The 113,328-nt window shown below is 62.5% G+C and carries 106 protein-coding genes, 3 pseudogenes and 1 riboswitch (2 of these 110 cut by a window edge); of the genes and pseudogenes, 62 read left to right on the top strand and 47 right to left on the bottom strand.

Translation table 11 applies throughout. The features are described 5' to 3' along the window. From Q9451_RS17225 to Q9451_RS17215, 3 genes are all read right to left on the bottom strand, one after another. Positions 1-36, bottom strand: partial view of an HWE histidine kinase domain-containing protein gene (locus Q9451_RS17225; RefSeq protein WP_012272226.1) — the beginning only. The gene continues 2,508 nt to the left of window position 1, outside the view; 36 of the gene's 2,544 nt are visible here — the first part of the coding sequence; it begins with the start codon at positions 34-36; the stop codon falls past the left edge of the window. Positions 37-195: 159 nt separating this feature from the next. Next, on the bottom strand, positions 196-1,518 hold the full coding sequence (locus tag Q9451_RS17220) for an APC family permease (RefSeq protein ID WP_012272227.1): 1,323 nt from the start codon (positions 1,516-1,518) through the stop codon (positions 196-198). Between the two features lie 97 nt (positions 1,519-1,615). Further along, positions 1,616-2,437, bottom strand: coding sequence for a carbon-nitrogen hydrolase family protein (locus Q9451_RS17215; RefSeq protein ID WP_012272228.1), 822 nt, complete (start codon positions 2,435-2,437; stop codon positions 1,616-1,618). Between the two features lie 161 nt (positions 2,438-2,598). Here Q9451_RS17215 and Q9451_RS17210 point away from each other — a divergent pair, with 161 nt between their 5' ends. Next, a complete protein-coding gene (locus tag Q9451_RS17210) occupies positions 2,599-3,387 on the top strand; it encodes a helix-turn-helix transcriptional regulator (RefSeq protein WP_012272229.1) in 789 nt (262 codons plus the stop codon). Positions 3,388-3,389: 2 nt separating this feature from the next. On the opposite strand, the gene Q9451_RS17205 is transcribed toward Q9451_RS17210, so the two are convergent. Beyond that, the gene (locus Q9451_RS17205) at positions 3,390-4,181 is read right to left on the bottom strand and encodes a helix-turn-helix transcriptional regulator (protein WP_012272230.1); all 792 of its coding nucleotides are present in this window, start codon (positions 4,179-4,181) and stop codon (positions 3,390-3,392) included. 195 nt (positions 4,182-4,376) lie between these two features. On the opposite strand from Q9451_RS17205, the gene Q9451_RS17200 reads away from it, so the two are divergent. The 3 genes from Q9451_RS17200 to Q9451_RS17190 all read left to right on the top strand — a co-directional run bounded on the left by Q9451_RS17200 (position 4,377) and on the right by Q9451_RS17190 (position 7,614). Beyond that, complete coding sequence (locus tag Q9451_RS17200) at positions 4,377-5,741, top strand: APC family permease (RefSeq protein ID WP_012272231.1); 1,365 nt, start codon at positions 4,377-4,379, stop codon at positions 5,739-5,741. 12 nt (positions 5,742-5,753) lie between these two features. After that, positions 5,754-6,857 (top strand): P1 family peptidase, encoded by a 1,104-nt coding sequence (locus Q9451_RS17195; protein ID WP_041166701.1) that lies wholly within the window; start codon positions 5,754-5,756, stop codon positions 6,855-6,857. A gap of 115 nt (positions 6,858-6,972) precedes the next feature. Then, the gene (locus Q9451_RS17190; RefSeq protein ID WP_012272233.1) at positions 6,973-7,614 is read left to right on the top strand and encodes a dTMP kinase; all 642 of its coding nucleotides are present in this window, start codon (positions 6,973-6,975) and stop codon (positions 7,612-7,614) included. Here Q9451_RS17190 and Q9451_RS17185 read toward each other — a convergent pair. Next, entirely contained in the window at positions 7,593-8,030 is a 438-nt protein-coding gene (locus Q9451_RS17185; RefSeq protein ID WP_012272234.1) for an SgcJ/EcaC family oxidoreductase, read from the bottom strand. The genes Q9451_RS17190 and Q9451_RS17185 overlap by 22 nt on opposite strands. A 157-nt stretch (positions 8,031-8,187) precedes the next feature. Here Q9451_RS17185 and Q9451_RS17180 point away from each other — a divergent pair, with 157 nt between their 5' ends. The 6 genes from Q9451_RS17180 to Q9451_RS17155 all read left to right on the top strand — a co-directional run bounded on the left by Q9451_RS17180 (position 8,188) and on the right by Q9451_RS17155 (position 12,171). Beyond that, positions 8,188-8,415, top strand: coding sequence for a hypothetical protein (locus Q9451_RS17180; protein WP_069942644.1), 228 nt, complete (start codon positions 8,188-8,190; stop codon positions 8,413-8,415). 5 nt (positions 8,416-8,420) lie between these two features. Continuing rightward, a complete protein-coding gene (gene dksA / locus Q9451_RS17175) occupies positions 8,421-8,825 on the top strand; it encodes an RNA polymerase-binding protein DksA (protein ID WP_012272235.1) in 405 nt (134 codons plus the stop codon). Between the two features lie 76 nt (positions 8,826-8,901). Further along, the gene (locus Q9451_RS17170) at positions 8,902-9,666 is read left to right on the top strand and encodes a membrane protein (protein WP_012272236.1); all 765 of its coding nucleotides are present in this window, start codon (positions 8,902-8,904) and stop codon (positions 9,664-9,666) included. A gap of 18 nt (positions 9,667-9,684) precedes the next feature. Continuing rightward, positions 9,685-10,110: a hypothetical protein gene (locus tag Q9451_RS17165; protein WP_012272237.1), complete on the top strand. Its 426-nt coding sequence runs from the start codon at positions 9,685-9,687 to the stop codon at positions 10,108-10,110. A gap of 67 nt (positions 10,111-10,177) precedes the next feature. Further along, positions 10,178-10,843, top strand: a complete 666-nt coding sequence (locus Q9451_RS17160; protein ID WP_012272238.1) for a response regulator — start codon at positions 10,178-10,180, stop codon at positions 10,841-10,843. Next, positions 10,819-12,171, top strand: a complete 1,353-nt coding sequence (locus Q9451_RS17155; protein WP_012272239.1) for a HAMP domain-containing sensor histidine kinase — start codon at positions 10,819-10,821, stop codon at positions 12,169-12,171. Before Q9451_RS17160 ends, Q9451_RS17155 begins: the two co-directional genes overlap by 25 nt. A gap of 15 nt (positions 12,172-12,186) precedes the next feature. Here Q9451_RS17155 and Q9451_RS17150 read toward each other — a convergent pair whose 3' ends face one another. Continuing rightward, positions 12,187-12,627 (bottom strand): Lrp/AsnC family transcriptional regulator, encoded by a 441-nt coding sequence (locus Q9451_RS17150; RefSeq protein WP_021784634.1) that lies wholly within the window; start codon positions 12,625-12,627, stop codon positions 12,187-12,189. A 143-nt stretch (positions 12,628-12,770) separates the two neighbouring features. Here Q9451_RS17150 and Q9451_RS17145 point away from each other — a divergent pair, with 143 nt between their 5' ends. Then, positions 12,771-15,818 carry an aminotransferase class III-fold pyridoxal phosphate-dependent enzyme gene (locus Q9451_RS17145; protein WP_012272241.1) on the top strand — a complete coding sequence of 1,016 codons (3,048 nt, stop codon included), beginning with the start codon at positions 12,771-12,773 and terminating at the stop codon, positions 15,816-15,818. Between the two features lie 52 nt (positions 15,819-15,870). Here the strand turns inward: Q9451_RS17145 and Q9451_RS17140 are convergent, their stop codons facing one another. After that, positions 15,871-16,311 (bottom strand): Lrp/AsnC family transcriptional regulator, encoded by a 441-nt coding sequence (locus Q9451_RS17140; protein ID WP_012272242.1) that lies wholly within the window; start codon positions 16,309-16,311, stop codon positions 15,871-15,873. 288 nt (positions 16,312-16,599) lie between these two features. Between Q9451_RS17140 and Q9451_RS17135 the strand changes: the two genes are divergently transcribed. The 7 genes and pseudogenes from Q9451_RS17135 (at position 16,600) to rfaD (ending at position 21,588) form a co-directional block, all read left to right on the top strand. Continuing rightward, positions 16,600-17,388, top strand: a complete 789-nt coding sequence (locus tag Q9451_RS17135; protein WP_012272243.1) for an ABC transporter substrate-binding protein — start codon at positions 16,600-16,602, stop codon at positions 17,386-17,388. Between the two features lie 65 nt (positions 17,389-17,453). Beyond that, positions 17,454-18,101: pseudogene (locus tag Q9451_RS17130) on the top strand (amino acid ABC transporter permease). A 9-nt stretch (positions 18,102-18,110) separates the two neighbouring features. Next, entirely contained in the window at positions 18,111-18,770 is a 660-nt protein-coding gene (locus tag Q9451_RS17125; protein ID WP_012272245.1) for an amino acid ABC transporter permease, read from the top strand. A gap of 11 nt (positions 18,771-18,781) precedes the next feature. Then, positions 18,782-19,531, top strand: coding sequence for an amino acid ABC transporter ATP-binding protein (locus tag Q9451_RS17120; RefSeq protein WP_123108812.1), 750 nt, complete (start codon positions 18,782-18,784; stop codon positions 19,529-19,531). A 123-nt stretch (positions 19,532-19,654) separates the two neighbouring features. After that, positions 19,655-20,014 (top strand): aromatic amino acid lyase, encoded by a 360-nt coding sequence (locus Q9451_RS17115; RefSeq protein WP_012272247.1) that lies wholly within the window; start codon positions 19,655-19,657, stop codon positions 20,012-20,014. Positions 20,015-20,049: 35 nt separating this feature from the next. Further along, a complete protein-coding gene (locus tag Q9451_RS17110; protein ID WP_231118577.1) occupies positions 20,050-20,289 on the top strand; it encodes a hypothetical protein in 240 nt (79 codons plus the stop codon). A 267-nt stretch (positions 20,290-20,556) separates the two neighbouring features. Then, the gene (gene rfaD, locus Q9451_RS17105) at positions 20,557-21,588 is read left to right on the top strand and encodes an ADP-glyceromanno-heptose 6-epimerase (protein WP_012272249.1); all 1,032 of its coding nucleotides are present in this window, start codon (positions 20,557-20,559) and stop codon (positions 21,586-21,588) included. Between the two features lie 137 nt (positions 21,589-21,725). Here rfaD and paaX read toward each other — a convergent pair whose 3' ends face one another. Next, positions 21,726-22,649, bottom strand: coding sequence for a phenylacetic acid degradation operon negative regulatory protein PaaX (paaX, locus tag Q9451_RS17100; protein WP_176729444.1), 924 nt, complete (start codon positions 22,647-22,649; stop codon positions 21,726-21,728). A 77-nt stretch (positions 22,650-22,726) separates the two neighbouring features. Further along, positions 22,727-23,326: a phenylacetic acid degradation protein PaaY gene (gene paaY / locus Q9451_RS17095; protein ID WP_012272251.1), complete on the bottom strand. Its 600-nt coding sequence runs from the start codon at positions 23,324-23,326 to the stop codon at positions 22,727-22,729. 354 nt (positions 23,327-23,680) lie between these two features. Between paaY and paaF the strand changes: the two genes are divergently transcribed. From paaF to paaZ, 15 genes are all read left to right on the top strand, one after another. After that, on the top strand, positions 23,681-24,454 hold the full coding sequence (paaF, locus tag Q9451_RS17090) for a 2,3-dehydroadipyl-CoA hydratase PaaF (protein ID WP_012272252.1): 774 nt from the start codon (positions 23,681-23,683) through the stop codon (positions 24,452-24,454). A 34-nt stretch (positions 24,455-24,488) separates the two neighbouring features. Beyond that, a complete protein-coding gene (gene paaG / locus Q9451_RS17085) occupies positions 24,489-25,280 on the top strand; it encodes a 2-(1,2-epoxy-1,2-dihydrophenyl)acetyl-CoA isomerase PaaG (RefSeq protein WP_012272253.1) in 792 nt (263 codons plus the stop codon). Between the two features lie 2 nt (positions 25,281-25,282). Then, positions 25,283-26,800, top strand: coding sequence for a 3-hydroxyacyl-CoA dehydrogenase PaaH (gene paaH / locus Q9451_RS17080; RefSeq protein ID WP_012272254.1), 1,518 nt, complete (start codon positions 25,283-25,285; stop codon positions 26,798-26,800). Then, positions 26,793-27,233, top strand: coding sequence for a hydroxyphenylacetyl-CoA thioesterase PaaI (paaI, locus tag Q9451_RS17075; RefSeq protein ID WP_012272255.1), 441 nt, complete (start codon positions 26,793-26,795; stop codon positions 27,231-27,233). Before paaH ends, paaI begins: the two co-directional genes overlap by 8 nt. Continuing rightward, on the top strand, positions 27,226-28,446 hold the full coding sequence (gene pcaF, locus Q9451_RS17070; protein ID WP_012272256.1) for a 3-oxoadipyl-CoA thiolase: 1,221 nt from the start codon (positions 27,226-27,228) through the stop codon (positions 28,444-28,446). Before paaI ends, pcaF begins: the two co-directional genes overlap by 8 nt. Positions 28,447-28,567: 121 nt before the next feature. Further along, the gene (gene paaK, locus Q9451_RS17065) at positions 28,568-29,887 is read left to right on the top strand and encodes a phenylacetate--CoA ligase PaaK (RefSeq protein ID WP_012272257.1); all 1,320 of its coding nucleotides are present in this window, start codon (positions 28,568-28,570) and stop codon (positions 29,885-29,887) included. Positions 29,888-30,092: 205 nt separating this feature from the next. Further along, positions 30,093-31,082, top strand: a complete 990-nt coding sequence (gene paaA, locus Q9451_RS17060) for a 1,2-phenylacetyl-CoA epoxidase subunit PaaA (protein ID WP_012272258.1) — start codon at positions 30,093-30,095, stop codon at positions 31,080-31,082. 25 nt (positions 31,083-31,107) lie between these two features. Continuing rightward, the gene (gene paaB, locus Q9451_RS17055; protein ID WP_004374528.1) at positions 31,108-31,389 is read left to right on the top strand and encodes a 1,2-phenylacetyl-CoA epoxidase subunit PaaB; all 282 of its coding nucleotides are present in this window, start codon (positions 31,108-31,110) and stop codon (positions 31,387-31,389) included. A gap of 8 nt (positions 31,390-31,397) precedes the next feature. After that, on the top strand, positions 31,398-32,156 hold the full coding sequence (gene paaC, locus Q9451_RS17050) for a 1,2-phenylacetyl-CoA epoxidase subunit PaaC (protein WP_012272259.1): 759 nt from the start codon (positions 31,398-31,400) through the stop codon (positions 32,154-32,156). Continuing rightward, positions 32,143-32,676, top strand: a complete 534-nt coding sequence (gene paaD / locus Q9451_RS17045) for a 1,2-phenylacetyl-CoA epoxidase subunit PaaD (RefSeq protein ID WP_012272260.1) — start codon at positions 32,143-32,145, stop codon at positions 32,674-32,676. Before paaC ends, paaD begins: the two co-directional genes overlap by 14 nt. 15 nt (positions 32,677-32,691) lie before the next feature. Then, positions 32,692-33,768, top strand: coding sequence for a 1,2-phenylacetyl-CoA epoxidase subunit PaaE (paaE, locus tag Q9451_RS17040; RefSeq protein WP_012272261.1), 1,077 nt, complete (start codon positions 32,692-32,694; stop codon positions 33,766-33,768). Between the two features lie 169 nt (positions 33,769-33,937). Beyond that, positions 33,938-34,246 carry a DUF485 domain-containing protein gene (locus Q9451_RS17035; RefSeq protein ID WP_012272262.1) on the top strand — a complete coding sequence of 103 codons (309 nt, stop codon included), beginning with the start codon at positions 33,938-33,940 and terminating at the stop codon, positions 34,244-34,246. Further along, complete coding sequence (locus Q9451_RS17030) at positions 34,243-35,805, top strand: cation acetate symporter (protein ID WP_012272263.1); 1,563 nt, start codon at positions 34,243-34,245, stop codon at positions 35,803-35,805. The genes Q9451_RS17035 and Q9451_RS17030 overlap by 4 nt, the downstream gene beginning before the upstream one ends. Before the next feature lie 39 nt (positions 35,806-35,844). After that, complete coding sequence (locus tag Q9451_RS17025) at positions 35,845-37,077, top strand: OprD family porin (RefSeq protein ID WP_012272264.1); 1,233 nt, start codon at positions 35,845-35,847, stop codon at positions 37,075-37,077. 38 nt (positions 37,078-37,115) lie between these two features. Next, entirely contained in the window at positions 37,116-39,170 is a 2,055-nt protein-coding gene (paaZ, locus tag Q9451_RS17020) for a phenylacetic acid degradation bifunctional protein PaaZ (RefSeq protein ID WP_012272265.1), read from the top strand. Between the two features lie 48 nt (positions 39,171-39,218). Here paaZ and Q9451_RS17015 read toward each other — a convergent pair whose 3' ends face one another. The 4 genes from Q9451_RS17015 to Q9451_RS17000 form a co-directional block, all read right to left on the bottom strand. Next, complete coding sequence (locus Q9451_RS17015) at positions 39,219-39,488, bottom strand: DUF6555 family protein (RefSeq protein ID WP_012272266.1); 270 nt, start codon at positions 39,486-39,488, stop codon at positions 39,219-39,221. A 106-nt stretch (positions 39,489-39,594) separates the two neighbouring features. Continuing rightward, positions 39,595-39,804 (bottom strand): general stress protein, encoded by a 210-nt coding sequence (locus Q9451_RS17010; protein ID WP_012272267.1) that lies wholly within the window; start codon positions 39,802-39,804, stop codon positions 39,595-39,597. A 120-nt stretch (positions 39,805-39,924) separates the two neighbouring features. Continuing rightward, entirely contained in the window at positions 39,925-40,476 is a 552-nt protein-coding gene (locus tag Q9451_RS17005; RefSeq protein ID WP_012272268.1) for an ATP-dependent Clp protease proteolytic subunit, read from the bottom strand. Positions 40,477-40,498: 22 nt separating this feature from the next. Beyond that, the gene (locus Q9451_RS17000; RefSeq protein WP_012272269.1) at positions 40,499-40,873 is read right to left on the bottom strand and encodes a low affinity iron permease family protein; all 375 of its coding nucleotides are present in this window, start codon (positions 40,871-40,873) and stop codon (positions 40,499-40,501) included. Between the two features lie 152 nt (positions 40,874-41,025). Between Q9451_RS17000 and Q9451_RS16995 the strand changes: the two genes are divergently transcribed. From Q9451_RS16995 to Q9451_RS16985, 3 genes are read left to right on the top strand one after another with little or no spacing between them, the layout of a single operon-like run. Further along, positions 41,026-41,799, top strand: a complete 774-nt coding sequence (locus Q9451_RS16995; protein ID WP_012272270.1) for an endonuclease/exonuclease/phosphatase family protein — start codon at positions 41,026-41,028, stop codon at positions 41,797-41,799. Next, positions 41,796-42,998, top strand: coding sequence for a cardiolipin synthase ClsB (clsB, locus tag Q9451_RS16990; protein ID WP_012272271.1), 1,203 nt, complete (start codon positions 41,796-41,798; stop codon positions 42,996-42,998). The genes Q9451_RS16995 and clsB overlap by 4 nt, the downstream gene beginning before the upstream one ends. After that, a complete protein-coding gene (locus tag Q9451_RS16985) occupies positions 42,998-43,951 on the top strand; it encodes a lysylphosphatidylglycerol synthase domain-containing protein (RefSeq protein WP_012272272.1) in 954 nt (317 codons plus the stop codon). The genes clsB and Q9451_RS16985 overlap by 1 nt, the downstream gene beginning before the upstream one ends. Before the next feature lie 45 nt (positions 43,952-43,996). On the opposite strand, the gene Q9451_RS16980 is transcribed toward Q9451_RS16985, so the two are convergent. Further along, positions 43,997-44,461 (bottom strand): hypothetical protein, encoded by a 465-nt coding sequence (locus Q9451_RS16980; RefSeq protein WP_012272273.1) that lies wholly within the window; start codon positions 44,459-44,461, stop codon positions 43,997-43,999. Between the two features lie 127 nt (positions 44,462-44,588). Here Q9451_RS16980 and ligD point away from each other — a divergent pair, with 127 nt between their 5' ends. The 5 genes from ligD to Q9451_RS16955 are packed head-to-tail and all read left to right on the top strand — an operon-like array spanning position 44,589 to position 50,228. After that, on the top strand, positions 44,589-47,090 hold the full coding sequence (ligD, locus tag Q9451_RS16975) for a DNA ligase D (protein ID WP_012272274.1): 2,502 nt from the start codon (positions 44,589-44,591) through the stop codon (positions 47,088-47,090). Positions 47,091-47,130: 40 nt separating this feature from the next. After that, positions 47,131-48,174 (top strand): acyl-CoA dehydrogenase, encoded by a 1,044-nt coding sequence (locus Q9451_RS16970; RefSeq protein ID WP_012272275.1) that lies wholly within the window; start codon positions 47,131-47,133, stop codon positions 48,172-48,174. Continuing rightward, positions 48,171-48,923 (top strand): PIG-L family deacetylase, encoded by a 753-nt coding sequence (locus Q9451_RS16965; protein ID WP_012272276.1) that lies wholly within the window; start codon positions 48,171-48,173, stop codon positions 48,921-48,923. Before Q9451_RS16970 ends, Q9451_RS16965 begins: the two co-directional genes overlap by 4 nt. Before the next feature lie 10 nt (positions 48,924-48,933). Beyond that, positions 48,934-49,533 (top strand): SAM-dependent methyltransferase, encoded by a 600-nt coding sequence (locus Q9451_RS16960; RefSeq protein WP_012272277.1) that lies wholly within the window; start codon positions 48,934-48,936, stop codon positions 49,531-49,533. Beyond that, entirely contained in the window at positions 49,530-50,228 is a 699-nt protein-coding gene (locus tag Q9451_RS16955) for a glycosyltransferase (protein WP_012272278.1), read from the top strand. The genes Q9451_RS16960 and Q9451_RS16955 overlap by 4 nt, the downstream gene beginning before the upstream one ends. Here Q9451_RS16955 and Q9451_RS16950 read toward each other — a convergent pair. The 6 genes from Q9451_RS16950 to Q9451_RS16925 form a co-directional block, all read right to left on the bottom strand. Beyond that, entirely contained in the window at positions 50,223-51,044 is an 822-nt protein-coding gene (locus Q9451_RS16950) for a Ku protein (RefSeq protein ID WP_012272279.1), read from the bottom strand. The two genes, Q9451_RS16955 and Q9451_RS16950, sit on opposite strands and share 6 nt — an antisense overlap. Before the next feature lie 88 nt (positions 51,045-51,132). Then, positions 51,133-51,720: a nucleosidase gene (locus tag Q9451_RS16945; protein WP_012272280.1), complete on the bottom strand. Its 588-nt coding sequence runs from the start codon at positions 51,718-51,720 to the stop codon at positions 51,133-51,135. A gap of 137 nt (positions 51,721-51,857) precedes the next feature. Beyond that, positions 51,858-52,040: a KGG domain-containing protein gene (locus Q9451_RS16940; RefSeq protein ID WP_012272281.1), complete on the bottom strand. Its 183-nt coding sequence runs from the start codon at positions 52,038-52,040 to the stop codon at positions 51,858-51,860. A 147-nt stretch (positions 52,041-52,187) separates the two neighbouring features. Next, positions 52,188-53,471 (bottom strand): MFS transporter, encoded by a 1,284-nt coding sequence (locus tag Q9451_RS16935; protein WP_012272282.1) that lies wholly within the window; start codon positions 53,469-53,471, stop codon positions 52,188-52,190. A gap of 4 nt (positions 53,472-53,475) precedes the next feature. Continuing rightward, a complete protein-coding gene (locus tag Q9451_RS16930; RefSeq protein ID WP_012272283.1) occupies positions 53,476-54,387 on the bottom strand; it encodes an aldo/keto reductase in 912 nt (303 codons plus the stop codon). 89 nt (positions 54,388-54,476) lie between these two features. Further along, entirely contained in the window at positions 54,477-55,340 is an 864-nt protein-coding gene (locus Q9451_RS16925; protein WP_012272284.1) for a Dyp-type peroxidase, read from the bottom strand. A 184-nt stretch (positions 55,341-55,524) separates the two neighbouring features. Here Q9451_RS16925 and Q9451_RS16920 point away from each other — a divergent pair, with 184 nt between their 5' ends. Then, the gene (locus Q9451_RS16920) at positions 55,525-56,418 is read left to right on the top strand and encodes a bile acid:sodium symporter family protein (protein WP_012272285.1); all 894 of its coding nucleotides are present in this window, start codon (positions 55,525-55,527) and stop codon (positions 56,416-56,418) included. Between the two features lie 15 nt (positions 56,419-56,433). On the opposite strand, the gene Q9451_RS16915 is transcribed toward Q9451_RS16920, so the two are convergent. Then, a complete protein-coding gene (locus Q9451_RS16915; RefSeq protein ID WP_041166491.1) occupies positions 56,434-56,901 on the bottom strand; it encodes a sterol desaturase family protein in 468 nt (155 codons plus the stop codon). A gap of 396 nt (positions 56,902-57,297) precedes the next feature. Between Q9451_RS16915 and Q9451_RS16910 the strand changes: the two genes are divergently transcribed. Both Q9451_RS16910 and Q9451_RS16905 read left to right on the top strand, forming a co-directional pair. Further along, complete coding sequence (locus Q9451_RS16910) at positions 57,298-58,011, top strand: MgtC/SapB family protein (RefSeq protein ID WP_012272287.1); 714 nt, start codon at positions 57,298-57,300, stop codon at positions 58,009-58,011. 17 nt (positions 58,012-58,028) lie between these two features. Continuing rightward, positions 58,029-58,538 carry a GNAT family N-acetyltransferase gene (locus tag Q9451_RS16905; protein WP_012272288.1) on the top strand — a complete coding sequence of 170 codons (510 nt, stop codon included), beginning with the start codon at positions 58,029-58,031 and terminating at the stop codon, positions 58,536-58,538. Position 58,539: 1 nt separating this feature from the next. On the opposite strand, the gene Q9451_RS16900 is transcribed toward Q9451_RS16905, so the two are convergent. From Q9451_RS16900 to codB, 4 genes and pseudogenes are all read right to left on the bottom strand, one after another. Continuing rightward, the gene (locus Q9451_RS16900; RefSeq protein WP_012272289.1) at positions 58,540-59,520 is read right to left on the bottom strand and encodes a DNA-binding protein; all 981 of its coding nucleotides are present in this window, start codon (positions 59,518-59,520) and stop codon (positions 58,540-58,542) included. A gap of 225 nt (positions 59,521-59,745) precedes the next feature. Next, positions 59,746-60,987: a cytosine deaminase gene (codA, locus tag Q9451_RS16895; protein ID WP_012272290.1), complete on the bottom strand. Its 1,242-nt coding sequence runs from the start codon at positions 60,985-60,987 to the stop codon at positions 59,746-59,748. A 4-nt stretch (positions 60,988-60,991) separates the two neighbouring features. Then, positions 60,992-62,208, bottom strand: a pseudogene (locus Q9451_RS16890) (PucR family transcriptional regulator ligand-binding domain-containing protein). Next, positions 62,205-63,470, bottom strand: a complete 1,266-nt coding sequence (gene codB / locus Q9451_RS16885) for a cytosine permease (protein WP_012272291.1) — start codon at positions 63,468-63,470, stop codon at positions 62,205-62,207. The pseudogene Q9451_RS16890 and the gene codB overlap by 4 nt, the downstream one beginning before the upstream one ends. 490 nt (positions 63,471-63,960) lie before the next feature. Between codB and Q9451_RS16880 the strand changes: the two genes are divergently transcribed. The 8 genes from Q9451_RS16880 to Q9451_RS16845 all read left to right on the top strand — a co-directional run bounded on the left by Q9451_RS16880 (position 63,961) and on the right by Q9451_RS16845 (position 74,769). Further along, complete coding sequence (locus tag Q9451_RS16880) at positions 63,961-64,785, top strand: class II aldolase/adducin family protein (RefSeq protein ID WP_012272292.1); 825 nt, start codon at positions 63,961-63,963, stop codon at positions 64,783-64,785. Between the two features lie 10 nt (positions 64,786-64,795). Beyond that, complete coding sequence (locus Q9451_RS16875; RefSeq protein ID WP_012272293.1) at positions 64,796-65,764, top strand: ABC transporter substrate-binding protein; 969 nt, start codon at positions 64,796-64,798, stop codon at positions 65,762-65,764. Positions 65,765-65,938: 174 nt separating this feature from the next. Then, entirely contained in the window at positions 65,939-68,374 is a 2,436-nt protein-coding gene (locus Q9451_RS16870; RefSeq protein ID WP_012272294.1) for a TonB-dependent receptor, read from the top strand. 50 nt (positions 68,375-68,424) lie between these two features. After that, positions 68,425-69,744, top strand: coding sequence for an LLM class flavin-dependent oxidoreductase (locus Q9451_RS16865; protein WP_012272295.1), 1,320 nt, complete (start codon positions 68,425-68,427; stop codon positions 69,742-69,744). A 9-nt stretch (positions 69,745-69,753) separates the two neighbouring features. After that, positions 69,754-71,361, top strand: coding sequence for an ABC transporter substrate-binding protein (locus Q9451_RS16860; RefSeq protein ID WP_012272296.1), 1,608 nt, complete (start codon positions 69,754-69,756; stop codon positions 71,359-71,361). Further along, positions 71,358-72,317 carry an ABC transporter permease gene (locus Q9451_RS16855; RefSeq protein ID WP_012272297.1) on the top strand — a complete coding sequence of 320 codons (960 nt, stop codon included), beginning with the start codon at positions 71,358-71,360 and terminating at the stop codon, positions 72,315-72,317. Before Q9451_RS16860 ends, Q9451_RS16855 begins: the two co-directional genes overlap by 4 nt. Then, positions 72,314-73,156, top strand: a complete 843-nt coding sequence (locus Q9451_RS16850) for an ABC transporter permease (protein WP_012272298.1) — start codon at positions 72,314-72,316, stop codon at positions 73,154-73,156. Before Q9451_RS16855 ends, Q9451_RS16850 begins: the two co-directional genes overlap by 4 nt. Then, positions 73,153-74,769 (top strand): ABC transporter ATP-binding protein, encoded by a 1,617-nt coding sequence (locus tag Q9451_RS16845; RefSeq protein ID WP_012272299.1) that lies wholly within the window; start codon positions 73,153-73,155, stop codon positions 74,767-74,769. Before Q9451_RS16850 ends, Q9451_RS16845 begins: the two co-directional genes overlap by 4 nt. Positions 74,770-74,887: 118 nt before the next feature. Here the strand turns inward: Q9451_RS16845 and tenA are convergent, their stop codons facing one another. Together tenA and Q9451_RS16835 are read right to left on the bottom strand one after the other, a co-directional pair. Beyond that, positions 74,888-75,547, bottom strand: coding sequence for a thiaminase II (gene tenA / locus Q9451_RS16840; protein ID WP_012272300.1), 660 nt, complete (start codon positions 75,545-75,547; stop codon positions 74,888-74,890). A 2-nt stretch (positions 75,548-75,549) separates the two neighbouring features. Beyond that, positions 75,550-76,197 (bottom strand): TenA family protein, encoded by a 648-nt coding sequence (locus Q9451_RS16835; RefSeq protein WP_012272301.1) that lies wholly within the window; start codon positions 76,195-76,197, stop codon positions 75,550-75,552. 79 nt (positions 76,198-76,276) lie between these two features. Next, positions 76,277-76,391: riboswitch (TPP riboswitch) on the bottom strand. Between the two features lie 251 nt (positions 76,392-76,642). Between Q9451_RS16835 and Q9451_RS16830 the strand changes: the two genes are divergently transcribed. From Q9451_RS16830 to Q9451_RS16810, 5 genes are all read left to right on the top strand, one after another. Then, the gene (locus tag Q9451_RS16830) at positions 76,643-80,038 is read left to right on the top strand and encodes an Ig-like domain-containing protein (protein WP_012272302.1); all 3,396 of its coding nucleotides are present in this window, start codon (positions 76,643-76,645) and stop codon (positions 80,036-80,038) included. Between the two features lie 61 nt (positions 80,039-80,099). Next, the gene (locus tag Q9451_RS16825) at positions 80,100-81,083 is read left to right on the top strand and encodes an SCO family protein (protein ID WP_012272303.1); all 984 of its coding nucleotides are present in this window, start codon (positions 80,100-80,102) and stop codon (positions 81,081-81,083) included. A gap of 81 nt (positions 81,084-81,164) precedes the next feature. Beyond that, positions 81,165-83,492, top strand: a complete 2,328-nt coding sequence (locus Q9451_RS16820) for an EAL domain-containing protein (RefSeq protein ID WP_345960689.1) — start codon at positions 81,165-81,167, stop codon at positions 83,490-83,492. After that, positions 83,480-84,352: a phosphate/phosphite/phosphonate ABC transporter substrate-binding protein gene (locus Q9451_RS16815; RefSeq protein WP_069942620.1), complete on the top strand. Its 873-nt coding sequence runs from the start codon at positions 83,480-83,482 to the stop codon at positions 84,350-84,352. The genes Q9451_RS16820 and Q9451_RS16815 overlap by 13 nt, the downstream gene beginning before the upstream one ends. A gap of 65 nt (positions 84,353-84,417) precedes the next feature. Continuing rightward, complete coding sequence (locus tag Q9451_RS16810; RefSeq protein ID WP_012272306.1) at positions 84,418-85,368, top strand: site-specific integrase; 951 nt, start codon at positions 84,418-84,420, stop codon at positions 85,366-85,368. Here the strand turns inward: Q9451_RS16810 and Q9451_RS16805 are convergent. After that, entirely contained in the window at positions 85,358-86,467 is a 1,110-nt protein-coding gene (locus Q9451_RS16805) for an SMP-30/gluconolactonase/LRE family protein (RefSeq protein WP_223296415.1), read from the bottom strand. The two genes, Q9451_RS16810 and Q9451_RS16805, sit on opposite strands and share 11 nt — an antisense overlap. A gap of 57 nt (positions 86,468-86,524) precedes the next feature. Beyond that, positions 86,525-87,004: pseudogene (locus tag Q9451_RS16800) on the bottom strand (SDR family oxidoreductase); the annotation flags it as partial. Positions 87,005-87,209: 205 nt separating this feature from the next. Here Q9451_RS16800 and Q9451_RS16795 point away from each other — a divergent pair. Then, a complete protein-coding gene (locus Q9451_RS16795) occupies positions 87,210-88,109 on the top strand; it encodes a LysR family transcriptional regulator (RefSeq protein WP_012272308.1) in 900 nt (299 codons plus the stop codon). A gap of 6 nt (positions 88,110-88,115) precedes the next feature. On the opposite strand, the gene Q9451_RS16790 is transcribed toward Q9451_RS16795, so the two are convergent. Both Q9451_RS16790 and Q9451_RS16785 read right to left on the bottom strand, forming a co-directional pair. Further along, positions 88,116-89,261 (bottom strand): glycerate kinase, encoded by a 1,146-nt coding sequence (locus tag Q9451_RS16790; RefSeq protein ID WP_012272309.1) that lies wholly within the window; start codon positions 89,259-89,261, stop codon positions 88,116-88,118. 125 nt (positions 89,262-89,386) lie between these two features. After that, positions 89,387-90,484 (bottom strand): sugar diacid recognition domain-containing protein, encoded by a 1,098-nt coding sequence (locus tag Q9451_RS16785; RefSeq protein ID WP_012272310.1) that lies wholly within the window; start codon positions 90,482-90,484, stop codon positions 89,387-89,389. Between the two features lie 163 nt (positions 90,485-90,647). Here Q9451_RS16785 and Q9451_RS16780 point away from each other — a divergent pair, with 163 nt between their 5' ends. The 4 genes from Q9451_RS16780 (at position 90,648) to Q9451_RS16765 (ending at position 95,959) form a co-directional block, all read left to right on the top strand. Continuing rightward, positions 90,648-91,976, top strand: a complete 1,329-nt coding sequence (locus Q9451_RS16780; protein WP_012272311.1) for an MFS transporter — start codon at positions 90,648-90,650, stop codon at positions 91,974-91,976. A 186-nt stretch (positions 91,977-92,162) separates the two neighbouring features. Then, positions 92,163-93,683 (top strand): FAD-dependent oxidoreductase, encoded by a 1,521-nt coding sequence (locus Q9451_RS16775; RefSeq protein ID WP_012272312.1) that lies wholly within the window; start codon positions 92,163-92,165, stop codon positions 93,681-93,683. Between the two features lie 72 nt (positions 93,684-93,755). Further along, a complete protein-coding gene (locus Q9451_RS16770; protein WP_012272313.1) occupies positions 93,756-94,766 on the top strand; it encodes an aldo/keto reductase in 1,011 nt (336 codons plus the stop codon). Positions 94,767-94,861: 95 nt separating this feature from the next. Next, a complete protein-coding gene (locus Q9451_RS16765) occupies positions 94,862-95,959 on the top strand; it encodes an alkene reductase (protein WP_012272314.1) in 1,098 nt (365 codons plus the stop codon). Between the two features lie 134 nt (positions 95,960-96,093). Here the strand turns inward: Q9451_RS16765 and Q9451_RS16760 are convergent, their stop codons facing one another. The 16 genes from Q9451_RS16760 to Q9451_RS16685 form a co-directional block, all read right to left on the bottom strand. Continuing rightward, positions 96,094-97,074, bottom strand: a complete 981-nt coding sequence (locus tag Q9451_RS16760) for an LLM class flavin-dependent oxidoreductase (RefSeq protein WP_012272315.1) — start codon at positions 97,072-97,074, stop codon at positions 96,094-96,096. Positions 97,075-97,174: 100 nt separating this feature from the next. Beyond that, complete coding sequence (locus Q9451_RS16755) at positions 97,175-98,086, bottom strand: LysR family transcriptional regulator (protein WP_012272316.1); 912 nt, start codon at positions 98,084-98,086, stop codon at positions 97,175-97,177. A gap of 69 nt (positions 98,087-98,155) precedes the next feature. Beyond that, complete coding sequence (locus Q9451_RS16750; protein WP_041166492.1) at positions 98,156-99,214, bottom strand: metal-dependent hydrolase; 1,059 nt, start codon at positions 99,212-99,214, stop codon at positions 98,156-98,158. Between the two features lie 74 nt (positions 99,215-99,288). After that, positions 99,289-100,539, bottom strand: a complete 1,251-nt coding sequence (locus Q9451_RS16745) for an OprD family porin (protein ID WP_012272318.1) — start codon at positions 100,537-100,539, stop codon at positions 99,289-99,291. A gap of 54 nt (positions 100,540-100,593) precedes the next feature. Then, complete coding sequence (locus tag Q9451_RS16740; RefSeq protein ID WP_345960688.1) at positions 100,594-101,775, bottom strand: benzoate/H(+) symporter BenE family transporter; 1,182 nt, start codon at positions 101,773-101,775, stop codon at positions 100,594-100,596. Between the two features lie 119 nt (positions 101,776-101,894). After that, entirely contained in the window at positions 101,895-102,809 is a 915-nt protein-coding gene (gene catA / locus Q9451_RS16735; RefSeq protein WP_012272320.1) for a catechol 1,2-dioxygenase, read from the bottom strand. 28 nt (positions 102,810-102,837) lie between these two features. Beyond that, the gene (locus Q9451_RS16730) at positions 102,838-104,166 is read right to left on the bottom strand and encodes an aromatic acid/H+ symport family MFS transporter (RefSeq protein ID WP_012272321.1); all 1,329 of its coding nucleotides are present in this window, start codon (positions 104,164-104,166) and stop codon (positions 102,838-102,840) included. Positions 104,167-104,223: 57 nt separating this feature from the next. Beyond that, positions 104,224-104,985 carry a 1,6-dihydroxycyclohexa-2,4-diene-1-carboxylate dehydrogenase gene (locus Q9451_RS16725; RefSeq protein ID WP_012272322.1) on the bottom strand — a complete coding sequence of 254 codons (762 nt, stop codon included), beginning with the start codon at positions 104,983-104,985 and terminating at the stop codon, positions 104,224-104,226. A gap of 145 nt (positions 104,986-105,130) precedes the next feature. Then, on the bottom strand, positions 105,131-106,141 hold the full coding sequence (benC, locus tag Q9451_RS16720; protein ID WP_012272323.1) for a benzoate 1,2-dioxygenase electron transfer component BenC: 1,011 nt from the start codon (positions 106,139-106,141) through the stop codon (positions 105,131-105,133). 72 nt (positions 106,142-106,213) lie between these two features. Beyond that, positions 106,214-106,699 carry a benzoate 1,2-dioxygenase small subunit gene (gene benB / locus Q9451_RS16715; protein ID WP_012272324.1) on the bottom strand — a complete coding sequence of 162 codons (486 nt, stop codon included), beginning with the start codon at positions 106,697-106,699 and terminating at the stop codon, positions 106,214-106,216. Beyond that, complete coding sequence (benA, locus tag Q9451_RS16710) at positions 106,696-108,054, bottom strand: benzoate 1,2-dioxygenase large subunit (protein WP_041166494.1); 1,359 nt, start codon at positions 108,052-108,054, stop codon at positions 106,696-106,698. Before benA ends, benB begins: the two co-directional genes overlap by 4 nt. Before the next feature lie 127 nt (positions 108,055-108,181). Further along, a complete protein-coding gene (locus Q9451_RS16705; RefSeq protein ID WP_012272326.1) occupies positions 108,182-109,138 on the bottom strand; it encodes an AraC family transcriptional regulator in 957 nt (318 codons plus the stop codon). Between the two features lie 223 nt (positions 109,139-109,361). Next, positions 109,362-110,417, bottom strand: coding sequence for a helix-turn-helix domain-containing protein (locus Q9451_RS16700; protein ID WP_012272327.1), 1,056 nt, complete (start codon positions 110,415-110,417; stop codon positions 109,362-109,364). 78 nt (positions 110,418-110,495) lie between these two features. Continuing rightward, positions 110,496-111,524, bottom strand: a complete 1,029-nt coding sequence (proX, locus tag Q9451_RS16695) for a glycine betaine/L-proline ABC transporter substrate-binding protein ProX (protein ID WP_012272328.1) — start codon at positions 111,522-111,524, stop codon at positions 110,496-110,498. A 70-nt stretch (positions 111,525-111,594) separates the two neighbouring features. Then, entirely contained in the window at positions 111,595-112,548 is a 954-nt protein-coding gene (gene proW, locus Q9451_RS16690) for a glycine betaine/L-proline ABC transporter permease ProW (RefSeq protein WP_012272329.1), read from the bottom strand. Positions 112,549-112,591: 43 nt separating this feature from the next. Continuing rightward, positions 112,592-113,328 carry the 3' portion of a glycine betaine/L-proline ABC transporter ATP-binding protein gene (locus Q9451_RS16685; RefSeq protein ID WP_012272330.1) on the bottom strand. It continues 424 nt past the right edge of the window, so only the last 737 of its 1,161 coding nucleotides appear in the window; its start codon lies beyond the right edge, outside the window; its stop codon occupies positions 112,592-112,594.

Here is a 113,328-nt window from a genome sequence, read left to right as displayed (position 1 = left end):
GCAGTTGGTCAGGTTTACTTGGGGGTTGAAGGTCATTGGCCGGTGCCTGTGGCTAAAGGGGAGGCAGCCAGCACGGCCTCCATCGTCCGTCAGACTAGCAGGCATTGCCGCATTTGGGCACGGCAGGTGGAAGTGCGCTTGCAAGCAAGGCCGAGAGGTTTGCATGCTCCGGCCCCTTACCTGCTACGTGATTCACTACGCTTCTTCGAAATGCATCTCGGGGGGCTGCTTGCTGAAACCGCGGGTAATTGCGGTCAGGTAAAGCATGCCCAGGCACAACCATCCCAGCCCCAGGTAGATTGCCAGGTGATCCAGGCTTGCCATCAGCCACACGTTGGACACCAAGCCCACCAGTGGGAATGCCAGGTATAGAAGTACGGCTGTGCCGCCGCGTTGCCCCATGGCCAGCCAGTAATGGAAGATGACCGCCAGGTTGACCAGGCTGAAGGCCAGGAAGGCGCCGAAGTTGATGAACGAAGTGGACGTGGTCACATCCATGCGCAAGGCGAGCAGGGCGACGACCCCGCACAGGATGATACTGGGCACTGGTGTGCTGAAGCGCTCGCTCAGCTTGCCAAAGAACGACTTGGGCAACACACCGTCACGGCCCATTGCATACAGCAGCCGGGAGGCGCTGGCTTGAGCCGACAGGCCAGAGGTGAACTGGCCAACGATCAGCCCCAGCAGGAAAACGCTCACGAACAGGTCGCCGCCGATGTTCTGGGCGATTTCATAGGCTGCCGCATCTGCGTTGATGAAGTCGGTAGACGGGTGGGCCAGCTGCACGAAGTAGCTGCAGGCGATGAACAGACCGCCGCCAATCAGGGTGATCAGCAGGATGGCCCTTGGGATGTTCTTGCGTGGCTCCTTGGTCTCTTCAGTCAGGGTACTGACGGCATCGAAGCCGAGGAAGGAGTAACAGGCGATCGCGGCACCGCTCATGATCAGCGGCAACTGGGCACCTTCCTTGTAGAAGGGCTCGAGGGTCCATAGCGGTACCGTGGGATCACCCCACACGTAGTGCACGGCGAGGGCGACAAACGCCGCCAGCACCAGAAGCTGAATGAGCATCAGCAGGCCGTTTACGGTTTTCGCCAGGCGCAGGCCAATCACATTGATGGTGGTGGTCACAGCGATGAACGCCAGAACCCAGATGGCCTGCGGCACACTGGGGAAAGCCGAGTGCAGGTAGGCGGCACCAATCAGCCAGATCGCCATGGGCAGGAACAGGTAGTCGAGCAGCACCGCCCAACCGGTGATGAAGCCCAGTTGCGGGCTGATCGACTTGCGTACGTAGGTATAGGCGGACCCGGCAACCGGGAAGGCGCGCGCCATGTTGCCATAGCTCAAGGCGGTGAACAGCATGGCGATGGCGGCCGCAAGGTAGGCTGCGGGCACCATCCCTGCGGTGGTATCCGCCAGAATGCCAAAGGTGCCAAGGACGATGATCGGGGTCATGTAGGCGATGCCGAAAAGCACCACCGAACCCAGCGAAAGTGTTCGCTTGAGTGTGGCCATTACTGCTTGCTCCAGCTTGTGATTGTTATTCAGAGTCGAACGTGCTGCCGTCCTTGGCGGCCTTGCTTGCCCGTGAGGGGGCTTGAATGGCGGAGTATCAGGAGGGGATGATCAATTCGCGCAGGCCGTTTTCATGCTCGAGCAGTTCACCTGGCAGGCGAATACGGCGCTGGGCGATGTAGCTGTAGTCGCGCCGTGCTTGTTGCAGTTGCTCCATGGCCAGCTCGACGGTCATGCGGCACTCGCCACGGCCCGCTTCGCATAGCAACTGGCCGTAGGGGTCGACCACGGCACTGCCACCGGCAAAGACCAGGCCGCCATCACCGTCACCGACCCGGTTGACCATGACCGCGAAGGCCTGGTTTTCCATGGCACGCGCGCTGATGGCGGTTTTGTGAGTTGGGCCATACGGGTCCATGTTGCCGTTGGTGACGATGATCAGCTCGGCGCCGAGCTGGCCCAGGGCGCGGGCGGATTCGGGGAATTCGATGTCGAAGCAGATCAGCAAACCGACACGCACGCCTTTGAACAGGGTGGTGGCATAGCGATCCCCTGGGGTGAACACGCCGGAGTCTGATGCCCACAGGTGGGTCTTGCGGTAGCTGAGGGCGACGCCCTCCGGCGTGACCAGCACGGTGGTGTTGTAGAAGTTGCCGTCGACGGCGGCTTCGGCCATGCCCACCACTACAGCAACATCCCGCGCACAGGCTGCCTGCTGAATGGCCGTGATGCTCGGGCCATCGAGCGCTTCGGCGACCTGGCCAATGTTGTCTTCGGTAGGGAAGCCTGTCAGCTGGGTTTCGGGAAACACCAGCAGGTCGGTACCTGCGTGGCAGTTGTTGATTGCCTCGATGGTACGCTGCAAATTGTGTGCGGTGTCGCCATCGCGACCGGCCAGTTGCACAAGTTCGACCTTCATGTGGATTCCTCGACTGTCTGCTTCAACCACCATGCGCAAGCGGCATGGGGCGTAAAAAACGACCCCGGTAAAGGTTCGGTCAGCGTAAGCTAGCCCGGATTATGGGGTGGTGATCACGCTTGGGGTATTACGCCCACGTGGTAACCCTGCAGGGGTAGAGGATGAATTTTACGCTGCACGACATTGCCTGGCACCGAGCGGTGGGCCAACTGATCGAAACGCTCGATAAAGCGCATTTCTGGCCTGCCCTGGTGCGGCTGTTGAACGAATACGTGCCCTGCGACAGTTGGGTCGCGCTGCTGTTTTCGGCGGGGCAACCGCAGGTGTTTGCCGAATGCCCCAGCGAGGACGGCAACCCTGATCCGCTGTTCCAGGATTACTTGAACGGCCTGTACCTGCTGGACCCCTTCTATGTGGCCAGCCGCGAAGCTGCGGCATCTGGCCTGGTGCGGCTGGCGGACGTCGCCCCCGAGTGCTTCGAGCAGACTGATTACTACCAGCGCTACTTTCGCCTCAACGTGGTAGCGGATGAAATTCAGTTCAACGTGCAACTGGATGCGCAACGCACGCTTTGCCTTTCACTTGGCTGCAAACGCCGTTTCACCCTTGAACAGGTCACCCTGCTGGAACTGTTGCGGCCTTGGGTGTCTGGCCTGATGCGCCAGCGCATGGCTTTCGAGCGAGAGTTGCTGGAGGCGGCCACCAAGCCTGCGCCGCACTGGCAAAGCCGCATGGAGGAGAAGGTTGAGCAGATGCAGTCGCCGCTGACCGGACGTGAGCTGGAAGTGGGCCGGCTGATGCTCAGCGGCTGTTCGAGCAAGGAGATTGCGCGCAAGCTGGAAATCTCTGTCGAAACCGTAAAGGTGCACCGCAAGCATATGTACAGCAAGCTGGGGATCAAGTCGCAATCGGAGTTGTTTTCGCTGTTTCTTCAGGCCCAACTGGGTTGACATCAAGGTGATGTAGGCTCCGCGCGTTCATCGGTGAACCCCAGCTCACGGATGAACATCGAAAACAGCTCCGGGTGGGATGAGATATTCAGCTTCGCGTACAGGTGGCGCCGGTGCACCTTGATGGTCTCCGGCGAGATCCCCAGCCGTTGCGCCATCGCCTTCGACGAGTAGCCGCGCAGTATCAGGCGGGCAATTTCCAGCTCGCGCTCGGACAACAGGCCTTGGGCAAACCTGGCCAAGGCATCGCCAACCGGTGGCCGCACGGGCACCGAGATGTCGCTACGCGCCCAGTGCTGCTGAAGCAGGGCCAGCACCCAGGCACTGACCAGGTTGAGCTTGCCCAGTTCCGTTGCATCGAAAGCGCGGCGCATGCCCAGCGACAGTGACAACACCCCGTCCGGCAACTGCAACAGAAACTGGATTTCGTCCACCAGCACATGGTCCTGGAAGTAGTTCTGGTAATAGTCCGTTTGCCAGAAATGGTCCGGGGCCACTTCTTCCAGGTGGTAGCAACCACTGGCCAAGCCTTCGCGGGCGGCCTGGTAGAAAGGGTCCAGCAGGTACAGGCCGTCCAGGTACAGCTCACCTGCGGCCGGCGCTGGCGCGGCGTCGTATTCCTCAAGCACCTGGGGCGCGCCATGGGCCGCGAAGTGAATCGCCAGTGCGTTGTCGAACGGCACCCAGTGGCGTAGCACCAGGATCAGCTGGCGCCAGAAGCGCGGGCTGCCAATCTGCTCGATCGCTCTGGCCAACGCGGTATGAGCGGCAACTTCATGAAAGAGAATGTCCACGACGGCGTCCTTGAAAGCGGTAGGGCATTGGCGCTCGCTTTGCCACAGCTGTCAACCGGGGGTACCCCTTAGTGGGAATTGTCCGACTGGGCGCTGGCGCATAGATTTCATCCCCATCAAGCGGGCCGTCGAGCTCGCCATGTTTCGTTTCCTGGTTCTGCCTCCTGACACTAACAACAACGTGAGGATGAACAAATGACGTCCTGTAGTGCACCCCTCTCGAAACTGAAACCGACGCTGAGCGTCGCTGATGTCGTCGCCATCACCGTATCTTCGGTCACCCCCGCCAGCTCGGTCTTCGTCATCGCGCCATTTGCCATCGCCCAGGCAGGTACCGGGGTGATCTGGGCCTTCATGCTCGGTGGCGTGCTGGCGCTGATGTTTGCACTTTGCTATGCCGAACTGGGGCGCGCCCACAGTGCTGCCGGGGGAGAGTACGTGTTTGCCAAACGGGTATTTGGCGGCATGGCCGGTTACGCCACCTTTCTTACCGTGCTGGCGATGCTGGTGTTCATTCCACCGGTACTGGCAACCGGAGCTGCCACGTACTTGAATGCGGCGCTGGGCTCCCAGCTTGATGGGCAGGCGGTGGCCCTGGTGATTGTCGCCCTGGGGTATCTGCTGGGTATCCTCAATATAAAGTTGAACGCATGGGTTACCGGCATCTGCCTGTTGCTTGAGGTAGCGGCGCTGATGGTGATCGTGGTGCTGGGCTTCGGCCATGCCCAGCAACCGCTCACCAGCTTGGTCAGCCCACTGGTGCTCGATAACGGGATACTGCATGCGGCGCCCTGGGCGCTGGTGATTGGTGCGGTCGGCACGGCGTTGTTTTCCTTCAATGGTTTTGGCGGCGCAGTGTTGCTGGCAGAAGACATGAAGTGCGGCGGGCGTGGCATCCCCAAGGCGGTGCTGTGGTCACTGGTGCTGGTGGTGGCCATCGAAGTGATCCCGCTGCTGGCACTGCTGATCGGCGCGCCCTCGCTGGAGGCGATGCTGGGCAGCCCGGACCCGATTGGCTACCTGCTGACGGCGCATGGCAACGAAACGCTGTCGCGCCTGGTGAGTGGCGGGATTTTCCTGTCGGTGTTCAACGCCATCATCGCCCTGGTGATCCAGAGTGGGCGGGTGATCTACAGCAGCGGGCGGGATGCGTTGTGGATGCCGGCCCTGAACCGTACATTCACCCGCATTCATCCCAAGTGGGAGTCGCCGTGGTTGGCCACGCTGTTCCTTGCCGTGCCTTCCACGGCCCTGACCTTCAGCTCCAACCTGGCAGAACTCACGTCTTTCACCGTACTGCTGATCCTCTGTGTGTACCTGGTCGTGGGGTTGTGCGCACTGTTCAGCCGGGTACTGCGCCGTGATCGCGAGCACCCGTACCGCATGCCGCTGTGGCCGTTGCCGGCACTGGCTGCCGTGACCGGTGCCGGTTACCTGCTGACGACCCTGCTGAGTGCGGCTTCGGCCCGGGACATCTTCATCATTGTCGGGCTTCTGCTTACCTCCATGTTGCTGTATGGCACATATGGCAGGTTGAGCCCGGCGTTTCAGAAACTTTGAGCGAGAGAAATGATGCGAGCACGCGACTTCGGTATCACGCTGGGCCTTGGTCAACCAGGCCCGTACAACGCAATCACCGATGTACCGGGTGTACGGGTTGGCCATGCCACCCTGAACACGACCCATGACGGAAAACCTGTGCGTACCGGTGTTAGTGTCATCGAGCCCCGTGAGGGCCCGGCGCGCCATCAGCCTTGTTTTGCCGGCTGCCATGTATTGAACGGCAATGGCGACGCCACAGGCCTGGAGTGGATTCGTGAAGCGGGCCTGTTGACGACCGCCATTGCCACCACCAACACGCACAGCGTTGGGGTGGTGCGCGACGCGCTGATCGCCCACGAGCATGCGACCCTGGCGGACGCATCGACCTACTGGTGCATGCCGGTGGTGATGGAGACCTACGACGGCGTGTTGAACGACATCTGGGGCCAGCATGTCAACGCGGACCTGGTTCAGCAAGCGCTGGGGGCAGCATGCAGCGGGCCGGTGGCCGAGGGTGGCGTAGGCGGCGGCACCGGGATGATCTGCCATGAGTTCAAAGGCGGGATTGGTACGGCGTCACGGGTGTTGCTGGCAGAGCAGGGTGGCTGGACGGTGGGCGCCTTCGTTCAGGCCAATCATGGCCAGCGTCGGGAGCTGCGGGTGGATGGCTATCCCGTGGGCCGGGTGTTGCTTGGCCTCCCTTCGCCATTTGACCAGCAGGACACCCCTGGCATGGGCTCGATCGTGGTGGTATTGGCCACCGATGCACCGTTGCTGCCACATCAATGTCAACGCCTGGCGCAACGTGCTGCGCTGGGCATTGCCCGCACCGGGGGCGGCACCGATGACTCCAGTGGCGACATCTTCCTGGCCTTCTCGACGGGGAACACCGGGCTGGCGCCTGCCGATTACAACCGCCGCGATCTGCCGGTGACCGCGCAAGTGGCGATGGTCAACAACGACCATATTTCGCCGCTGTTCGCCGCGGCGGCCGAGGCCGTGGAGGAAGCCATTGTCAACGCGATCCTGGCAGGCAGGTCGATGCTGGCAGGAGATGGACGAGAGGTGCCTGGCCTTGAGGGTGCACGCTTGCTGATGGCCCTCGAACAAGTGGGCTGGAAGGCTCAAGGTTGATACTTGGGGAAGTGCGTATACCTGGGGAGTACAGATGTTCTCCTTTCGATAATTGCTTGTATGCAGGCGGTGATCGGTGGTCTCATCCCGCGCCTGAGCCAACAGGTATTGAAAGATGAACCGCCCGCTATTTGTTTCCATCGATGGGCCCAAGGGCACCGGCAAGACCACGCTGCTGGAAGCCGTTACCCAGGCCCTGAGGGTGGAAGGAAAAAAGGTGATTCGTCTTTGCGAAAGAAACAACGACCCCTACCGGCGCGAAACCATGGCCCTGGTCAACCAGCTCGCCAGAAGCCCTTGCCAGGACCTGGAGTTCAGGGTGTGCGAACGCTTTGCTGCAAGCCGTGCGTGGATTTCCCGACATGTACTGCCCAGGCAGCCAGCTGACAGCATCATCCTGATTGATCGCTGGTACCCCTCTGACGCTGCGTTCCGCCGCACTGTGCCGTTTGACCATATCTTGCGCCTGAACCTTGAACGAAGCGTGCAAGTGCCAGATTTGCATGTCGGGGTTGTCACCGCCCCAGAAACTTCATGGGCAAGGGCTGCGGCCCGCACGCGCGGGCTGGGCAGCACGGTTATCCACAACCTGGATGAGCAGGTGGCCTGTACCGAGGCGTTCGAGCGGGCGGTTGCAGCGCACGGCTGGGTGCTGTGCCGCAATGAAGGGACGATCGAGGCGGCCACACGGCAACTGGTTGGCGAGATTGATCGAGTAATGCGAACGAAATGGACTCAAGCCTCGACCGATGAGTGATGGCCTGTGATCAGCCATTGCCCATCAATGCGTTCAAAGGTGAACAAAAACCTTGCCGGCACCACGTGCTGCTCACCGCCATTGCGGTAGACGAAGGTGTAGAGCCCGCCGACCACCACGGTGCCGAGCTTGCGGCTGACGCGCTTCTTGAACACCTGAACGTCACACACCAGCCCATCATTGGCCAGGAAGTTGTCGAAGTAGCTGCGTCGGCTGTCATCACAATCGCGCACCTGGTTGGACAAGGTCGGCACCAGAATGGCGTCTGGCGCATACAGTGCCAGCACCTGCTCCACGTCACGCGTGGCTACCGTTGCAGCCCACCGATAAAGCGCCGCCTTGGCACCCGCCAGGCAGGCCAGTTCGGTGTCGGCATAGGGTTCAATGTTCTGGGCTGCGGTAGGGGTAGCGCTCATGGGGGCTTGCTCACATAAGGTTCAAAAGGGATGGGTGGCATGTTCATGCCGGGATAAGATAATGTGTTATAACATAACATTATCGGCATAGATTTCAGATCATGTCACTCAAGTGCGAACAGCTCGTGGTGAGCAGGAACCAAAAGGAAGCTCCTGCATGAGCCGAATCCTTGTCAGGAATGCCCGCTTGGTGAACGAAGGCAAGGTTTTCGATGCAGACGTCCGGGTTACCTGCGCACGCATCGAGAAAATCGCCAGCAGCATCTGGGGTTGCCGCTGGTGCTGCATGCACTTTCGGCGTTGTGTTGAACGAACACTGTCAAGGGTTGCCTCTGGCATTCAATGCACAGCGGCACTGACCCTTTTGAACCTGACGCAAGAGTGATAGCGATGAACGAACAAGAGCTGCTTCGCATGCCTGCACAGGCCTACATGGATGCCTCGCAGCAGGCATTCTTCCGTGACCTGCTGCTGTCGCAGCGCACAGTGTTACAAGCGCGAATCTCCAGCGAGTTCGAACTCATGCGCACATTCGAGCCAAGCAGTGACCCTTCCGACCTGGGCACTGTGGAGGAGCAACGGCAATGGCAGTTGCGCCTGCTCGAGCGGGAAAAGAAGCTGCTGGACAAGATCGACGAAGCCCTGCAGCGCCTTGCTCGGGGCGAATACGGGTGGTGCAAGGACACTGGCGAGCCCATCGGCCTGAAACGCTTGCTGCTGCGGCCAACAGCGACGCTGAGCATTGAGGCCAAGGAGCGGCAAGAGCGCAGGGAGCGGCACATACGCGATGACTGAGGCGCTCAGCCTGATCTAAGTGTTCAACGGTAACCTCGCACTCGGATACCCCTTTGGAACCTGAGGAGGTTACTCGATGAATGCGCCGAGCAGCACTTGGCTCAACAAAGTACCTGAAGTGACGCTGTCCTTCTGGATCATCAAGATCATGTCCACCACGGTGGGCGAAACGTTCGCCGACTTTCTCGCCGTCGACGTAGGCTGGGGGCTGGCCATCACCAGTGCGGTGATGGCCGTGCTGCTGGCGGGTGCGTTGGCCTTGCAGTTGCGCAAGCGCCACTGTGAACCCTGGATTTACTGGCTGTGCGTGGTGCTGGTGAGCATTCTGGGCACCCAGATCACCGACATCCTGACCGACGAGCTGGACATCAGCCTTTACGCCAGCACAGCGTTTTTCTCGGTGTTGCTGGCTGCCAACTTTGCGATCTGGTACGTGCTGGAGCGCAACCTGTCGATACGCGAGATCGTTACCGCAAGGCGCGAGCTTTTCTATTGGACCACCGTGCTTTGTACTTTCGCGCTAGGCACTGCTGGCGGTGACCTGGCTACCGAAGCGTTGGGGCTTGGCTTTGATATCGGCGTGGTGATCTTTGCCGTATTGATCGCCGTTTGCGTGCTCGCCTGGCGACTGGGCGCCAGTACGGTGCTGGTGTTCTGGGTGGCTTACATTCTGACTCGACCACTTGGTGCTTCCCTGGGCGACCTGCTGACTCAATCGCACGCATATGGCGGCCTCGGCATGGGGGCCACCTGGACCAGTGCACTGTTCCTTTGCGTCATCTTCATCCTGGTCGGCGTTGCCCAGTTCAGCGCCGAACAGTCCAAACGACTCGCCCGTTGATCAAAAAGGTAGTTACCCATGATTTCGCATCGTTTACGCATAGCGACGTTGGCAATCGCCTGCACGTTTGGCGTGCTGCTAACCCAAGGTTGTTCCAAACCGGATCAACAACAAACACAGCAGGCACCTGCGGGCGCCCAAGCAGCGACCAAGCTGGGCGACCTCAGCCCATTCCGGGCCATTGCCGAGGATGTGGCGGCCAAGGTCGATGCCCAGGACTTGCCGGCTGCCAAGGCCCGCATCAAAGACCTGGAAAAAAGCTGGGACGACGCCGAGGCCGGGATCAAGCCACGCGCGGCCAGCGACTGGCATGTACTGGACAAGGCTATCGATCGGGCACTCGATGCACTGCGTGCAGGCCAGCCGCAGCAGGATGACTGCAAAGCGGCAATGGATGCCCTGTTGAAAGCTTTCGACAACCTGCAAAGGCCACGACAAGGTTGAAGCGAGGAACAATCAGTCACCGTGCACTCGGCTATTGTTCCATCACGTGCTCATTTTGGGGAAGGCAATGCGGGTGTTACTGGTCGAAGATGACAGCATGATTGCCCAGGCACTGCAGGACGCGCTGGCAACAGCGGGTTACGCGGTGGACTGGGTAGCCGATGGCCCGACCGCAGAGGCGGCCTTGCGCACGCAGGCCTACGACCAGGTGCTGCTCGACCTGGGGTTGCCCGGACAAGATGGGCTGCAATTGCTGCAACAGCTGCGTGCCGCCGACAACCCCGTTCCCCTGCTGATCATTACCGCGCGCGCGGAGCTTGATGACCGCGTGCGCGGGCTGGATGGCGGGGCGGATGATTTCTTGCAAAAGCCCTTTGAAATGGCCGAATTGCTTGCCAGGATGCGCGCCGTCATGCGGCGCAAAGGCGGGCGCGCGACCCCTGAACTGGGCAACGGCACGGTCAGCCTGGACCTAGTCAGCAAATGCGCCAGGGTGATGGCTCAGCCACCTGTTCAGCTTTCCAACCGAGAGTTCGCCTTGCTTCAGGCATTACTGATCCGCCCGGGGGCGATCTTGTCGCGGGCCGAACTGGAGGACCGGCTTTACGGGTGGGGTAACGAGGTTGAAAGCAACGCGGTGGAGTTTCTCATCCATGCCTTGCGCCGCAAGCTGGGAAAGGATGTGATTCGCAATATCAGGGGGTTGGGATGGATGGTCTCAAAAGGCACCTGAACCAGTCCCTGCAGCTACGTCTGTCGCTAGGGTTGTCCCTGGCGATACTGCTGGTTGCGACAATGAGTGGGGTATTCAGTTACTTCTCGGCCTTCGATGAGGCGCTTGAGTTGCAGGACAACAGCCTGCGCCAGGTTGCGGCATTGTACATGCGCCAAGGCTTGGCATTTCATTACCCAGCCAACGAGCATTCTGTCCCAGGCGACGATGAAGAAACCCGCATCGTCATCCAGTATCTGGCTGATGGACAGGCTGTCAGCCATGCTGATGACAGCCTGTTGCCGTTGCCCATTCCGGGCGCTGTGGCCAATGGCTTGTCTACTGTAAATGTCGGAAACGAACCTTTCCGTGTGCTGGTGAACACCGATTCTTCCGGCAAGCGTTTTGCCGTTGCGCAGGAAATTGACAGCCGTAATCGCGATGCCCGCGATAGCGCATGGCGTTCGTTGCTGCCATTTGCCATCCTCTTTGCCATTTTGCTGGTGGTGGTGGCCAACCTGATTCGCGAGCTGTTCAGGCCTGTCGCGAGTTTGGCGGCAATGCTCGACCGCCGTGATGATCAGGACCTGCGGCCGATTGATGAGCGTATGCTGGCCATCGAAATACGCCCTTTCATCCAGGCAATCAACCGGCTGCTGGCGCGTGTTGCCCGCACCCTGGAAAGCCAGAAGCGCTTTGTCGCCGATGCAGCCCATGAACTGCGCACCCCCCTTACAGCCCTTTCACTGCAGGTGGAAGGCCTTGAACCCGAAGCAATGACGGCCCGCGCCCAGGCCCAAGTGGCCCAACTGCGGCTCGGTATCGCCAGAAGCCGCAAGCTCATCGAGCAACTGTTGGCGTTGGCGAGCGCCCAGCTCGGCGCGCTGCCGACACCTGCGGTATCCCTGCATGAAGTCTGCCGTCGGGTGCTGGAAGATCTGATGCCCTTGGCCGAGCAGAAGCAGCTCGACATTGGCCTGGAAGGTGACGATGCACGCTTGCCCATACGCGAAGTCGAGTTGAGAACCGTGATCAGCAACCTGGTCGAGAACGCCATTCGCCATGCCCCTGTGACGGGCCATGTCGACCTGCGTGTGGAGCAGGGCGTCGGCCAAGTCACGCTCAGTGTCAGCGACGATGGCCCGGGCATTGACCCGCAAGAGTGGGAGCGCGTGTTCGACCCGTTCTATCGTGGCACTGGCTCGGTGGGGGAAGGCTCCGGCCTGGGGCTGTCGATAGTACGGACCATTGTTCAGCGTTGCGCAGGCGAGGTGGACGTGGGGTACACCGATGCGGCGCGCCGCCAGGGCTGGCGGGTATGTTTGCGTTGGGTGACAAACAGCGGTTGACGATCCGTCAGGGTGTCAGGCGCCCTGACGGTCGATATCCCGGCGCAGGACCACCGACGTGGTAATGTCATCCACTGATTCGTGACGTGCCACATTGTCGCGTACCTGGTTGAGGTCGTCGATTGTCCGGGTCTCCACTTCAACCACCAGGTCAAGCTGCCCGCTCACCGATGAAACCCGCCGCACGCGCGCGTCCGTTGCCAGCTGGTCGAGCAGCCCCATGGCAGGTGTGCGCTGCAACGTCACCAGCAAGATCGCCCTTATCACGTTGGCGTCTATTTCGCCGATGTCCGCCCGATAGCCACGGATGATCCCGCTGCGCTCAAGGTTGGCGACGCGCTCGGTAGTGGCGCTTCTGGAAAGGCCTATGCGGCCGGCCAACGCCTTCAGCGCAATACGCGCATCTTTCGAAAGTACTTCAAGAATCTCACGATCTTTTGCGTCCAGGTCACGCATTGCACCACCCAATAAGCTCGCCGTCTTTATGCCGGCCGGAACCGGCATAATGCCTGTCGATCCCGACCGTATGCAGGGTGTCGGTTTCGGTGGTGCATGACAAGCTATTGAAAAAACAATTTGCTCGCTCGGAACGTGATGATATGACAGACCTTTCCCACCCGGCACCTCGGTTTTCGGCAAGCGATGCAGAGGGCCTTGCAAAAGATTTCTTCAATGTCACCGGCATTGCAACGCCCCTGGACGGGGAGCGTGATTGCAACTACCGGCTGAAGACGGGCATGGATGCAGGCTGGATCCTGAAAATCGTCAATGCCAGCGAGCCCAGGGTAGAAAGCGAGTTTCAAACCGCGCTGCTCGATCACCTGGCCGTGCATGGCGCGCACTTGGGCGTGCCTCACCTGCGGGCCAGCGTGGCGGGCGATTACCTACCGACGGTGACCAGCGCCACAGGAGAACAGCACGCGGTGCGCCTGGTCAGCTGGTTGGCCGGCACGCCGCTCGCCGAGGCCAGGCGCTCCTTTGCGCTGATGAGAAACTTCGGCCAGGCACTCGGTGAGCTTGACCGCGCCCTGCAGGGCTTCATGCACCCGGGCGCCGTTCGTGAACTGGACTGGGACCTGCGCCATGCGGCGCGCGCTCGATCACGCCTGCACTGCATCAAGAGCCCCGAGCGGCGGGCCATTGCCGAACGTTTCATCACCCAGTTCGAACAGAATGTCCAGCCCAGGCTGGCTTCACTTCGCGCCCAGGTGATCCACAACGACGCCAACGACTGGAACATTCTGGTCGATGCCGAATCCACCAGCAACGTGACTGGCTTCATCGACTTTGGCGACGCAGTGCATAGCGTGCTGATTGCCGAAGTCGCGATCGCCAGCGCTTACGCCATTCTCGACATGGACGACCCGATCGGCGCTGCTGCTGCGCTGGTGGCCGGCTTCCATGACAAGTACCCGTTGCAAGCGCAAGAGCTGGATGTGCTATTCAACCTGATTGCCATGCGCCTGGTCATCAGCGTCACGTTTTCTGCTTCGCGGCACGATCAGGCAGGCGACAATCCCTACCTGGCGATCAGCGAAGCCCCTGCCTGGCGCCTGCTGGAACAGCTTGATGCGATGAACCCACGGCTGGCCACTGGCATCCTGCGCAAGGCCTGTGGTTTCGATGCCATCGACGGTGCCGGGGAAATCCGCCGCTGGATTGCGGATAACCACAAAGCGTTCGCCGACCTGGTACACCCTTCAGCCGCCATCCTCAACAAAGTGATCGCGCCGTTTGGCGACGCCAGCCACGAAATGACCATCGCTTCGGCCGAGCAACGTCCTGCAGATGCGACCCGCTGGTGGGACGCGTACTCTGCCGCGCACAAGGTGCCGCTGGCCATCGGGCCATGGGGCGAGTTGCGCACCATCTATACCGACAGTGCTTTTGAGTCCCGTTTCATCAAGGGGCAGCGCCGCACCTTGCATGTGGGTGTCGACCTGGTGATGCCGGCGGGTACGCCTTTGTACGCACCGATCGCCGGCACCGTCAGAAGCGTCGAGATAGAACCAGACCCGCTTGGGTATGGTGGCCTGGTGATGATCGAGCACGCACCGACAGGTTGCCCGCCATTTCTGACCTTGTGGGGGCACATGGCCCATGAGGCGCTCGGCCGCTTGAAAGCCGGTGACAAGCTAGAGGCTGGCGACCTGGTCGGTTACATGGGCACCGACCATGAAAATGGCGGCTGGATCCCCCACCTGCATCTGCAGATGGCCACCGATACCCAGCTGACCGCGAGCGAGGTCATTGGCGTTGGTGAGCCAGAGTACCGTGACGTGTGGGCTGACTTGTTCCCTGATGCCTCGATGTTGGCCGGCATTCCGCCAGAGACCTACGACCAGCAGGGCATGACCAAGGCCCAGATCATTGCCAAGCGCAAGGAGTTGCTGCTACCGAACCTGTCAATTTCGTACACTGACCCGATCAAGTTCGTGCGTGGCGATGGCGTATGGCTGATCGACAACTTCGGGCGGGCCTACCTGGACTGCTTCAATAACGTCTGCCACCTGGGCCATAGCCATCCCGATGTGGTCGAAGCCTTGACCCGTCAGGCTGCGCGACTGAACACCAATACCCGCTACCTTCATGACAACATCGTCGAATACGCCGAACGCCTGACCGGCACCTTGCCAGAGGGGCTTTGCGTCGCGTCCTTTGGTTGTTCGGGCAGTGAAGCCAACAGTTTGATGCTGCGCATGGCGCGCAACTACACAGGCAGTGACCAGGCAATCGTGCTGGACTGGGCCTACCACGGCACCACCCAGGAGCTCATTGACCTGAGCCCATACAAGTACAAGCGCAAGGCCGGCAAAGGCAGGGCGGCGCATGTTTACGAGGCGGTGGTCCCGGACAGCTACTACGCGCCCGAGCATTGGCCAGTGGAAGAGCACGGCAAGCGCTTTGCCGAGTCGGTAGCAGAGCAACTGGATGCCATGCGCAAGGCAGGCAAGAAGCCCGCTTTTTTCCTTGCCGAGTCGATTCCCAGCGTGGCGGGGCAGGTGTTCCTGCCCGAACACTACCTGCAGGAGGTATACGCCATGGTGCGCGCCGAAGGTGGGCTGTGCCTGGCCGATGAGGTACAGGTCGGGTTTGGCCGTGTGGGCAGCCACTGGTGGGCATTCGAGACTCAGGGCGTAGTGCCGGATGCTGTCACCATGGGCAAGCCGATCGGTAACGGCCACCCGATGTCGGCGGTCGTGACCACGCGCGAGGTTGCCGATGCCTTCAACAACGGCATGGAGTATTTCAATACCTTCGCCGGCAACCCCGTGTCGTGCGCGGTAGGCCTGGCAGTGCTCGATGCGATCGAGCGCGACCAGTTGAAGGAAAATGCCTTGAACGTTGGCAATTACCTGCTCGATGGTTTCCGCAAGCTGCAGCAGCAATTTGATGTGATTGGTGATGTGCGCGGCCTGGGCCTGTTCCTCGGCATTGTGCTGGTCACTGACCGTCAGTCGAAGGTGCCGGCCACGGCCTTGGCCAGGAAAGTAGCCGACGGCGCCAGGGAGCGCGGCGTGTTGATCGGCACCGAGGGCCCGCATGACAATGTGTTGAAAATGCGGCCTTCAATGATTTTCAGCCGGGCCAATGCCGATTTCCTGCTCGAGGTGCTGAAAGACAGCTTCATCGCAGCGCTGAAATAGCCTATCGGCTGGGCAGGAGGGCGTGCCGAGGGGCACGCCCTTTGTCGTGTGCTCAGGCTTTTTGGCGGTCAATATCGCGCCGTAGCACCACCGCCGTAGTGATGTCGTCTACAGAGTCATGGCACGCCACAGCGTCTCGTACCCGGTTCAAGTCATCGATCGTCCTCGCCTCTACTTCGACCACCAGGTCGAGTTGCCCGCTGACCGATGAAACCCGTTTCACCTGGGCGTTTTGTGCCAGCAGGTCCAGCAGCCCGAGTGCTGGTGTACGTTTCAGTGCTACCAGGATAATCGCCCGTATTACATTGGCATCGATTTCACCAATGTCGGCACGGTAGCCGCGAATGACCCCGCTACGCTCCAGCTGCAAAACCCGCTCGCTGGTAGCACTTCGCGACAGGCCGATTCTTGCCGCCAGCGCTTTGAGTGCCACGCGTGCTTCCTTGGAAAGTATCTCGAGGATTTCCCGATCTTTGATGTCTAATTCGCGCAATGCTGGCACTCCTGCCTGTTCACCGGTAAATGGCCGGATGCCCCAGTGAAGTGCAGGAGGCACGCCAGCCGAATACTTGCTAGTTTTTGGTGCATTGCAAGACACTACTCCAGTTTTGAAACCGGTCGAAGTAGCGCCGACATTATGTCGGTCGATCCCGGCAATGTGCCACCCGAACACGCACATTGCAGGGTGATTTCAAGGTGTCCGTGTGCAAAGCTCTTTGTGAAGGAGGGGCCATCAAGCGCCCCAGACAATAAGAAATACAAACTTCCAAGGAGTGCCTCGATGCGGGTAAGAAAAACCAGGATGCTACTTGCATCCAGCGCAGTGGCAGTAATTGCATTGTTCTCTCAGGGCGTGGCGCAGGCCGATGACCTGCAGGCAGTTCAAGAATCAAAAATACTGCGCGTGGCCATGAGCGGCCAGTACGCTCCCTTCAGTTTCGCCAACGAAAAGAATGAAATTGTGGGTTTCGACGCCTCCATTGGTGAAGCACTCGCCCAGCGCTTGGGTGTAAAGATAAAAATCATCACCACCCCCTTCGACGGCATTATTGCCGGGCTGTTAGCCAAAAAGTATGACGCCGTCATCGCTTCGATGACCATTACTCCCGAGCGGCTGAAAGCCGTTGATTTCGTGGGGCCTTATTACCATGCGGGCCGTACCATCGGTGTAAAGGAAGGCTCTCCGATCAAGGGGCTGGATGACCTCAAGGACGTCACCGTTGGCGTTACCTTGGGCGACTCGCATGACAAATGGGCGCGTGCTCGCGGCAATCTTAAAGTGCGCACCTATAAAGGGTTGCCGGAAATGCTGGTCGACCTGGATGCCGGGCGTATCGATGCGGTAGTGATGGACAGCATTCCGGTCATGGTTGCGGTAAAGGAAACCGGTCAGAAAGTGCGCATCATCAACCTGCCCGACGAGCAGGGTGGCCGTGAAGGCCTCGGCATTGCCATCCGCAGGAACAACCCTGAACTCAAGGCCCAGTTGCAGAAGGCCCTGGACGAGATCCTGGCCGATGGCACTTATAAAGAAATCTCCATGAGATGGGTGGGTAGCGACATCCGCTGATGCACACCTGCAGTGGCCTGGCCGACAGGTTGGGCCAGGTTGGCTGAACTTTGTGAGTGGTTTTTATGGACCTGTCATTGATCCTCCGTACCTACCCGTTTTTCATGGAAGCCGCTTGGGTAACTGTGCAAATTTCATTACTTTCATTATTACTGGGTTTGGGCCTGGCAATCATTCTCGTGGCAGGCAGGTTATCGCCAGTCATTATCCTGCGATGGGCAGCCAAGATTTACGTCAGCGTATTTCGCGGTACGCCCTGCCTCGTGCAGTTGTTCATTATCTACTTTGGCGGGCCACAGATAGGCATAGAGCTGGAGCCATTCTCTGCTGCGGTGATCGGCTTAGGCATGAATATCGCTGCGTATATGTCCGAGTCCATCAGAGGTGCTATCGACAACGTCGACCCTGGCCAGGAGGAGGGCGCACGGTAAATTGGTTTCAGCCGCAGGCAGACGCTGTTGTTCATCATCATTCCACAAGCACTGAAACTCATGATCAGGCCGCTTGGCGTCAATGCCATTGGCCTGATAAAGGGCTCTGCCCTGGTGTCGGCCATTTCGGTTGTTGAACTGACATATACCGCGCAGCGCTTCATCAGCTCAACTTACAAACCGTTCGAGATATTCATGGTGTCGGCGTTGCTTTATATCGTCATGGTCTACTCGGTCAAGTACTTGGTGGAAGTACTGGACCGGCGATACGCGACCAAGTGAGGAGTACCCGTGGAAGGATTAAACCTGAGTGTCATCACGCCTTACTATGAAATGCTGGCGACCGGCCTGTGGTGGACGGTTGTCATGTTTCTCTGTTCCAGTGTCATCAGCGTGGTGGTGGGCGTGCTGTTTGCCCTGATCGACTTGTATGCGCCCAGGGCCATGGCATTGCCTGTGCGTTTCGTCACCTGGCTGTTGATGGGCACGCCCTTGTTGCTGCAACTGTATTTGATCTACTACGGGTTGGTTCAGGTGGGAATCGATATTCCGGCGCTGGCTGCCGGAATCATCGGGCTGAGCCTGCACTTTGCGGTGTACAACGCTGATGTGATCAAGTCGGGGATCGAGGCAGTTGACCCTGGCCAGATAGAAGGCGCGCGCTCGATTGGCCTGAGCAAGGCAATGACCCAGCGCTACATCATCGTTCCGCAGGCGCTCAGAAAAACCATTGCGCCGCTTGGGAACAACCTCATTGTCTTGCTCAAAGACACGTCGCTGGTATCGATCATTGGTATCGCCGAACTGGTCTACAGCGCCCAACTGGCAGTCAGCGAAACGTACAGCCCCTTTGAGTTCTACATCGCCGTGGCGGTGATCTACTACGTGGCCAACCTGGTGCTCGAGGCTGGGTTGCATCTTATTGAAGCAAAGGTCGAGATGTCACGATGAACAACAACGTTATGGTGGAAGTGAAGGGCGCTCGTAAAGCCTACGGTGCACTTGAAGTGCTCAAGGGTATCGACCTGTCGGTGTCGCGTGGGCAGATTGTCGCCATCATTGGCCCCAGCGGCTCGGGTAAAAGTACCTTGCTGCGCTCGATCAATCATCTCGAAGTGCTTAATGGTGGTGAGGTCTGGCTTGACGGCGATCAGGTCAACCGGCCCTTGAAAGGCCGCGCCTTCGAACAGCATATCAACCGGGTGCGCCAACAGATGGGCATGGTGTTCCAGCACTTCAACCTGTTCCCGCACCTTACCGTCTGTGAAAACATCGCGATAGGGCCTGTGAAGTTGAAAGGCTACTCGAAAAGTGCGGCCAGGGCGTTAGCCCTGGAGTACTTGCAGAAGGTCGGGTTGGCTAACAAGATCGACGAGTACCCATCACGTTTGTCTGGGGGGCAAAAACAGCGTGTTGCCATCGCCCGTGCGCTGGCCATGCAACCCAAGGTCATGTTGTTCGATGAGGCGACCTCGGCGCTGGACCCCGAGCTTGTGGAGGAAGTGAACCTGGTCATGAAGCAACTGGCGGCCGAACACATGACCATGCTGATCGTCACCCACGAGATGCGTTTCGCGGGGGAGGTGGCCGATCAGATTGTGTTCATGGATGGCGGGGTGGTCGTGGAGCAGGGTACTCCGAGTGAAATCCTGAGCAACCCAGTTCAGGACCGCACCCGGGCTTTTCTGAAAAAGCATCTGCATGACCGCTAGTTCACCGGAAAAATGAGTCGAAGCCTCCTATTTTTTAAGTTGTCGCTTCCAGATACCTGGGGGATGTGCAGAAGCAAACCCCGCGTTTGGCCAATAAGCCGGCATACCAAATCCTGATCAGTAATGGTTCCACCACGCATCGCACAATTCACTAACGCCAACCAGGCGGCCCAGGCGGCGGACGTGGCCGCGGCCATTTCCCTGCAGGTACTCAAGGGCACCATTCGGGCCTTCGACCCGCGCTACCACTCGGTCAAGGCCCATGTCGCCCAGGCGCAGACCGCTCGCTATATCAAGCAGTTGCTGGGTGACAGCCAGCTGATCGAGGAGAACATCGACTACCGCCTGCAAGACACCTACAGCCTGCGCGCCATCCCCCAGGTGCATGGTGCCTCCAAGCAGTTCATCGCCTACGCCCAGGCCTGCATCGACAACGAGATCGGCTCCTCGGGCGACGATGTGGCAACCAAGAAGACCCGGTGAGCTTTGCCTTCAACGCAGCCATAAAGGCGTACCAAGTGTCGCGCAAGCTGGAGTCGGTGCTAGCCATCGAGATCCTGGTCGGCTGCCAGGCCCTGGACTTTCATGAGGTGGGCAAGGCCTCCAGTGCCACGCGTGCGCTCTATGAACTGGTGCGCAGTCGCGTGCCAGTGGCCAATGAAGACCGCGCGTTCTACGCCGATATCGTTGCGGTGACTGAGCAACTACGCGAGGGCGAAGTGCTCGCAGTCATTGATCGCGTGCTTGCCAATCTGTGATTGCGTACCGGCCCGGTGGATATACTGGGCCGGCTCCGGAGTTTGTTGAGCGATCAAATCACCTGTGGCGAACCCTCAAATACACGATTTAACATAATATGCATTATGAGTAACTTCATATTTCAGTGCCGTACCGTGGACGGCCAGATGTTAAGCCAGCACAAGCTCCTCACTCATTCAAACCGTTGGCTTAATTGATCCAGGTTAAGGTTGGCTCACATTACCTTGAGTAAAATGCGAGCTCCGCACCCTCACGGGGAATCTGGCATGACGATCATCGTAACCGGCGCCGCGGGATTCATCGGCAGCAATCTCGTTCAGGCACTCAACCAACGCAACGAGACCAATATCATTGCCGTCGACGATCTGACCGATGGCGACAAGTTCAGCAACCTGGCCGACAGTGAAATTGCCGATTACCTGGACAAGGACGATTTTCTCGACCGGTTCGGTCGCGGCCAGTTTGGCAAGGTGCGCGCCGTTCTGCACCAGGGTGCGTGTTCAAGCACCGTCGAAGGCGACGGTCGTTTCATGATGGACAACAACTACCGGTTCAGCCGTGAGTTGCTGACGTCTGCACAGCACCAGGAAATCCCGCTGCTATATGCATCATCGGCCGCCGTATACGGCGCAGGACGCATCTTTAGCGAACAGCGTGAGTGTGAACGCCCGCTGAACGTCTATGGCTATTCCAAGTTTCTGTTCGATCAACAGGTGCGCCGGCAACTGACGGCGGCTCGCAGCCAGGTCGTCGGCTTGCGTTATTTCAATGTCTACGGGCCCCATGAGCAGCATAAAGGCCCGATGGCCTCAGTGGCCTTGCACTGCTTCAATCAGTACCAGGCTCGCGGAAAAGTCAGCTTGTTCGGTAGCTATGGGGACTTCCCCAGCGGTGGCCATCTGCGGGATTTCGTCTCTGTTGAGGATGTGGTCAAGGTCAATATGTTCTTCCTTGAACGACCACAACTCAGTGGCATATTCAATGTTGGCAGTGGTCGTGCCCAGCCATTCAACGACGTTGCTCTGGCTGTGATCAATCGGCTGCGCGAACGGCAAGACCTACCCCCTTTGTCGCTTGATATGGCCTTGCTTGAGGGGGTACTGGAGTACAGCGAATTTCCTGATCATTTGCGTGGCAAATACCAGTGCTACACCTGTGCCGACCTGGAGCGCTTGCGCGCTGCTGGTTACAAGGCGCCTACATTGACAGTCCAGCAAGGCGTGGCCCGCTACTGTGACTGGTTGCAGGGTAACCAAAGCCCGCCGCCCGCTCCTTTCAAGCAAGCGGCGGCAGCTTGATGTTGCGCATTTGTGTGGTTGGCAGATGCTTTTACCTGCTTTGGTGCGATTTATTGGTGAATTATTGACGATAACTACACTAAATAGTCATTTAGCGTAGTTATATAAAAGGTCAGGTTAATGCCTGCACTTTTTCTTCAGGCCAACCCACCAAAACGCTTGTAGAAGCTCTCGTTCACATCCGGCAATGGTCCGTCTGCGGTTTCCAGCGCAGCGTTCAACCATTCCTCTGCCTTGGCAAACACCAGCCGATAGAGATTGCGGCACAGTTGTCGCGCAGCCCTTCCCTCCCAATCTCCTGGCAGCAGCTCGTCCGGTAGTTGCGGGTCGCGCAGCAGCAGGCGGCGGTACTCGTGTATCAGCAGTGTGCGTGCAAGGAAGCAATCTTGCGCATCCAGCAGTTGTTGCTCTTTCAAACCTTGCCAAAGCGGCCTGAACAGCTGGATGAACTCGCTGTACTGCTCCCCCAGCTCTTCGATACGCCAGCTTTCCCGCACCTGGGCGCGCATGGCCTTGGACGCGAGAACTTCCTGGGTGTGGGTTTCGAAGACGATGCTGTCGTCACTGGCTTCAAGGTCGCGCAACGTGGCAGCCAGGTCGGCACGGTCAGCCCTTGGGCAGCCCAGCAGGTTCGGGGCCATGACGCCGAACCCCTGCCATTCCAGCTCTTCACGCAAGGCCTTGCGCTTGCCAGCCTCGAGTTGTGACAGCAACACCAGCGTCCAGGCGCCGTCCCAAGCGGGCTGGCTCTGGCTGTAGACGCGTTTGAAGGCTTTTTCGAAACGTCGGCGGCCAGTGCCCGTCAAGCTGTAGTAACTGCGCCGGCCAACCTTTTCAGCGGTAAGCCAACCTTCTTTGGTCAGGCGAAAGATCGATGTGCGGATCAGCCGTTCATTGATGCCGATCGGCTCCAGCAGATTGATCAGGCTACCTAGCCAGACTGTCCCGCCGTGGGGCTCGATGGCATCGCCGTACAACGTGATGATCAGAGAGCTGGCGCGAATCGGCGTCTGCTCCTGAAAGCGGGTAATCAAATTGTTCAGTGGGGCAAGATTGCTCATGGGCGAACTGTGCGCGGAGAAAGCACCGACTATACCTGTGCGGCGGGCCGCCTGGCCATGGCGTGTCACTGCCAGGTTCATGCGCTTGCCTGGCCCTTGGGCCTGACACCGGAGTCTTCCATGCGTGGGCGCCCCGGTTCTGCCTCGGCCAGCGGCGGGCATTCGACCATACTGTTCATGCAACGCTGCGCCAGATGCTGGTACTGCGCGGTGCCGCGCTGCTTCCAGGCCAGCTCCTGATCGGTCAATGGGCGCTTGACCTGAGCCGGCGAACCCATCACCAGGCTCTGCACGGCACATTCGAAGCCAGCCTTGACGAACGCTGTGGCCGCAACGATGCAGCGTGGCGCTACGTGGGCGCCATCCATCACCACCGCGTTCATGCCGATCAAGGCGTCCTCACCCACGCGACATCCGTGCAGCACGGCACCATGGCCGACGTGCCCATTGCGCTCCACTACGGTGTCACCGCCTGGGAAGCCATGCATCACGCAGGTGTCCTGAAGGTTGGCGCCCTCCTCTAGCACGATGCGGCCAAAATCGCCCCTCAGCGACGCCAGAGGGCCTATGTAGCAACGAGGGCCAACGATGACGTCACCGATCAGGACCGCGCTGGGGTGCACGTAGGCTGTGGGATGAACCACGGGCGTCAGGCCGTCCAGTCGATAGCAAGGCATGGCAAAGCTCCTGAAATGATTTGAAATGCCATTCGATCTTGTATCACAAGACATTTCGTCGTCAACCGGGTAGATCGTGTATCGCTTCAGTCAGGCCAAGTAAGCTGAAAGAAAGTGGCAAATCTTCTGCCTAAATGCCTTGATCAAACGTTTCATCAAGAATTTATAAGGTCGATGATGCTGGCAAAAAATACAACAAAGGGATACGAGATGCATTTTTGAATGTTGCATTTATGTATCGCGTAATGCATATACTGGCCGCACCTGGTCGTGATCCCGCATCACGCCCCTGCAAACAATTCCAAGAAATGCCGGCCCCACGATGTGCCGTGCGTGCAGCCAGAGGAACCCGACATGCCGCGATATCTCGCTGTGCAGGCGCCCGAACACGGCGTTCAGCTCATTACCTTGCAACGGCCCGAGGCCTTGAATGCCCTGTGCACCGAGCTACTGGCAGAACTGGCTGCTGCGTTACAGGCAGCCGCTGGCGACGAACAGATCGGCGCTGTTGTGATTACCGGCAGCGCCAAGGCATTCGCTGCAGGTGCCGACATCCGGGAAATGGCCGAGCGCGACCTGGTCGGCATACTCAATGATCCGCGCGTAGCCCACTGGCAAAGCATCGCGGCATTCACCAAGCCATTGATTGCCGCTGTCAATGGTTACGCCTTGGGTGGCGGTTGCGAACTGGTGATGTGCGCCGACATCGTCATCGCTGGCACCGATGCCCGCTTCGGCCAGCCAGAAATCAACCTCGGCATCATTCCCGGTGCCGGCGGCACCCAGCGCCTGTTGCGTGCCGTCGGTAAGCCGCTGGCCATGCAGATGGTTCTGACCGGTGAAGCAATCACCGCTCGCCACGCCCAGCAGGCGGGCCTTGTCAGCGAAATTTCCCAGCCCGAACTTACCGTCGAGCGCGCCATGCGGGTCGCCCGCAGCATCGCTGCCAAGGCGCCGCTTGCCGTGCGCCTGGCCAAGGAGGCGCTACTGAAGGCCGGTGATACCGACCTGGCCAGTGGCCTGCGCTTCGAACGCCATGCGTTCACCTTGCTGGCCGGTACCGCCGACCGGGACGAAGGCATCCGGGCCTTTCAGGAAAAGCGCCAGGCTCGTTTCCAGGGCCGCTAAACATCATTCCCTCGACTGACGGAGCGAGTCTGTCATGACTTTCCAGCACATCCTGTTTTCCATCGAGGACGGCGTTGCCCTCCTTTCATTGAACCGCCCCGAGCAACTGAACAGCTTTAACACCGCCATGCACATGGAGGTGCGCGAAGCACTCAAGCAAGTACGCCAGAGCAGTGAAGCGCGGGTGCTGTTGCTTACGGCTGAAGGCCGGGGCTTCTGCGCCGGCCAGGACCTGTCCGACCGCAACGTTGCCCCCGGCGCCGAAATACCGGACCTGGGCGAGTCGATCGACAAGTTCTACAACCCGCTGGTGCGCACCCTGCGCGACCTGCCGCTGCCAGTGATCTGTGCGGTCAACGGCGTGGCTGCCGGCGCTGGCGCAAATATCCCGCTGGCCTGCGATCTGGTGCTGGCCGCCCGCTCCGCCAGCTTCATCCAGGCCTTCTGCAAGATCGGCCTGGTGCCGGACTCTGGCGGCACCTGGCTGCTGCCGCGCCTGGTTGGCATGGCGCGGGCCAAGGCCCTGGCCATGCTGGGTGAGCGCCTTGGCGCCGAGCAGGCCCAGCAATGGGGGCTGATCCACCGGGTGGTGGATGATGCTGCACTGCGAGACGAAGCCCTCGCCCTCGCCCGCCAGCTCGCCACCCAGCCCACCTACGGCCTGGCCCTGATCAAGCGCAGCCTCAATGCCAGTTTCGATAATGGGTTTGACGAGCAGCTGGAGCTGGAGCGCGACCTGCAGCGCCTGGCCGGGCGCAGCGAGGACTACCGCGAAGGCGTGAGTGCCTTCATGAACAAGCGCACGCCAGTTTTCAAGGGGCGCTGAACATGAGCGCACTCGCAAGCAATGTGCAGGTGGCGGTGATCGGTGCCGGTGCCATGGGCGCCGGTATCGCCCAGGTGGCGGCCCAGGCCGGCCACCCAGTGAAGCTCTATGACAACCGCCCGGGGGCAGCTGCCCAGGCAGTGGCGGGTATTGATCGGCAGCTGGCCCGGCAAGTGGAAAAGGGCAAGCTGCAGGCCGTTGAACGGGAAGCGATCAGCGCCCGTCTGTGCCCGGTCGATACGCTCGAAGCTCTGGCCGATGCCGGCCTGGTGATTGAAGCCATCGTCGAAAACCTGCAGGTGAAACAGGCGCTGTTCAGTCAGCTCGAAACCCTGTGCGGCGCCGACTGCATTCTTGCCAGCAACACGTCGTCGCTGTCCATCACTAGCCTTGCTGCCGGTCTTGAGCGCCCGCAGCACGTGGTCGGCATGCACTTCTTCAACCCTGCTCCGTTGATGGCGCTGGTCGAAGTGGTGTCTGGCCTGGCAACCGCCCCGACAGTTGCCGCATGCATCTATGCCACTGCCCAGGCCTGGGGCAAACAGCCGGTGCACACGCGCTCTACACCGGGGTTTATCGTCAACCGTGTGGCGCGGCCGTTTTATGCCGAAAGCCTGCGCCTGCTGCAAGAAGGTGCCGCCGATTGCGCCAGCCTCGATGCGCTGCTGCGCGAGGCCGGGGGCTTCCGCATGGGGGCGTTCGAACTCACCGACCTGATCGGCCACGACGTCAATTACGCTGTCACTTGCTCGGTTTTCGATGCGTTCTATGGTGATTTCCGCTTCCAGCCATCACTGGTGCAGAAAGAACTGGTGGACGCCGGTCGCCTTGGGCGCAAGACCGGCCAGGGCTTCTATAGCTATGCCGAGGGCGCCGAACGCCCCCAGCCTGCCGAACTGCACAGCCTCGCCATTGCAGGTGCCTGCGTTGTCGAGGGCTGCCTGGGCGTGATGCAACCGCTGGCCGAACGCCTGCGCCAAAGCGGCATTGCCGTGACCCAGCGCGCCGGCAGCGGCCTGATCCAGGTGGGCGATGCCACCCTGGCCCTGTCCGACGGCCGTTTGGCCAGCCAACGCGCCCGTGAAGACGGCCTGCGCAACCTGGTGCTGCTCGACCTCGCGCTGGACTACGGCAGCGCCACGCGTATCGCCATTAGCTGGTCGGCCGATACCAGCGAAAGTGCCCGCGACCAAGCCGTTGCCCTGCTGCAGCGCGCAGGCCTTAAAGTGACCGGCGTCGCCGACCTGCCAGGCCTGGTGGTACTGCGCACCGTCGCGATGCTCGCCAACGAAGCCGCCGATGCCGTGTTGCAGGGTGTCGGCAGCGCTGCCGACATCGACCTGGCCATGCGCGCCGGCGTCAATTACCCCTGCGGCCCTCTGGCCTGGGCCGCGAACATCGGTATTGGCCACACCCTGCGCGTACTGGACAACCTGCAACGCAGCTATGGCGAGAGTCGCTACCGCCCTTCCCTGCTGTTGCGCCGCTGCGAAGCCAAAGGAGGCACCCTGCATGACTGAAGTGGAACTGGCACAAGCCTGTGCCGACGCCATGTACGCCCGGGACCAGGCCACTCAGGGCCTGGGCATCAGCCTGTTGGATGCCGGGCCGGGCCGGGCCAGCCTGCGCATGCCGGTACGTGCCGACATGATTCAGGGCCATGGCACCTGTCATGGTGGCTTCCTGTTCGCCTTGGCCGATTCGGCGTTTGCCTTCGCCTGCAACAGCTACGACCAAGCCACCGTGGCGCTGGGCTGCAGCATCGACTACCTGGCCCCGGCATTGCGCGATGACGTGCTCACCGCTCACGCCAGCGAAGTCAGCCGCAAAGGCCGTACCGGCCTGTACGACGTGCGCATCGACAACCAGCGCGGTGAGCTGGTGGCGATGTTCCATGGCAAATCCTACAAAGTGCGCGGCACCGTGCTGGCGCAGGAGACGCAAGATGACTGAACCGACCCTCGCCGATGCCTTGATCATCGACGCCGTGCGCACCCCCATTGGCCGCTATGCCGGCGCCTTGAGCAGCGTTCGCACCGACGACCTCGCGGCCGTCCCGCTCAAGGCGTTGATCCAGCGCCACCCCGAACTGGACTGGAAGGCCGTTGATGACGTGATCCTCGGGTGCGCCAACCAGGCAGGCGAAGACAACCGCAACGTGGCCCACATGGCCAGCCTGCTGGCCGGGCTACCGCTCGAAGTGCCGGGGACTACCATCAACCGCCTGTGCGGTTCTGGCCTGGATGCCATCGGCAATGCGGCCCGCGCCCTGCGCTGTGGCGAGGCTGGGCTGATGCTGGCTGGCGGCGTGGAGTCGATGTCGCGTGCGCCGTTTGTAATGGGTAAGTCGGAACAGGCATTCGGCCGCACGGCGGAACTGTTCGACACCACCATCGGCTGGCGTTTCGTCAACCCACGGATGAAGGCCGCCTACGGTACCGATTCGATGCCGGAAACTGCCGAGAACGTGGCTGAGCAGTTTGGTATTTCCCGCGCCGACCAGGATGTTTTCGCCCTGCGCAGCCAGCACAAGGCTGCCGCAGCGCAGGCCCGAGGCCGCCTGGCCCGGGAAATCGTGCCGGTCGAGATTGCGCAGCGCAAAGGCCCGGCCAAAGTGGTCGAGCATGACGAGCACCCACGCGGCGACACGACGCTGGAGCAGTTGGCCAAGCTGGGTACTCCATTCCGAGAGGGGGGGAGCGTAACCGCCGGCAATGCCTCCGGGGTCAATGACGGCGCGTGCGCCCTGCTACTGGCCAGCAGCGACGCTGCCCGCCTGCATGGTCTGAAAGCGCGCGGTCGCATCCTCGGCATGGCCGTGGCCGGGGTTGAGCCGCGGCTGATGGGCATCGGCCCGGTGCCGGCAACCCGCAAGGTACTTGAAATGACTGGGTTGTCGCTGGCTGACCTGGATGTCATCGAGCTCAACGAGGCCTTCGCCGCACAAGGTCTGGCCGTGTTGCGCGAGCTAGGCCTGACTGACGACGACGCGCGGGTCAACCGCAACGGTGGCGCGATTGCCCTGGGCCATCCGCTGGGCATGAGCGGTGCGCGGCTGGTGACCACGGCGCTGCACGAGCTGGAAGAGACGGGCGGTCGTTACGCCTTGTGCACCATGTGCATCGGCGTTGGCCAGGGCATTGCCATGGTCATCGAGCGCCTCTGAGCGGTTCACACCATCCGCCTGTTACCGAACTGAACGCAGCCGTATATGCTGCCTCCATGACACTCACCGCGCGGCCTGCAACCGCAGGCGCGCGGCGTACAAGAACAATTCGAGTGAAGCCATGAATATGTACCATGATGCCGATCGTGCCCTGCTGGACCCGATGGAAACCGCCAGCGTCGACGCCCTGCGCCAGCATCAGCTGGAGCGTTTGCGCTGGAGCCTGAAGCACGCCTATGACAACGTGCCGCTGTACCGTCAGCGCTTTGCCGAGTGCGGCGCCCACCCCGATGACCTCAAGTGCCTTGAAGATCTGGCGAAGTTCCCCTTCACCGGCAAGAACGACCTGCGCGACAACTACCCCTACGGCATGTTCGCAGTGCCGCAGGAAGACGTGGTGCGCTTGCATGCCTCCAGTGGCACCACCGGCAAGCCGACGGTGGTCGGCTACACCCAGAACGACATCGACACCTGGGCCAATGTGGTCGCCCGCTCGATCCGTGCCGGTGGCGGGCGCAAAGGCGACAAGGTACATGTTTCCTACGGCTATGGCCTGTTCACCGGTGGGCTTGGTGCACACTACGGCGCCGAGCGCCTGGGCTGTACAGTCATCCCCATGTCCGGCGGCCAGACCGAGAAGCAGGTGCAGCTGATTCGCGACTTCCAGCCCGATATCATCATGGTCACCCCATCCTACATGCTCAACCTGGCCGACGAGATCGAGCGCCAGGGCATCGACCCGCACGACCTCAAGCTGCGCCTGGGCATTTTCGGTGCCGAGCCCTGGACCGATGAACTGCGCCGCTCGATCGAGCAGCGTCTGGGTATCAACGCCCTCGATATCTATGGCTTGTCGGAGATCATGGGCCCAGGGGTGGCGATGGAATGCATCGAGACCAAGGACGGCCCGACCATCTGGGAAGACCACTTCTACCCCGAAATCATCGACCCAGTCACCGGCGAAGTGTTGCCGGACGGCCAGCTGGGCGAGCTGGTGTTTACCTCACTGAGCAAGGAAGCGCTGCCGATGGTGCGCTACCGCACCCGTGACCTTACCCGTCTGCTGCCCGGCACCGCCCGGCCCATGCGCAGAATCGGCAAGATCACCGGCCGCAGTGACGACATGCTGATCATTCGCGGGGTCAACGTGTTCCCCACGCAGATCGAGGAGCAGGTATTAAAAATAAAACAGCTTTCAGAGCTTTATGAGATTCATCTGTATCGCAATGGCAACCTGGACAGTGTCGAGGTGCATGTGGAGTTGCGTGCGGAGTGCCAGCACCTCGATGAAGGCCAGCGCAAGCTGGTTATCGGGGAATTGAGCAAACAGATCAAGACCTACATCGGCATCAGCACCCAGGTGCACCTGCAACCCTGCGGCACGCTCAAGCGCTCAGAAGGCAAGGCGTGCCACGTGTTCGACAAACGGTTGGCCAGCTGAGTCATTCGGCTGCCTTTTCGGCCCCGGCATGGTCCGGGGCTTTTTTTTGCCTGTTGGAGCGGCCTTGCGTCGCGATTGGCCTGCAAAGCAGCCCCCGTCGGTGGGCAATGTGATACACAAATCTTATTCGATACATATAAAACTGTTTGACGTTATGTTTTGTATCGCTTACAAATGGCTCATGCCTCAGCAGGAGTCTGAACTCATGTACGCACAGCTAGTGGAAACCGGAGTCAAGCGCGTCAAATCGCTGGAAGAAATGTCCCCCGAGGAGCGCAACTTCCAGGAAAAGATCGACGCCGAAATCAAGATCGAAGCCAAGAACTGGATGCCCGAGGCCTACCGCCAAACCCTCATCCGGCAGATCTCCCAGCACGCCCACTCGGAAATCGTCGGCATGCTGCCCGAAGGCAACTGGGTCACCCGCGCCCCCAGCCTCAAGCGCAAGCTGCAGTTGATGGCCAAGATCCAGGACGAAGCCGGCCACGGCCTGTACCTGTACAGCGCCATGGAAACCCTGGGTGCTGACCGCGACGAAGAAGTGGCCAAGCTGCACAGCGGCAAGGCCAAGTATTCAAGCATCTTCAACTACCCCACCCTCAGCTGGGCCGACATGGGCGCAGTGGGCTGGCTGGTAGATGGCGCGGCCATCGTCAACCAGGTGGTGCTGCAACGCACCTCCTACGGCCCCTACTCCCGCGCCATGATCCGTATCTGCAAGGAAGAGAGCTTCCACCAGCGCCAGGGCTACGAAATGCTCCTGACCATGATGCGTCATGGCACCCAGGCCCAGAAGGACATGGTCCAGGACGCCATCAACCGCCTGTGGTGGCCAGCGCTGATGATGTTCGGCCCCAGCGACGAGCACTCGCCCAACAGCGCCCAGTCGATGGCCTGGAAGATCAAGCGCCAGACCAACGACGAGCTGCGCCAGCGTTTCATCGACCAGACCGTGCCACAGCTCGAGCTACTTGGCTGCACTGCCCCGGACCCTGAGCTGAAGTGGAACGCCGAACGCGGCCATTACGACTTCGGCGAAATCCAGTGGGACGAATTCTACGAAGTGATCAAGGGCAATGGCCCGTGCAACCTGGAACGTATCGCCACTCGGCGCAACGCCATCGAGAGCGGTGCCTGGGTACGCGAGGCCGCCGTGGCCTACGCGCGCAAGCAACAGAACAAGAACGCCGCCTGAGCGGCGATTGATGCGGAGATCGAAAATGTCTGTCTGGACCCTCTACGAAGTGTTCGTGCGCAGCAAGCACGGCCTTAACCACAAGCATGTCGGCAGCGTGCACGCTGCCGATGCCGCCATGGCCATCGAGAACGCCCGCGAGCTGTACACCCGCCGCAGCGAAGGCGTGAGCCTGTGGGTGGTGCCTTCGGCGCTGATCACCGCCTCCTCCCCCGACGAGAAAGACCCGCTGTTCGCCCCCTCGGACGATAAGGTCTATCGCCATGCCAGCTTCTACGAGCTGCCCGACGAAGTCGGACACATGTGAGGTTGGCCATGCATAAAGAAGCCCTTGTTCCTTACCTGCTGCTGCTCGGCGACAGTGCCCTGGTGCAGGGCCAGCGCCTTTGCGAATGGTGTGGCCGTGCGCCTGCCATCGAAGAAGAGCTGGCCTTGATGAACGTCGGCCTCGACCTGGTCGGGCAGGCGCGCAACTGGCTGGAGTATGCCGCCGAGCTGCTCGATGACGGCCGTGATGCCGATGCCCTGGCTTTGCGCCGTGACGAGCGCGCCTACCGCAACCTGCTGCTGGTCGAGCAACCCAACGGCGACTTTGCCGTGACCATGACCAAGCAGTTTCTCTACGACGCCTGGCACTTCGCCGTGCTTCAGGGGCTGGTCGAGTCCAGCGATGCGCGTGTCGCCGGCATCGCCGCCAAGGCCCTGAAGGAAGTCACCTACCACTTGCGCCGCTCCAGCGAGTGGGTACAACGCCTGGGTGATGGCACCGAAGAAAGCCGCCAGCGCATGCTCGTCGCTATCCCGTCACTGTGGCGTTTCACTGTCGAACTCACGACCGGCAGCGACAACGAAGTGCATTTGGCCGAAGCCGGTATCGGCGCCAACCCTGCCGCTGTCGGTGCCGCCTGGCTCCAACAGGTCACAACGACCTTCACTTCGGTCGAGCTGCCGCTGCCCAAGGCCGCCAGCCACTTCTACCTGGATGGCCGCAAAGGGCTGCACACCGAGCACTTGGGCCTGCTGCTGGCCGAGATGCAGTTCCTGCCAAGGGCCTACCCCGATGCAACCTGGTGAGCTGATTGCCGGCGACCGCGGTGCGCGGGCGCTGCAAGGGGGCGACCTGGCACGCGCCTGGGCGGTATTGGGCCAGGTCATGGACCCGGAAGTCCCGGTGGTCAGCGTGGTCGACCTGGGGATCGTGCGCGACCTCGACTGGCGGGCCGGCCACCTGCACCTGGTGGTCACCCCGACCTACTCCGGTTGCCCGGCCACCGAGGTGATCGAGGGTGATATCCGCCAGGCGCTGGAACAGGCCGGTTTCGCCGCGCCAGCGCTTGAGCGCCGGCTGACCCCGGCCTGGAGCACTGACTGGATCAGCGAGCTGGGCCGCGAGCGCCTGCGTGCTTATGGCATCGCACCGCCGCAAGGCAGCGCCAGCAAACGCAGCCTGCTTGGCGAAGCGCCTCAGGTGTGCTGCCCGCAATGCGGCAGCACCCATACCGAATTGCTCAGCCAGTTCGGTTCCACGGCCTGCAAGGCGCTTTACCGCTGCCGCGAGTGCCTGGAGCCGTTCGACTATTTCAAATGCATTTGAGCCGTGGAGAACGCCATGAGCCAGTTTCACAGCCTGACCATCAAGCAAGTGCGCAACGAGACCCGTGATGCGGTGTCGATCGCCTTCGATGTACCCGAGCACCTGCAGGACCAATTCCGCTTCACCCAGGGGCAGTACCTGGTCATGCGTACCCAGCTGGATAACGAAGAAGTCCGCCGCTCCTACTCCATCTGCAGCGCGGTGCAGGACGGCGAGCTGCGTGTGGCCGTCAAACGTGTGCCAGGCGGGCGTTTTTCCGCGTTTGCAAACGAAGTGCTCAAGGCCGGCCAGCAGCTGGAAGTGATGCCGCCATCGGGCAGCTTCTTCGTGCCGCTGGACCCGACTCGCCAGGGCAATTACCTGGGAGTGGCGGCCGGCAGTGGCATTACGCCGATTCTGTCGATCATTGCCACGACCCTGGCCAGCGAGCCGAACAGCCGCTTCACCTTGCTGTATGGCAACCGTTCCAGCTCGGGCGCGCTGTTTCGCGACAAGCTCGAAGACCTGAAAAACACCTACCTCGACCGCCTGAACCTGATTTTCGTGTTCAGCCGCGAACAACAGGACGTTGACCTGTACAACGGCCGCATCGACGCCGACAAGTGCGGCCAGCTGTTCTCGCGCTGGCTGGACGTGCCCGGCCTGGACGCCGCATTCATCTGTGGCCCGCAGGCAATGACCGAGACGGTGCGTGACAGCTTGCAAGCCAACGGCCTGGAAAAACAGCGTATCCATTTCGAGCTGTTCGCCGCTGCCGGCAACGAAGCCCGACGCGAGGCCCGCGAAGCTGCGCGCCAGGTGGACGCGGCGCTCAGCCATATCACCGTGATCAGCGACGGCCGCGCGCTGACCTTCGACCTGCCGCGCAACACCCAGAACGTGCTGGACGCCGGCAACGCCATCGGCGCCGAGCTGCCCTACTCGTGCAAGGCCGGCGTGTGCTCCACCTGCAAGTGCCGAGTGATCGAGGGCGAAGTGGAAATGGACAGCAACCATGCCCTTGAAGACTACGAAGTGGCGGCCGGGTACGTGCTGTCGTGCCAGACCTACCCGGTGAGCGACAAGGTGGTGCTCGATTTCGACCAGCTTTGACACCGCGTCGCCTGTTTCGCGGGCGCGCCCGCTCCCACAGGGATCGCACAAAGGCGAAGAGCAACGCCTTACCTGTGGGCGCGGGCAAGCCCGCGAAGTGGCCATCAGCAACACCGCAACACCCGCGTGACCTCAACAAAACAATTACAACACCCAGAGATCGCAACCCATGACACCCGAACGCATAGAAAGCATCGCCAACCACCCCGACTTCCAGCACCTGGTGCGGCGCAAGCGCCGTCTCAATGGCAGCCTGACCCTGGCCATGCTGGTGATCTACTACGGCTTCGTCCTGCTGGTGGCGTTCTCGCCCAGCACATTGGGCCAGTCCCTCAGCGGCGGCGTGACCACTGTCGGCATGCTGGTGGGCGTGCTGATGGTGCTGCTGTCCTTCGCCCTTACCGGCATCTATGTGCACCGCGCCAACAACGTGCTCGACCCGCTCAACGACAAGGTCAAGCAGGAGTGCGCACAATGAACTGGACCGCCATTTCGATGTTCATGGTGTTCGTCTGCTTCACGCTGATGGTCACCCGCTGGGCTGCCATGCGCACCCGCTCAGCCAGCGACTTCTACACCGCTGGCGGGGGGCTGACCGGTATGCAGAACGGCCTGGCGATCGCCGGTGACATGATCAGCGCCGCGTCGTTCCTGGGTATTTCCGCGATGATGTTCATTAACGGCTACGACGGCCTGCTGTATGCCCTGGGCGTACTGGCCGGTTGGCCGATCATCCTGTTCCTGATTGCAGAGCGCCTGCGCAACCTGGGCAAGTACACTTTCGCCGACGTGGTCAGCTACCGCCTGGCGCAAACCCCGGTGCGCCTGACCTCGGCCTTTGGCACCCTGGTGGTGGCGTTGATGTACCTGGTGGCGCAGATGGTCGGCGCCGGCAAGCTGATCGAGCTGCTGTTCGGTATCAGCTACCTGTACGCCGTGATGCTGGTCGGTGTGCTGATGGTCGCCTATGTCACCTTCGGCGGCATGCTCGCCACCACCTGGGTGCAGATCATCAAGGCCGTAATGCTGCTGTCGGGCACCAGCTTCATGGCTTTCATGGTGCTCAAGCACTTTGGTTTCAGCACCGAAGCGATGTTTGCCAGCGCCGTGGCCGTGCATGCCAAGGGCCAGGCGATCATGGCCCCGGGCGGCTTGCTGTCAAACCCAGTGGACGCGATTTCTCTCGGTTTAGGCATGATGTTCGGCACCGCCGGCCTGCCGCATATTCTGATGCGCTTCTTCACCGTCAGTGATGCCAAGGAAGCACGCAAGAGCGTGTTCTACGCCACTGGCTTCATCGGTTACTTCTACCTGCTGCTGATCATTGTCGGCTTTGGCGCCATCGTGATGGTTGGCACCGAGCCGTCCTACCGCGATGCCACCGGCGCCATCATCGGCGGCGGCAACATGGTCGCCGTGCACTTGGCCCAGGCCGTGGGTGGCAACCTGTTCCTCGGCTTCATCTCTGCCGTGGCTTTCGCCACCATCCTGGCCGTGGTCGCCGGCCTGGCGCTGTCCGGGGCATCGGCGGTCTCCCACGATCTGTATGCCTGCGTGATGCGCAAAGGCAAGGCGACCGAGCAACAGGAAATGCGCGTGTCGCGTGTTGCCACGCTGGTCATCGGCCTGCTTGCGGTGATCCTCGGCCTGATGTTCGAGTCGCAGAACATCGCCTTCCTCTCCGGCCTGGTGCTGGCGGTGGCCGCCTCGGTCAACTTCCCGGTGCTGCTGCTCTCGATGTTCTGGAAAGGCCTGACCACCCGCGGCGCGGTGTGCGGCAGCATGGCCGGCCTGGTCTCGGCGGTGCTGTTGGTCGTGCTGGGCCCAGCAGTGTGGGTCAACGTGTTGCACAACGAGACGGCGCTGTTCCCCTACAGTAACCCGGCACTGTTCTCCATGAGCCTGGCCTTCCTCAGTGCCTGGGTGTTCTCGGTTACCGACAGCTCCGAACGTGCCGTCGAGGAACGTGGCCGCTACCTGGGCCAGTTCATCCGCTCCATGACCGGCATCGGCGCTGCCGGCGCCAGCAAGCACTGATTTCAAGGACGAACAACCATGTCGGGTAAAACAACAACAATGAACCGCACGCACTTCATGTCAGCCGCCTGGCTGGCCACCCTCGCCCTGCCAATGCCGGCGCTGGCGGACTTCATCGGCGACAGCCATGCACGCCTGGAGCTGCGCAACCACTACATCAACCGCGACTTCCGCCAAAGCAATGCGCCCCAGGCCAAGGCCGAGGAATGGGGCCAGGGCTTCACCGCCAAGCTGGAGTCGGGCTTCACCGAAGGCCCCGTCGGCTTTGGCGTCGACGCCATGGGCCAGTTGGGCATCAAGCTCGACTCCAGCCGGGACCGTCGCAACACCGGCCTGTTGCCCTTCGGCCCGAACAGCCATGAACCCGTCGACGACTACAGTGAGTTGGGCCTGACCGGCAAGGTGCGGGTGTCCAAAAGCACCCTGCGCCTGGGCACCTTGCAGCCGATTCTGCCGGTGGTGGTGTACAACGACACCCGACTGCTGGCATCCACCTTCCAGGGTGGCCTGCTGACCAGCCAGGACCTCGAAGGCCTTACTTTCAATGGCGGCCGCCTGACCAAGGCCAACCTGCGCGATTCCTCGGGCCGCGATGACATCGGCTACGGCGCCGCGACCAGCGACCACCTGGACTTTGGTGGTGGTAGCTACGCCATCACCCCGCAAACCAGCGTCAGCTACTACTACGCCAAGCTTGAGGACATCTATCGCCAGCAGTTCGTCGGCCTGATCGATACCCGCCCATTGAGTGAAGGGGTGAGCCTGCGCAGCGACCTGCGCTATTTCGACAGCCGCAATGATGGCGCCGAGCGTGCCGGCAACATCGATAACCGCAACTTCAACGCCATGTTCACCCTGGGTGTACGGGCGCACAAGTTCACCGCCACCTGGCAGCAGATGTCCGGTGACAGCGCCTTCCCGTTCGTCAACGGTGGCGACCCGTTCACCGTCAACCTGGTCACCTACAACACCTTCACCCGGGCCGGGCTGGACTCGTGGCAAGTGCGCTACGACTACGATTTCGTTGCCATGGGTATCCCTGGCCTGAGCTTCATGTCCCGTTACACCGACGGCCGCCATGCGCAAACCGCCACCGTCAGCAATGGCCGCGAGCGCGAGCGCGATACCGACATCACCTATGTCATCCAGAGCGGCCCGTTCAAAGACGTCAGCCTGCGCTGGCGCAACGTCACCTTCCGCTCCGGCAATGGCCTGACCAACGCCGTTGACGAGAACCGCCTGATCATCGGTTACACCCTGGCGCTGTGGTAACAGCGCCCCCCTCACATTTGAACAGCATGGAGAACAGCATGTCTGCCGCCCCTACTCTGCAAAGTTTCATCGCCGGCCGTTGGCTCGGCCAGCACGGCGCCCAGGCCCTGCGCAGCGCCCTTGACGGCCACGTGCTGGCCTACAGCCATGAAGAGCGCCCGGACTTCGCCGAAGCTGTGGATTACGCGCGAGCGCGGGGCCTGGCTTCGCTGATGGGCATGGACTTCCAGCAGCGCGCCCAACGCCTCAAAGCCCTGGCCCTGTATTTGGCCGAACGCAAGGAGCAGCTCTACGCGCTGTCCCACCACAGCGGTGCAACCCGTGCCGACAGCTGGATCGACATCGAAGGCGGCAACGCCACGCTGTTTTCCTATGCCGGCATCGGCAGCCGCGAGCTTCCATCAGGCAACCTGGTGCACGAAGGCCCAGCCATCCCGTTGGGCAAGCAAGGCCACTTTGCCGGCAGCCATATTCTGGTGCCGCGTGCAGGCGTTGCGGTGCACATCAACGCGTTCAACTTCCCCATCTGGGGCATGCTGGAAAAATTCGCCCCGACCTTCCTGGCCGGCATGCCATGTATCGTCAAGCCAGCGACCTCGACCAGTTACCTGACCGAAGCCGTGGTGCGCCTGATGAATGCCTCCGGCCTGCTGCCCGAAGGCAGTCTGCAACTGGTGATCGGCAGTACCGGCGACCTGCTCGACCGCCTGCAAGGCCAGGACGTGGTGACCTTCACCGGTTCCGCCGACACGGCCGCCAAATTGCGTGTCACGCCGAACCTTGTACGCAATTCGGTACCGTTCACGGCTGAAGCCGACTCGCTGAACTGCGCCATTCTTGGCCCGGACGTAACCCCGGACAGCGAAGAGTTCGACCTTTACATCAAGGAGGTGGTGCGTGAAATGACCACCAAGGCCGGGCAGAAATGCACCGCCATCCGCCGCGCCATCGTGCCGGCCAAGCATATCGATGCGGTCGCCACGCGCCTGCGCGAGCGGTTGAGCAAAGTCGTGGTCGGTGACCCGTCGGTGGAAGGCGTGCGCATGGGCGCCTTGGCTTCCCACGATCAACAGCATGACGTGGCCGAGCGCGTGCGCAGCTTGCTGCAAAGCAGTGACCAGCTGTTCGGCGCCAGCGACGGCTTTGCCCCGCGTGGCGAGGGCGTGGCCGAGGGCGCCTTCTTCGCCCCGACTCTGCTGCAAGCCCGCGACCCGCATGCCGAAGGTGGCGCCCACGATATCGAAGCGTTCGGCCCGGTCAGCACGCTAATGGCCTATGACGACCTCGACGAGGCCTTGGCGCTGGCGGCGCGTGGCAAAGGCAGCCTGGTGGCGACCCTGGTTACCGCTGACCGCAGCGTGGCTGCCAAGGCAATCCCGGCGGCGGCTGCCTGGCATGGCCGCCTGCTGGTGCTCGACAGCGAGGCCGCCAAGGAATCCACCGGCCACGGCTCGCCACTGCCGCAACTCAAGCACGGCGGCCCGGGCCGGGCCGGTGGTGGTGAAGAGCTGGGTGGCCTGCGGGCCGTCAAGCACTACCTGCAGCGCGCCGCCATACAAGGTTCGCCGAGCATGCTCACGGCGGTCACCGGCGAATACGTGCGTGGTGGCGAGGTGATCGAAACCGAAGTGCACCCGTTCCGCCGCTACTTCGAGCAACTGCGCATCGGCGAGTCGCTGCTCACCCATCGGCGCACCGTGACGGAGGCTGACCTGGTCAATTTCGGCTGCCTGTCGGGCGACCATTTCTACATGCACTTCGACGAAATCGCCGCGAAGGAATCGCAGTTCGGTAAACGCATCGCCCACGGCTACTTCGTGCTGTCGGCGGCGGCCGGGCTGTTCGTGTCGCCCGGTGCCGGGCCAGTGCTGGCCAACTATGGGCTGGATACCTTGCGCTTCATCAACCCGGTGGGCATTGGCGATACCATCCAGGCGCGTCTGACCTGCAAGCGCAAGATCGACCAAGGCAAGACCAGCCCGCTGGGGCAGCCGCAGGGTGTGGTGGCGTGGGATGTCGAGGTGACCAACCAGCTGGGTGAGCTGGTGGCCAGCTATGACATCCTGACATTGGTGCTGAAAAAGCCACAATGACCCGTTGAAGCTATTGGCCTCTTCGCGAGTCAGTCGCGCAGAGGCCAATTACCCTGTCGCCGCCGGGTCTCCCGCCGATTGGTTTGGCTTGCTTCCCGAAACCCGCCAGCTCACGGCGGTAATCCCATAGCGTTCGGCCATGGGCCGGCTGACCTTTTTGATCTTTTCGCGACCAAACTTGGGAATGATGCCGATGCCCGCATCGCAACTTGCCCAATGCCAGGCTTCGGCATTGTCCAGCCGCTCCAGACGAATGATGAAACTGCGCGGCTGGCCATGCAGTTGGTAATCGATGATGTACAGCTGTGGGCCTGGCATCGCTGGGGCCTCCTCTTCTCCATGGATGACACCCTGATTGATCAGGCCATGGCCAGAAAATTCAAAATTTCGGCGAACAATTGGCATCATCTGCGAGCGCTGTCACTCATTGGCTACGGCTCCCGCCGTGGCTGTTCTGCCCACCCTTGCGGCCTGCTTCCGAAGCCCGTTGGCGATCGTTGGCGAAGTTACCGCCAGAGGCCTTGCCGCCCTTTTGGCCAGCGCGCGAAGCCCGTTCCCGGTCATTGGCGAAGTTGCCTGGGTTGGTTTCCTTGGTGCCGCCGCGCTGGCGGGTTCGCTCTTGGTCTTGCGCCATGTCGTTTCTCCTTGCGATGGGGTCGCTGGTCGCATGAATCTTTGCCATGCCTAGCTTCCGAGCCTCTGAATGATGAGTCTGCTCAATGGCTTTGCCGGCAGCTGACCAATGGCACGAAACTCAGGCATGCACACTCCACTGAACGGCCTCCACCCCGATCGGCATTTCGTCAATGGCATCAATCAGCCCGTTCTCCATTGCCTCGCGTGGCCCTAGAATCCGCGGATAGGCCATCAGGTAGCGTGGCACATCCAGCACCTCGGCTGCCCCCTCGGTCCGCTCGGTGACGATCTGCGCATAGAGCCGCAAATCGTAATCCAGGCTCATCGCATACTCGGCCATCCGTGAATGGTCCACCGAACCATGCAAAGTCCAGTGAAACGGATGGAACAGGAACTTGCTGAAACTGCACGCTGTGCGCCGTTCTCCGGCCAGGAACAGGATATTGCCCATGGATTCCACGGTGCCCAGGTTGTGGGTATGCACCTCCACTGGCAACGCCCGCAGAAAATTGTACAAAGTGAACCCATAGCTGCATTCACCGCCCATGGTGGCGATGTTCAGTTGCAACACCTCGGCCCCCTGCTGCAACGCCCGCGAACAGGTACTGATCAGGTTGCCACAGGTCGAGGAATTGATCGGCCCGGTGAAGTGAATGATATGTCTGGCCATGCTTGCCTCCAGGGTTGGCAGCTCATTCCTTGGTGTTCTGCGCATCGTTGCCCTGCCCGGCCATCTGTCGGTACTGCTTGCGCAGGGCGTGCAGCTCGGCGGGGTCCATATCCTCCAGGTCCAGCAGCGCCTTGTGTGCCCGGCGCGTGGTGCGCAGCAGTTCGTCGATCTTGATGTGCAGTTCGTCGTTGTCGCGGTTCTGGGTGTTCTGGATCAGGAACACCATCAGGAAGGTGATGATGGTGGTCGAGGTGTTGATCACCAGTTGCCAGGTGTCATTGAAGTGAAACAGCGGCCCGGTCACTGCCCAGGTCAAGATCAGCAGGCAGGCGATGCCAAAGCTCAGCGGACGTCCGGCCCAATTGGCCAGCCAGTGGGCGAAGCGGTCGAATTTCATGCTGGCACCCTTCCACGAAGCGGATAACCGGTGGAAACGTCAGCCGCTCTAAAGTTCAACCCGACATCAGCACTTCCCATTGGTCACGTGCGCTGAACCCAGCGGGGGCTCCACCAGTCGCACATTCAGAGCAACTGAATGGAAGGCGCCTTGTGGACAAGACCCTGCCCGCCCCAAACCGTAGCATCGACACAGTCACCACGGTGCGCCGGCTCAATGTGCTGACGCTTAACGTGCACAAGGGCTTCACCTTCTTCAACCGGCGCTTCATCCTGCCCGAGTTGCGCGAGGCGGTGCGCGCCACCGGCGCTGACCTGGTGTTCTTGCAGGAAGTGCACGGCAGCCACCAGCAACATGCCCAGCGCCATGCGGCCTGGCCAGAAACGCCGCAATACGAGTTTCTCGCCGACAGCATGTGGCCGCAGTTCGCCTATGGGCGCAATGCCGTGTACCCGCATGGCGACCATGGCAACGCGTTGCTGTCGAAATTCCCCATCAGCCACTTCAACAACCTGGATGTTTCAGTGCAGGGCAACGAACAGCGCGGCTTGCTGCATTGCCAGCTGGAAGTGCCGGGCCATGACCAGGTGCATGCTGTGTGCGTACACCTGGGCCTGCGTGAGGCCCACCGGCAGCGCCAGGTCACGCTGATGCTGGACCTGTTGGCCAGCCTGCCGCCCCAAGCGCCGGTGATCGTCGCCGGCGATTTCAACGATTGGCGGCTTAAGGCCGACGCCGTGCTCTGCGAGCACCTGATAGAGGCCTTCGGCAAGCCGGCGCGCAGTTTCCCCGCGCGCCTGCCGTTGTTACGCCTGGACCGCATCTACTTGCGCAACGCCGTGCCCGGTGCTGCCCAGGTGCTGTCGAAATACCCGTGGTCGCACCTCTCCGACCACGTCCCACTGGCTGCGGAGATCAACCTGTGAACCGACCTTGGGTAGACGGCAACAGCGTGCAGTTGCTGATCAATGGCGAGCAGTACTACCCCCGCGTGTTCGAGGCCATGGCCCAGGCGCGAGAAGAAATCCTGCTGGAAACGTTCATCATCTTCGACGACAAGGTTGGCCAGCAACTGCAGCAGGTGCTGATCGATGCGGCCCGGCGCGGCGTGCGTGTGGAAGTGGCGGTAGACGGCTACGGCACCGCCGACCTGCCAGGCGCGTTCATTTCGGCGATGACCGATGTGGGCGTGAGCTTCCACGCGTTCGACCCGCAGCCGCGGCTAGTGGGCATGCGTACCAACCTGTTCCGGCGCCTGCACCGCAAGATCGTGGTGGTCGATGGTGAGCGGGCCTTCATCGGAGGCATCAACTACAGCGCCGACCACCTGGGCGACTTTGGTGCCATGGCCAAGCAGGATTATGCCGTGGAAGTCACCGGCCCGGTGGTTGCACAGGTACATGCCGCCAGCAAGCGCCTGATGTCGCCAGTGCTGCAGCCACCCAGTGCGGTTCGCCCGGTTACCGAGCCTGCCGGGGCCAGCAGCGCCGTGCTGGTCGAGCGCGACAACGGGCTGCGCAGTACCAATATCGAAGCCCACTACCTTCAGGCTTTTCGGGGGGCCAAGCAGCGCATCGTGGTCGCCAATGCGTATTTCTTCCCAGGCTACCGGCTGATGCGTGAGCTGCGCAATGCAGCCCGGCGTGGCGTGGAAGTACGTTTGATTTTGCAGGGCCAACCCGACATGCGCTGGGTCCGCGCACTCTCACGCCTGCTGTACAACTACCTGCTGCGCGACGGCGTGGTGATTAACGAATACTGCCAGCGGCCGCTGCATGGCAAGGTGGCGCTGGTGGACGACCAGTGGGCCACCGTCGGTTCCAGCAACCTCGACCCACTGAGCCTGTCATTCAACCTGGAGGCCAATCTGTTCATCCGTGACCGAGCCTTCAACCAGCAACTGAATCAGCACCTGCAGGCCCTGGCCAACGAACACTGCAAGCCAGTCACCCTGGAGCGCATGATTCGCGGTTACTGGTGGCGGGCACCGCTGATTTTCGTATGTTTCCACGTGATTCGCCATTTTCCGCGCATTGCCGGCTGGTTCCCGGCGCACCGTCAGCGGTTGCGCTCGGTGCAGCCGGAAGCCGAGCCGCAAGGCGACTTGCACGAGGGCAGCACCTGATGGCGCGCAAAGGCTGGCAAAGCTGGGGCAAACGCTTGTTCACGCTGGCGTTCCTGGTCCTCATCCCTGTGTTGCTGTACCTGCTGGCGCGCAACCTGGACTGGAACGAAGTGCGCCAGTCCTTGCTGGCCTACAAACCTGGTGCCCTCGTCATAGGCTTGGCGATTGCGCTGTGCAGCTACCTCACGTTCGCCAGCTACGACCTGCTGGCACGGGCTTACACCGGCCACCACTTGCCTGCCCGGCAGGTAGTGCCCATCGCGTTCGTGTGCTACGCCTTCAACCTCAATTTCACCACCTGGGTGGGCGGCGTCGCCTTGCGTTACCGGCTATACGGGCGCCTTGGCCTGGACACGGCGACGATCACACGCATTCTAACCCTGGGCCTGCTGACCAACTGGATGGGCTACATGCTACTGGCCGGCACAGTATTTGCCCTGGACCTGGTCGAGCTGCCCAGTAACTGGGCGGTGGGCGCTACAAGCTTGCGCCTGATCGGCCTGCTGCTGCTGGCGATCGCCGGCGGTTATCTGCTGGCCTGTGGTTTTGCCAAAAAGCGCACTTGGTGCTGGCGCGATCACGAAGTGACGCTACCGTCGCTGCGCCTGGCGTTGAGCCAGGTGGCGCTGGGCGCCAGCAACTGGGCACTGATGGCGCTGCTGATCTTCTGGCTTTTGCCGGGCAACGCGTTTTACCCCTCGATACTCGGCATTCTGCTGATCAGCTGCGTGGCTGGCGTGGTCGCGCATATACCGGCCGGGCTGGGCGTGCTGGAGGCAGTGTTTCTGGCTCTGCTACACGGGCAGATGGCCCAGGGCACGCTGGTGGCTGCCCTGCTGGGCTATCGCACGCTGTACTACTTGATCCCGCTGCTGCTGGCGGTGATCTGCTACCTGATCCTGGAAAAGCGCGCCAAAGCCATGCGCCAGGACGACACACCCGCCCAAACCTGACACTGGCTTCAGGGCAACGTCCAGCCGCTCAGCGGCTCGGCTCGCTCAAGGCTTGCTGTCCTCGTCAATGACCGCATCATCGCTCCACGGTATGCCGTCCAGCGGCGCGGACCGCGCCAGCTCGGCCTCGTCCAAGCCTATGCCGCCCCCGATCTCACCGGCGTTCACCTGCCGCAAGGTCTGATCCGCCGGGCCCTCACTGTCGCCAGACTCATACGGGTCGCGGGCACCTGTTTCGTCCAGCAGAGTGTCCGGGCTCAAATCGTCATAGGTGACGTTGTCTTCATGCAGGCTATCACTCAGCGCCTCGCCGCCGGTCATGCCGCTTTCGGCCACACGCCGTGGTGAAAACTCCCGAGCGACGTCGTCGGCCGGTCGTTCGTCGCCCACACGTCCTTGTCGCTCATCCAGGCGCTCATCGAAGTCCAACTCGTGGACGCTGCCCATGCGGTCTTCGGTGTCATCGATTTCTGTAGGGGTATACGGCTTGGGTTTATCTGTTCTGGCCATGTGGGTTCTCCGTCGGTTGGCTTCATTCGGTCGACTGCGTCTGCCTGTTGAAGATTCAGAGTTTTTTGAACTACCCCTCACTGCAGCGCCTCCCACCTTAGAGACTGCGAACCACCCGGAGCCCTCCATGGCCAAGCCCCTGCAGGAATATGCGCGCAAGCGTGACTTCAGCGCCACGCCCGAGCCAGACGGCAGGCGCAGCCGTGGTAAACAGGCCCACGCCCTGCTGTTCTGCATCCAGAAGCATGACGCCAGCCACCTGCACTATGACTTCCGCCTGGAGCTTGATGGCACCCTGAAGAGCTGGGCGATCCCCAAGGGGCCGTCGCTGGACCCCAAGGTGCGCCGACTGGCCGTGCATGTGGAGGACCATCCGCTGGACTACGCCGACTTCGAGGGGCATATCCCCGAAGGCCACTATGGTGCAGGCGATGTGATCGTTTGGGACCGTGGCATATGGGAGCCCGAGGGCGATGCCCGTGAGGCTTATGCCAAAGGCAAGCTGCGCTTTCGCCTGCAGGGTGAAAAGCTCAGTGGTGTGTGGAACCTGTTTCGCACCCACCTGGCCGGCAAAAAGGAGCAATGGATGCTGGTGAAGTCCCACGATGGCCAGGCGCGCAGCGAAGCTGACTACAGCATTGTCGAGGCCCAGCCTGACAGCGTGCTCAGCGACCGCACCTTGTTGCCACGCAAGGCCGCTGCAAAAAAGGCCACTACACCGCGCACCAACCGTCAACGCACCGGAAAAGGCCAGCATGCGCCGTTGCCAGCGCAGCTACAGCCGCAGCTTGCAACGTTGGTGGATTCCCCGCCTAGCGGCGACTGGCGCTATGAAGTCAAGTTCGACGGCTACCGCATCATGGCCCGCATCGACGGCGAAGATATCCGCCTGTTCACCCGCAATGGCCACGACTGGAGCAGCAAAATGCCCCGGCAGGTCGCTGCCTTGCGCGCGCTGGGTGTCGGTTCGGCCTGGCTCGACGGCGAAATGGTGGTGGTTGACGAAAATGGCGCAGCAGACTTCCAAGCCTTGCAGAACGCCTTCGATACCGAGCATGACGAAGGCATTGCCTATTACCTGTTCGACCTGCCGTTTCTTGGTGGTCGGGACCTGCGTCAGGTACCGCTGCAGGGCCGCCGCGACACCTTGCGCCAACTGCTTGGGCACGATGAGTCGGACGTACTCAAGTTTTCTGCCGACTTTGACCAGCCTGTCGAATCCCTGCTCGACAGCGCCTGCCGTCTGCAGCTCGAAGGGCTGATCGGCAAACGCGTCGACAGCCCGTACAGTGGCCGCCGCAGCTCGGACTGGGTCAAGCTCAAGTGCAAGCAACGCCAGGAATTCGTGATCGTCGGCTACACCGACCCCAAAGGCAGCCGCAGCGGCTTCGGGGCCTTGCTGCTGGCTCTGCACGACAACGACAGTGGTGAGCTGCGCTATGCCGGAAAGGTAGGTACCGGCTTCAGTGATACCACCCTGGCCACCCTGCTTGCCCGGTTGACGTCTCTGGAAACTGCCAAGCCAGCCGTGGCCAGGCCGCCCACCGGTGCCGAAGCCCGTGGTGTGCATTGGCTGCAACCGAAACTGCTCGCTGAAGTCGCCTATGCCCAGATGACCCGTGATGGCATCGTACGCCACTCGGTTTTCCACGGCCTGCGCGACGACAAGGCGGCAACAGCTATCGACCTGGAGCGCGCCATGCCCGCCAAGACCGTGCCTAAGCGCAGCAAGCAGGCCAAGACGTCTGAAACCCCGGATGAACTGCACCTGACACATCCTGACAGGGTGATCGACGCCACCCTGGGTGCGACCAAGCGCGAAGTCGCCGAATACTATGCCGACATCAGCCAATGGATCCTGCCACAGCTCAAGCACCGCCCGGTGGCGCTGGTTCGCGCACCGGACGGCCTGGCCGGCGAGCTGTTCTTCCAAAAGAACGCGGGCCAGCTGCACATACCCAACGTGCTTAGCTACGAAAAGGCCGAGGCCGGCCAGGCGGCGATGGTTATCAATCGCCCAGACACGCTGCTAGGCGCGGTGCAGATGAACATGCTTGAACTGCACACCTGGAACGCCACGGACAAGGACTTCGACAAACCCGACCGCTTCGTGCTCGACCTGGACCCTGACCCCGCGTTGCCCTGGAAGGCCATGCTGGAGGCGACTCAGCTCACCCTTACCCTGCTTGACGAGCTAGGCCTGAAGGTGTTCCTGAAAACCAGTGGAGGCAAAGGCATTCATGTTGTAGTGCCGTTGACCCGGCGCGCCGGCTGGGACGAAGTCAAAGGCTTCAGCCACGCCATCGTCAACTATCTGGCCACGTTGTTCCCGGACCGTCTCAGCGCGGTGTCTGGGCCGAAAAACCGTGTTGGGCGCATCTTCATCGATTACCTGCGCAACAGCAAAGGCGCCACCACCGCGTGCGCTTACTCCCTGCGAGCCCGAGAGGGGCTGCCTGTTTCGGTGCCCATATGGCGCGAGGAGCTGGTGCAGCTCAAGGCCGCCAACACGTGGAACATCGCCAACGTGCGCGAGCGTCTCGCAGCAGTCGAAGACCCATGGGCCGACCTGGGCAAGGTGCGTCAGTCCATCACTGCCCGCATGCGCAAGCAACTGGGGCTCTCGTGATGGCGCAACAGCGAATGGACATGACCCGGGAGACACGCCCATGAGCATCGTTCAAGACTTCAACCTGACCACCCTTGACCGCCTGTTGCGCGCCTTTGGCGAACGCCAGCAAGCGCTTAACCTCGACACCCAGCTGCCGCAGCTGATTCAGGCGCTGCAAGCTGACCACCTGGACCTGCTGCCCTTGCCGGGGCAAGGCAACACCCTGCGTCGCTGGCAGACCTTGGCCCGCGTGGCGGGTTGCGACCTGGCTCTGGCCAAACTCTATGAAGGCCACACAGATGCCCTGGCAATTCTGGCCGAGTGTGGTGCCGCGTACCAGGCGCGCGACGGCATCTGGGGCGTGTGGGCCGCCGAACCGCCTGATGCCCGTACGCGGATCACGGCTCGCGAAGGTAAACAGGTGCTATTGAACGGCCGCAAGGCCTGGTGTTCAGGCGCCTTGCAGATCGACCGGGCGTTGATCACCGCCTGGGATGAGGCGGAGCAACCGCAACTGGTGGCCATCGAATTGTCGCAACCGAGCCAGGGTTTGAACATCGAGCATTGGCAGGCTGTAGGCATGGGCACGACTGCCAGCGTCGAACTGTCGTTCAACGACACTCCTGGTACGCTCATCGGCAAGGCCGGCCAATACCTTGCACGCCCAGGCTTCTGGCACGGCGGTGCAGGCATCGCCGCCTGCTGGTTCGGCGCGGCTGAAGCGCTGGCGGACTACCTGCGCGAACACTGCCGCAGGCCCCGCCCCGACCCGCATGCCGATGCCCATCTGGGGGCCGTTGACGCTGCGTTGTACGGTGCCCGCGCAGCGCTGCGCGAGTGCGCCGCCTGGATCGACCTGCAGCCTGCAGCAGATGCCAGTTTCGAAGTGCGCCGTACCCGTGCCCAGGTAGAACAGGCGGTGGAACAGGTGATCAGCCATGTCGGGCGAGCGCTGGGCGCCACACCCTTCTGCCGCAGCAGCCACTTTGCTCGGCTGAGCGCCGATCTGCCGGTGTTCATTCGCCAAAGTCATGCCGAGCGTGACCTGGCGGTGTTGGGCCAGCAGTTGGCCCAGGGGCCGGCCGGAGCCTGGCAGCTATGAACGAGAATCTGATTCAGTCGAGCAGTGGCACGCCTTGGGCATCCTGGCAACAGGCCGCGCATCTGGCCCGTGCTACCTGGCTCGATCCGCGCCAGCTTTGCCCGCCAGGGCGCCGCCTGGTATTGATTGCACCCCACCCGGACGACGAAATACTCATGGCCGGCGGCCTGCTGGCGGGGTTCACCGGTCGCGAAGAAGAACTGGTGCTGATTTCCGCCACCGATGGTGAGGGCAGTCACCCAGGTTCCAGCCACTGGAGCGAGCACCGCTTGCGTCGCCAGCGCCCTCTGGAGAGCCGCCAGGCCCTGAAGCAGCTGGGCCTGGAGCCAAACCAGATGGACTGGCGCAGGCTGCATCTCAAGGACGGCCAGCTGCCGCGTGAAGAAGCGTTTTTGGTTAGCCACCTCACCCAGTTGCTGCGGCCCGATGACCTGTTGATGGCTACCTGGCGTAATGACGGGCATTGCGATCACGAGGCCGTCGGCCGCGCTGCCGCGCATGCGGCGGCGGCCCGCCAGGTGCAATTGGCCGAGGTACCGGTTTGGGCATGGCATTGGGCAGAGCCTGACGATCCACGTCTGCCGTGGCCCCGTGCCCACCGTCTGCAACTCGATGAAAGCCGCTTGGCACGCAAGCGCAAGGCGTTGGCCGCTCACGTCAGCCAGCTGGGACGGGACGACGAACAGCCAGTGCTGCCGTCCAATCTGCTGGATTGTCTGCTGCAACCTTTCGAACTGGTCTTTCTGTAGTGGAGCCTTCATGAGCCTCGATTCGCAGTATTTCGCCGAGCTTTACGCCACCAACGAAGACCCTTGGGCCTTCCGCACTCGCTGGTACGAGAAACGCAAGCGCGAGTTGGTCATGGCCAGCCTGCCTCGGCAGTGCTATCAGCGAGTGTTCGAGCCAGCCTGTGCCAATGGCGAGCTCAGTGCGCTGCTGGCCGAACGCTGCGCCGACCTGCTCTGCCAGGACCTGGACCCGACCGCTGTGAACCTGGCCCGCGTGCGGCTTGCACAGGTACCCAATGCCTCGGTGGAACTGGCCCGGTTACCTACGCACTGGCCGAGCGGGCGCTTTGACCTGATCGTGCTCAGCGAAGTGGGCTACTACCTCGACTCCACCGACTGGCTGCATGTGATCGAGCAATCAGCGGCCAGCCTGACCTACGACGGTGGGCTGCTGGCGTGCCACTGGAAGCATCCCATCGTCGGTTGCCCGCAGGATGGCCGTGAAGTGCACCGCATGCTCGCCCGGCACCTGCCGCTGTATCAGCAGTTCCAGCATGAAGAGGCGGACTTCGTGCTGGAATACTGGTCCTGCCAGCCCAGCGTGGTCGACCTCGACGAGACCTGCCCATGATTGCCGTGGTCATCCCTGCGCATAACGAAGCGCGCCGGCTGGGACGCTGCCTGCGGGCGGTGCTGGTCGCTGCCCAGCAGGCGCAGCAGGCGGGGTACCGCGTGGAGGTGCTGGTGGTACTCGACCGCTGCAGTGACGCAAGCGCCGCGGTGGCAAGGCGTTTCGGTGTCCAGGCCTTGATGGTGGATGCCGGGAATGTCGGCATGGCGCGCCGGGTGGGTGCGGCGCACATGCTCGAACGCGGCGCGCAGTGGTTGGCCTGCACCGATGCAGATAGCCGGGTACCGGCACACTGGCTGATGTCGCAGCTGGCCTGCAGCGCCGACGTGGTGTGCGGCACGGTGCACATCGACTACTGGCAACCCTGGCACACAGCCGCCCTGCGCAAGGTGTACCAGAGCCGCTATGAAGCGCGCGAAGGCCACCGGCATGTGCACGGCGCGAATCTGGGGGTATGTTCCGATGCCTACGCGCGGGTGGGCGGCTTCAAACCGTTGGCGGCGCATGAAGATGTGCAACTGGTCAATGACCTTCAGGCCTGCGGCGCACAGATCGTCTGGACCGCCAGGCACAGCGTGGCCACCAGCAGCCGGCTTGACAGCCGCGCCCGCGAAGGGTTTGGTGATTATCTGGCGAGGTTGCAGGCACAGGCCTCGCAAAGCGCCCCCGACAGCCCTCCGGTTAAAACCTCATGACGCCTTGCGCGCTTTCTTCGCCGGCTTCTTGCCTGCCAGGCTGCGCTTGAGCAGTTCGGTAAGGTCGAGGATGTCCGCACCCTTTTCAGCACTCGCAGCGTCGCCGTTCACCACAGACTCGATCTTGCCCTTGCTGGCCTTCTCTTCCACCAGGTCCATGATGGTCTGGCGGAAGGCATCGTGATACGCCTCGGGCTTCCAAGGCTCGCTCATGTCCTCCACCAGACGCTTGGCCATGTCCAGCTCGCGCTTCTCCACCTTGTTGTCCGTCACGCTGCTGTCCAGTTCCAGCGTCTCCAGCCCGCGTACTTCTTCGGGCCAGCGCAGGGTAATCATCACCAGCGCGTCGTCCAGGGGGCGCAGCAGCGCCAGATGCTGGCGGGTATGCAGAACCACGGTGGCCAGTGCCACCTTGCCGGTCTTCTGAAGCGTCTCGCGCAGCAAGGCATACACCTTGCCACCACGGCGGTCTGGGGTTAGGTAGTACGGCGTATCGAAATGCTGCAGTGGGATCTCGCCAGCTTCGACGAAGGAAAAGATATCGATGGTCTGGGTCGCTTCGGGCCGAGCCTTGCGGATCTCTTCCTCGCTGATTACCACGTAGCGGCCCTTCTCGAATTCCACGCCCTTGACGATGTTGTCCTTGTCGATTTCCTTGCCGGTCACCTTGTTCACCCGCTTATAGCCCACAGGCTCCATGCTGCGCTTGTCGAGCCAGTCGAAATCCACCCGCTCGGTACGCACGGCGGTATGGAGTGCCACGGGGATGTGCACGAGGCCAAAACTGATGGCGCCTTTCCAGATTGCCCGAGCCATGAAGTGCTCCGAAGATTGCCTGCCGATACCAGAAGTGACTGCGGCGGGCGTCAATGGTTTCTCGGCGGGCGCGGGCACCGACCAGCAGTCAAGCCTGGCTGAACAGGACCCGCTTGAACGCCTCGGCCGCGAGGTGCACCTGCACCGACCAATCCCCCGCCGCATCGCTGCCGGCATCGTCGGAAACATACTTCAGACAAACAAACGGAATGCCTTCGTCACGCGCGATCAACGCCAGCACATAGGCTTCCATATCGACCACGTCGTAAGGTGCATCGCCGTGGTTGATTTCGAAGCTGTCACCGCTGCCACAGGCTTCCAGGGCCAGGCCGGGGATCACTGCCCCATGCTCCAGTACTACCGGGATATCCGACAAGGGTGTTTCGTAGCGGGCAAAGCCCAGTGGGGTCACGTCCATGTCGCGTTGCACGAAGCGGTTACAGCACACCACCTGGCCCTTGCCATGGCGCTGGCTGCCAGCTGAGCCAAGGTTGACGATAAGCTTGGGCTTGCGCGTTGCGATCGCTTTGGTGAGCGCAATAGCCGCATTGACCTTGCCAATGCCAGTGAACACGGTGTTCACCTCGTTGAACACATCGCCAGCCTCGGCCTCGAGGGCGAAAACGAACAGCGTGTCATTCAGGGAAATGTCGGGGAATTGCTTGATCAGCATCATTGAGCAGGTGTTTCCGCGTGGCTGCAAGGGGCGCGGCCATTGTCGGCCAACCCCGGCTAATTGCAAGCCTGGCGGTGCTGAGTGCCGCCCTTTTCGCTGATTGCAGTGCCAGGTCGCCCCGGCACTGCGTCGGTCAATTACGAGCGGCCGCCCTTGCGACCCGACTCGCGATCGTGCGGCATGTTGCTGCCCGAAGACTGGCCGCCCTTGCGTCCGGCTTCAGAAGCCTTTTCTCGGTCATTGGCGAAATTACCTGGGTTCTTGTTACCGCCCTGGCTGCCTTGTTGATTGCCGGTACGGCTGTTGTCTTTAGTGGCCATGGTGCTCAAACCTCATGTGACTTCGGAATGCACGGCAAGCTGCCGTACACAGGTTCGGAGTTCGGCGATATCGCGGGATTCGTTTTATTGCGAAGGGTTCGGACCGGTGGCGTTAAATAAGCGGCAACGCCATATTTGGCGCGCCTGTCAGTCGCGCGGCGGGCTATCCATACGAGCCTGGTGGCGACCCAGCCAGCCACCTGTCGCTGCCCAGCCCAGGGCAATCAGCGCGCCGATCAACATCGCCAGTTGCGGGTGCTCGCCGATGACGTCCAGCGCACGCTTGACCCAGCCGCTCAGGGCATCGCCGCCACGATAGACCACGGTGTCGATGAAGTTCTTGGCCTTGTACTTGTCCTCGGCGGGCAGCACGGTGAACAGCATCTCGCGACCTGGCCGCACCAGCGCATACTCGCCGGCACGGCGCACCACCATCACTACAACGAACACGGCGAACACCGGCGCCAGTGCCAACCACAGAAAGCCTGCTGCCATCACCACCGGCACTGCCACCAGCAACACCCCAACGCCTAGCCGACGAGCCAGGCGCCCGGTAATGAACACCTGGGTGAGGATGGCCAGCGCCTGCACAACGGTGTCGATCAGGCCGAAAACCTGGGTTTGCCGGGTGCGGTCGGTAAAGGTTTCACTGACGATGCGCGCCTGTTCGAAGTACAGAAAGGTGCTGACGCTGGCCAGCAGCACCACGAATAACGCGATACCCAACAGGTACGGCGAACGGAGCACGGCGGTGGCGCCGGCAAACGGGTTGCCGCCTAATGGGCGCGAGGCCAGACGTTCTGTTTGCGCCGGCAGCGGTTGGCGCGCCCGCCAGCGTTGCAGGAACAAGGCCGCGACGATACTGCCTATCAGAAATGCCGCGGCCAGCACCAACAAACCGGCATGGCCCAGCGGTGCGACCAACAAGGCGCCGAACAGGGGGCCGCTAAGCCCACCCAGGCTTGCTCCGGCCGCCAGCAGGCCGAACAAGCGCTTGCCTTGCGCGGTTGAAAACAAGTCGGCGAGCACGCTCCAGGCCAGCGAGATCGTCAGCAAGTTGAACACTGATAGCCAAATGTAGAAGGCTCGGGCAGTCCACAGGTCGTCTGGATTGCCGGCAAACAGTGCCGCGAACAGTAGCAGGTTGCTGGCGAAGAAACCGTAGGCCCAGGGCAGGATATGCCTGCGTTGCACCTTGGAGGCCAACCAACCGAATAGCGGCAGGCACGCCAGGGTAGCGATGAAGGTGCCGGTGAACAGCCATTGCAGGTTGTCCACGCCACCGGCAACCCCCATGGTTTCGCGCACCGGGCGCAGCATGAAGTAACCGGTGAACAACAGGTAGAACAACAGCAAGCCGGCGATGACCGCCGGCCCTTCGCCGGGCTGGATGTTCAGCCCTTGGTCCAGGCGCCGCCGCCACGCCTCCATGGTGTCAGGCGAACTGCTTGATCAGCGCCTGTTGCTGCGCGTGAGTGAGCATGGGGTCATGCCCGGCCTTGAGCTGGTCAAGCTGGCGGTCGGGCCGGCCGGTGGCGGGGATGACCGTGGTCACTGCCGGGTGGCTGATGGCGAACTTCAAAAACAACTGCGCCCAGCTGCCGATGCCCGCTTCAGCGGCCCAGCCCGGCAAGGCCTGGTCCTTGACCCGGGCGAACAGGCGGCCATCGTCGAAGGCACGGTTGATCAATACGGCAACGCCCTTGTCCTGGCACAGCGGCAGCAGCTCACGGGCGGCGTCGGGGGCGTTGACCGAATAGTTGATCTGGATAAAGTCCAGCGGCTCGCTACGCACTATTCGCGCGACTTCGTCCTGGCCACTGTTCAGGTAATGGGTGATGCCGACGTAACGCGTTTTGCCTTGCTGCTTCAGCTCACGGGCATAGGGCAGTTGGGTCTGCCAGTCGCGCAGGTTGTGGATCTGCAGCAAGTCGACCTTGTCGGTGCGCAGGCTTCTGAGGCTGCCGGCCCACTGCCTTTCGGCGTCAGCCCGGTTGTCGGCGGCGATCTTGGTAGCGATGAAGCATTGCCGGTGCCAGCCGCCCTCCTCCAGCAATTGGCCAAGAATGCTGTCGGCGCCGCCATAGTTGGGCGAGGTATCGATCACCCGCCCGCCACCGTCGAAAAACGCCTTGAGCACCGCTTTGAGCTGCTGGTACTGAGCCGAGCCAGCCTCCACCTCGAAGCTGCCGGAAGTGCCCGCGCCGATCACCGGTAAGGCTTCACCGGTGGACGGCACTTTGCGAGCCAGCAAGCCCACCGGGGTGGCAGCATGCAGCCAGGGGCTGACGACGGTCAGCAAGCCCAACGTGGCACCTGTGCGTAGGACATCACGACGTGCGTACATGAAAAAGCTCCCGTCATGAATCGGAAACTTTCAAGGCTAGCCGCTCTAACCCACGCCAGCGGGTGTTTCTGTATCTGGATGTTTAGTGATCAGGCCCGCAGCAGTTGGCTCAGGTCGACACCCGTCTCAGCCATCGGCGGGCACCAGTAGTAGCCGCCTGTGAGTGGCCGGCTGAAGCGGTAGAGACCGTCGATAATGCCGTCTTCCAGGCCGCTCATGCGTCGCAGCTGTACTTCGAACGCATCGAAGCTATGGCCCAGGGCGACGAAGGCCAGGCCGGCGCCGCGCTGGTCGGCCCAGGCCACCGAGCGACGGACCATGAACGCCTCGGGTTCGAAACTTTCCTGAGCCGTACGTTTGACGTGTGCGGACTCGGGTGCATCGTCGAGTTCCTCGTTGTCGCTCAGGCGGCGGCCGATGATGTTGTCCTGATCAGCTTGGGGCAGCGACTTGAAATACTCCAGGTCGTGCTTCCACAGCTGGAACGCGGCATAGCTGGAACCATCTGCGGCAATGGCCGCTTGTACGGCAGCTTCGTCCACCGGGTTTTCGGTGCCGTCTTCGTAACCGGTCAGGTCGTGGCCGCCACGGTGCAGGAAACCATCAACGCTGTCGGCCAGGCGCAATGCCGGTGCCAGCGCCTGCTCGAGCGCCTGGGCACGCAACAGCAGGTCGCCACGTTCGTTGCCACGCAACCACAGCCACAGGGCGTGTTGGGTGCTGGGGTTCTCCACGGCGGCATCCAGCAGCGGGAAGGCGCGCAAGCCTGGCACATCACGGCCCATGGCCTTGACCAGCGGGGCGCCAATGCCGAGCAGAAGCTGTTCACCATCGACCTGTGGCAGCAAGGCATCCAGGGCGGCAGGCAACGCCTCGGGCGACTGCAGGGTGAAGAACAGGTGGCGGGCGTGGGCCGGCACCGGGGTGGCAAGCAGACCTTGCTGGAACGGCATGACAGGCTAATCCTCGGTTAAAAGCGGCATGCTACTGCGCCCACAGGCCCGCTGCAATGCGGCATGCAGCCTCGCCACGCGCTGCGCTTGGTAACAAACGGTTACCAAGTGCTGGCCCTTTGCGATTAGCTATCAATCAGGGCCGGCCTACACTGCTCGAGATCCTTCGCCCGAGAGACCGCCCATGACCGCCTCGCCCTTGCTCACAGCCTTTCTGCCGCTTGCCCTGGGCATCATCATGCTCGGCCTGGGGTTGTCGCTCACCCTGGCTGATTTCGCTCGCGTGGTGAAGTACCCCAAGCCGGTGGTGGTAGGCCTGGCCTGTCAGATCCTGCTGCTGCCGCTGGTGTGCTTCCTGATCGCCAACGGCTTTGGTCTGGAGTCTGCCTTGGCAGTGGGGCTGATGCTGCTGGCCGCCTCGCCAGGCGGCACCACGGCCAACCTGTTCAGCCACCTGGCTCATGGTGACGTGGCGTTGAATATTACCCTGACGGCGGTCAACTCGCTGATTGCGATCCTGACCATGCCGTTGCTGGTGAACCTGTCGCTGAGCTGGTTCATGGCTTCGGACCAGGCTATCCCATTGCAGTTCGCCAAGGTCATGCAGGTGTTTGCCATTGTCTTGCTGCCGGTGGCGCTGGGCATGCTGATTCGCCATTTCGCCCCGGCATTCGCCGCGCGCATGGAAAAGCCGATGAAACTGGTAGCGGCGCTGTTTCTGGCCTTCACCATCGTCTTGGCATTGGCCAAGGACTGGCAGACCGTGGTCGAGTACGCACCGGTGGTAGGCCTGGCCGCGCTGCTGTTCAACCTGCTGAGCCTGACGGTGGGCTATTGGGTACCACGGCTGCTGAACATCCCCAAGCGCCAGGCGATTGCCATCGGCATGGAGATCGGCATCCATAACGGGACCTTGGCCATTGCCCTTGCATTGAGCCCGTCGCTGCTGAACAACGCGACCATGGCAGTGCCGGCTGCGTTGTACAGCCTGATCATGTTCTTTACTGCGGCTGGGTTCGGCTGGTGGGTCAGCCGAGGGCAGGTGGCGGCGCAACCCAAAGGGGAAACGGCGAATTGAACCCCTGTCGGTTTATCACGGCTGGCTGCGCTTGCGTCGAAGCTGCGCCGTCAACCTCTTCAGGGGCGGCGCATAGAAGAACCCGAACGACACACTCCCCGTGCGCCCCTTCACCGCATGGTGCAACCGATGCGCCCGGTGCAAGCGTTTCAGATAGCGGTTGACCGGCCGTGGCTTGTGCGGCCAATGCCGGTGAAAGAAGCCGTCGTGGGCCAGCACATACAGCACCCCGTACCCTGCCACGCCGCCGCCCACCCACTGCAGCGGCGCAAAACCGCTTTTCCCGAGCGCCACCAGCGCCGTGGCAATCAGCCCCAGGGCCACCAGGTAGAGGTCGTTGGTTTCGAGCATGCCCAGTTGTGGCTCATGGTGCGAGCGATGCAGCCACCAGCCCCAGCCATGCATGATGTACTTGTGAGCCAGCGTGCCAACGCCCTCCATGGCCACCAGGGTGCCGAACAGGACGGCGAAATTGAACAGCATGGAACGGTCCGGGTGATGGCAAAGGGAGGCGCAAGGGTACCGGCTGCTCAGGTATTTTTCCATGCGGGCGTGACCGGCTGCAGGCCATTCGCGGATGAAGCCATTGTCATGTTTTTGCCCTTGACCTGCCCTGCCACGCGGCGTATGGTCCGCGGCGCAATTTTGCCTTCCTCAACAGGAGACCTGCCTTGGACAGTAGCCCCAGTCGCTTGCGACAGGCCCACGTGGCGCGCTAGCCCGGCAGTGTCCTGCACTGTCTGGCCGCTCTGGCAAGACGGTGGTTTCTTGTAACCCCGCACCTCCTTCCCTCCTCGTGGTCCTGCGCATTTTTCTGGTTTTTCAACCGCGCCAACTGATGGCGTTCATGCGGGCGTTTGCCTGCGGAAGAGGTTTGCTATGGATTGGAAAGTATTTTTACTGCGCGTTGCCATTGCCCTGCTGCTGGGGGCGTTGATCGGTGCCGAACGGCAATTGCGCCAACGCCTGACCGGGCTGCGCACCAATGCACTGGTCAGTACCGGTGCCTGCCTGTTCGTGCTGATGACCCAGGCAGTGCCAGGCATGGCGCCTGCCGATGCGTCGCGCGTGGCCGCCTATGTCGTGTCGGGCATCGGCTTTCTGGGTGGCGGCGTGATCATGCGCGACGGTTTCAACGTGCGTGGCCTGAACACCGCAGCCACCTTGTGGTGCACGGCTGCGGTCGGCGTGCTGTGCAGCCTTGGGCTGCTGTTGGAGGCTGCGCTGGGTAGCCTGGTGGTGCTGTGCGCCAATATCCTGCTGCGCGACATCGCCCAGCGCCTGGACCGTCAGGACGTGGTGCCGGCCAGCGAGGTGGAGCAGCACTTCGAAGTACGTATCGTCTGCCGCGCCGAGGACGAGATTCAGGTGCGCAGCCTGATGCTGCATAGCCTGGGCGACCCGCAACTGCGGCTGCAGTCACTGCAGAGCGCAGACCTGGACAACCCTGCACGCCTGGAAGTACGTGCCGAACTGCTGGGCACCACGCAGGCGCCGGCGCAGCTGGAGCGGCTGGTCAGCCGGGTCAGCCTGGAGAAAGGTGTAAGCTCGGTGCGCTGGCAATTACAGCCGCAGGTGTTGGCGGCTGATTAGAACGACAGGAGTGATTCATGCTTATCCGCCCTACCTTTGAGCGCGACATTCAATGGCTGCCAGGCGTCGAGCGATCGGCAGCCCAGGCTTTTGTCGGCTGGCCGGCACTGGCCTGGCTGGCGCAAGGTGATGTGATGGACTGCGCTGCACACAGGGCTTTTGTCGAGGAAGGTGGTAGTTGGGTCGCTGAGGATCCGGCTGGGCGCATTGTCGGTTTTGCCTGCGCCAGGCTTGCGGACCAAGCGCTGCACCTTCATGAAATATCAGTGTGCCGGGAGGGCCAAGGGCAAGGTGTCGGGCGCCGCTTGCTGCGGCAAGTGGTCGATGCCGCACGCTGCGCCGGTGTGCGCGAGCTGACCTTGACCACCTTTGTCGATGTGCCCTGGAATGCGCCGTTTTATGCCCGTTTTGGGTTTGAGCGGCTGCATGAAAGGCTGCTGAACGATCGACTCCGGGGCATTCTGGCCAGTGAGCACACTCACGGTCTCGAAGGGCGTTGTGCAATGCGCCTCTGCGTCGGCCATTAACCTATGGGGCTGGCAAGGCCGCTCTGCACTGGGCCAGCGCCTCGTCCCGTTCTTTCACGCGCTCCTCGAGCCGCTGCAACTGGCGAGCCTGCTCGGCGCACACATCGCGCCTGTGCTCCAGGTTTTGCGCTTGCTCCTCCAGTTGGCGACGCATTTCCTCGCTGGCGCCCTGGGCCTGGGCCAGGATCGTGCGCAAGCCCTGGATCTGCGCTTCACGCTGTTCCAGCAACTCGCCCTGCGCCCGGCACTCGCTGGCGGCCTGGCGGTGCTCGCCCAGCAACCGCTCGTTATCGCGGTGCAGACGGGTTAGCTCGTCCTGCTTGACGATCATGCCTTGCTGTAGCTGGCGTATTTCCACCTGCATCTGCTGCAACTGCGCTTCATGGCGGCGCTGTTCCTGCTCGCGCTGTTCACGGCTGGCATTGCGGTAGTGCTCCAGAGCATCGCGGGCATGGCGGTGCTTGTCTTCCAGCGACTTGACCTGCTCGTCCTTGTCGGTCAGGCGCACCTGCAATTCACCTAGCGACTGGTTAAGGCTGGCGCTGCGCAGTTGTTCCGCTTGCAACGTGCTTTGCGTGGACAGCCGTTTTTCTGTCTCGGCGGCCAAGGCCGCTGCATCGATCTTGTGTTGCTGATGAGCTGCATTCAGCGCCTGCTGGGCGACTTCCAGCTGCGCCTCAAGCGTTTCCCGCTGTTGGGTGAAGGTGCTCTCGGCCTGCTCGATCTTCAAATCGGCCTCGTCCTGCAGCTGGGTTGCCAGTTGCCCGACCAGGCGGCTCAGCACATCGCTCAGCGCAGCGCCGCCTTCGGAGGCCACCGGCTGCTGGCCGTTCAACTCCTTCAGATAGCGGTGAATGGTGGTTTTAGAGCCGGTATTGCCCAGCTCGATACGTATGGCATCGATGCTGGGGTTCTCGCCCCGGGCAATCAGCGCCTGCCGGGCCTGCTGCACTACCACCTTGTTGATACCGCCGCGCGCCATGCTTGCTCCTACGATTTTGTACTGTGTTATGTAATATGTAATTACGTACCAATTATGGCGACTTCAAAGCGCAGCTGCAATCAATTACTAAGGTTGAATAATCACGGCTTATCGCATGTCAGGCATAAAATTGGCAAAACGATCGCGAATAACCGTATGTTCAAAAGCAAAACGCCCCGCCAGGCACGGGGCCTGCGGGGCGTTGCATAGGGGCGTAGTGGCGTATCAGAACGAGCGGTCGACCCGCGCAGGCGTGCGGCGCATCAGCACCTTGCCATTGCGCACCGACACCAGTGCATGCCCTTGGCTGCGCACCATCTCGTAATCATCCGGCGCCGACAGCAGCAACAGGTTTGCGGGGCGCCCCACTTCGATGCCATAGCGTTCGCCCAGGTTCAGCGTGCGGGCGCTGTTGTCGGTGATCAGGTCCAGGCAGCGCTGCAGGTCTTCATAGCCGAGCATGTGGCAGATGTGCAGCCCTGCTTCGAGAATGCGCAGAATGTTGCCGTTGCCCAGCGGGTACCACGGGTCGACGATGGAGTCCTGGCCAAAACACACGTTCATCCCGGCGCGGTCGATCTCGGCCACGCGGGTGACGCCACGGCGTTTCGGGTAGTTGTCGAAGCGCCCCTGCAGGTGAATGCTCTCGGTCGGGCACGACACGAAGTTGATGCCAGACAACTTGAGCAGGCGGAACAGCTTGTAGCAGTAGGCATTGTCATACGAGCCCATGGCCACGGTATGGCTGGCCGTAACCCGCGCCCCCATGTCGCGTACCCGGGCTTCTTCGGCCAACACTTCGAGGAAACGCGATTGCGGGTCGTCGGTTTCGTCGCAGTGCACGTCCACCAGGCAGCCGGTGCGCTCGGCCAGGTCCATCAGGAACTTCACCGACGATACACCCTGGTCGCGGGTGTTCTCGAAATGCGGAATACCGCCGACCACATCGGCACCGATGGCCACCGCTTCGGTCATCAGCGCCCGTCCGTTGGCGTACGACTCGATCCCTTCCTGGGGGAAGGCGACGATCTGCAGGTCGACCTGCTCGCGCACTTCGTCACGCACCTCGACCATTGCCTTGAGCGCAGTGAGTTTCGGGTCGGTGACATCGACATGGGTGCGCACATGCTGGATACCGTGGTCGACCAGCATGCCGATGGTCTTTTTCGCGCGCGTCTTGATGTCGTCATGGGTGGTGGTTTCCTTGCGTTCAGCCCAGCATTCGATGCCTTCGAACAAGGTGCCGCTCATGTTCCACCTGGGTTCACCCGCAGTCAGTGTGGCGTCCAGGTGGATGTGCGGCTCCACGAAGGGCGCCACGACCAGGTTTTGCCCGGCGTCCAGGTCATCGACACCCGCGAGCGCCACTACCTCGGCTTGGGGCACGATGGCGGCAATGCGCGCGCCGTTCAGTTCGATACGGAACAGGCCGGGTTTGCCGCGTAGGCGTGCGTTGATAATGTTCATGCTGTTACTCCTTGCCGTGGGCTTCGCTCATGCGCCATACCAGCATGGCGACCGAAGCATTCATGCGAAAAAGCGGGTCGTCGAGAGACTGCCCGCTCAGTTGTTCGATGCGCTGGATGCGCTGATTGATGGTGTTGCGGTGCAACCCCAAGCGCTGTGCGGCCTTCAGCCCATTGCCGTTTTCCATGAGCAAGGCGTCGAGGGTATGCACCAGGGCATTGGCCTGCTTGCGCCCAGGGGCGATCAGCGGCCCGAGGGTGCGGCTGACGAAGTCGTCGATCAGCGAGCGGTCGACAATACCTTGCAGCAGGCGCAGTACGCCCAGTTCGCTGAAGTTGCAAAAGCCGTTGGCTGGGCGCAGGTGCTGCGCCACATCCAGCGCCTGGCGCGCCTCGTTGAGGGCCTGGCGGTAGTGCGCACACTCTTCGGCGAGGCTCGACAAGCCCATGTACAGGCTCAGTTCACCCGTCGCGGCCTGCAGTTGCCGGTACAGCACCGCCAACGTCTCGGCCAGGTCGGGCGTGTCGGCCAGTAGCACCACGAACAGGTCGCCCGGTAACTGCGCCGTTACGCTGCCTGGCCGCTGACGGCACCAGGCTTCGAGTTGGTCCTCCAGGGCCTGACGGGTAGCCTGCCAGGTACGCTCACCGTGAGCCAGCCCGTGGCGCTCGAACAAGCCATCTACGCCCGCCAGGCGCAAAGCCAGCAGGCGCCGTGGGTGGTCCAGCGCCAGTTGCAGGTGCGCTGCTCGCTGCCTTGCAATCGCCAGGCTCGGGTAGTCGCCTGTGAGCAGTTGGCCAAGGATGTCGTTGCGCGAGCGACGCACCTGGCTCATCTGCACCAGTGCCGTGCCGATCAGGTGGGTGACCACCACCATCTTCAGCGCGTAGGGCTGCTCGATCAGCGGCAAGCCCAGTTGCTCTGCATATGCGATAACGGACGCCGGGATGCTCTGATGAAGCTGCCGCCAGTGAGAATCACCATGCCGGCAATGCCCACGGCCTCGCCGTCCTCTACCAGGCTCAGCAGGTTGGCCTCGCCGCGCGGATGGTTGATGCCCGTGACGAACACCAGTTCACCGCCCATCACCCATTCGGCGATGCCCTCGTTTTCCGCCACGTAAGGCCAGCGCACTCGCCGTTGCAGGTTGCGCGCCCCGGCCCGCACGCTCATTTCGTGCAGGCCGGGTAAATGCAGGATCTCGTCCAGCGCCAGGCTCACGGCTCGACGCCCGCCTGGCCAGGCGCCCGGCGGCGTGCCCCCAGCTCATGGATGACGATATAGCACAGCGCCGAGGCGCCGATACCCACCAGCGGAGCGACCCATGGCGAGGCGTAGGCCAGTACCGCGCCTACGGCATAGGCAAACAGGCCTGTCAGGTTGTAGCGTGGCAGGCTTACCGTGCTCAGTGCCGGGTACTTGCCACGGTGGCGATACCAGAAGTCGGCCATGATGACCCCGCCCACCGGCGGAATGATCGAGCCCAGCAGTACCAGGAACGGGATCAGCATTTCATACATGCCGCCAATCGCCAGCACGATGCCAACCCCGGCTGCCCCCAGTGTTGCCGTGCGCCGACGCTCACTGCGTAGCAGGTGGCAGGCGGCGGCCGACACGTTATAGATAGTCGGCCCCTGGATGGTCCACAGGTTCAAGCACAGCATCACCACCGCCGCGAACGACAGGCCCTGCAGCATCATCACCTCGACGATATCGGCCTGCTGGTAAACCATCGCGCACCAGGCACCGGCCACCACCATCAGGCCGTTGCCAAGCAGGAATGCCACCACGCTGGCGATCACCGCTACCCGGCCGCTGCGTGACAGCCGCGTCCAGTTGGTGGCCTGGGTGGCACCACTGGCGAAGGTGCCGAAGACCATGGTCACCGCCGCTGAAAAGGTCATGGTTTCGTGTGGTATCACGGCGGCCAGGCCGGCAAAGCCACCGGCATCGCGGGTGGCGATGTACATGGACACCAACAGCAGCACGAACATCAATGGCACTGACACCCGCGACAGCACGTCCAGCCCCTTGAAGCCGATGATGGCAGTGACACTGAAGCCCAGCCCGAACAGCACCATCAGCGGTACGCTGAAGCCCTCTGCCAACCCCAGCAGCTTGACCAGCACGATGGCTACCGTGGCCGTGCCCCAGGCATACCAGCCCAGTTCAGCGAAACCCAACAGAAAATCCGAAAGCCGGCTGCCCGCCTCACCGAAACAGAAGCGCCCCATCAACACCGTGTTGAGCCCGCTGCGCGAGGCGATGAACGCCAGCGCTGCGGCATAAAAGGCCAGCAGGCTGTTGCCGAGGGTTGCCACCCACAACATGTCGACAAAGCCGAAGGCCATGCCCAGCTTGCCGCCAGCGAACATCGTGCCGGTAAAAAAGGTGAAGCTGAACAGGACCATCGCGATCGGTAGCAGGCCCTTGCGGGCGGACTGCGGGGCTTCGCTTAGGGGGAATTCACTGGGTGAGCTCATTGCACGGGGCTCCGGATTGTAGTTGGGAGCAGAAAGAGCAATATGCGGGCTGCTTTTTCCAGGGCCGCAACCCAGGAAAAAGCGGGCGGGAAGCCTAGATATTCATGTGCAGCATGAACATTAAAGCGCCTATATGAGGATATTAAAGTGTGCTTGACGACTTATTTTGAGGCATTCATGCACCAAAGCGGGTCTGGGCTGGGAACTAATCACCCAGCCAACCGGGCGTCGCGCATGCATGAGCACGCAAGCGGTGCAATCAAAATGCACCAATCAAATATCAAGCATATTTTTATATTCTGAAAAATAATAATAAAAATAGATCAAAACAGTATTTCTGCCTTACTCACCCCCTTGTTACAGTCCTTCCAGACCCGACCCCTCGCACGGTGGAGGCCCCGATTCATCCACCTGCGAGCAGCCCGAAACGGGGCACCAGTGGCAGTGCGGATGACCGGATTGACGATCACTTCCTCCGTGAGTTAGCGCCATGTCCCAAGTAACCCCGCGCCACAGCATCACCAACCTGCCAAACCATAACCATCGCTTGCAGCTAAGTGCCCCGCCTACCTTCAGCGACCTGTCTGCCGAACGCCTGCACCGCAAGCAACGCCTGGCCGCCTCGTACAGGTTGTTTGCCGAGCTGGGCTTCGAAGTGGGCCTGGCGGGCCATTTCACCGCCCGCGACCCGATCGAGACTGACCACTACTGGATCAACCCGCTGGGCGTGCCGTTTACGCAAATCCGTACCTCAGACTTGCTACGCGTGGATGGCCAAGGCCAGGTCGTCGAAGGCAACGGCCTGCTCAACACCAGCGCGCTCGAGCTGCATTACCAATTGCAGCAGGCACGCCCCGAAGTGATCGGTATCGCCCACCTGCACAGCTTTCATGGCCGGGTCTGGTCATCGCTGGGCCAGCTGTTCCAGCCGATCACGGCCGAAGCCTCGGCCTTCCGTGGCGAGCAGGTGTTGTTCGACCGCAACGCCCTGCGTGATGCCGGCGGTGGCCTGCTGCAAGACCGCGACCTGGTTGCCCGGGCCTTCGTCGAAGCCTTCGCCGGGCATAACCTGCTGGTCTGGCAGAACCATGGGCTGTGGGTCACCGGCCAGTCGGTCGAAAGTGCAGCCTGGCGTTTCATCCTCGCCGACGACACCGCTCGCGCGCACTTGCTCGCTTATGCTGCCGGGCAGCCGCGCGTACCGGAACAGCTCGAAGGGGCCAGCAACCCGGCCCAACGCGAACTGTTCGCCTGGTTGAACTTTGTGCCGCTGTGGGACCGTATCGTCCAGCAGCAGCCCGACCTCCTGGACTGAGGTTCAGTGCATGGCTTACTCCATCAGCCGCCGCACCTTGCTGCAACGCAGCGCCGCTGCAGCCCTGGCCGTGGGGCTCGGCCCACAGCTGGCCAACGCCAGCGAGGCCCTGCGGGTGTGGCGCTACAAAGGCCAGGCGGCGAGCTTCCTCGCCGATGCCGGGCAAGCCGCTACACCTTATCCACTGCAGTGGGTGGATGTGCCTGGTGGGGCCATGGTACTGGAGGCCTTCGCCGGCAACAGCCTGGACTACGCCTTCATGAGCCCGGTATTGCCACTGTTTGCAAGCGCTGCCGGTAACCCGCTGGTATTGATTGCCAGCTATCAAGGCGAGCAGAACCGTAGCAGCGTGATCGTCAAGCGTGGCAGGGGGATCGATACCCTGGCCGACCTCAAGGGCAAACGGGTGAGTTTTGTACGTGCCACCGACACCCATTACCTGCTGCTGAACCTTTTGCGCGATCAGCAACTGACCCTCGCTGACATCCAGGCCCGGCCAATGCCAGCCCGCGATGCCCTGGTGGCATTCCAGAACGGCCATCTCGACGCCCTCGTCGCCGGCGGCATCGGCGCACTGCAGGCCCAGGTCAGCATGAACGGCGTGGTGCTGGCCGAGGCCAACCGCTACCCGTGCAGCAACTACCTGATCGCTACCAGCGCCCAGGTGCTGCAGCAGCCGGGCAAGCAAGCGGCTATTCGCGATTTTCTGCAACGCGAAAAAGCCACGTGGGCCTGGGTCGAGCAGCACCCTCAGGCCTGGGCGGAACGTAACGAGCGCCTGACCGGTATCCCCCGCGCACTCTACTTGCAGCAATACGAGCAACGCCGCTTGCCTAGCCGCCTGCTGCCGGTCAGCGAAGACGCTATCGCGGCCCAGCAGCGTATCGCCGACCTGTTCCATGACAGCGGCCTGCTGCGCCAGCCACTGCAGGTACGTCGCTTTTGGGACGATCGCTTCAACCTTCTGCTCAGCGGCTAGGCCCCGCTGCGGCAAACGCACCGGCGCGCGCCGGACGACTCCAAGGCACATCGACCCCGGGAGCAACGCACCTCCCGCGGACCAGGCTGCGCCTGCACTGCGTGCAACACCCATGAGAGCCCGTTCGATCGCACATCCAGGGCCTGATCTGCCAATCGAACCCAAGGAACAGTCATGAAGTCTGTGTTTACCCCTTTAACGCTGGCCCCCGCCTTGCTCGCCGGCTACCTGCTCATCCCGCTGGCCATGGCGGCCGAGGCTGACGCTGCACTCGACACGGTGATCGTCACCGGCTCGCGGGGCAGCGATGTGCGTACCGTCACCAGTAGCCCGGCACCGATCGACGTGATCGACAGCAAGCAGTTGGAACAGACTGGCGAATCCAGCCTGCGCGGTGCGCTGCAGAAAACCTTGCCATCGTTCTCCCAACGCCCTTCCGGTACGTCCAATGACAGCGTCGCCCGCCCCTACAGCCTGCGCGGTCTGAACGGTTCCAACGTGCTGGTGCTGGTCAACGGCAAGCGCCGCCACAACAGTGCCGTGATCAACCTCGACTCCACCGCCGCCTACGGCACCAACCCCGTCGACCTCGACATGATCCCCATCAGCGCCATCGACCACGTCGAGATATTGCGTGATGGTGCCTCGGCGCAGTATGGCTCCGATGCCATCGCCGGGGTGATCAACATCATCCTCAAGCAGCGCGACAACGGTGGTTCGGTCAGCACCCAGTACGGCCAGTACTACAAGGGCGATGGCGATAACCTGCGGCAAACCCTCAACCAGGGCCTGGCCCTGGGCGACAACGGCGGCTTCTTCAACTACGCCCTGGACGCCAAGTCGGTACAGACTGCCACCCGCTCGCGCGAGGCCACCGGCAACCTGTACTTCGCCGGCGACCCACGCAACGACAGCGCCGACCGCCATGTGCAGAAGAATGGCCTGCCAAAGATCAAGGCCATCAACCTGTCCTACAACGCCGAGCTGCCCGTCAATGACGCCCTGACTCTTTACTCGTTCTCCACGTTCAGCAAACGCGATGCCCGTGGCGGGCAAAACTACCGCCGCCCGAACTCGACCAACATCATCCCCGAGATCTACCCGGACGGTACTGCGCCCTTCTATACCCTGGAAGAAACCGACTACCAGGCTGCCGCCGGCGGCCGTGGCGAGCTGGGCGAATGGCACTGGGACCTGAGCTCTACCTTTGGCCGTGACAAGGGCCAGGCCGGTGCCGACGAAACCCTTAACGCCTCGCTCGGCCCGACCAGCCCGACGCGCTTCGACACTTACACCAACTACTTCGACCAGTGGACCAACAACCTCGACCTGACTCGCGCCTTCGAGGTTGGCCTGGCCAAGCCGCTGCAGGTGTCGTGGGGCCTGGAGCATCGTCATGAGCGCTACAAGACCGAGTCCGATGACCCGCTTTCGTACATCAATGGCGGTTACATCTACCCCAGTGGCCCACTGGCTGGCCAGCCGGGTGCAGTCGGCGCCCAGGGCGCAATCACCCTGACCCCCGAAGACGAAGGCCAGCTCAGCCGCAACAGCTACGCCAGCTACCTCGACCTGGGCCTGAACCCCACCGACAAACTGTGGCTGGGGATGGCCGCGCGTTTCGAGAAGTACGACGACAGCAGCGGCAACACACGCAGCGGCAAGCTTTCCGCACGCTACGACTTCACCTCCACCTTCGCCGTGCGCGGCACCCTCAGCAACGGCTTTCGCGCACCATCGCTGTCGCAGTCGGTCTACGCCCAGACGTCCAACCAGTACACCCTCGTCAATGGCGTGGCGCAGTTCGTCGAGGCCAAGACCGTGCGTGTCGATTCGCCACTGGCCCAGGCACTGGGGGCTGAAGACCTTAGCCCGGAGAAATCGCGCAACATCAGCATCGGCTTTACCTGGCAGCCTCTGCCCCAGGCCAGCCTGACCCTGGATGCCTACCAGATCGAAATCCGCGATCGCATTGCCCTCACCGGCTTCCTCTATGGCAACGGCGTCGACCAGGTACTGCTCGACAACGGCTACAGGCCCGGATACCGGGTCAAGTACTTCACCAACGCCGCCGACACCACCACCCGCGGGGTCGACCTGGTGGCCGACTACCGCGTCGACTACGGCCGCTATGGCCGGGCCAAGTACGGCGTGGGTTTCAACTACAACAAGACCGAGATCGACGACATCAAGGAGACGCCGGCATCGTTGCGGGCTGCGGGCAATAACCTGGAACTGTTCGACCGCGTGGCACAGGGCTACCTGACCGTTGCCAACCCCAAGACCAAATTGATCCTCAGCGCCAACTGGCAGATCGAACGTTTCACCATCAATGCTGCACTGACCCGCTACGACAAGGTCATCGCCCGTGACGCCAACCCTGACTATGACGTGACCTACGGCGCGAAATGGCTCACTGACCTGGAAGTGGCCTATGCCCTGACCGACAACTTCGACATCGCCGTAGGTGCCAACAACCTGTTCGATGTACGCGCCGACAACAACGGCTACCCCGCGGGCGACATCAACGGCTTCCCGAAATTTGGCTCGATCTCGCCGTTCGACCCTTACGGCGGCTTCTGGTACACGCGCATCGCCTACAACTTCTGACCCCACCGACCGTGCGCCCGCCGCGCTTGGCGGGCGCCAGGAGAACCTTTATGAGCCAAGGCCAGCTTGTTCTCGGCGCCTTTATCCCCGGTACCCTCAGCGGCAGCGCCTGGCGTCTGCCCGAAGCACCGCTGGACACGTTCAGGCAGCTCGAGCATTACCAGTACATCGCCCGCAAGCTGGAGGCCGGGCGCTTCCACTCGCTGTTCTTCAACGACACCCTCGATGTCAAACTCGACCTGGCCTTGCAGCGCGGCCCCAACAGCGTGCGCTGGGACCCGCTGATCCTTGCCCCGGCGCTGGCGGCCAGCACCCGGCATATCGGCCTGATCGCCACCGCCAGCAGCACCTACAACGAGCCCTACAACATCGCCCGCAAGTTTGCCGCGCTCGACCACCTCAGCGGTGGCCGCGCTGGCTGGAACCTGGTGACCTCGCTGGGTGGCGGCGAAAACTTCAACCGCCAGGAGCATGTCGAGCACGATGACCGCTACGCCCGCGCCGAAGAGTTCTACGATGTGGTCAGCGGCCTGTGGGACAGCTGGGCCGACGATGCCTTCGTTCAGGACAAGGCCAGCGGTACCTGGCTGGACATCGACAAGCTGCACGTGCTCAACCACCAGGGCGAGCACTTTCAGGTGCGTGGGCCCTTGAACGTCGCGCGCTCGCCGCAAGGCCATCCCGTGGTGGCCCAGGCGGGCGCCTCCGCAGCCGGCAAACGGCTGGCGGCGCGGGTGGGCGAACTGATCTTCACCGCCCAGCACACCCTGGAACAGGGCAAGGCGTTTTATCGCGAAACCAAGCAGGCCGCTGCCGGCTTCGGCCGTGGGGGCCACGAACTCAAGGTGCTCCCCGGCGTCGCGCCGGTGGTGGGCAAGACCCTCGCCCACGCCCAGGCCAAGTACGACCGCCAGCAGCAGTTGCTGGAGCCCAAGGCTTTTCTCAGCTCCATTTCGCGTTTCGCCAGCCTTGGCTACGACCTGTCGGAACTGCCGTTCGATGAGGTGGTGCCCCTGCCGCCGGAGCACTTCACCACCAACACCCACCAAAGCCGGCAAAAGCTGGTTTACGACCTGATCCGCCGCGAGCGGCCGACGGTGCGGCAGCTGTTCAACCAACTTACCTCCGGTGGCCACCGCATCCTGATCGGCACCCCGCAGAGCATTGCCGACGATCTGCAGGCGTGGTTCGAGGCCGGCGCCGCCGACGGTTTCAACATCATGTTCAGCGGCCTGCACTCGGCCATCGACGACTTTGTCGACGGCGTGGTGCCTGAGCTGCAACGGCGCGGGCTGTTCCAGCGCGAATACGCCGGCAGCACGCTGCGGGAAAACCTCGGCCTGCCTTACCGCGCCAACCGCTTTTTCTAAGGAGTGTTCATGTTCCGACCTTTGGCTTCATTGAGCCTGGCCATTGCCCTGGCCCTGGCCGGTTGCGACGACAAACCGGCGCAACCGGCCAGCAGCGCTGAGGCAGCCACCCCGCAGCAAGGCGGCGTGCTACGGGTAGCCTTTGACGGCGACCCCAACTGCATCGACCCGCAGCAGGCGGGCAACAACACTGCCCTCAACGTCGGCCGGCAACTGGTCGACTCGCTTACCGATCAAGACCCGCAAAGTGCTGCAATCGTGCCGTGGCTGGCCGAGCGCTGGGAGGTCAGTGACGACTCGCGCCAGTTCACTTTCCACCTGCGCGAAGGCGCCACCTTCGCAGACGGCAGCCCGCTGGATGCGGCGGCGGTGAAGGCTAATTTCGAGGCTATCGTCGCCTTGGGTGCCCAGGCGCAGCTGGCCAGTACCTACCTGGCCGGCCTGGATACCATTGAAGTGCTCGGGCCGCTTAGCGTGCGCATTGGTTTCCACCAACCCAACGCACAATTCCTCCAGGCCAGCTCTACCATGAGCCTGGGGTTGCTAGCCCCGGCCACCCTCAAGCGCTCCGCCGAGGAACGCTGCCAAGGTGCGCTGGTAGGCAGCGGGCCGTTCAATGTCAAGCGTTTCGAACATAACCGCCTGGTGCGTATCGAGGCCCGCCACGACTATGCCTGGCCATCGTCGTTGGCCGGGCACCCGGGCCGCGCCTGGCTCGACGCCATCGAGTTCCACATCCTGCCGGAATCCGGCGTGCGCCTGGGCAGCCTGTTGTCCGCGCAGATCGACGTCAACACAAGCGTGCCAGTGCAGGACGAGGCCGTGCTGCAAGCTCAGGGCGTGCCGTCGATCGCCCGTTCCAACCCTGGCATTGTCTTCAACCTGACACCCAACGAGTCGCACCCGCCGCTGGACGACGCCAATGTGCGCCGGGCACTGAACAAGGCCATCGACCGCAGCCAGTTGCAGGCGGTGATCTCGCGCTACCAGAAACCGGCCAGCTCGGTACTGGCCAGCAGCACGCCGTATTACCAAGACCTCAGTGCCAGCCTCGCCTTCGATCCCGAAGGTGCCGCCAAGCTGTTGGATGCTGCGGGCTGGGCCAAAGGTGCCGATGGCTGGCGCCAGCGCGATGGCCAGCGCCTGAGCTTCGCCCTCGACTACTGGCAGGCCACCACCCCGGTGCTGGAACTGGTGCAGCAGCAACTGCGCCAGGCTGGCGTGGAGCTGCGCCTGAACAAGTCCACCATTGGCCAGGTGAGCCTGCTGCAGAGTTCGCAAAACTACCAGCTGTGGTTCTTCAACCTGACCCGCGCCGACCCGGACGTATTGCGCACCGTGTTCCTTGCCGCAGGTCGCAACGTCAACGTGCGTGGCGCGCTGCCACTGGACCAGGCCCTGCTCGATTCGGCAGCCAGCCTGGATGCGCACAAACGTGGCGAGCTGATCGCTCAAGCCAGCCAGGCGTTACTGGAGCAAGGCCATGTCATTCCGCTGGTGGAGGCTGCAACGGTCACAGCGTTTCGCCATGCCGTGCGCGGCCTGCACTACGAAGCCTCGACCCGCCTGCAGTTTTATGACACCTGGCTGGCACAACCAGAGGCCACCAAACCATGACCACGCTGACTTATCGCCACGCCGTACCGTGGCGGCTGGCCCAGGCACTGCTGGTGCTGTGGGCTGCATTTTCCCTGTCGTTCGTCATCCTCTACGCGTTGCCCGGTGACCCGGTGGCGATCTTGCTGGCACAGAGCGGCGAGCCAGGCGCGGTAGACCCGGTAAAGGTGGCCGAATTGCGCGCTCGCTATCACCTCGATGGCAGCTTGTGGCAACAGTACGGCGGTGCACTCTGGCGCCTGTTGCAGCTGGACTTGGGCCATTCGCTGCAAAGCGGCAAGCCAGTGGCTCAGGCCCTGGCAGACGCGTTGCCCGCCACCTTGTCCCTGGCGTTCGCCGCACTGGCCCTGGCCGTGCCACTGGGCATCGGCTTGGCCCTGGCGGCGCATCAGGTACGTCAGCGCACGTTGCAGAGCGCTTTGCATAACGCCCCGGCCGTGGTGGTGTCGTTGCCGACCTTCTGGGTTGGCCTGGTGCTGTTGCAGCTGTTTTCCTTCCAGCTGCACTGGCTGCCGGCCATGGGCAATCAAGGCCCGGCCAGCCTGGTGCTGCCGGCGCTAACCCTGGCCCTGCCTTGTGCGGCGATGATCGCTCAGGTACTGGGACGTTCACTGGCCAGTGTCAGCCGCCAGCCATTCGTCCAGGCATTGCGCAGCAAAGGGCTAGGGCCTTGGCGCTTGTTGTGCGGGCACGTGCTGCACAATGCAGCAATACCGCTGCTGAGCCTGGCCGGCACCTTGCTGGGCAACCTGCTGGCCGGGGCGGTGGTGACCGAAACCGTGTTCTCACGTGAGGGTATCGGCCGCCTGGCCCAGGCCGCAGTGGCCAGCCAGGACATCGCCGTGGTTCAGGGTGTGGTGTTGCTGGCTGCGGCCTTGTACGTGCTGACCAACTTGCTGACCGACCTGTTCTACCCCCTGCTCGACCCACGTATTGGCCAAGGAGGCCGGGCATGAGCGTAAAAACCGCCTATGGCCTTGTACAAGCGAAACGCTGGCCTCGCCTGCCGCTGGCATTGAGTGTCGTCCTGTTCCTGCTGGTACTGGGCTGGGCCTTTTGGCCAGAGCTGTTCAGCCGCGCCGACCCGTTGCTGGCCGATCCCAGTCAGGCCTTGCAAGCCCCTTCCGCCCGGCACTGGTTCGGCACCGACCACCTTGGCCGCGACCTGTACGCGCGCTGTGTCCATGGCGCGGCGCTGTCACTGCAGGCGACCAGTATCGCCGTGCTGATCGCTTTGCTGGTCGGCAGTCTGCTGGGTGGCATCGCCGGCTGGTTCGGTGGCCTGGCCGATCGTGCGCTGGCAGTGCTGGTGGAGGTGCTGATGGCCATTCCCGCATTGTTGCTGGCGATGGCGATTGTCACGGCGCTGGGCTTCGGCACGCTGGAAATCGCCGTAGCCGTAGGGCTGTCATCCGTGGCCATCTTCGCCCGGCTGGCCCGCGGCGAAGTGCTGCGCTGGCGCAGCCGCAGCTTTGTCGAGGCGGCGCAGGTGGCCGGTGTGGGCAGCTGGTGCAACCTCTGGCGGCATGTGTTGCCGCACGCCGCCGGGCCGCTACTGGCCTTGGCCGCACTGGAGTTCGCCAGTGCCGTGCTGGCTGTGTCGGCGTTGAGCTTCCTCGGCTTTGGCGCACCGCCACCGCAACCGGAGTGGGGCCTGCTGATCGCCGAAGGCCGCAACTACATGGTCGTGGCCTGGTGGTACACCACATTGCCGGGCTTGGTGGTGGCCGCCGTGGTGCTGGCCACTCATCAACTCGCCCATGGGCTGCAACAGTTACAGGGAGATGTGCGATGAACACCCCATTGGTGCGTATCCAGCAGTTAAGCGTCGATTATCCAGGCAACCCGCAAGCCGCCGTACAGGCGCTGGACCTGGAAATTGCCGCAGGTGAAATTGTCTGCCTGGTGGGCGAGTCCGGTTCGGGCAAATCCACTACCGCTGCGGCCCTCGCCGGGCTGCTGCCAGCCGCGGCGCGGCAGCGAGGCCAACTGTGGCTGCAAGGCCAGGCGCTGGAACAATTTGCTGAACGTGACTGGTGCCAACGCCGTGGCCGCCTGGTCGGCTTCGTGCCACAAGACCCCGGCACCTCGCTGGACCCGGTCAAGACCATCGGTGCACAGCTGGTCGAAGCCATGACCGTGCATGGCGTGCCGGGCCGTGAAGCCGGTGCGCGCGGGCTGGCACTGCTGCAGCAGGTGGGCCTCAGGGATGCCAAGCAACTGTCCCGCCGCTACCCCCATGAGCTGTCGGGTGGCATGTGCCAGCGGGTGTTGATCGCAATCGCCTTGGCCAATGACCCACCGCTGTTGATCGCCGACGAACCCACCAGCGCCCTGGATGTCAGCGTGCAGCGGCAAATTCTAGACCGCCTGCAGCAACTGGTGCGCGCACGCGGCAGCAGCTTGTTGCTCATCACCCATGACCTGGCGGTGGCGCTGGACCGTGCCGATCGCATTCTGGTGATGCGCAACGGCCAACTGCTGGAGAGCGGCACGCCCGCGCAGTTATGGCATGCACCCAAGCATCCCTACACGCGGCAGCTGCTGGCGGCCTCACCGTTGGCACGCCTGCAGCAACGGCGTACTGGCCCAGCCAGCGCAGTTGGCGAACCCCTGTTGCAGGTCAGTGGCCTGATGCGGCGTTTCAACCGGCATGCCGCGCCGGTGGTCGACGGTGTCAGCTTCACCCTGCCCCGTGGCAGTACCACCAGCCTGGTGGGCGAGTCAGGTTCGGGTAAGTCCACCACTGCCCGCATCATCCTGGCCTTGGAGCAAGCCAGTGCAGGCAGCGTGTTGTTCGACGGCCAGCCAATACTGGGCGCCAGCCGGCGCCAATTGCATGCCTACCGGCGGCGAGTGCAACTGGTCTACCAGAACCCCTGGGCTGCGTTGGACCCTAGGCACAACCTGCTGCAGATCGTCAGTGAGCCGATGCGCGCCTTTGCCATTGGCGCGCGACGAGACGATCGGCAGCGGGTGCTGGGTTTGCTGGAGCGGGTCGGGTTACCCGCCGAGTTGCTGCTGCGTCGGCCTGGAGCGTTGTCTGGTGGGCAGCGCCAGCGTGTGGCTATCGCTCGTGCCTTGGCGGCTGAACCGGAGCTGCTGGTGCTCGATGAGCCGCTGTCGGCCCTGGATGCGCCCGTGCAGGCACAGGTGTTGGCGTTGTTGCAGCGTTTGCAGGCTGAGCTGGGGCTGACCTACCTGTTCATTTCTCACGACCTGGCGACGGTGCGCGGCATCAGCGATCAGGTGCTGGTGATGCGCCAGGGGCGGCTGGTGGACCAAGGGCCGACCGAGCAGGTGTTCGAGCGGCCCGCGAGTGACTACACGCGGAGCTTGCTGGAGGATATGCCAGGATTGGGCCGGGTATTGCAGGGGGAGCGGCCCTTGGTGCGTGAGGTGGGGTGAGCCTGCAGCGATTGGGTTGGATCACCGATGCTGGGGCTGCTTCGCAGCCCATCGCGACGCAAGGCCGCTCCTACAAGGGCCTTGTGCCGCGATGGGGGCGCAAAGCGGCCGTAACGGCCTACGCAGCCCCGTCCAACCCCATCTGCCAGAAATCCGCTTCCAGGCTGGACGCCTGGCCGAAAATCCCCACCAGCTCAGCAAACCGCTGCTCTGTCATGCTTCGCGCAGCCAGTTCATCCAGATGCTTGCGCGCGGCCGCCGCCACGCCTTGGTAGCCCTCCCCGGCATATTCGCCAATCCACTCGCGGTACGGGTGGTTGCTCAAATCGCCGATGCGTTCGGCCAAGGTTCGGCCGATCTCGGCATAGCCGATCACGCAAGGTGCCAGTGCCACATGCAGCTCCAGCAGGTCGCCGGCGGCGCCGCAGTCCAGCACGTAACGGGTATACGCCACCGTCGCCTGGTGCTCTGGTGCGGCCTCGATATCAGCCTGAGTCAACCCCCAGCGCGCGCACAGGCGCAAATGCAACTCGGTTTCGTCCAGGATCGCCGCCAGCCCGGCCTGCGCGGCACGGATGTCGGCCGGGCGGCGGCTTTTGTAGGCGGCCAGCGCCCAAGCGCGGGCGAACTGGATCAGAAACAGGTAATCCTGCACCAGGTAGGTTCGGAACGCTTGCTCGCTCAGCGTGCCCTCGCCCATCTGCCGCACGAAGTCATGGTCCACGTAGCGGTTCCACTGCGGCGCGGCAGCGGTCTTGAGGCGCTCGAAGATATCCATGCTCACTGGCCCTCCGGGTAGACGGCATCGAAGAAGGCCAGCTCCAACGCCACGGTGCGCTGGTAGAAGTCACTTGCCAGCGCGGCCTGTTGCGGGCCGACGCGGTCCAGCTCGGCCTGCAGGAAGGCGACGAAGTCCTGGAATGCCGGGTTGTCGTGCAGGGTGATCCACTCGGCATGGACGAAGTTTTCCGGCATCGGTTTCGGTGCCTTCAGCGCCCAATCCAGGTACAGGCCTTCGGCAACGTTGAGCACCGCCAGGGCCGCTGCGTAGGACCGGGTGGCTGCCGCTTCGCGCATGATCGCCTTGAAACCTGCGGTAGGCGCGGTATCGGCTGGTTCATTGCGTTGCGCCGGGCTGACATCCAGGGCCTCGAAGGCGCGCAGGAAGTACGTGTTCTCGTCGCTTGAGATCATCCCGGCGAAGCGGCCGAAACGCAGGCGGGCCTCGAACGTGTCGGCGGTGGCGATGGCCGCGCCCAGCAGGGTCAGGAAGCTGTCAAGAAAGCGGTGGTCCTGTACCAGGTAGTTGACCATGATCGGGTCCGGCAGGCTGCCGTCGCACAATTGGGTCACGAAACGGTGGCCAACGGCTGCCGACCAGGTCGGCTCGTTCTGGCGGTGCAGGGACTGGCTGAAACGTTCGGTCATGTTGCTGTCCTTGATGAGGGTGACAGCGAGACCTTGGCAGTTGGCATGGACTGGGCCTCGCAGTGAGGCCGGCAAAAAGGCAGGTTACAAGCCCCATCCCTTCGCCGGCATGATCCGGATCAGGTTCGAAGGGTCACCGCGCTGCAGTGTTCAGCGGTTTCTCAGCCCATTGCCGGGCTCCCCTTGGTGGCGAACAGGTATACCCCAGTGCGTCGGGGCTGTCACGCCCCGATCCACCCAGTGAGTGGGCATTGGGTCACCCGCTTTTGGGGACTTAGGCCCATTCTTGACGCGCCATTATTTAGCGCACCCTAGGCGCCGCAAGGTTTTGTATGACAAAGCATTACTGAAATACCTGTTGGCACAGCCGTTGCTCAGGCCCAAAGACCAGGCAAAACGCCATTGATGGCCCTCAGCCATACAGCCGTGAGCGAGGCATAAGGCAATGAAAACACCTGCCGTGATTCACCCGAACCGGTATGTATTCCAGCTCTCTTCCGTCACCGCGCTGATGCTCAGCCTTGGGCTGATCACGGCCATGGCGAGCCCGCTGGACGACAACAGCCCGCCACCGCCGACGGACCCCTCGGCCTACACCGACCAGCCGGACGACCCGACCCCGGCCTTGCTCAACCTGAGCACCTTGCCAGAAGCCAACGAAGGCTCGCTGGAGCTGACCGATGGCGTGTACGGCAACCGCGATACGGTGCGTACCGACAACGTGCTGCCACCCGCCTTGCAAACCTCGGACAGGTACCCCACCAACGGCAAGCCCAGCCCGTTGTTCGGTGCGCAACCCTTCACCCAGCAACTGCTGCTTTTCGAAGAGTTCGGCCCGGAAAAACTCGACCCGACACTGCCGCCGCCAGACCTGACCTTCCCGGTGCCCACCTTGGGCGCGGCCCCGGCTCAAGACCCCAACGTAGTGGCCCGCAGCGGCCCCAGTGGCACAGCACTGGAAGCTTTCCTCAAGCAACCGGGCCTGTACCCGTTCCCGACCCAGTTCTCCAACGTGCTTGATCGAAACCCGTGGAAAGCACAGATCGAGATGTTCCTCAACCGCCACCCGGTCGGTTCGCCCGCCGAAGGCCGTCCACCAGGAAAAGGCTGGTCGCACCAGCGCTGGAACGAGTTTTATCCGCAGGCGGCATTCAAGACCGCGCAGGCTGGCGCGCGCATCAACCTTGGCCTGCGCGATCGCAGGCAAATGCACAACTACACAGTCGGGGAATTCGCCCCAGGTGGCCTGTACTACCAGACCTCCGATATCCCGACCACGCTGGGCACCACCAAGGGCATCGATACCCGCTTCCACCCGAACTTCCCGCTGCAGAACCACAAGTCGCTGTGGACCTTCGACGGCACCTTCCCGCCCAAGCTGCTGATGGTGCGCTACGGCCAGCCGATCCTGATGCGCCACTACAATGCCCTGCCGATCGACCCGTCGGCCAACGGCGGTTTTGGCCTGCACACCATCTCGACCCACGAGCACAACGGCCATTCCCCGGCCGAAAGCGATGGTTTCGCCAACGCCTACTTCTTCCCCGGCCAGTACTACGACTACCGTTGGCCGGTGCAACTGGCCGGCTACGACACCATCAACACCCGTGCCCAGGACCCGCGTGCGGCCTTCCCCTGCTCGCCGGGCGAAACCCTGTTCGTCAACGACGGCACACCGGGCCTGAAAACCTGCCAGAACGGCAGCATCAAGATTCGCGGCGACTGGCGTGAAACCATGAGCACCCACTGGTTCCACGACCACATGATGGATTTCACGGCGCAGAACGTCTACAAAGGCAACGCCGTGATGATGAACTACTACAGCGCCCTGGACCGTGGCAACGAAGCCCTGCAGGACGGCGTCAACCTGCGCTTCCCCAGCGGTTCGGGCATGCCGTGGGGTAACCGTGACTACGACGTCAACCTGGTGATAGCCGACAAGGCCTGGGATGCCAACGGCCAACTGTGGTTCAACCCGTTCAACACCGACGGCTTCCTGGGTGATCAGATCCTGGTCAACTGGCAGTACCAGCCCAAACTCAAGGTGCGTGCACGCAGCTACCGCTTCCGTATCCTCAACGGCTCGGTGTCGCGCTACTTCAAGTTTGCCGTGGTGCGGGAAATTGCCGGCACCAGTGGCGAGTTCAAAGGCCCTTCCGGCTCCAACGTATCGTATGCCCGAGTGCCGTTCCACATGATCGCCAACGACGGCAACATCATGGAGCACGCCGTGCCGTTCGACGGCACCCTGGACCTCAACGGTGACGGCAACCTGCAGGACAACAACGGCATTCTGCCGCTGCAAGGCATCGCCGAGCGCTACGACATCATCATCAACTTCGCCAAGAACGGCATCAAGGCGGGCGACAAGCTGTACTTCGTCAACCTGGAAGAGCACCGCACGGGCAAGGGCCCGGAAGGCACCATTTCGCTGGCCGACGTACTGTCGGAAAAATACAAGGCGGTGATCAAGCAGACCAGCAAAGGCCCACAGTGGGATAAAGGCGACCCAGCGGTCGGCAAGTTCCTGCAACTGTTGGTGCAGCCATACACCGGCCAGGACCTGAGCATGGACCCGGTGGCCTACGAGCCAGCCAAGCCAGGCAAAGCTGCAGGCCTGAAAATGCTGCCGCTGCCCATTGATCGCAACTCGGCTACCGACCTGGCCAAGATCAAGGATGCCCGCCACCGTGAGTTCATCTTTGGCCGCTCCGATGGCACCGACACCACCCCCTGGACCATCAAGACCGACGGTGGCTTTGGCTACAGCATGGACCCACGGCGTATCAGTGCGGCACCGCAACTGGCCAACCAGTCCACCGACGGCGGCTTCAGTGGCGACGGCACCCTGGAAGTGTGGAAGATCAAGAACGGCGGTAATGGCTGGAGCCACCCGGTACACGTGCACTTCGAGGAAGGCGTGATTCTTAGCCGTGACGGCAAGGCCCCGCCAGAATGGGAAAAATGGGCACGCAAGGACGTATACCGTATCGGGCCGGATGCCGATTCTTCGGAAGAGGTGGAAATGGCCATCCGCTTCCGCGAATTCGCCGGTACCTACATGGAGCACTGCCACAACACCCAGCATGAAGACTCGTCGATGCTATTGCGCTGGGACATTGAACACCCAGGGCAGTTCCAGGTGATGCCGACACCGCTGCCAGGGTGGGATGGCGTGCAATACATGGCGTCGGTTGGCCTGCCGACCTTCCGCACCAAAGGCCATGACGACAACGACGACCCGGCCAACAAACCACCTGTGGCGGCTAACGACAGTGCTGCAACGACCGCTGGCAAACCGATCACCCTGAACGTGCTGGCCAATGACACCGACCCGGACGGCAACGTACCGCTGACCGTGACCGGCCTCAGCCAACCGGACTCTGGCCAGGGCACCGTCAGCACGGATGGCACCACGGTGACCTATACCCCACCGGCCACGGTCGAGACGCCGTTCACTGCCAGCTTCAATTACACCGCGCGTGATGCCAAGGGTGCCGAGTCGGTAACCCCGGCCACCGTCAGCATTGCCGTGAGCCCGGCAGCCGCGGTCGACCAGGTCCAGGTCACCAGTGCCACGGTGCAGGTGCGCAGTGGCAACCGCTACACCTGGGACGTGGCGGGCACGACTTCGGTGGCGACCGGCAACAGCATCAGTGTGACTGCAGCGTCTACCAGCGGCCCGCTGAATCTGGGCAATGCCACGCTGACGGTCGCCACCTCCGGTGCTCGCTGGAAGCTGTCGGTGACCACCACCGGCACGGGCCCGGCAACGCCGGCAACGGTGACCGTGAAATCGGCCCTGGGGCAAAGTGTGACGGTGCCGATCAGCATCAAGTAACCGACGCGTGAAACGGGGCCGCTGTGCGGCCCCACTTCAACCAAGCAACGAGGATCGCATCATGCACGGCTCATGGCGTTTCCTGCTGGTACTCGCGCTGTTCGCCGCCAGCATTCCATTTTGGCCACTGCAGCCGCCACAACCGGTAGCTGAAGAAGCCGCCACGCCCTGGGGTGCCAGCTATTTCCCCAACATACCCCTGCTGACCCAGGACGGCGAAAAAGTGCATTTCTTCGACGACCTGATCAGGGACAAGGTGGTCGCCATCAACTTCATCTTCACCGGCTGTTCCGATTCCTGCCCGGTGGAAACCGCCCGCCTGCGGCAGGTACAGAAAATCCTCGGTGACCGTGTCGGCAAGGATATCTTCCTCTATTCCATCAGCATCGACCCCTACAACGACACCCCCGCCACCCTCAAACGCTATGCCGAAAAGTTCGGCATAGGCCCTGGCTGGACGCTGCTGACCGGCGAACCCGACGATATCGAGCAACTGCGCCGCAGCCTGGGGCTGTGGATCGATGGCCTGGAAAACGGCCGCTCCAAAGACCACAACCTGAGCTTGATCATCGGTAACCAGGCCACTGGCCGCTGGATGAAGGCTTCGCCCTTCGAAAGCCCGTATATCCTCGCCGACCGTCTGGGCAACAGCCTGCACAACTGGAAGCAGGCCAGCGCCCTGGCCAATGACTATGCCCAGGCCCCGCAGGTGCGTCCGCCCAGCAGTGGCGAGCAGATCTTCCGCACCCGCTGCTCGTCCTGCCACACCTTGGGCAACATCGAGCCAGGCCAGCCAGGCATCGGCCCCGACCTGCTGGGCGTGACGCGTCAGCGTGACGCCAACTGGCTGACCCGCTGGCTGAAGGAGCCCGACCAGATGCTGGCCGAGAAAGACCCGCTTGCCATGCTGCTGTATGAGCAATACAACCGCTTGGCCATGCCCAACATGCGCCTCGGCGATGCCGAAGTCAGCGCATTGATGAGCTACATCGAAGAAGAAACCGCACGTCTGCAGACACCCGTGGCGAATAGGGAAAACCCCTAAAGGCGATTGGCCATCAGTCATTAGGTTGTCATCTTACTGTCGTATTTTCCGAACATCACCCAGGGTCGGGAACTATCAGCAGTGATACGCCGTTCGCTTTCCTCTTCCAGCCTTTTGCGGCTGCTGATCCTGATGCTCTGTGCAGCGACCCTGGCCTTTCTCTGGGGGTTGCACGTTACGCAGAAAGCCGCCGCCCGCCAGGATGCGTTGTCGGCCAAGGCCGCCGAACACCTGAACCTGGCCAGTATTGTCGGCGAAAGCCTGCGCCAGCTGGTTGACCGTGCCCAAGCGGTGGGCCGGGTTACCCAGGACGACATGAAAGTGCTGCGTCAAGGTAACTTCAGCCTGGCGCGTATCCTGGCTGAAGACCCGGTGTTCAAGCGCATGAGCCTGTACGATCGGCAAGGCCGGCTGCTGTCGGCCAGCCATGCCGACGAGGTCGCCGAGTTACCTGCCGATTGGTTGCGCCAGTTGCGGCGCCATGCAGGTCGCTACGGTTTCAAACCCTTCCTGCCAAGCATTCAGCCCCCCGGCCAACCCACCGCCCTGCCCACTTGGCGCTTGCCCTTTCTGCTGCCGCTGACCGACCCGGCCGGCCGAGAAATCGACAACATCCTGGTCGTGCAACTGGATATTGGGCACCTGGCAGTGCTGTTCCAGCATATCGACCTGGGCAGCAGCGGCCTGGTGCGCCTGCTGCAGGAAGACGGCCTGGAGCGGCTGCGCATCGATACCAGCGGCGTGGTGGTGGCTGGCGATTCATTGCAGCCCGAGCTGCCTGGCACTGACACTGAAGCGGGCATGATGACCCAGTACGTGGCGGGCGACGCTTACCAAAGCCTGTACCGCCATGTACCTGAGCGCGGCTTCAGTGTGGTGGTCAGCCAGCGCCAGGATGAAATCCTCGCCCCCTCGGCGCTGGCCTATTCCCGGCAGTTCTGGTTGAACCTGAGCATGACACTGATGATTCTTGCCAGCCTGCTATGGACCTTGCGCCTGCTGCGTAAACGCCAGGAGGCATTCGATGCGCTGGAACATGCCCAGCAGGTCAACCAGCAACTGATCGGGCGCCTCGAGGACGAACACCGGCGCAGCAGCCATGCCGCCGCCACCGACCACCTGAGTGGCCTGCACAACCGCCGCCAGTTCGTCGAGGTGGCCGGCCAGGCGCTGACGCGACAGCGTGGCAAGCGCCGGCTGATGGCGATCCTGTTCATCGACATGGACCGCTTCAAGTCGATCAACGATTCGCTGGGGCACAAGATTGGCGACCTGCTGCTACAAGCTGTGGCCGGGCGCATTCAGCGGCTGCTGGAACCCGGTGACGAGGCTTCGCGCTTTGGCGGCGACGAATTCGTGGTGCTGTTGGCCGGCGAGCGCAGCGAAGAGCAGATCAACGCCTGGGTTCGCGAACTGGCACAAAAACTGTCAGCCACTTACGCCCTGGATGGTCAGGAGGTCAACACCAGCCCAAGCGTTGGGGTGAGCATTTGCCCACGCGATGGCCAGGATATCGACAGCCTTATCCGCAGCGCCGACGCCGCGATGTATTCGGCCAAGCAGGCCGGGCGTGCGCAATACCGCTTCTTCGACCCTTCGCTGAACCTGGCCGACATCCAGGCCTTCACCCTCGAGCAGGCATTCGGCAGTGCCCTGGCCGAACGCCAGTTCGTGCTGCACTACCAGCCACAGATTCGCCTCGACACCCAGCAGGTATTGGGCTACGAAGCCCTTGTGCGCTGGGACCACCCAGAGTTCGGCTTGCTGTACCCGGACCGCTTCATCGACCTGGCCGAGCGCAGTGGTTTCATCGTCGAACTGGGCTGGGAGGTGCTGCGCCTGGCCTGTGAAGCGTTGTCGAGCTGGGATGCCCAGGGCCGGGAAACTCGGCTGGCAGTCAATGTATCCGCGCTGCAGTTGCGCCAAGGCGACTTCGCTGCCCGCCTGCTGAGCCAATTGCAGCATCACGGCATCGCGCCGCAGCAGTTGGAGCTGGAAATTACCGAAACCACCATCCTCGACCCCGAAGGCACGGCGGTGACCCATCTGCACACCCTGCGCGGTGCGGGCCTGGGCATCAGCCTGGACGATTTCGGCCGCGGTTACGCCGGTTTTGCCCACCTGCACTCGCTGCCGCTAAGCAAGCTGAAGATCGATCGGTCGCTGATTGCGGCACTGTCCAACAGCCATGACGACAGCCCTATCGTGTCCTCCACCATCATCCTGGCCAAACGCCTGGGCCTGGAAGTGGTGGCCGAGGGTGTCGAAACCCGTGAGCAGGTGGTGTACCTGAAGCTTGCCGGCTGCGATATCGCCCAGGGCTATCACTTCAGCCGACCGCTGTCGCCGGCACAGTTATGCGATTACCCGCCCTTCAACGGCGTCGAGGACAAGGCATGCGTGTACTGAAAACACTGGTATGCCTGATGGCGCTCAACCTGTCAGCCAATGTCGCGTTGGCCGATTGCACCCCGCACAGCCTGCGCCTGGCCGTTATCCCGATCAAAAGCGCCGAAGACATGACTCGTGAGCACCAGCCACTGTTGCAGCGCCTGAGTCAGGCGGCTGGGGTGCCGGTGGAACTGGTGATCGCGGCCTCCTACGAAAGCGTGGTGGATGCCATTGTGTCGGGGGGCGCGGACATCGCCCGGCTCGGCCCGGCTTCGTATGTGCTGGCACACCGTCGCGACCCGCGTATCGAGCCGTTTGCCACCTTTACCTTGAGTGCCGGCCCGTACACCCCGGCGGGCAACCATTACCAAGCACTGCTGTTGACCCGTGACGACACGCCAGAAGACATCGAGGCCCTACGGGGCAAGCGTGTGGCCCTGACCGACCCGGCTAGCACTTCGGGCAGCCTGGTGCCCAGCGTCGAATTCGCCGCCCGGGTAGGCATGCCCTTGTCGCGGTTCTTTGGCGCATTGGTGTATGCCGGTAATCACGACAAGGCATTGGAAGCCCTGCTGGAGGGCCGAGTGGATGCGGCGTTCGTTGCCAGCGAGCGCACCGATGCCTACCTGGCCCGGCACGCCATGGCGCCGACACGGCTCAAGGCACTGTGGCGCTCGCGGCCGATCTACTACGACCCATACGTGTTCAGTGCCAGCCTGTGCCCGGCGCTGAGGGCGCGTATTCGCCACGCCATGCTCGAAGACCCGCAGGCCCTGGCGGCGTTCGTGCAATCGCAGGATGCCAGTGGGCTGGTGCCAGTCAGCCAAGCCGAATATGCGCCGCTGCAGCGGATGATGGATGCCGCGCTGCCGCGCTGACCCTGGCATGCAATATCCCTTGATACGCGTTATGGTGTGCTCCATTACCCATCGACACCCGCACCATGACCGATATCGAGCGCTACCTTCGCGCCGCCACCCGTGACAACACCCGGCGCAGCTACCAGGCCGCCATCGAGCACTTCGAAAGCCACTGGGGCGGTTTTCTCCCGGCCACCGCCGAGAGCATCGCCCGCTACCTGGTTGACCACGCCGACCAGCATGCGGTCAGCACCCTGCGCCAACGCCTGGCCGCGCTCAGCCAATGGCACGTCGCCCAAGGCTTCCCCGACCCAACCAAGGCGCCGCTGGTGCGTCAGGTGCTGCGCGGCATCCGCACCCTGCACCCGACACCCCCCAAACAGGCTGCCCCGCTGTTGCTGCAACATTTGCAAACCGCCGTGACGTGTTTTGAAGAAGAAGCCCGCCAGGCCCGTGAACACCACGACCTGGCCGCCCTGCGCCGGGCACGTCGTGACAGCGCGTTGCTGTTGCTGGGGTTCTGGCGCGGTTTTCGCGGTGATGAACTGGCACGCCTGCGCATCGAGCACATCCAGGCCGAGGCCGGTGTCGGCATCACGCTGTTCCTGCCACGCAGCAAGGGCGACCGCGAAGCCTTGGGTGTGCAACATCGTACCCCTGCCCTCAAAGCCTTGTGCCCGGTCACGGCCTACCTGCAATGGCTGGAAGTCGCCGGCATTGCCCATGGGCCGGTGTTTCGCAAGCTCGACCGCTGGGGCAACCTTGGCGACAGCGCGCTCAACAGCAACAGCCTGGTCGGCCTGCTGCGGCGCATGCTGGAGCGTGCCGGGGTACCGGCGGCGCTGTATACCGGCCACTCGCTGCGGCGTGGCTTCGCCACTTGGGCAACCGCCAATGGCTGGGAATTGAAGTCGTTGATGAGCTACGTGGGCTGGAAAGACGCCAAGTCGGCGCTGCGCTACATCGACGCGGCGCAGCGCTTTGGCGAACTGGCCGTGCTACCGACCAGTCAGGCGCAACGGCTTATTCCTTGAAGCTGTGCCGGGCCACGCCGCCCGTTTCCGGGCGTATGGCATAAAGGTCGCCAGCATCGGGATAGTGGTGCAGGTCTTCGGGGCTCATGTCGAAGCGCGCGGTGCTGATGTACAAGGTGTTCATCCCCGGGCCGCCAAAGCAGCAACTGGTGGGGCACGGCACCGGCATCAACACCTGGTCGGTCAGGTGGCCGTGACGATCGTAGTGCAGCAGGCAACTGCCATGGTACTGGCACACCCACAACCCACCGTCGCGGTCCAGCGCCAAGCCATCCGGCCGCCCCAGTTCGGCGGGCGTTTCGGCAAACAGCGTAACCTCGCCCAGCCGGCCCTCGACGAGGTACTCGGCACGGTAGATCGCACGCGCCGCCGAATCGACGAAGTACACCGTGTGGCCATCCTGCGACCAGGCAATGCCAGTGGGCAACGCTATGTCGTCGTGGATCACCTGGTCGCTCAACTGCCCGTCGAAGCGGAACAATGCCCCGGTATTGCCACTGTAGGCATCGTCCATCAACCCGGTCACGAAGCGGCCTTGCGGGTCGCAGGCGCCGTCGTTGAAACGGTAGGTCGAGCGTGGATGGACCGATGCCGAATGCTGACACACCTTGCGTGATGGCACATCGAAGATGGCCACGCTGGCATCTTCGGTGAAGATCAGGTTACCCCGGTCGGTCAGTGCCAGGGCGCCAATGCGGGCGGCTGATTCGTAAAGGCTCTCGACTTCACCATCGGGCGTCAGGCAGTTGATGCGCCCGCCAGAAATATCGACGAAGTACAACACGCCGCTGCGCTCATCCCAGACCAGGCTTTCACCCAAGTCCGCGCGCGTGTTGGCGACTTTGACTGGCACGTAGTTGCATTCCTTGATGCGGTTCCAGCGCTCGGCCACCTGCGCCAGGTCGCTGGCCTGCACACGGCCCAGGTCTCGGGGGTAGCTGACGCCGCTGTTTTCGTTGAAACGTGTGGCGGTGAACTGGCCGTTGCTGGCGCGCAAGATGTAACCCGTGTCATGGCACAGCGCACTGGCCAGGTACAGCACGCCCGGCGTCACCCACTCGGGTTTCAGCTCTTCTGGCGGTTGGCTGATGCCCCACATGCGGGTCTTGGCCACCGGTGAAATGGCATTGACCAGGATGCCGTGCTCCTGGCCCTCCATGCTCAGGGCGTTCATGATACCGACCTGGGCCATCTTGCCAGCGGCATAGGCCACCAGGCCAGGCTGGGCATAGCGTTGGTACATGGCGCGGTCGGAGGTGGTCAGCACTATCCGCGGTGCTGCGGAGCGTTTGAGGTGTGGCCAGGCATGCTTGGCCAGCCACACCGGTGCCTGCACGTTGATGCCCAAGGCGCGCTGCAAGAAGGCGTCGTCCTGGGCCTCGATACGCTGATAGTCGACCCAACCGGCATTGTGGATGAGGATGTCCAGCGCACCGAAATGCGCGACGGCCAGCTCGACCAGTTGCTTGCAGGCGGCCTCGTTTTCCAGCTGCCCTGCGTGCCCAACCACCGCGAAGCCCTTGGCGCGCATGGCCGCCAGTGCGTGCTCGAGCGCCGAGGCGTCCTGCCCTTGCCCCGAACGGTCGGTGCCCAGGTCGCTGATCACTACCCGCACGCCGCGTTCGGCCAACGCCATGGCGTAGGCCAGGCCCAGGCCCTGTGCGGCACCTGTAATGACCGCAACTTTATTGTGGAAAGGGTCTGTAACGGGCATTTCTGGCTACCTTCAATTCTCCTTTTTACGATATCAACAAAAAAATCAATGACTTAATATTAAAAGCATGCAACTTTGATATCTCACAGATATCACCGCCAAATCGCCGTGCTGTTAGGAATGCAGGATGATCGAAACACGTTTGCTGAGGCAGTTCATCGCCGTGGCCGAAGAGCTGCATTTTCACAAGGCCGCCGAGCGCCTGCACATGGCACAACCGCCATTGAGCCAGGCAATCAACCGGCTCGAGGAAAAGCTCGGTTTTGGCCTGTTTCTGCGCAACAAGCGCGGTGTTCGTCTGACGGCGGCAGGTACAGCTTTTCTAGATACGGCTTACCGCACGTTGGCTGAGTTGGAACAGGGGATCGAGTACGCCCGCAATGTGTCCGCGGGGGTCAGCGGCAAGCTGACCATCACAGCCATTTCCATCGCCTATTATGACTCGCTGCTCAGCAGCCTGCGCAGCTTTCGCGAGACCTATCCAAACGTGCAACTGACCATCCGCGAGATGCCATCGGCCTCGCAGGCCAAAGCGTTGCTGGCCGGCGAGGCGGACATCGGCTTCATGCGCAGGTTGCCGCTGCCGGTGGGCACCCTTGAAGCACGGTTGCTGCTTGACGAGCAGATCGTCATGGCCCTGCCCGCAAGCCATCCGAAGGCTCAGCACGAAGAAATCGACCTGCGCGAGTTTGCCGAGGAAGACTTCGTCTTTACCCCGCAAGCACTGGGCGGCGGCTATCACGCGCAGTTGGTTGCCCTGTGCGAGGCGGCGGGTTTCTACCCAAAGGTGGTACAGGAGGCCGCGCAGATCCATACCCTGCTTGGCCTGGTGGCTTGCGGTTTTGGCGTGGCGCTGGTGCCGGAATCGTTTGCCAGTTCAACGCCGCGCGAGCGCGTGCGGTTTCGCCCGATCCGGCCGATCGATGATCAACCGGCCCCAGGCCTTGGGCTGTACATGAAGTGGAGCGCCCAGAACGCTTCGCCGGCGCTGGCCAACTTCATTGCCATGTTCAACACGCAGGCATAAGGCTTTCTAGGCGTGGCCTTGGGTCGCGCTACGCCACAGCCGCCCAATGTCGCAAGCCCGAGCCTGCAACAATTCAGCCGCATTGGCACACGCCTGTTCCAGGCTCATCGGCCCGCTGGCCAGGGCAAATGCAGCATCCACCCCATGGGCATACAACTGCTGATAGCCCTCACCCAAGGTCCCGGCCAGTACCACCACCGGCACTCCATGGCGCTTGGCCACTCGAGCCACCCCCATAGGGGTTTTGCCGCGCAGCGTCTGCGCATCGAAACGGCCTTCGCCGGTTACCACCAGGTCCGCGCCCTGTACCAGCGCATCGAGGCCGGCCAGCTCGGCCACCACCTCCACGCCTGGGCGGAACTGCGCGCCCATGAAGGCCCGCGCGGCGAAACCCATGCCACCTGCGGCGCCGCAACCCGGATAGTCACGTACATCTTCCCCCAGCAGCCGTGCACAATGGTCGGCAAAATGTCCCAGTGCCAGGTCCAGCGCCTGCACCTGCTGCGCGCTGGCACCCTTCTGCGGGCCGAAGATCGCCGATGCCCCGTTGACGCCGCACAGCGGGTTGTCGACGTCTGCGGCCACTTCAAATTGCACCTCGGCCAAGCGCGGATCGAGGTCGCTGGCATCGATACGTGCCAACTTGGCCAGGGCCAGGCCGCCCTCCTCCAGCGCATGGCCGTCGGTATCCAGCAGGCGCAGGCCAAGCGCGCGTAACATGCCACTGCCGGCGTCATTGGTGGCGCTGCCGCCGATGGCCAGCACCACCCGCTGCGCGCCAGCGGCCAGGGCCGCTGCGATCAGCTCGCCGGTGCCCCAGGTGCTGCTGCGGCATGCATCGCGCTGGCCGGTTGGCACCAATTGCAGGCCACTGGCCTGGGCCATCTCGATGATCGCCGTGCGACTTTGTGGCAACCAGCCCCAACCGGCCTCGACGCAGTGCCCCAGTGGCCCGCGCACGGCCTGACGGCGAAGTTCGCCATGGCTGGCAGCAAGGATCGCCTCCATGGTGCCTTCGCCGCCGTCGGCCATCGGGCACTCGACCCGTTCAGCGTCCGGCCACACTTGGCCAAGGCCCGCAGCGATGGCGCGGGCGACACCTGCAGCGTCGAGGCTGTCCTTGAACGAGTCGGGGGCAATGACGATCTTCATGGGGTTTCTCCTGTCCTGATGAGCGGCATGCTGACAGGTGCCCGCTTGGGTCGCCTCGGTCAAATGCACAAAACGCCGGGCAGGTTGTTTGGGCGGATGCCTTCGTGACGCACCCTGCTTGCGCTTCAGTCTGCCGGCAACAGCTGTAGCCCCAGGTACAAGCTAAGCATCCCTTCCATACGCAACGGGTCGACCTCGCCCAGTTCGGCAATCCGCTCCAGGCGGTAGCGCAGGCTGTTGCGGTGAATGCCCAGGGCATCGGCACAGGCCTGGCTCTGGCCGTCATGGGCACACCAGGCGCGTAGGGTGGTGAGCAACTGGCCACTGCCGTCCTTGCTGCGAATACGCTGTAGCGGCTCCAGCAGCTCATCCAGTGCGTCATCGTTGCGGTGGCGCCACAGCAGTGCCGGCAGCCGGTAACGCTGCAGGCTAAGCAAGCGTTGGGTGGGCAATACCTCGCGGCCATAGGCCAACAGGTCACGTACCCGGCGGTAACCCCGACGTACCTGCTCCAGGCTCTGAGCAACACTGCCCAGGGCCAGCCGTTCGACCTCCCAGCCATGGCGTTGCAGGCGCTCCAGCAGGCGCAGCTCATCCAGTGCTACTCCTGCCGGGCGGCACCACAACAACGACTGGCGCGCCGGGCTTACGCACCAGCTATCCGGGTATCGGCTCGTCAACCACGCGGCCAGCGCCTCGGCCGTTGACCCCGAGGCAATTTCAAACAGGCACGGTACCCGCGGTAGCTGGGGTTTCAGGCCAAGTTGGCGGGCTTCGTCAAGCAAGCGCGGGGAGTCACCGCTGCCGCCCAGCAACAGCGCCAGCAGGTCGTCACAGCGCTGCCTTCGCCACTGTTGGTCTGCCTGTAGATTGCGCTGGGCCAGCAGCATTTCGGCGGTCATGCGTACCAGTTCGCCATAGGTGCGCACCTGCTGCGGGTCACCGGTCAGGCCCAGCACGCCCATCAGCCGGCCATCGAGCATCAACGGCAGGTTGACCCCCGGCTGCACGCCCTTCAGGCATTTGGCTGCGTCGGTATCCAGCTCGACGATCCGGCCGTTGGCCAACACCAGCTGTGCCCCCTCGTGACGGGTGTTGATGCGCTCCGGTTCGCCACTGCCCAGGATCAGGCCCTGGCTGTCCATGACATTGACGTTGCACGGCAGGATGGCCATCGCCCGGTCAACGATATCCTGCGCCAGGTCATGGTCGAGTTCGAACATTGCGTGGTCCTTTAGGTGTTAGGCTTTTGGGCTCGGGCACAGCAGCTTGGGCCGAGCACTGTGCAAAAGCACAAAGACAGGCTAGCCGCAGTCCCCGAGACTCGTCAGGGCGAGCGCCGGAACAGGCGACGCGGCGAAAACCATAACAACAGAGAACCCGATCATGGCACACAGCCCCGCCCCTGACCAAGGCACGGACACCACCCGCAACGCGCTGTACCGGCGCATCACCCTGCGGCTGATTCCGTTCATTTTCATCTGCTACCTGTTCAACTACCTGGACCGCGTCAACGTCGGCTTTGCCAAGCTGCAGATGCTCGACGCCCTTAAGTTCAGCGAAACGGTGTACGGCCTTGGCGCTGGCATCTTCTTCATCGGCTACGTCTTGTGCGGTTTGCCGAGCAACCTGGCGCTCAACCGCTTTGGCCCACGGCGCTGGATCGCGCTGATGATGATCGCCTGGGGCAGCCTCTCCACCTGCCTGCTGTTCGTCACCACCCCAACCGAGTTCTACACCCTGCGCCTGCTCACCGGTGCCGCCGAAGCCGGCTTCTTCCCGGGTGTGGTGCTGTACCTCTCGCGCTGGTTCCCGGCGGCCCGACGCGGGCGCATCATGGCCCTGTTCATGTCGGCGATCCCGGTGTCGGGCCTGCTCGGCGGGCCGTTCTCCGGCTGGATTCTCGAGCACTTCGCCGCCGGCCAGCACGGCCTGGCCGGCTGGCAGTGGATGTTCCTGATCCAGGGCTTGCCAACTGTTGCACTGGGCGTACTGGCGGTGTTCCTGCTCAGTGACGGCTACCAGAAAGCCACCTGGCTGAGCCCGAGCGAACGCCAACTGATCGCCGCCGACCTGGAGGCCGATGCCGCCAGCAAGCCGACCACCACCGGTGACAGCGTGCTGGCGGTGTTGACCAACCCGCTGATCTGGACCTTTGGCTTCGTCTACTTCTGTATCCAGAGCGGCGTGTACGCGATCAACTTCTGGCTGCCATCGATCATCAAGGGCATGGGCTTCGACAACCCGCTGCTGATCGGCTGGCTCAGTGCCATCCCGTACCTGCTGGCCGGTGTGTTCATGATCCTTTGCGGGCGCTCGGCAGACCTGCGCAACGAACGCCGCTGGCACCTTGTGGTGCCGATGCTGATGGGTGCCGTCGGCCTGTTGATTGCGGTGAACTTTGCGGCTAACCCCACCATCGCCATTCTTGGCCTGTCGATCGCCACCATGGGCGCGCTAACCGGCCTGCCGATGTTCTGGCCAATGCCAACCGCGTTACTCAGTGCCGGTGCAGCGGTCGCGGGCCTGGCGTTGATCAACTCGGTGGGCCAGATGGCCGGCTTCCTCAGCCCTTACCTGGTGGGCTTCATCAAGGACCAGACCGGCTCCACCGACGCCGCGCTGTATTCGCTGGCGGCGCTGATCGTGCTGGGTAGCCTGGTGGCCTTGCGCGTTACCCGCGCGGGTGCGTTGAATACTGCACGGGCCAATTGAGGCATTGGCGGGTAAACCCGGCCCCACAGGGATACCACAACCTCAAAGACTGAGGTGATCCTGTGGGGTTGGGCCTACCCGCGACGAGGCCCGCCCAGGCCGGATTGTCCACCGATCGTCAGCTCAACGCATTTCCTCCTCACCCCAGGCGTCAAATGGTTCCAAAGGCCCCTTTGGAGTAGCCCCATGACCCAGCACGCCGTGGCCCGCCTGGCCCAGCTCGACGAACACCGCCCCCTGCGCGTACAGGCCGGCAACGAAGAACTCATCCTCATCCGCCAGGGCGATCAGGTGCATGCCTACCAGGGCAATTGCCCCCATGCAGGTGCCCCTCTGGATGAAGGCGTGGTTTGCGGCGGTCTGCTGGTCTGCCCCTGGCACAAAGCGGCTTTCGCCGTAGACGACGGGGTTGTTTGTGAACCCCCTGCGCTGGCCGACCTGCGACGCTACAAGGCTTGGGTCAAGGACGATGAAATTTGGGTCGATGACCAACCACTGCCAGTGATCGAGCCGCCCAGGCACAGCGATGCTCGCTGTTTCGTGGTGGTCGGTGCCGGTGCCGCCGGCAGCGCTGCGGTTGCCACCCTGCTGGCCCATGGCTTCGCTGGCCGGTTGGTGTGGGTCGATCAGGAACGCCAGCCAGCCTACGACCGCACGGCCCTGAGCAAATTCGTGATTGCCGGGCAGATGGCGCCCGATGAGGTGCCCGCACTGTTCGAAGCCGACGCCCTGCGCAAGGGCCATCTGGAGCGCAAGCATGGCAAGGTGCGCACACTGAACAGCCAGAAACGCCAACTTACGCTCGCCGATGGCCAGCAGATCGACTATGACGCCTGCCTGCTGGCAACCGGCGCCAAAGCCCTGCGCCCAGACATTGCCGGTGTTGATCTGCCCGGGGTGTTCACCCTTCGCTCTCGGGAGGATGCCGCCCAGTTGCTGGACGCTGCCGAGCCTGGCCAACCCGTGGTGATCGTCGGTGACGGCTTTATCGGCCTCGAAGCCGCCTCGGCATTGCGCAAATATGGCGTACAAGTACACGTGGTCACTCGCCATGAAGCCCCACTGGCCCGGCAGTTGGGTGAACGTATCGGCCGCAGCATCCGTGAGCTGCATGAACGCAAAGGTGTCACTTTCCACGGCCCCACTGACGTTCAACGCATCGAGGGCCAGGGCAGCGTCGAAGCCGTGCAGTTGGCCAACGGTGAACGGCTGCAGACACCCCTGGTGCTGCTGGGGACTGGCGTCAAACCGGCCACTGGCTTCCTTCAAGGTGTGCCGCTGACCGAGGACAAATCCGTGAGAGTCGATGCAGAAATGCGCGCTGCCGATGGGCTGTGGGCTGCAGGTGATATCGCCACCTTTCCGTTCAGTGGCCGGCCAGTGCGTATCGAGCACTGGCGCCTGGCCCAGCAACATGGGGTGATCGCTGCCGCCAACATGCTTGGCGAACAACGCCGCTATGCCGATGTGCCGTTCTTCTGGACTTACCAGCACGGCCGCACCTATGAAGTACTCGGCCATGCCCAGGACTGGAACCGGATCGAGTTCGTCGGTGAGCCCGAGAACGGTGATTTCATTGCCCTGCAGTGTGTGGATGAACGGGTCGAGGCCGTGATCGCCAAGGGTTATTCCGATGCCATGGCGGCGCTGTCGCAACGCATGAAGCGGCCATTGAGCGTGCAGGAGGCATTGCAGCTGATTGGCTGAAGGCCGCCTTTCAATGCGTCCCGGTTGTGTGTAAAACAGGTAGATCAGCCGACTGCAAAAGGACCCCCGCGCATGATCTACCGCCCACTCGGCCACAGTGGCCTGCAGGTTTCCGCCCTTACCCTGGGCAGCATGATGTTCGGCGAGCAGACCAGCACCGAGGACGCCTTGCGCATCATCGACAAGGCCTGGGACCAGGGCATCAATTTCATCGATACCGCCGATGTGTACAACGCTGGGCGCTCGGAAGAAATCGTCGGTGAAGCCGTGGCGCGCCATCGCCACGACTGGATCGTCGCCAGCAAGGTCGGCTTCGGCCCGGCCGACGGCCTGCCCAACCGCAGCGGGCTGTCGCGCAAGCACATCTTCAATGCCCTGGAGGCCACGCTGACCCGCATGGGCATGGATTACCTCGACATTTACTACCTGCACCGCGAAGACCACAAGGTGCCGCTGGAAGAGACCGTGCAGGCCGTTGGCGACTTGCTGCGCCAGGGCAAGATCCGTTACTGGGGCGTGTCCAACTTCCGTGGTTGGCGCATTGCCGAGGTTTGCCACATTGCCGAGCGCCTGGGTATACCCAAGCCGGTGGTCAGCCAGCCGCTGTACAACATCGTCAACCGCCAGGCCGAGCCCGAGCAACTCACCGCCGCAGCGGCCCATGGCCTGGGCGTAGTGCCCTTCAGCCCGCTGGCCCGAGGCGTGCTCAGTGGCAAGTACGCGCCAGGTGCCGTACCGGATGCCGGTAGCCGCGCAGGGCGCCAGGACAAACGCATCATGGAAGTGGAGTGGCGCCAGGAATCGTTGGCCATTGCCCGGCAGATTCAGGCGTATGTCGAGGCCAAGGGTGTGGGCGTTGTCGAGTTCGCCATTGCCTGGGTGCTGAACAACCAACTGGTGAGCTCTGCGATTGTCGGGCCACGTACCGAAGAGCAGTGGGAGACCTACGGCGGCGCACTGGCGGTGAAGATAACCGCAGAGGATGAAGCCTTCATCGATTCACTGGTGACGCCTGGGCATGCGTCGACACCGGGGTTCAATGATGTGGCCCATTATGTGAGCGGGCGGATGGCGCGTAGCTGAGCCATTGGGGAGCCCAACGCCGGGCTCCCGGTCCCCCCTTTCCCCAATCACCTCGGTATCGTGCGCACCATTGGTTTTTCACCTCTGGAGCTGCAATGAAACTCTTGCAACCGCTGCAAATCGGCCCACTCACCTTGCCCAACCGTGTGTTCATGGCCCCCCTCACCCGGCTGCGCAGCCTGGAACCGGGCGACGTACCCACCGCGCTGATGGCCGAGTACTACCGCCAGCGCGCCAGCGCCGGGTTGATCATCACCGAGGCCACGCAGATCTCCTTCCAGGCCAAGGGCTATTCCGGCTCGCCCGGCATTCACAGCGCCGAACAGATCGCTGCCTGGCAGCACATCAACCAAGGTATTCATGCTGATGGCGGCCACAGCGCCGTTCAGGTGTGGCACACCGGGCGGGTGTCGCACACCTCGCTGCAACCTGGCGGCGAAGCGCCGGTGGCGCCATCGGCGCTGCCGGCCGGTGCGCGTACGACCCTGCGTGACGAGCAAGGCAACCTGATGCGCGTGGAAACCTCGGCGCCACGGGCGCTCGGCGAAGCGGAAATCGCCGAGATCGTTGCCGACTTCGGTCAGGCAGCGGTCAATGCCCGCGAGGCTGGCTTCGATTTCATCGAGTTGCACGCTGCGCACGGTTATCTGTTGCATCAGTTCCTGACGCCAAGCGCCAACCAGCGCGAAGACCGCTACGGCGGCAGTGTCGAAAACCGTGCACGCATCGTGCTTGAAGCGGTGGACGCAGCCATTGCCAGCTGGAGCGCCGAACGTGTGGGTATCCGTGTATTCCCGCTGGGTGGCTTCAATGGCGTGGACAATGGCGAAGACCAGGAAGCCGCTGGTCTGTATCTGATCCGCGAGCTGGCCAAGCGCAACCTTGCCTACCTGCACCTGTCCGAGCCGGACTGGGCTGGCGGCAAGCCGCTGCGTGACGAATTCCGCCAGGCGATACGCGCGGCCTACCCAGGGGTGATCATCGCAGCAGGTGCCTACACCGCCGAGAAAGGTGAAGACCTGATCGCACGCGGCTTGATCGATGCCGTGGCGTTTGGGCGCAGCTACATCGCCAACCCGGACCTGGTGGAGCGGCTGCGGGTGCAGGCGCCGTTGAATGAGCACCGGGCGCAGTTCGATTATGCCAATGGGGCTGAGGGGTATACGGATTACCCGTTCCTGAAGCAGGCTTGATGCAGTAACGGGAGCTCATGAGGGCTCCCGTTTTTTGTTCCCTGTGCCGACCTCTTCGCGGGTGAACCCGCTCCCACAATGGACCTGTGCAGTACCTGTGGCAGCGGGTTTACCCGCGAATGCTCCAGCGCGATTCAGGCCAGTTCAGCCAGCGCCTGCGCTGCATAGGCATGCGAGCGCTGCCGCGCCAGCGGGTCATGGATGCGGCAGTCGATCATCAGCTCGTCCGCATCGGTCTGTTCGATCAGCGAGCGCAGCCCTTCCCGTACCCGCTGTGGCCCACCGGCCACCGTACAGGCCATGACCTGTTCAAGTACCGCACGCTCATGCTCAGGCAGGCGTTCGACATAGCCCTCCTGCGGTTTGGGCAACAAGCCCAAGCGCCCGACGTGCAGGTCCAGCATCCACTTGCGGTGCGAGCTGGCCAGGTAGTCCGCCTCGGCATCGCTGGCGGCGGCGAACAGGTTCATGCCCACCATCACATAGGGTTTGGCCAACTGCTCGGAAGGCTGGAAGTTGGCCCGGTAATGGGCAATTGCCTGCAGCAGGTAACGCGGGGCAAAGTGTGAGGCGAAGGCATAAGGCAGGCCCAACTTGGCCGCCAGATCGGCGCCAAACAGGCTGGAACCAAGGATCCACACCGGCACATCGTGGCTGCCGGGCACACCACGCACTCGGCGTTTACCATTGTCGGCCAGGTAATCCCGCAGCTCGGCGATGTCCTGGCTGAAATCACGCTCTGGCGCGGCACCGCGCAAGGCGCGCACGGTCGGCCCGGAAGTACCTGGCGCACGGCCCAGGCCCAGGTCGATGCGGCCTGGGTGCAAGGTGTCGAGGGTGCCGAACTGCTCGGCCACCACCAACGGTGCATGGTTGGGCAGCATGATGCCACCGGCACCGACACGGATGTGTTGGGTGGCATTGGCAATTTCGTTGATCACCAGCGAAGTGGCAGCCGAGCCGATGCCCGGCATGTCATGGTGTTCGGCGATCCAGTAACGGCTGTAGTGCTGTTGCTCGACATGCCGCGCCAGCTGGCGGGATTCTTCGATCGCGTCGGCGAAGGTCTTGCCTTCGCCGATCATGACCAGATCCAGTACGGACAGTGCAGTCATTGGGTCTCCAGTGGGATTATCAGTGGCTGACAGTTTCTATGCTCCGCCGCCAGCGATAAACCCAGCTTCAGGCCCGGCATAGGGGCCTGTCATTCCCCAATCAGTATTCCCAGGGCACGCCCGGTTCCCAGCTGGCCACCAGCAAATCGATGAAGCCGCGTACCCGAGGGGACAAGTGGCGCTTGCTCGGGTACACGATGCGAATCGGGTCTGCCGGTGGCCGGTAGCCATGCAGTACTTCCACCAGGGTGCCGGCGCGCAGGTCGTCGCCGGTGATGTAGGTGGGCAGGTGAATCAGCCCGAAACCGGCCCGGGCGCCGTCGAGCATGGCCTCGGAACTGTCTATGTTCAGCCGCCCGGGGTCTTCGCACAGGTGCAGGCCGGCTTCGGTGTGAAAGCGCCAGGGCATGGCCTTTTCGCCCGCGAGGAAGGCAATCTTGTCGTGGCCGTAGAGGTCACCGGGCACTTGAGGTACGCCGCGTTTTTCCAGATAAGCAGGCGATGCGCAGGTCACGAACTGCTGCCAGGCCACCGTGCGAGTCAGCAACTGCGAGTCCTCCTTGGGGGCACCTATGCGCACGGCGACGTCCACGCCCTCCTCCACCAGGTCGACGAAACGGTCGGTAAAACGGATGTCCGCACGCAGTTCGGGCCATTGCTTGAGGTACTGGTCGAGAATCGGCAGTACATGGCGCTGGCCGAGCGACAGCGGCGCGGTCAGGCGCAGGGTGCCGGTGGGTTTGCCACGGCGCTGGGCCATGGTGCTTTCAACTTCGTCCAGGTCATCCAGAATCTGCCGCCAGCGCTCGAACGCCACCAGGCCTTCATCGGTGAGGCTCAGTTTGCGCGTGGTGCGATTGAGCAGGCGTACCGCCATGCGTGCTTCCAGGCGCGCGATGCTCTTGCCCACCGCTGAACGGGTCAGGCCCAGGCTGGCAGCGGCGGCGGTGAAGCTGCCAGCCTTCGCGGCGCTGACGAAGGCGGCGATGTCGCCGAAGCGGTTGGGTTCCATGGTGTTATCCTGACGCTGATGAGACCGCCTTAGATGGGTGCAATTCCAGCCAATACAAGGTGCTGGCCCCTATCGACCTTCAAGGTAGCGGTCTGTCCAGCTGGCCAGCGGCAGGGGTGGTTGCTGATAGACAATGCGCCGCCAGATGAGCAGCAGATCATCACCATCAAGCATCGAACCAGGCCCGCTGCCTTTCCACTGCGAAGGTACATCGACCACCCAGTGCCCTTGGTGATCACGGTGCGCCATGTTGAAACGGAAGGTGTAGTTCCCGGGGATGCCCATGCGCAGGTCGGTGACCACCAGCGCGTCGCCTATCTGGTCGTACCGCAACCAGTCATCGGTGAACCAACGCAAACGCTGGTGCAAAGGATCGTTCTTCAATGCTTGCGCCAGCGCCAGGTTGCGCGGCAAACGCTGCATTTCAGGCACTTGCCGGTCGAACCCGCTGCTGATGCCTTCGTAGTAATCGCCATTCGGCGTCTTGGCCAGTACCCGCCAGACCAAACTGTTGAATGCGATCGGCACGGCACGTACCTCGTTCGCGACGATACCTTGCTGGTCGAGCGCCGCCTGGAAGCGCTGCTCGGCCGCCATGCGCCCGACCAGGCCGAAACCCAGGTAGCAGGTGCTCAATGCCAATGCCAGGGTCAGCAGGCGGGTAGCCTTGCCGGTCATCCCTTTGATGATGGCGTATATCACCCCAGCCAGCAGCGGCAAGGTATAGACCGGGTCGATGATGAACACCGCCGCCCAGCTTTGCGGCGTGGTCTGCAAAGGCCAGAACAACTGCGTGCCGTAGACCGTGAAGGCATCGAGTACCGGGTGGGTGACCAACACCAGCCAAAACGCCAGAAAAAGCCTGGGCAAGGTATAACCCTTGCCAGGCCAGCATTTGTTGACCAGCCAGGCCAACAGCAAGGCCAGCCCGGTGAGCACCAACAGCGAGTGGGAGAAGCCGCGATGGTAAGTCATCTGCGACACCGGGTCGGCGTAGCGAATGATCACATCCAGGTCTGGCAGCGTACCCAGTGCGGCGCCATACAGCAGCGAGCGGCGGCCCTGAATGCGCCCGAGCACGGTCCCTTGCAGGGCCGCGCCCAGTACGGCTTGGGTGATGGAGTCCAAGGTTGGCATTCCTGAAAGAGTCGTATTCGGAAGCTACCTGCATACACCCCTGATGCGCAATTCCCCCGGATGGCCTAGAACAGTTGCCATGTGTACACCAGCGTCAGGCGGTTTTCGTCGATGTCGCTGCGGTAGTTGGACCGCGCCATGGCATTGCGCACCCGAATCCCCAGCCCCTTCAGCACCCCGCTCTGCACCGCATAGCCAATATCCAGGTCACGCTCGCGATCACGCCCTTCGTAACCCAGCCCGGTATCGACATTGTTACCCGTTATGTAGCGAACGGTCGCCGTCAGCCCCGGTACGCCCATGGCGGCGAAGTTGTAGTCGTAACGCACTTGGTACGAGCGTTCGTCGGTATAGGCAAACTCATAGGTCGGCACCTCGTTACCCAGCGGCGAAATGTTGGCGAATACCCGTGGGAACGGGCTGTCGCCATAGATGCCCTGGTAACCCACATGGAAACTGTGGCCGCCATGCCGGGCGGTGAACATCGAGAAGAAGGCCTGGTTGTCGATATTGCCCAGCAAAGCATCGCCATCCTCGCGTGCCGTGAAGTACCCCAGGTTGGCGCTGAGTACCCAGTCGCCCACTGGCTTGCTGTGCTTCAGGCCGACGAAGCCCTGCTCGTAGATGTCTTCGAGTTGCCCGTACCACAGGCTGACACTGCTCTGGTTGGCATTGAAGGCGTAGTCGCCACCCACGTAGTTGAACGCATCACTCTCAGCCTGGCGCATCGGCACATGGCCGAGCATCGCGTTCATCTTGCCATCGCCGCCCTCGTTGCGCAGGTGGGTGCTTTTCAAGTGACCGGCCTGCAGGGTCAGCCCGTCGATTTCCGACGAACTCAAACTGGCGCCCTGGTAGGTCGGTGGCAGCAGGCGAATATCACTGAAGGTCAGCACCGGCAGGTTCGGTTGCAGCTCGCCTATACGCAGCTCGGTTTTTGATAGCCGTGCCTTGAAGGTGGGTGCCAGGCGGCTGTACTCGTCGGCAGCGCGGCCATCGCCATGCACCGGCAGCAGGCCAGTGTTGGCCCGGTCGGGGCTGCTGTCGAGCTTGATGCCAAGCAGGCCCAGGGCATCCACGCCAAAGCCGACCGTGCCTGGGGTGTAGCCGCTCTTGAAGTCGAGGATGAAGCCCTGGGCCCACTCCTCGGCTTTGGACTGCTTGTTGGCCCCGACGATGTCGGAGAAATCGCGGCTGAAGTAGTAGTTACGGGCACTCAAGGTGGCCTTCGAGTCCTCGAAGAAGCCGCCTTCGGCAGCCAGCAGTGGCTGGCTGAGCAACGTCAGGCCCAGGGCAACGCAAGGGGTGTGATTCATTCCGAAGCTCTCTTGATCTTGTTTTTATGGGTAAAGCGTTGGGAACACGGCAGGTCATGGGTTACGGCGCAGCACCTCCTGGGCACGTGGCTGGCGCAGCCGGAGCAGTGCGTGAGCCAGCAGGCCGAACAACAGCCCCCAGAACGCCGCCGACAGGCCCAGGAAAGCCACCCCAGACGCGGTGACCAGGAAGGTGAACAGCCCGGCATCGCGCTCGGCCGGTTCTGCCAGGCTGCGGGCCAATGCCTCGCTGATGGCGCCATACAGGGCCAGACCGGCCAGGGCGGCGATCAGTGCGGCAGGAAAGGCTGCGAACAGCGACATCAAGGTGGCCCCGGCAATGCCCAGCAGCAGGTACAGCGCACTGCCAGCTACCGCCGCCACGTAGCGCCGCCTCGGGTTTTCATGGGCTTCATGGCCGGTGCACAGGCTGGCGGTGACCGCCGCCAGGTTCAGCCCGTGGCAGCCGAATGGCGCCAGCAGTGCCCCGGCCAGGGCGCTGGCGCTGATCAGCGGGCTGGCAGGCGTGGGGTAGCCGGCGTTGCGCAGTACCGCCATGCCCGGCATGAACTGCCCGGTAAGCGCCACCAGCACCATCGGCAGCGCCAGGCTGAACTGCGGAGAGACCCACTGGGGCGAGGCCAGTTCAAGCACCAGTGCTTCGCTACGGAACGCACCGCTGGCCACGGTCACCACGGTGCCCACGCACAGCACCGCAGCCACTGCATAGCGCGGCTGCACCCGGCGCATCAGCACGTAGGTGATGAACATCGCCAACACCAGCATGGGTTGCATCGGCAAGGCCCGAAACACCTCGATGCCGAAGCTGAACAGAATGCCGGCCTGCATGCCGGCGGCAATGGAGCCCGGCAACCGCGCAATGATGCGGTCGAAGGCTCCACTGATGCCAATCAGCAGCAGAACCAGGTTGGCCACGAGATAGGCGCCCACGGCCTGCTCCAGCCCCAGTTGCGGCAAGGCGGTGACCAGCAGCGCCGACCCTGGGATGGACCAGGCGATCACGACCGGTACGCGGTAGCGCAGGCTCAGTAGCGCACCGAGCACGGCACTGCCCATGGACACGGCCCAGACCCAGGACGACAGTTGCTGGTGCGACAGGCCGGCGGCTTCGGCGGCGTGGAAGATGATCACCAGCGGGCCGGCGTAGGAGATCATCGTGGCGATGCAGCCGGCGATGATGGCGGACAGCGAGCTGTCCTTGATCAAGGTTGTCATGAGACTCTCGCAAGGCATCGGCCGGCCTTGGAGGCTGGCTCTTGTTCTGTGTTGGCTGCTACGGGGCTCGCGCGATCCCTATGGGAGCGAGCGAGCCCCGTAGCAGCCAACTCGGTGGTTCAGGCGTCCTGCAACGCCCGTGGCCGGTTGCTGCGCTGCTCATCCGCGCCGCCCAGGGCCGTCTGCAGCTGGAAGTCGAACTTCAACTCGGCATGCCGCCCCGCCTCGCCTTCGACGAACACCACTTCCCCCACCAGCCCATCGCGCGTGGCATAGGCAAAGTCATCCCACAGGTACTTGTCCCCCGACAGGTTGATCTGCGTGGTCAGGTGCCGGTAACCCGGCGCCGAGATGAAGAAGTGCACATGCGCCGGGCGCTGGCCGTGGCGGCCCAGCAGGTCCAGGCACTCCTGGGTTGGCCCCTGCGGGTCACATCCGTAACCCGACGGCACGATGGAGCGTGCGCGGTAACGCCCTTCGGCATCGGTGACGATGCGCCGACGCAGGTTGTATTCAGACTGGCTCTGGTCGAAGAACGAGTAGGTGCCACGGGTATTGGCATGCCACAAGTCCACCGTGGCGCCTGGCAGCGGCTGCCCTTGCGGGTCGAGCACCTGGCCTTGCAGGTACATCACCGTGGCTACGCCCTCCTCGCTACCGTCGTCCATGCGCACTTCACCTTGGGCAATCGGTGCACCGGCCACGTACAGCGGGCCTTCGATGGTGCGTGGGGTGCCGCCGACCAGCCCGGCCTGCTGGTCCTTGGCATCCTGTAGCAGGTCAAGGAAGTGCTCGAGGCCCAGGCCCGCCACCAGCAGCCCGGCTTCGCCGCGGCCACCCAGGCGGTTCAGGTAGTCGACGGCATGCCAGAACTCGTCCTCGCTGATCTCCAGGTCTTCGATCAGCCGCGCAGAGTCCTGCAGCACACGCTGCACGATGCGCTTGAGCCGAGGGCTGCCGGCATCGTTGCCAACGCCTGCGGCCTCTGCAAAGAACTGCTGTACTTCGCCAGTTTGGGAAATTTTCACGGTCATGGGTTTACCTCATCTTGTTCTTTTCGGTTCAGGCCTGCGCCGCAACGGCCTGAGCGTGGCGCCGACCACTGGCCAAGTGCACGGCCATGGCCAGCGCTGCGATGGCGCCAGGGATGGCGAAGGCTATGAAATTGAGTTGCAGCGGTAGGTTGATACCCATAAGCGCGCCGCCCAGCAGCGGGCCGACGATGGCGCCGTTGCGGCCGATGCCCGAAGCCCAGCCCAGCCCGGTGGAGCGCACCGACAAGCCGTACATTTGCGCAGCGCCGGCATACAGCAGAATCTGCGTACCGATGGTGGTGGCGCCGGCGATGAAGATCAGCAGGTACAGCACGGGCATTGGGCTGTTCACCCCCAGCAGGCTGATCGACAGCGCAGCGGCAATGAAGAACGCCACCTTCACCTTGACCAGGTTGTAGCGGTCACCCAGCCAGCCACCGAGGATCGCCCCGGCCATGCCGCCAAAGTTCAGGGCCAGCAGGAACGACAGGCTCGAACCCAGGCTGTAACCGGCGTTGGCCATCAGCTTGGGCAGCCAGGAACTCAACGCATAGACCATCAGCAGGCAGCAGAAGAACGCCAGCCATAGCGCCAGGGTGCGAATCGCCAGGCCGTTGCGGAACAGCTCAAGTACCGACGCCCCGCTGCCTTTGCGATCAGCCGCCTGCAGCACGTCATCGGCCTGCACGTCACAGTTCGGGTCCAGCCGTTTCAGCAGCTTGCGCGCTTCATCGCTACGGCCCTGACGCACCAGAAAACCGATGGATTCCGGCAGGTAGTAGAGGATCACCGGCAACAGCAACAGTGGCACCGCAGCGGCGAAGAACATCGATTCCCAACCAAAGCGCGGCAGCATGAAGATGCCAACGCCCGCCGACAGCATGCCGCCCAGCGAATAGCCGCTGAACATGATCGCCACCAGCGTGCTGCGCAGGCGTTTGGGCGCGTACTCGTTCATCAGTGCCACGGCGTTGGGCATCAGGCCGCCACAGCCCAGGCCGGCAATGAAGCGGTAGATGCCAAACTCGCTCGGGCTGCTGGCGAAGCCATTGAGAATGGTCGCCCCCGAGAACAAGGCGAAACAGATGGCAATGCCCTTCTTGCGCCCGATGCGGTCGGCCAGGCTGCCGAATGCCAAGGCGCCGAACATCATGCCGAACAGCGCATAGCTGCCCAGCGCACCCGCCTGCAACGGGGTCAGGCCCCACTCTTTCATGATTACCGGCAGTACCACGCCGTAGATGAACAGGTCATAGCCGTCGAAAATCAGCAGCAGGCCGCACCAGGCCATGACCATCCAGTGAAACGGGGTAAAGCGCGCATTATCGATGATCGGGTGTACGTCAAGGGTTCGCATGGCATCTGTCGCTCTTGTTTTTGTTGTGGAGGAAAGCTGTTGCCGTGAGGTTGCTGCTCAGCCGAGGTCGCCGCCCCCTACCGGCAGGGTCACGCCGGTGATGTACGAAGCCTCGTCAGAGGCAAGGAACAAAATGGCGCCCACCTGCTCGTCGATGCTGCCGTAGCGGTGCATCAGGCTACTGTCGAGGGTCTGGTCGACGATCTGCTGGTACCAGCGTTTTTCCTGCTCGCTCTGCTCGGCGCTGTTACGCGGCACGCGCCGAGGCGGTGCTTCGGTGCCGCCGGGCGCGGTGGCGTTGACGCGGATGCCGCGGCCGGCGGTTTCAAAGGCCAGGCACGCGGTCAGCGCGTTGACGCCACCTTTGGCCGCGCCATAGGGCACACGGTTGACGCCACGGGTGGCGATGGACGAGACGTTGACGATGGCGCCGCTGCCGCGTTCGAGCATGTACGGCAGCGCGGCATGGCAGCACCACAGGGTCGGGAACAGCGAGCGGCGCACTTCGGCTTCGATCTGCTCGACTTCGTAATGCTCGAAAGGCTTGGCCCAGATAGTGCCACCAACGTTGTTGACCAGGATGTCCAGGCGGCCGAAGGCTTGGACCGCACTGGCCATGACTCGGGCGCAGTCAGCGTGTTGCTCCAGGTCGGCAGTGAGGGTGAGCATGCCCTCGCCGGCCAGTTCGTGGACCAGCTCGGAACGGTCTACCGCGACCACTTGCGCGCCCTCGGCCTTGAGCCGCCAACACACACCCCGGCCGATGCCTTGGGCGGCACCGGTGACCAGGGCGACCTTGCCTTGGAATCTATTGTTCATATCCATCTCTCCGGTTCACCACGATCCCTGTGGGAGCGGGTTTACCCGCGAATGCGTCCGACAAGACATAACCGCTGTACCGGCCGGCCTCTTCGCGGGTAAACCCGCTCCTACAGGGGGCAGTGTTGTGTTCGGGGTAAAGGAGTCAGGCCGCCGCCGCGAACTTCTCGTAGTAGAAGTTGGCCGGGGTAATGCCCTGCTCACGCACGTACTGGCTGACCGCTTCTACCATCGGTGGCGGCCCGCACAGGTACACGTCCACATCGCCGTCATTGAGGTGGCGTGGCTCGATGTGCTGAGTCACGTAACCCTTCTGCGGGTACTGGCTGTCCGGGTTGGCCACGCAGGCGCTGTAGGTGAAGTTGGGGATGCGCGACGCCAGCGCTTGCAGGCGGTCGAGTTCGACCAGGTCGAAGTCGTTGGTCACGCCATAGATCAAGTGCAGCGGATGCTCGCTGCCCTGCTCGGCGATCCTCTCCAGCATTGCAGTGAACGGTGCCAGCCCGGTCCCTCCCGCCAGCAGCAACAGCGGGCGCTGGATTGGCCGCAGGTAAAAGCTGCCCAGCGGCCCGGCCAGGCTCATGTTGTCGCCGGCCTTGGCCAGGTTGGTGAGGAAGCTGCTCATCAGCCCGCCCGGCACGTTGCGAATCAGGAAGCTGACTTCGCCGTCCTTCTGCAGTGAGCTGAACGAGTAGGCGCGGCTTTGCTCGCTGCCCGGCACCTTGAGGTTGACGTACTGCCCCGGCAGGAATGCCAGGCGGCTGAGGGCCTCGCCCTTGATGGACAGGGCAATGGTACTGGCCGACAGTTGGCGCACATCGCTGATGGCCGCCTCGAAACTGGCTTGCTCGGTCTTGCACAGCTGCGACGAAGCCGGAATGCGGATCACGCAGTCGCTTTCGGCGCGCATCTGGCACGTCAGCACGTAGCCTTCGGCGATTTCGTCTTCGCTCAGGGCGTCTTCGATGAAGTTGTCGCCCAGGTCATAGCGCCCGGATTCGGCCTTGCATTTGCAGGTGCCGCAAGCACCGTCGCGGCAGTCCAGCGGAATATTGATGCCCTGGCGATAGGCGGCATCGGCCACGGTCTCGTGGCCGCTTGCCTCGATGAAACGGGTAACGCCGTCTTCGAAATTCAGTGCGATCTGGTAGCTCATGTTGCACCTCGCGGGCGAGCCGGCCCACGGCGCGTCGCAGGACGCACCGGGCAGTGCTCGCAAAACCTTGTGTCAGATGTGGTAGATGTCGATGACCTGACGCACGTAGTCGTTTTTCAGCACCACCTTCTTGGCCTTGATCAGCGGCTGTTCGCCGCGCAGGTCGAGGGTGTAGAAACTGGTGCCGAAATAACTGTCAGTGGTCTTGTAGCGGAAGCTCAGGGTGTGCCAGTTGAAACGCACCTGGCAGCTGCCCTCGCCCTGTTCGACGATCTCGATGTTGCTGATGTTGTGCGAGGTGCGGGTGTCGGGCACGGTCGCGCTGGAGCGTTCGGTCTTGATGCGGAACACCCGGTCTTCCAGGCCACCCCGGTTGCCGTACCAGATCAGCGAGATTTCGCTCTGTGGGTCTTCGGTCAGGGTATCGTCATCATCCCAGCTGGGCATCCAGAAGGTGGCGTCGCTGGCGTACAGCTCCAGCCACTGGTCCCACTGGGCGTCGTCCAGGTAGCGCGCTTCGCGGTAGAGAAAGTCGCGCACGGTTTCATACAGGCTCATTGCACGGCCTCCACGGGGATCAGTTGCTGTTCGTCCTTGAGGGCCTGGATCATGGTGTCCTGCCAGTACTTGTGCTGCAGCACGAACAGGCCTTCGTCCTCGGTGCGCACGCCGGACAATAGCGGTTCGAGTTCGATTTCCTTGGCGGCCTCATCAGCGCCTTCGACCCAATGTTTAGCACCGCGGGACATATCGTTCCAACCGGTGCCGCCGCCGTAGCCGGTCTGGCACGAGCGGAACTCTTCCAGGTCGTCCGGGGTGGCCATGCCGCTGACATTGAAGAAGTCTTCGTATTGGCGGATGCGCTTGGCACGGGCATCGGCACTCTCGCCTTTCGGCGCGATGCAATAGATGGTGATTTCGGTCTTGTTCACCGAAATCGGCCGGGCAACGCGGATCTGCGAGCTGAACTGGTCCATCAGGTAAACGTTGGGGTACAGGCACAGGTTGCGCGAGTTTTCGATCATCCAGTCGGCGCGGGCCTGGCCGAAGTCGGCGGCCAGCTGGTCGCGGCGCTCGTAGGCCGGGCGGTCTTCGGGGTTGGCCCAGCGGGTCCACAGCAGCAGGTGGCCGTGGTCGAAGGAGTAGAAGCCGCCGCCCTGCTTGGCCCAGGAACCGGCGCTCATGGTCTTGATCTCGTCACCCGCTTCGCGCTGCTTGCGCTGGTTCTGGGTGGCGGCGTAGTTCCAGTGCACGGAGCTGACGTGGTAGCCGTCGGCGCCGTTTTCGGCGGTGAGCTTCCAGTTGCCTTCGTAGATGTACGAGCTGGCACCGCGCAGCACTTCCAGACCCTCCGGCGACTGATCGACGATCATGTCGATGATCTTGGCCGACTCGCCCAGGTGTTCCACCAGCGGTTTTACATCGGCGTTCAGGCTGCCGAACAGAAAGCCCCGGTACGACTCGAAGCGCGCCACCTTGGTCAGGTCGTGGGAGCCGTCGCAGTTGAAGCTGTCGGGGTAGCCGGCATTGCTCGGGTCTTTCACCTTCAGCAGCTTGCCGCTGTTGTTGAACGTCCAGCCGTGGAATGGGCAGGTGTAGCTGGAGCGGTTACCGCGCTTGTGCCGGCACAGCATGGCGCCACGGTGGCTGCAGGCATTGAGGAAGGCATTGAGCTCACCGTCCTTGTTGCGCGCGATGAAAATCGGCTGGCGCCCCATGGTCAGGCTGAGGAAGTCGTTCTTTTCGGGGATCTGGCTTTCATGGGCCAGATAGATCCAGTTGCCCTCGAAGATGTGTTTCATCTCCAGGTCGAACAGGCGTGGGTCGGTGAACATCACGCGCTTGCAGCGGTAGATGCCCTTTTCACGGTCGTCCTCGAGCATGGCATTGAGGTAGTCGAATCCCAGGGACATGGCCAGGGTCTCCATTGTTATTGTTTAGACCTGGTCAGTTTGGGCGCTGGTATTAGGCGGGAGTATCCGGTTTGTGCGCAGTAGTATCCGTTTTGTGCAGGCTTGCACGCGAAGGGGGTGGCGAAGTTCAGCGCCGGTTACGGAAAGTTTCCGAAGGCAATTCACCAAACTGGTGCCGATACACTTCGGAAAAGCGCCCCAGGTGCAGGAAGCCATAATCCAAGGCCAGTTCAGTCACGCTACGCACTGCACAACTGGCATCTCCCAGACAGGCACGCACCTGCTCCAGCTTGCGCTGACGCACATATTGCTTGGGCGTAGTACCAAGATGCCGGTCGAACAACGCATACAACGACCGCAGGCTCATGCACGCCTGCTCTGCCAGCGCCTCGGCTGGCAGCTCAAGTTTGAGGTTGCGATCGATATATTCGATGATCCGATCAAGGCTTACGCCAGGCGATCCCAGGCTTTCGCGGCGGATATTGGTGCTCATCAGGGTCAGCAGCTTGCTGGCGACAATCTGGCTGTAATGGCCCTGCACCCTGGGTAGCGAGTCGCTCACTTCCGCTTCATGGCAAACCATCGCCAGCAGGTTCACGAACCCGTCCAGTTCATCCAACCGATAATGGTTGCGCAAGAACCGCACGCCGCCTTCTGGCCGATGCCAGCGCTGTTCATCGCAGATCGAGTCCAGCAAGCGGGTCGGCACCTTGAGGATGAACTTCTCGCAGTCTTCTGAGTAGGTCAGATCAACTGGGTCGTCCGGGTTGATCAGCAGCAGCTCCCCTGGAATCAGGTGCTGTTCGCGCTTGTGCCCGCGCCACAGGCAATTGCCGTTGAGCAGCACTTGCAGGTGGTAAATGGTTTCCAGTGCTGGCGAGGTAACGCGCACGCTGCCACCGTAGCTGATACGACACAAGTCGAGTTCGGCGAACTTGCGGTGGCTGAGGCTGGCCTGAGGGTGGGTGGTACGCGACAGACCGATGCAATGCTGGCCCACATGCTGGTTCACATAATCGGACACAGCATAAGGGTCGGCGTGGTGAAACACGCTACTGCGTTCGCTCAGCAGGCGGCTTTCCATAGGCAAGGCACTCGGTATCGTTATTGTTCTGGTCGCCGCGTCCTACTGCCTTGTGGGCTGTGGTTGCGGTCGTCACGGTCATTCTATCGGGCCGGTTGCGGGTCGCGGGGGCAGGCGACAACCGGTGGATGGGCACACTACAGCAAAAAGGCGGGGGTTGGGCAATGCGGCGATGGGATTGGATGGGCGGATAACGGACAGGCCAGGTGCAGCCTGTGTTCGTTTATCGAACAGTTTCTTCCTGCCGCCCTGCCCACCCCTGGCTACGGGCACGATATTGGCGCGGAGCAACGGCAAACAACTCACGAAACCGCCGATAGAAATGCGGGAAGCTGATGAACCCGCTGGCCACTGCCACCTCGGTCAATGACTTGCTGGTGTGTTGCAACAGTTGGCGCGCATGGGTCAGGCGCAGCTCCAGATAGTAACGCGGTGGTGTGGCCTGCACATGGCGGCGGAACAGCCGCTCCAAGTGCCGGCGAGACAAGCCGGCATGTTCGGCGATTTCGTCGATGCCAATGGGGTCTTCGATATTGGCATGCATCAATTCCAGGGCCAGGCGCACCCCCTTGGGCAGGCTGGGGTCGATTTCCGGGGCACTGGCAGGTGCGTCGCTCAAGACCCTCGCACGGTCACAGGCCAGCATCTGCTCCACGGCCCGGCGCAAGGGTACGCCACCGCACTGTTCAAGCATTGCCAACATCATGTCCAAGGCACTGCTGGCACCGGCGCAGCTCATATGTCGCCGGTCCAGCACATGGGCCTGGCGGCTGATACGTACTTTGGGGAACAGCTCGTTCATCATCGCTCGGCCATCGGGGTGGAAGGCGCAGTCGTGATCATTGAGCAAGCCAGCCTCGGCCAGGAAGTAAGCGCCGTTCCACAGCCCGCCCAGTTGGCAGCCGTACTGGTCGGCTTGGCGCAACTTGGCACGCAGTTGCGGCGCGGCTTCCAGGCGCACGCGAAAGCCACCACATACCAGCAGGCAGTCAAGGCCGTGCACATCCAGGTCAGCGAGCTGAGTGTTGACCGGCAAGGCGATGCCCAGGTCGCTCATCACCTGGGCGCCCTCACCCACCACCTGAACCTGGAACAACGGCGTGGCGCTCATCAGGTTGGCGGTGACCAGGCTGTCCATCGCCGCTGTGAAGGCCATCATCGAGAAGTGCTCGCGCAGGACGAAGGCCACGCGCTGGCACGGCATTGAAAGCGAAGTGCGGATGGCCGGGGCCAGGTGGGCCAGGTTGGTGCTTTTGAGGATGCTTTCGAAGTGGCTCATGGCTTTAACTCAACTGCGGGAGTTGCATTGGCTTCCACGCGGGCTTGCCCGCGAAGAAGCCAGCAGTGCTGGAACAGGTTACTTGCCGGCCTGGGCCGCTGCGTCGCGTGAGGCTTGCAGCCACTGATCGAACTGCTGGCGGTGGGCGGCAACCCACTGCTTGGCATGGCGCTCGATGTCTTTGGGCTTCTTCTCGCCCTGCTGCATCTTCAGGTTCTGGTTGCTCTCGTCGTCGGTGCTGATCTGCACCAGCGACAGGAACTTCAGCGCCGCCGGGTTCTTTTCGGCAAAGTCCTTGTTCAGCACGGCTACCACCTTGTCGATGGCAAAGCCCAGGTTTTTGCCGTGGTAGGTGGTGTCGACGTCGTTCTTGCCATCAGGCAGGTCGGTCTTCGGCACTTCCAGCCAGACCACATCCTTGCCTTCGACCAGCACGCTGGCGATCCACTGCGGCACCCAGGTGAAATACAGGATCGGCTTGCCTTCCTTGTAACGGGCGATGGTGTCGGCCATCAGCGCAAAGTACGAGCCTTGGTTGACGTTGACACTCTTGTCCAGGTCGTAGGCCTTCATGTGGTGGGAAATCACCAGCTCGCAACCCCAGCCCGGATTGCAACCGGTCATGTCGGCCTTGCCGTCGCCGTCGGTGTCGAACAGTTTGGCGATTTCCGGCTTTTTCAGGTCGGTGATGTACTTGATGTTGTACTGGTCGGCGGTTTTCTTGTCGATCAAGTAGCCCTGGGCGACACCCGGCAGAATGTTGCCGGTCTTGACCATCACATCGTCGCCGCCAGCCTGCTGGTAGAACTTGTCGTGCAGTTTTTCCCACAGGTGCACGGTGAAGTCGGCATCGCCGTTGGCCAAGGCCACCATCATCACGCCGTATTCGGTCTCCTTGGGTTCCTGCACGTTGTAGCCCAGCTCGCGCAGGCCTTCCATGGCCACTTCACCGCGGAAACGCTCTTCGGCGATCGAGGGGAAAATCGGCGTTACCTTCACGCCATCACCCGGTTTGTCCGCCGAAGCGTTTGCGCCCAGCGCAGCGGCCACCAGGGTCAATGCCGTGGCACATTTGAGGATGCTGCGGGTGAATTTGGATTCGTGCATCGTCGCTTACCTTCTTCTGATTTTTATCTTCAAGTGCGGCAGATCGAACGTATCAAGTGTCTTGCTGTGCTCAGGCGGTCTTGCGCCGCCCTTTCACGGGTGCTGCGCCACACAGGCGCATCACCACGCCTGCGGGGCCAGTGTGGTACCAGCGCAGGCTCGGGTCGGCACTGGTGCGGGCGCCCATGGCCTGGGTCAGGCGGTCGAGGAAGATCGCCAGCAGCACCAGCCCCACGCCACCGACCGTGGCCAGGCCCATGTCCAGCCGGCCGATGCCGCGCAGTACCATCTGGCCCAGGCCACCGACCGAAATCATCGAGGCGATGACCACCATCGACAGCGACAGCATCAGGGTCTGGTTGAGACCAGCCATGATGGTCGAAGTGGCCAGCGGCAGTTGCACGCGGGTCAACATCTGCCGTGGGGTGCAGCCGAAAGCGCGGGCGGCTTCGATCTTGTCTTCCGGCACCTGGCGAATACCCAAGTTGGTCAGGCGCACCAGCGGCGGCAGGGCGAACACGATGGTCACCAGCACGCCAGGTACATTACCGATGCCGAACAGCATCACCACCGGGACCAGGTAAACGAACGCCGGCAGGGTCTGCATGGCATCGAGCAGCGGGCGGATAATGCTTTCCAGGCGGTTGCTGCGGGCGCAGACGATACCCAACGGAATGCCGATGACCGCGCAGAAGAACACCGACGTCAGTACCAGGGCCAGGGTGGTCATCGACTCCGACCACACACCGATCAGGCCGAGCAAGGTCAGGGTGATGAAGCACAGTACCGCCATGCGCTTGCCTGCCAGCTGCCAGCCCAGCAATGACGAAAGGAGGATGCCGATGGTGGGCGGGATGCTCTGCAGGGTGAACTCGATGCCATTGAGCACCTGGTCGATTGGCCAGCGAATGGCGCGGAACACCTCGCGGAAGTTGTGCACCAGAAAGTTCAGGGTCGCGGTGACCCAGTCGCCCAAGGGGATGGTGGCCGCCTGGAACGGGTCAAGCAGGCTGAATTCGGACATGAGGGCTTACCTGTTCTAATAAACGCTACGGGCGCTTCTTGGATTAGTTGCGGCTCAGGGTCTGCAGCAGCTCGTTCTTCGACAGCGTGCCCTTGAAGGCGCCCTGACGGTCGAGCACCGGCACCGGGTACGGCAGGTCGGCAGCAATCCCGAGGACTTCGTGCAGCGGCGTGTCGGTGTACACCGGGCGCTGTTCGTGCAGGCTGTAGCGGTCACTGGCAGTGGCGCCGTTGACGTCGGTGTCGACCACGCCCAGCAACTGCCCGCGCTCGTCGACCAGGTAGCCAAACGGCACGCCGGCCTGGAAGCTCGGCGCCTTGCCATTGACCTTGCACACCACGGCCGGGTCGAACCTGGCCACATCGCCGGCCTTGAGCACCCGCGAGCTGTCGAAGCTCTTGAAGAAAGTACGCACGTAGTCGTTGGCCGGCTGGTTGATCAGCTCTTGTGGGGTGCCGATCTGCACCACGCGGCCACCTTCCATGATCGCAATGCGATGGCCGATGCGGATGGCTTCTTCGATGTCATGGGAAATGAAGATGATGGTGCGTTGTTGCTCAGCCTGCAGGCGGATCAGTTCGCCCTGCATCTCGCTGCGGATCAGCGGGTCGAGTGCGGAAAACGCCTCGTCCATCAGCAAGATCGCCGGGTCGTTGGCTAACGCCCGGGCCAGGCCCACACGCTGCTGCATGCCACCAGACAACTGGTGCGGGTAACTGTTCTCGTGACCGGCCAAGCCAACCTGGCTCAAGGCTTCACGGGCGCGGCTGTGGCGTTCGG

The sequence above is a fragment of the Pseudomonas sp. NY8896 genome (assembly GCF_039634505.1).
The sequence above is the reverse complement of the archived record's forward strand: the minus strand, read 5'-3'. Positions and strand labels throughout refer to the sequence as shown.

Bases quoted from the DNA above. Each gene is read 5' to 3' on its own strand.
- Q9451_RS17155 (WP_012272239.1), top strand. From the start codon at position 10,819: ATGGATGGTCTCAAAAGGCACCTGAACCAGTCCCTGCAGCTACGTCTG.
- proX (WP_012272328.1), bottom strand. From the start codon at position 111,524: ATGCACGAATCCAAATTCACCCGCAGCATCCTCAAATGTGCCACGGCA.
- paaX (WP_176729444.1), bottom strand. From the start codon at position 22,649: ATGAGCAATCTTGCCCCACTGAACAATTTGATTACCCGCTTTCAGGAG.
- Q9451_RS17145 (WP_012272241.1), top strand. From the start codon at position 12,771: ATGACAGACCTTTCCCACCCGGCACCTCGGTTTTCGGCAAGCGATGCA.
- Q9451_RS16960 (WP_012272277.1), top strand. From the start codon at position 48,934: ATGAGCCTCGATTCGCAGTATTTCGCCGAGCTTTACGCCACCAACGAA.
- Q9451_RS16870 (WP_012272294.1), top strand. From the start codon at position 65,939: ATGAAGTCTGTGTTTACCCCTTTAACGCTGGCCCCCGCCTTGCTCGCC.
- pcaF (WP_012272256.1), top strand. From the start codon at position 27,226: ATGACTGAACCGACCCTCGCCGATGCCTTGATCATCGACGCCGTGCGC.
- Q9451_RS16935 (WP_012272282.1), bottom strand. From the start codon at position 53,471: ATGGAGGCGTGGCGGCGGCGCCTGGACCAAGGGCTGAACATCCAGCCC.
- Q9451_RS16860 (WP_012272296.1), top strand. From the start codon at position 69,754: ATGTTCCGACCTTTGGCTTCATTGAGCCTGGCCATTGCCCTGGCCCTG.
- Q9451_RS17220 (WP_012272227.1), bottom strand. From the start codon at position 1,518: ATGGCCACACTCAAGCGAACACTTTCGCTGGGTTCGGTGGTGCTTTTC.
- Q9451_RS17000 (WP_012272269.1), bottom strand. From the start codon at position 40,873: ATGAAATTCGACCGCTTCGCCCACTGGCTGGCCAATTGGGCCGGACGT.
- Q9451_RS17010 (WP_012272267.1), bottom strand. From the start codon at position 39,804: ATGGCGCAAGACCAAGAGCGAACCCGCCAGCGCGGCGGCACCAAGGAA.
- paaB (WP_004374528.1), top strand. From the start codon at position 31,108: ATGTCTGTCTGGACCCTCTACGAAGTGTTCGTGCGCAGCAAGCACGGC.
- Q9451_RS16775 (WP_012272312.1), top strand. From the start codon at position 92,163: ATGACCCAGCACGCCGTGGCCCGCCTGGCCCAGCTCGACGAACACCGC.
- Q9451_RS16825 (WP_012272303.1), top strand. From the start codon at position 80,100: ATGCACGGCTCATGGCGTTTCCTGCTGGTACTCGCGCTGTTCGCCGCC.
- Q9451_RS17210 (WP_012272229.1), top strand. From the start codon at position 2,599: ATGAATTTTACGCTGCACGACATTGCCTGGCACCGAGCGGTGGGCCAA.
- Q9451_RS16745 (WP_012272318.1), bottom strand. From the start codon at position 100,539: ATGAATCACACCCCTTGCGTTGCCCTGGGCCTGACGTTGCTCAGCCAG.
- Q9451_RS16780 (WP_012272311.1), top strand. From the start codon at position 90,648: ATGGCACACAGCCCCGCCCCTGACCAAGGCACGGACACCACCCGCAAC.
- Q9451_RS16835 (WP_012272301.1), bottom strand. From the start codon at position 76,197: ATGACCGAACGTTTCAGCCAGTCCCTGCACCGCCAGAACGAGCCGACC.
- Q9451_RS16790 (WP_012272309.1), bottom strand. From the start codon at position 89,261: ATGAAGATCGTCATTGCCCCCGACTCGTTCAAGGACAGCCTCGACGCT.
- Q9451_RS16945 (WP_012272280.1), bottom strand. From the start codon at position 51,720: ATGATGCTGATCAAGCAATTCCCCGACATTTCCCTGAATGACACGCTG.
- Q9451_RS17200 (WP_012272231.1), top strand. From the start codon at position 4,377: ATGACGTCCTGTAGTGCACCCCTCTCGAAACTGAAACCGACGCTGAGC.
- catA (WP_012272320.1), bottom strand. From the start codon at position 102,809: ATGACCGTGAAAATTTCCCAAACTGGCGAAGTACAGCAGTTCTTTGCA.
- benC (WP_012272323.1), bottom strand. From the start codon at position 106,141: ATGAGCTACCAGATCGCACTGAATTTCGAAGACGGCGTTACCCGTTTC.
- Q9451_RS16700 (WP_012272327.1), bottom strand. From the start codon at position 110,417: ATGAGCCACTTCGAAAGCATCCTCAAAAGCACCAACCTGGCCCACCTG.
- Q9451_RS16770 (WP_012272313.1), top strand. From the start codon at position 93,756: ATGATCTACCGCCCACTCGGCCACAGTGGCCTGCAGGTTTCCGCCCTT.
- Q9451_RS17185 (WP_012272234.1), bottom strand. From the start codon at position 8,030: ATGAGCGCTACCCCTACCGCAGCCCAGAACATTGAACCCTATGCCGAC.
- Q9451_RS16925 (WP_012272284.1), bottom strand. From the start codon at position 55,340: ATGCCGTTCCAGCAAGGTCTGCTTGCCACCCCGGTGCCGGCCCACGCC.
- codB (WP_012272291.1), bottom strand. From the start codon at position 63,470: ATGAGCTCACCCAGTGAATTCCCCCTAAGCGAAGCCCCGCAGTCCGCC.
- Q9451_RS16955 (WP_012272278.1), top strand. From the start codon at position 49,530: ATGATTGCCGTGGTCATCCCTGCGCATAACGAAGCGCGCCGGCTGGGA.
- Q9451_RS17190 (WP_012272233.1), top strand. From the start codon at position 6,973: ATGAACCGCCCGCTATTTGTTTCCATCGATGGGCCCAAGGGCACCGGC.
- Q9451_RS16725 (WP_012272322.1), bottom strand. From the start codon at position 104,985: ATGAACAATAGATTCCAAGGCAAGGTCGCCCTGGTCACCGGTGCCGCC.
- Q9451_RS16915 (WP_041166491.1), bottom strand. From the start codon at position 56,901: ATGCTGTTCAATTTCGCCGTCCTGTTCGGCACCCTGGTGGCCATGGAG.
- paaY (WP_012272251.1), bottom strand. From the start codon at position 23,326: ATGCCTTGCTATCGACTGGACGGCCTGACGCCCGTGGTTCATCCCACA.
- rfaD (WP_012272249.1), top strand. From the start codon at position 20,557: ATGACGATCATCGTAACCGGCGCCGCGGGATTCATCGGCAGCAATCTC.
- paaC (WP_012272259.1), top strand. From the start codon at position 31,398: ATGCATAAAGAAGCCCTTGTTCCTTACCTGCTGCTGCTCGGCGACAGT.
- Q9451_RS16970 (WP_012272275.1), top strand. From the start codon at position 47,131: ATGAGCATCGTTCAAGACTTCAACCTGACCACCCTTGACCGCCTGTTG.
- Q9451_RS16920 (WP_012272285.1), top strand. From the start codon at position 55,525: ATGACCGCCTCGCCCTTGCTCACAGCCTTTCTGCCGCTTGCCCTGGGC.
- Q9451_RS17165 (WP_012272237.1), top strand. From the start codon at position 9,685: ATGATTTCGCATCGTTTACGCATAGCGACGTTGGCAATCGCCTGCACG.
- paaG (WP_012272253.1), top strand. From the start codon at position 24,489: ATGACTTTCCAGCACATCCTGTTTTCCATCGAGGACGGCGTTGCCCTC.
- Q9451_RS16985 (WP_012272272.1), top strand. From the start codon at position 42,998: ATGGCGCGCAAAGGCTGGCAAAGCTGGGGCAAACGCTTGTTCACGCTG.
- Q9451_RS17180 (WP_069942644.1), top strand. From the start codon at position 8,188: ATGAGCCGAATCCTTGTCAGGAATGCCCGCTTGGTGAACGAAGGCAAG.
- Q9451_RS16755 (WP_012272316.1), bottom strand. From the start codon at position 98,086: ATGGAACCCAACCGCTTCGGCGACATCGCCGCCTTCGTCAGCGCCGCG.
- Q9451_RS16795 (WP_012272308.1), top strand. From the start codon at position 87,210: ATGATCGAAACACGTTTGCTGAGGCAGTTCATCGCCGTGGCCGAAGAG.
- paaH (WP_012272254.1), top strand. From the start codon at position 25,283: ATGAGCGCACTCGCAAGCAATGTGCAGGTGGCGGTGATCGGTGCCGGT.
- Q9451_RS16805 (WP_223296415.1), bottom strand. From the start codon at position 86,467: ATGTGGGGCATCAGCCAACCGCCAGAAGAGCTGAAACCCGAGTGGGTG.
- Q9451_RS16940 (WP_012272281.1), bottom strand. From the start codon at position 52,040: ATGGCCACTAAAGACAACAGCCGTACCGGCAATCAACAAGGCAGCCAG.
- benB (WP_012272324.1), bottom strand. From the start codon at position 106,699: ATGAGCCTGTATGAAACCGTGCGCGACTTTCTCTACCGCGAAGCGCGC.
- proW (WP_012272329.1), bottom strand. From the start codon at position 112,548: ATGTCCGAATTCAGCCTGCTTGACCCGTTCCAGGCGGCCACCATCCCC.
- Q9451_RS16965 (WP_012272276.1), top strand. From the start codon at position 48,171: ATGAACGAGAATCTGATTCAGTCGAGCAGTGGCACGCCTTGGGCATCC.
- Q9451_RS16810 (WP_012272306.1), top strand. From the start codon at position 84,418: ATGACCGATATCGAGCGCTACCTTCGCGCCGCCACCCGTGACAACACC.
- Q9451_RS16850 (WP_012272298.1), top strand. From the start codon at position 72,314: ATGAGCGTAAAAACCGCCTATGGCCTTGTACAAGCGAAACGCTGGCCT.
- paaI (WP_012272255.1), top strand. From the start codon at position 26,793: ATGACTGAAGTGGAACTGGCACAAGCCTGTGCCGACGCCATGTACGCC.
- Q9451_RS16900 (WP_012272289.1), bottom strand. From the start codon at position 59,520: ATGGCGCGCGGCGGTATCAACAAGGTGGTAGTGCAGCAGGCCCGGCAG.
- Q9451_RS16785 (WP_012272310.1), bottom strand. From the start codon at position 90,484: ATGTTCGAACTCGACCATGACCTGGCGCAGGATATCGTTGACCGGGCG.
- codA (WP_012272290.1), bottom strand. From the start codon at position 60,987: ATGAACATTATCAACGCACGCCTACGCGGCAAACCCGGCCTGTTCCGT.
- Q9451_RS16705 (WP_012272326.1), bottom strand. From the start codon at position 109,138: ATGGAAAGCCGCCTGCTGAGCGAACGCAGTAGCGTGTTTCACCACGCC.
- Q9451_RS17135 (WP_012272243.1), top strand. From the start codon at position 16,600: ATGCGGGTAAGAAAAACCAGGATGCTACTTGCATCCAGCGCAGTGGCA.
- Q9451_RS17005 (WP_012272268.1), bottom strand. From the start codon at position 40,476: ATGGCCAGACATATCATTCACTTCACCGGGCCGATCAATTCCTCGACC.
- Q9451_RS17025 (WP_012272264.1), top strand. From the start codon at position 35,845: ATGAACCGCACGCACTTCATGTCAGCCGCCTGGCTGGCCACCCTCGCC.
- Q9451_RS16865 (WP_012272295.1), top strand. From the start codon at position 68,425: ATGAGCCAAGGCCAGCTTGTTCTCGGCGCCTTTATCCCCGGTACCCTC.
- paaF (WP_012272252.1), top strand. From the start codon at position 23,681: ATGCCGCGATATCTCGCTGTGCAGGCGCCCGAACACGGCGTTCAGCTC.
- Q9451_RS17115 (WP_012272247.1), top strand. From the start codon at position 19,655: ATGGTTCCACCACGCATCGCACAATTCACTAACGCCAACCAGGCGGCC.
- paaZ (WP_012272265.1), top strand. From the start codon at position 37,116: ATGTCTGCCGCCCCTACTCTGCAAAGTTTCATCGCCGGCCGTTGGCTC.
- Q9451_RS16855 (WP_012272297.1), top strand. From the start codon at position 71,358: ATGACCACGCTGACTTATCGCCACGCCGTACCGTGGCGGCTGGCCCAG.
- Q9451_RS16910 (WP_012272287.1), top strand. From the start codon at position 57,298: ATGGATTGGAAAGTATTTTTACTGCGCGTTGCCATTGCCCTGCTGCTG.
- Q9451_RS17170 (WP_012272236.1), top strand. From the start codon at position 8,902: ATGAATGCGCCGAGCAGCACTTGGCTCAACAAAGTACCTGAAGTGACG.
- Q9451_RS17150 (WP_021784634.1), bottom strand. From the start codon at position 12,627: ATGCGTGACCTGGACGCAAAAGATCGTGAGATTCTTGAAGTACTTTCG.
- Q9451_RS16875 (WP_012272293.1), top strand. From the start codon at position 64,796: ATGGCTTACTCCATCAGCCGCCGCACCTTGCTGCAACGCAGCGCCGCT.
- Q9451_RS16740 (WP_345960688.1), bottom strand. From the start codon at position 101,775: ATGACAACCTTGATCAAGGACAGCTCGCTGTCCGCCATCATCGCCGGC.
- Q9451_RS17030 (WP_012272263.1), top strand. From the start codon at position 34,243: ATGAACTGGACCGCCATTTCGATGTTCATGGTGTTCGTCTGCTTCACG.
- tenA (WP_012272300.1), bottom strand. From the start codon at position 75,547: ATGGATATCTTCGAGCGCCTCAAGACCGCTGCCGCGCCGCAGTGGAAC.
- Q9451_RS16830 (WP_012272302.1), top strand. From the start codon at position 76,643: ATGAAAACACCTGCCGTGATTCACCCGAACCGGTATGTATTCCAGCTC.
- Q9451_RS16845 (WP_012272299.1), top strand. From the start codon at position 73,153: ATGAACACCCCATTGGTGCGTATCCAGCAGTTAAGCGTCGATTATCCA.
- Q9451_RS16880 (WP_012272292.1), top strand. From the start codon at position 63,961: ATGTCCCAAGTAACCCCGCGCCACAGCATCACCAACCTGCCAAACCAT.
- Q9451_RS17120 (WP_123108812.1), top strand. From the start codon at position 18,782: ATGGTGGAAGTGAAGGGCGCTCGTAAAGCCTACGGTGCACTTGAAGTG.
- Q9451_RS16980 (WP_012272273.1), bottom strand. From the start codon at position 44,461: ATGGCCAGAACAGATAAACCCAAGCCGTATACCCCTACAGAAATCGAT.
- Q9451_RS17215 (WP_012272228.1), bottom strand. From the start codon at position 2,437: ATGAAGGTCGAACTTGTGCAACTGGCCGGTCGCGATGGCGACACCGCA.
- Q9451_RS16905 (WP_012272288.1), top strand. From the start codon at position 58,029: ATGCTTATCCGCCCTACCTTTGAGCGCGACATTCAATGGCTGCCAGGC.
- benA (WP_041166494.1), bottom strand. From the start codon at position 108,054: ATGTCCCTGGGATTCGACTACCTCAATGCCATGCTCGAGGACGACCGT.
- ligD (WP_012272274.1), top strand. From the start codon at position 44,589: ATGGCCAAGCCCCTGCAGGAATATGCGCGCAAGCGTGACTTCAGCGCC.
- Q9451_RS17195 (WP_041166701.1), top strand. From the start codon at position 5,754: ATGCGAGCACGCGACTTCGGTATCACGCTGGGCCTTGGTCAACCAGGC.
- Q9451_RS17160 (WP_012272238.1), top strand. From the start codon at position 10,178: ATGCGGGTGTTACTGGTCGAAGATGACAGCATGATTGCCCAGGCACTG.
- Q9451_RS16730 (WP_012272321.1), bottom strand. From the start codon at position 104,166: ATGCGAACCCTTGACGTACACCCGATCATCGATAATGCGCGCTTTACC.
- paaE (WP_012272261.1), top strand. From the start codon at position 32,692: ATGAGCCAGTTTCACAGCCTGACCATCAAGCAAGTGCGCAACGAGACC.
- paaK (WP_012272257.1), top strand. From the start codon at position 28,568: ATGAATATGTACCATGATGCCGATCGTGCCCTGCTGGACCCGATGGAA.
- Q9451_RS16930 (WP_012272283.1), bottom strand. From the start codon at position 54,387: ATGTACGCACGTCGTGATGTCCTACGCACAGGTGCCACGTTGGGCTTG.
- Q9451_RS16765 (WP_012272314.1), top strand. From the start codon at position 94,862: ATGAAACTCTTGCAACCGCTGCAAATCGGCCCACTCACCTTGCCCAAC.
- Q9451_RS16950 (WP_012272279.1), bottom strand. From the start codon at position 51,044: ATGGCTCGGGCAATCTGGAAAGGCGCCATCAGTTTTGGCCTCGTGCAC.
- Q9451_RS17035 (WP_012272262.1), top strand. From the start codon at position 33,938: ATGACACCCGAACGCATAGAAAGCATCGCCAACCACCCCGACTTCCAG.
- paaD (WP_012272260.1), top strand. From the start codon at position 32,143: ATGCAACCTGGTGAGCTGATTGCCGGCGACCGCGGTGCGCGGGCGCTG.
- Q9451_RS16815 (WP_069942620.1), top strand. From the start codon at position 83,480: ATGCGTGTACTGAAAACACTGGTATGCCTGATGGCGCTCAACCTGTCA.
- paaA (WP_012272258.1), top strand. From the start codon at position 30,093: ATGTACGCACAGCTAGTGGAAACCGGAGTCAAGCGCGTCAAATCGCTG.
- Q9451_RS16760 (WP_012272315.1), bottom strand. From the start codon at position 97,074: ATGACTGCACTGTCCGTACTGGATCTGGTCATGATCGGCGAAGGCAAG.
- Q9451_RS17015 (WP_012272266.1), bottom strand. From the start codon at position 39,488: ATGCCAGGCCCACAGCTGTACATCATCGATTACCAACTGCATGGCCAG.
- dksA (WP_012272235.1), top strand. From the start codon at position 8,421: ATGAACGAACAAGAGCTGCTTCGCATGCCTGCACAGGCCTACATGGAT.